The sequence below is a fragment of the Priestia sp. GS2 genome, assembly GCF_036409025.1.
GTDB classification, from domain to species: Bacteria; Bacillota; Bacilli; order Bacillales; family Bacillaceae_H; genus Priestia; species Priestia aryabhattai_A.
This window is the reverse complement of sequence record NZ_JAZGJX010000001.1, coordinates 473,267-588,609: the sequence shown is the minus strand read 5'-3', so window position 1 is coordinate 588,609 and position 115,343 is coordinate 473,267. Positions and strand designations below refer to the sequence as shown.

At 38.1% G+C, this 115,343-nt stretch carries 120 protein-coding genes and 1 riboswitch (2 of these 121 running past the window's edge); of the genes, 19 read left to right on the top strand and 101 right to left on the bottom strand.

Translation table 11 applies throughout. The features are described from left to right. On the bottom strand, positions 1 to 97 hold the 5' portion of the coding sequence (gene der / locus V2145_RS03075; RefSeq protein WP_131888239.1) for a ribosome biogenesis GTPase Der. It extends 1,214 nt beyond the left edge of the window; only the first 97 of its 1,311 coding nucleotides appear in the window; it begins with the start codon at positions 95 to 97; its stop codon lies off the left edge, out of view. A 250-nt stretch (positions 98 to 347) separates the two neighbouring features. Then, positions 348 to 965, bottom strand: a complete 618-nt coding sequence (locus V2145_RS03070) for a YphA family membrane protein (RefSeq protein WP_131888240.1) — start codon at positions 963 to 965, stop codon at positions 348 to 350. A 120-nt stretch (positions 966 to 1,085) separates the two neighbouring features. Here V2145_RS03070 and V2145_RS03065 point away from each other — a divergent pair, with 120 nt between their 5' ends. Then, a complete protein-coding gene (locus V2145_RS03065) occupies positions 1,086 to 1,223 on the top strand; it encodes a YpzI family protein (protein WP_094910662.1) in 138 nt (45 codons plus the stop codon). 320 nt (positions 1,224 to 1,543) lie between these two features. Here the strand turns inward: V2145_RS03065 and V2145_RS03060 are convergent, their stop codons facing one another. The 10 genes from V2145_RS03060 to prsW all read right to left on the bottom strand — a co-directional run bounded on the left by V2145_RS03060 (position 1,544) and on the right by prsW (position 10,968). Beyond that, a complete protein-coding gene (locus tag V2145_RS03060; protein WP_311856795.1) occupies positions 1,544 to 2,752 on the bottom strand; it encodes an MFS transporter in 1,209 nt (402 codons plus the stop codon). Positions 2,753 to 2,918: 166 nt separating this feature from the next. Continuing rightward, a complete protein-coding gene (fni, locus tag V2145_RS03055) occupies positions 2,919 to 3,968 on the bottom strand; it encodes a type 2 isopentenyl-diphosphate Delta-isomerase (protein WP_330987306.1) in 1,050 nt (349 codons plus the stop codon). A gap of 12 nt (positions 3,969 to 3,980) precedes the next feature. After that, on the bottom strand, positions 3,981 to 5,117 hold the full coding sequence (rpsA, locus tag V2145_RS03050; protein ID WP_094910665.1) for a 30S ribosomal protein S1: 1,137 nt from the start codon (positions 5,115 to 5,117) through the stop codon (positions 3,981 to 3,983). A 162-nt stretch (positions 5,118 to 5,279) separates the two neighbouring features. Further along, positions 5,280 to 5,861, bottom strand: coding sequence for a lysophospholipid acyltransferase family protein (locus V2145_RS03045; protein ID WP_094910666.1), 582 nt, complete (start codon positions 5,859 to 5,861; stop codon positions 5,280 to 5,282). Then, on the bottom strand, positions 5,858 to 6,538 hold the full coding sequence (gene cmk / locus V2145_RS03040; RefSeq protein WP_094910667.1) for a (d)CMP kinase: 681 nt from the start codon (positions 6,536 to 6,538) through the stop codon (positions 5,858 to 5,860). The genes V2145_RS03045 and cmk overlap by 4 nt, the downstream gene beginning before the upstream one ends. 120 nt (positions 6,539 to 6,658) lie before the next feature. Beyond that, complete coding sequence (locus tag V2145_RS03035) at positions 6,659 to 6,835, bottom strand: YpfB family protein (RefSeq protein WP_165932590.1); 177 nt, start codon at positions 6,833 to 6,835, stop codon at positions 6,659 to 6,661. Positions 6,836 to 6,904: 69 nt separating this feature from the next. After that, complete coding sequence (locus V2145_RS03030; RefSeq protein WP_094910668.1) at positions 6,905 to 7,555, bottom strand: flagellar brake protein; 651 nt, start codon at positions 7,553 to 7,555, stop codon at positions 6,905 to 6,907. A 169-nt stretch (positions 7,556 to 7,724) separates the two neighbouring features. Then, entirely contained in the window at positions 7,725 to 9,074 is a 1,350-nt protein-coding gene (gene ypeB, locus V2145_RS03025) for a germination protein YpeB (protein WP_094910669.1), read from the bottom strand. 14 nt (positions 9,075 to 9,088) lie between these two features. After that, positions 9,089 to 10,174, bottom strand: a complete 1,086-nt coding sequence (sleB, locus tag V2145_RS03020) for a spore cortex-lytic enzyme (RefSeq protein ID WP_434223148.1) — start codon at positions 10,172 to 10,174, stop codon at positions 9,089 to 9,091. A gap of 143 nt (positions 10,175 to 10,317) precedes the next feature. Beyond that, positions 10,318 to 10,968, bottom strand: a complete 651-nt coding sequence (prsW, locus tag V2145_RS03015; protein WP_094910671.1) for a glutamic-type intramembrane protease PrsW — start codon at positions 10,966 to 10,968, stop codon at positions 10,318 to 10,320. Between the two features lie 129 nt (positions 10,969 to 11,097). On the opposite strand from prsW, the gene V2145_RS03010 reads away from it, so the two are divergent. After that, complete coding sequence (locus V2145_RS03010) at positions 11,098 to 12,069, top strand: asparaginase (RefSeq protein WP_094910672.1); 972 nt, start codon at positions 11,098 to 11,100, stop codon at positions 12,067 to 12,069. A gap of 32 nt (positions 12,070 to 12,101) precedes the next feature. On the opposite strand, the gene V2145_RS03005 is transcribed toward V2145_RS03010, so the two are convergent. The 9 genes from V2145_RS03005 to V2145_RS02965 all read right to left on the bottom strand — a co-directional run bounded on the left by V2145_RS03005 (position 12,102) and on the right by V2145_RS02965 (position 20,900). Then, positions 12,102 to 13,070 (bottom strand): YpdA family putative bacillithiol disulfide reductase, encoded by a 969-nt coding sequence (locus V2145_RS03005; RefSeq protein ID WP_094910907.1) that lies wholly within the window; start codon positions 13,068 to 13,070, stop codon positions 12,102 to 12,104. A 154-nt stretch (positions 13,071 to 13,224) separates the two neighbouring features. Beyond that, on the bottom strand, positions 13,225 to 14,493 hold the full coding sequence (locus V2145_RS03000) for a Glu/Leu/Phe/Val family dehydrogenase (protein WP_179289222.1): 1,269 nt from the start codon (positions 14,491 to 14,493) through the stop codon (positions 13,225 to 13,227). A 313-nt stretch (positions 14,494 to 14,806) separates the two neighbouring features. Continuing rightward, positions 14,807 to 15,412: a genetic competence negative regulator gene (locus V2145_RS02995; protein ID WP_094910674.1), complete on the bottom strand. Its 606-nt coding sequence runs from the start codon at positions 15,410 to 15,412 to the stop codon at positions 14,807 to 14,809. A gap of 122 nt (positions 15,413 to 15,534) precedes the next feature. Further along, on the bottom strand, positions 15,535 to 16,455 hold the full coding sequence (locus V2145_RS02990; RefSeq protein WP_131888244.1) for a MerR family transcriptional regulator: 921 nt from the start codon (positions 16,453 to 16,455) through the stop codon (positions 15,535 to 15,537). Between the two features lie 108 nt (positions 16,456 to 16,563). Beyond that, positions 16,564 to 17,331, bottom strand: coding sequence for a metallophosphoesterase (locus V2145_RS02985; protein WP_247600460.1), 768 nt, complete (start codon positions 17,329 to 17,331; stop codon positions 16,564 to 16,566). 18 nt (positions 17,332 to 17,349) lie between these two features. Further along, positions 17,350 to 17,718, bottom strand: coding sequence for a hypothetical protein (locus tag V2145_RS02980; protein ID WP_131888245.1), 369 nt, complete (start codon positions 17,716 to 17,718; stop codon positions 17,350 to 17,352). Between the two features lie 62 nt (positions 17,719 to 17,780). Beyond that, positions 17,781 to 18,230, bottom strand: a complete 450-nt coding sequence (locus tag V2145_RS02975) for a DUF2663 family protein (RefSeq protein WP_165932591.1) — start codon at positions 18,228 to 18,230, stop codon at positions 17,781 to 17,783. A gap of 84 nt (positions 18,231 to 18,314) precedes the next feature. Then, positions 18,315 to 19,832: a RecQ family ATP-dependent DNA helicase gene (locus V2145_RS02970; RefSeq protein ID WP_131888246.1), complete on the bottom strand. Its 1,518-nt coding sequence runs from the start codon at positions 19,830 to 19,832 to the stop codon at positions 18,315 to 18,317. Positions 19,833 to 19,847: 15 nt separating this feature from the next. Further along, a complete protein-coding gene (locus tag V2145_RS02965; RefSeq protein WP_330987305.1) occupies positions 19,848 to 20,900 on the bottom strand; it encodes a helix-turn-helix domain-containing protein in 1,053 nt (350 codons plus the stop codon). Between the two features lie 258 nt (positions 20,901 to 21,158). Between V2145_RS02965 and V2145_RS02960 the strand changes: the two genes are divergently transcribed. Further along, on the top strand, positions 21,159 to 21,407 hold the full coding sequence (locus V2145_RS02960; protein ID WP_061784720.1) for a ferredoxin: 249 nt from the start codon (positions 21,159 to 21,161) through the stop codon (positions 21,405 to 21,407). Between the two features lie 49 nt (positions 21,408 to 21,456). On the opposite strand, the gene V2145_RS02955 is transcribed toward V2145_RS02960, so the two are convergent. Further along, positions 21,457 to 22,032, bottom strand: a complete 576-nt coding sequence (locus V2145_RS02955; RefSeq protein ID WP_094910909.1) for an ECF transporter S component — start codon at positions 22,030 to 22,032, stop codon at positions 21,457 to 21,459. 147 nt (positions 22,033 to 22,179) lie between these two features. Then, a riboswitch (FMN riboswitch) is annotated at positions 22,180 to 22,318 on the bottom strand. A 375-nt stretch (positions 22,319 to 22,693) separates the two neighbouring features. On the opposite strand from V2145_RS02955, the gene serA reads away from it, so the two are divergent. Next, entirely contained in the window at positions 22,694 to 24,268 is a 1,575-nt protein-coding gene (gene serA / locus V2145_RS02950; protein WP_094910679.1) for a phosphoglycerate dehydrogenase, read from the top strand. A gap of 34 nt (positions 24,269 to 24,302) precedes the next feature. Here the strand turns inward: serA and V2145_RS02945 are convergent, their stop codons facing one another. From V2145_RS02945 to V2145_RS02890, 12 genes are all read right to left on the bottom strand, one after another. Continuing rightward, positions 24,303 to 24,986 (bottom strand): peptidoglycan DD-metalloendopeptidase family protein, encoded by a 684-nt coding sequence (locus tag V2145_RS02945; protein WP_311856788.1) that lies wholly within the window; start codon positions 24,984 to 24,986, stop codon positions 24,303 to 24,305. Positions 24,987 to 25,143: 157 nt separating this feature from the next. Further along, complete coding sequence (locus V2145_RS02940) at positions 25,144 to 26,925, bottom strand: ATP-binding protein (RefSeq protein ID WP_094910681.1); 1,782 nt, start codon at positions 26,923 to 26,925, stop codon at positions 25,144 to 25,146. Beyond that, a complete protein-coding gene (locus V2145_RS02935; protein WP_094910682.1) occupies positions 26,925 to 27,641 on the bottom strand; it encodes a response regulator transcription factor in 717 nt (238 codons plus the stop codon). Before V2145_RS02935 ends, V2145_RS02940 begins: the two co-directional genes overlap by 1 nt. Before the next feature lie 221 nt (positions 27,642 to 27,862). Then, positions 27,863 to 29,041, bottom strand: coding sequence for a c-type cytochrome biogenesis protein CcsB (gene ccsB, locus V2145_RS02930; protein ID WP_330987304.1), 1,179 nt, complete (start codon positions 29,039 to 29,041; stop codon positions 27,863 to 27,865). An 11-nt stretch (positions 29,042 to 29,052) separates the two neighbouring features. Continuing rightward, positions 29,053 to 30,675: a cytochrome c biogenesis protein ResB gene (gene resB, locus V2145_RS02925; protein WP_311856784.1), complete on the bottom strand. Its 1,623-nt coding sequence runs from the start codon at positions 30,673 to 30,675 to the stop codon at positions 29,053 to 29,055. A gap of 12 nt (positions 30,676 to 30,687) precedes the next feature. After that, positions 30,688 to 31,209 carry a thiol-disulfide oxidoreductase ResA gene (resA, locus tag V2145_RS02920; protein WP_094910684.1) on the bottom strand — a complete coding sequence of 174 codons (522 nt, stop codon included), beginning with the start codon at positions 31,207 to 31,209 and terminating at the stop codon, positions 30,688 to 30,690. Positions 31,210 to 31,434: 225 nt separating this feature from the next. Beyond that, positions 31,435 to 32,160, bottom strand: coding sequence for a pseudouridine synthase (locus V2145_RS02915; protein WP_094910685.1), 726 nt, complete (start codon positions 32,158 to 32,160; stop codon positions 31,435 to 31,437). Between the two features lie 126 nt (positions 32,161 to 32,286). Further along, complete coding sequence (locus tag V2145_RS02910) at positions 32,287 to 32,820, bottom strand: spore maturation protein (protein ID WP_094910686.1); 534 nt, start codon at positions 32,818 to 32,820, stop codon at positions 32,287 to 32,289. After that, positions 32,817 to 33,416, bottom strand: a complete 600-nt coding sequence (locus V2145_RS02905; RefSeq protein ID WP_094910687.1) for a nucleoside recognition domain-containing protein — start codon at positions 33,414 to 33,416, stop codon at positions 32,817 to 32,819. The genes V2145_RS02910 and V2145_RS02905 overlap by 4 nt, the downstream gene beginning before the upstream one ends. 1 nt (position 33,417) lies before the next feature. Beyond that, entirely contained in the window at positions 33,418 to 34,554 is a 1,137-nt protein-coding gene (locus V2145_RS02900) for a D-alanyl-D-alanine carboxypeptidase family protein (RefSeq protein ID WP_094910688.1), read from the bottom strand. A 166-nt stretch (positions 34,555 to 34,720) separates the two neighbouring features. Next, positions 34,721 to 35,293: an SMC-Scp complex subunit ScpB gene (gene scpB, locus V2145_RS02895; RefSeq protein ID WP_131888252.1), complete on the bottom strand. Its 573-nt coding sequence runs from the start codon at positions 35,291 to 35,293 to the stop codon at positions 34,721 to 34,723. Continuing rightward, entirely contained in the window at positions 35,290 to 36,051 is a 762-nt protein-coding gene (locus tag V2145_RS02890; protein ID WP_131888253.1) for a segregation/condensation protein A, read from the bottom strand. Before V2145_RS02890 ends, scpB begins: the two co-directional genes overlap by 4 nt. A 178-nt stretch (positions 36,052 to 36,229) precedes the next feature. Here V2145_RS02890 and V2145_RS02885 point away from each other — a divergent pair, with 178 nt between their 5' ends. Beyond that, entirely contained in the window at positions 36,230 to 36,325 is a 96-nt protein-coding gene (locus V2145_RS02885) for a YjcZ family sporulation protein (RefSeq protein WP_076512182.1), read from the top strand. Positions 36,326 to 36,399: 74 nt separating this feature from the next. After that, positions 36,400 to 36,924: a DUF309 domain-containing protein gene (locus V2145_RS02880; protein WP_131888254.1), complete on the top strand. Its 525-nt coding sequence runs from the start codon at positions 36,400 to 36,402 to the stop codon at positions 36,922 to 36,924. A gap of 20 nt (positions 36,925 to 36,944) precedes the next feature. Here V2145_RS02880 and V2145_RS02875 read toward each other — a convergent pair whose 3' ends face one another. After that, complete coding sequence (locus tag V2145_RS02875) at positions 36,945 to 37,298, bottom strand: GNAT family N-acetyltransferase (RefSeq protein ID WP_025908338.1); 354 nt, start codon at positions 37,296 to 37,298, stop codon at positions 36,945 to 36,947. 201 nt (positions 37,299 to 37,499) lie between these two features. Beyond that, a complete protein-coding gene (locus tag V2145_RS02870) occupies positions 37,500 to 37,934 on the bottom strand; it encodes a peptidylprolyl isomerase (RefSeq protein WP_131888255.1) in 435 nt (144 codons plus the stop codon). A 258-nt stretch (positions 37,935 to 38,192) separates the two neighbouring features. On the opposite strand from V2145_RS02870, the gene V2145_RS02865 reads away from it, so the two are divergent. Continuing rightward, entirely contained in the window at positions 38,193 to 39,068 is an 876-nt protein-coding gene (locus V2145_RS02865; protein WP_094910693.1) for a DUF1002 domain-containing protein, read from the top strand. 30 nt (positions 39,069 to 39,098) lie between these two features. On the opposite strand, the gene lysA is transcribed toward V2145_RS02865, so the two are convergent. From lysA to V2145_RS02765, 20 genes are all read right to left on the bottom strand, one after another. Then, positions 39,099 to 40,418 carry a diaminopimelate decarboxylase gene (gene lysA / locus V2145_RS02860; RefSeq protein ID WP_131888256.1) on the bottom strand — a complete coding sequence of 440 codons (1,320 nt, stop codon included), beginning with the start codon at positions 40,416 to 40,418 and terminating at the stop codon, positions 39,099 to 39,101. Positions 40,419 to 40,583: 165 nt separating this feature from the next. Continuing rightward, on the bottom strand, positions 40,584 to 42,035 hold the full coding sequence (locus tag V2145_RS02855; RefSeq protein WP_434223168.1) for a spore germination protein: 1,452 nt from the start codon (positions 42,033 to 42,035) through the stop codon (positions 40,584 to 40,586). 7 nt (positions 42,036 to 42,042) lie between these two features. Then, positions 42,043 to 42,624, bottom strand: coding sequence for a stage V sporulation protein AE (locus tag V2145_RS02850; protein WP_094910695.1), 582 nt, complete (start codon positions 42,622 to 42,624; stop codon positions 42,043 to 42,045). Between the two features lie 10 nt (positions 42,625 to 42,634). Further along, on the bottom strand, positions 42,635 to 42,985 hold the full coding sequence (gene spoVAE / locus V2145_RS02845; RefSeq protein ID WP_025909085.1) for a stage V sporulation protein AE: 351 nt from the start codon (positions 42,983 to 42,985) through the stop codon (positions 42,635 to 42,637). 2 nt (positions 42,986 to 42,987) lie between these two features. Then, positions 42,988 to 44,001, bottom strand: coding sequence for a stage V sporulation protein AD (spoVAD, locus tag V2145_RS02840; protein ID WP_330987303.1), 1,014 nt, complete (start codon positions 43,999 to 44,001; stop codon positions 42,988 to 42,990). A gap of 18 nt (positions 44,002 to 44,019) precedes the next feature. Beyond that, positions 44,020 to 44,478 (bottom strand): stage V sporulation protein AC, encoded by a 459-nt coding sequence (spoVAC, locus tag V2145_RS02835; protein WP_094910697.1) that lies wholly within the window; start codon positions 44,476 to 44,478, stop codon positions 44,020 to 44,022. Between the two features lie 17 nt (positions 44,479 to 44,495). Beyond that, positions 44,496 to 44,918, bottom strand: a complete 423-nt coding sequence (locus tag V2145_RS02830; RefSeq protein WP_094910698.1) for a stage V sporulation protein AB — start codon at positions 44,916 to 44,918, stop codon at positions 44,496 to 44,498. After that, entirely contained in the window at positions 44,908 to 45,528 is a 621-nt protein-coding gene (locus tag V2145_RS02825; RefSeq protein WP_131888258.1) for a stage V sporulation protein AA, read from the bottom strand. The genes V2145_RS02830 and V2145_RS02825 overlap by 11 nt, the downstream gene beginning before the upstream one ends. Before the next feature lie 135 nt (positions 45,529 to 45,663). Next, entirely contained in the window at positions 45,664 to 46,422 is a 759-nt protein-coding gene (gene sigF / locus V2145_RS02820; protein ID WP_094910699.1) for an RNA polymerase sporulation sigma factor SigF, read from the bottom strand. 12 nt (positions 46,423 to 46,434) lie between these two features. Continuing rightward, on the bottom strand, positions 46,435 to 46,878 hold the full coding sequence (gene spoIIAB / locus V2145_RS02815; RefSeq protein WP_094910700.1) for an anti-sigma F factor: 444 nt from the start codon (positions 46,876 to 46,878) through the stop codon (positions 46,435 to 46,437). Then, positions 46,878 to 47,228 (bottom strand): anti-sigma F factor antagonist, encoded by a 351-nt coding sequence (gene spoIIAA / locus V2145_RS02810; protein WP_094910701.1) that lies wholly within the window; start codon positions 47,226 to 47,228, stop codon positions 46,878 to 46,880. The genes spoIIAB and spoIIAA overlap by 1 nt, the downstream gene beginning before the upstream one ends. Positions 47,229 to 47,334: 106 nt before the next feature. Then, positions 47,335 to 48,501, bottom strand: a complete 1,167-nt coding sequence (locus V2145_RS02805) for a D-alanyl-D-alanine carboxypeptidase family protein (protein ID WP_131888259.1) — start codon at positions 48,499 to 48,501, stop codon at positions 47,335 to 47,337. 113 nt (positions 48,502 to 48,614) lie between these two features. Next, on the bottom strand, positions 48,615 to 49,919 hold the full coding sequence (locus V2145_RS02800) for a pyrimidine-nucleoside phosphorylase (RefSeq protein ID WP_094910703.1): 1,305 nt from the start codon (positions 49,917 to 49,919) through the stop codon (positions 48,615 to 48,617). Positions 49,920 to 50,011: 92 nt separating this feature from the next. Beyond that, positions 50,012 to 50,839: a purine-nucleoside phosphorylase gene (locus V2145_RS02795; protein WP_094910704.1), complete on the bottom strand. Its 828-nt coding sequence runs from the start codon at positions 50,837 to 50,839 to the stop codon at positions 50,012 to 50,014. Between the two features lie 17 nt (positions 50,840 to 50,856). After that, complete coding sequence (gene deoB, locus V2145_RS02790; RefSeq protein ID WP_131888261.1) at positions 50,857 to 52,041, bottom strand: phosphopentomutase; 1,185 nt, start codon at positions 52,039 to 52,041, stop codon at positions 50,857 to 50,859. A 246-nt stretch (positions 52,042 to 52,287) separates the two neighbouring features. After that, positions 52,288 to 53,181: a site-specific tyrosine recombinase XerD gene (gene xerD, locus V2145_RS02785; protein WP_131888262.1), complete on the bottom strand. Its 894-nt coding sequence runs from the start codon at positions 53,179 to 53,181 to the stop codon at positions 52,288 to 52,290. Positions 53,182 to 53,187: 6 nt separating this feature from the next. Further along, positions 53,188 to 53,415: a YqzK family protein gene (locus V2145_RS02780; RefSeq protein ID WP_025909098.1), complete on the bottom strand. Its 228-nt coding sequence runs from the start codon at positions 53,413 to 53,415 to the stop codon at positions 53,188 to 53,190. A 423-nt stretch (positions 53,416 to 53,838) separates the two neighbouring features. After that, positions 53,839 to 54,297: a ferric iron uptake transcriptional regulator gene (gene fur, locus V2145_RS02775; protein WP_094910708.1), complete on the bottom strand. Its 459-nt coding sequence runs from the start codon at positions 54,295 to 54,297 to the stop codon at positions 53,839 to 53,841. Positions 54,298 to 54,408: 111 nt separating this feature from the next. After that, positions 54,409 to 55,053 (bottom strand): stage II sporulation protein M, encoded by a 645-nt coding sequence (gene spoIIM / locus V2145_RS02770; protein ID WP_094910709.1) that lies wholly within the window; start codon positions 55,051 to 55,053, stop codon positions 54,409 to 54,411. A 97-nt stretch (positions 55,054 to 55,150) separates the two neighbouring features. Further along, the gene (locus V2145_RS02765; RefSeq protein ID WP_094910710.1) at positions 55,151 to 55,702 is read right to left on the bottom strand and encodes an NUDIX domain-containing protein; all 552 of its coding nucleotides are present in this window, start codon (positions 55,700 to 55,702) and stop codon (positions 55,151 to 55,153) included. A 71-nt stretch (positions 55,703 to 55,773) separates the two neighbouring features. Between V2145_RS02765 and mciZ the strand changes: the two genes are divergently transcribed. Then, positions 55,774 to 55,926, top strand: coding sequence for a Z-ring formation inhibitor MciZ (mciZ, locus tag V2145_RS02760; protein WP_094910711.1), 153 nt, complete (start codon positions 55,774 to 55,776; stop codon positions 55,924 to 55,926). 115 nt (positions 55,927 to 56,041) lie between these two features. Further along, on the top strand, positions 56,042 to 56,950 hold the full coding sequence (locus V2145_RS02755) for an aldo/keto reductase (RefSeq protein ID WP_094910712.1): 909 nt from the start codon (positions 56,042 to 56,044) through the stop codon (positions 56,948 to 56,950). Between the two features lie 31 nt (positions 56,951 to 56,981). Here the strand turns inward: V2145_RS02755 and V2145_RS02750 are convergent, their stop codons facing one another. The 4 genes from V2145_RS02750 to V2145_RS02735 all read right to left on the bottom strand — a co-directional run bounded on the left by V2145_RS02750 (position 56,982) and on the right by V2145_RS02735 (position 60,093). After that, the gene (locus tag V2145_RS02750; protein ID WP_094910713.1) at positions 56,982 to 57,227 is read right to left on the bottom strand and encodes a YqkE family protein; all 246 of its coding nucleotides are present in this window, start codon (positions 57,225 to 57,227) and stop codon (positions 56,982 to 56,984) included. A gap of 68 nt (positions 57,228 to 57,295) precedes the next feature. Further along, the gene (locus V2145_RS02745; protein WP_094910714.1) at positions 57,296 to 57,964 is read right to left on the bottom strand and encodes a CoA transferase subunit B; all 669 of its coding nucleotides are present in this window, start codon (positions 57,962 to 57,964) and stop codon (positions 57,296 to 57,298) included. A 17-nt stretch (positions 57,965 to 57,981) separates the two neighbouring features. Continuing rightward, on the bottom strand, positions 57,982 to 58,671 hold the full coding sequence (locus tag V2145_RS02740; protein ID WP_094910715.1) for a CoA transferase subunit A: 690 nt from the start codon (positions 58,669 to 58,671) through the stop codon (positions 57,982 to 57,984). Positions 58,672 to 58,905: 234 nt separating this feature from the next. Further along, entirely contained in the window at positions 58,906 to 60,093 is a 1,188-nt protein-coding gene (locus tag V2145_RS02735) for an acetyl-CoA C-acetyltransferase (RefSeq protein ID WP_094910716.1), read from the bottom strand. Between the two features lie 177 nt (positions 60,094 to 60,270). Here V2145_RS02735 and V2145_RS02730 point away from each other — a divergent pair, with 177 nt between their 5' ends. Further along, on the top strand, positions 60,271 to 61,182 hold the full coding sequence (locus tag V2145_RS02730) for a hydroxymethylglutaryl-CoA lyase (RefSeq protein ID WP_094910717.1): 912 nt from the start codon (positions 60,271 to 60,273) through the stop codon (positions 61,180 to 61,182). Positions 61,183 to 61,206: 24 nt separating this feature from the next. Here the strand turns inward: V2145_RS02730 and V2145_RS02725 are convergent, their stop codons facing one another. Continuing rightward, entirely contained in the window at positions 61,207 to 61,545 is a 339-nt protein-coding gene (locus tag V2145_RS02725; RefSeq protein ID WP_094910718.1) for an iron-sulfur cluster biosynthesis family protein, read from the bottom strand. Positions 61,546 to 61,714: 169 nt separating this feature from the next. Here V2145_RS02725 and V2145_RS02720 point away from each other — a divergent pair, with 169 nt between their 5' ends. Next, positions 61,715 to 61,903, top strand: a complete 189-nt coding sequence (locus V2145_RS02720; protein WP_330988118.1) for a CDGSH iron-sulfur domain-containing protein — start codon at positions 61,715 to 61,717, stop codon at positions 61,901 to 61,903. Between the two features lie 241 nt (positions 61,904 to 62,144). Here the strand turns inward: V2145_RS02720 and V2145_RS02715 are convergent, their stop codons facing one another. Together V2145_RS02715 and V2145_RS02710 are read right to left on the bottom strand one after the other, a co-directional pair. Next, positions 62,145 to 62,936: an SDR family NAD(P)-dependent oxidoreductase gene (locus tag V2145_RS02715; protein WP_094910720.1), complete on the bottom strand. Its 792-nt coding sequence runs from the start codon at positions 62,934 to 62,936 to the stop codon at positions 62,145 to 62,147. Positions 62,937 to 63,002: 66 nt separating this feature from the next. Further along, the gene (locus V2145_RS02710) at positions 63,003 to 63,956 is read right to left on the bottom strand and encodes an MBL fold metallo-hydrolase (protein WP_330987302.1); all 954 of its coding nucleotides are present in this window, start codon (positions 63,954 to 63,956) and stop codon (positions 63,003 to 63,005) included. Between the two features lie 250 nt (positions 63,957 to 64,206). Between V2145_RS02710 and proI the strand changes: the two genes are divergently transcribed. Together proI and namA are read left to right on the top strand one after the other, a co-directional pair. Continuing rightward, positions 64,207 to 65,061, top strand: coding sequence for a pyrroline-5-carboxylate reductase ProI (proI, locus tag V2145_RS02705; RefSeq protein WP_094910722.1), 855 nt, complete (start codon positions 64,207 to 64,209; stop codon positions 65,059 to 65,061). Positions 65,062 to 65,191: 130 nt separating this feature from the next. Continuing rightward, entirely contained in the window at positions 65,192 to 66,208 is a 1,017-nt protein-coding gene (gene namA / locus V2145_RS02700; protein WP_094910911.1) for an NADPH dehydrogenase NamA, read from the top strand. Between the two features lie 34 nt (positions 66,209 to 66,242). Here namA and rnz read toward each other — a convergent pair whose 3' ends face one another. From rnz to mce, 13 genes are all read right to left on the bottom strand, one after another. Then, on the bottom strand, positions 66,243 to 67,160 hold the full coding sequence (gene rnz / locus V2145_RS02695; protein WP_094910723.1) for a ribonuclease Z: 918 nt from the start codon (positions 67,158 to 67,160) through the stop codon (positions 66,243 to 66,245). A gap of 85 nt (positions 67,161 to 67,245) precedes the next feature. After that, positions 67,246 to 68,610 (bottom strand): aspartate aminotransferase family protein, encoded by a 1,365-nt coding sequence (locus tag V2145_RS02690; protein ID WP_311856756.1) that lies wholly within the window; start codon positions 68,608 to 68,610, stop codon positions 67,246 to 67,248. A gap of 87 nt (positions 68,611 to 68,697) precedes the next feature. Then, a complete protein-coding gene (locus tag V2145_RS02685) occupies positions 68,698 to 70,167 on the bottom strand; it encodes a CoA-acylating methylmalonate-semialdehyde dehydrogenase (protein WP_094910725.1) in 1,470 nt (489 codons plus the stop codon). A gap of 150 nt (positions 70,168 to 70,317) precedes the next feature. Continuing rightward, complete coding sequence (locus V2145_RS02680; RefSeq protein ID WP_094910726.1) at positions 70,318 to 71,949, bottom strand: PucR family transcriptional regulator; 1,632 nt, start codon at positions 71,947 to 71,949, stop codon at positions 70,318 to 70,320. Positions 71,950 to 72,105: 156 nt separating this feature from the next. Continuing rightward, a complete protein-coding gene (locus tag V2145_RS02675; RefSeq protein WP_025909785.1) occupies positions 72,106 to 72,303 on the bottom strand; it encodes a hypothetical protein in 198 nt (65 codons plus the stop codon). Between the two features lie 267 nt (positions 72,304 to 72,570). Beyond that, positions 72,571 to 72,783, bottom strand: a complete 213-nt coding sequence (locus V2145_RS02670) for a hypothetical protein (protein WP_025909784.1) — start codon at positions 72,781 to 72,783, stop codon at positions 72,571 to 72,573. A gap of 9 nt (positions 72,784 to 72,792) precedes the next feature. Further along, positions 72,793 to 74,271: an NCS1 family transporter gene (locus V2145_RS02665; RefSeq protein ID WP_311856752.1), complete on the bottom strand. Its 1,479-nt coding sequence runs from the start codon at positions 74,269 to 74,271 to the stop codon at positions 72,793 to 72,795. A 111-nt stretch (positions 74,272 to 74,382) separates the two neighbouring features. After that, complete coding sequence (gene hydA / locus V2145_RS02660) at positions 74,383 to 75,798, bottom strand: dihydropyrimidinase (RefSeq protein WP_330987301.1); 1,416 nt, start codon at positions 75,796 to 75,798, stop codon at positions 74,383 to 74,385. 22 nt (positions 75,799 to 75,820) lie between these two features. After that, positions 75,821 to 77,101 (bottom strand): NAD-dependent dihydropyrimidine dehydrogenase subunit PreA, encoded by a 1,281-nt coding sequence (gene preA, locus V2145_RS02655; protein WP_330987300.1) that lies wholly within the window; start codon positions 77,099 to 77,101, stop codon positions 75,821 to 75,823. 23 nt (positions 77,102 to 77,124) lie between these two features. Continuing rightward, positions 77,125 to 78,492 carry an NAD(P)-dependent oxidoreductase gene (locus V2145_RS02650; RefSeq protein ID WP_311856747.1) on the bottom strand — a complete coding sequence of 456 codons (1,368 nt, stop codon included), beginning with the start codon at positions 78,490 to 78,492 and terminating at the stop codon, positions 77,125 to 77,127. A 241-nt stretch (positions 78,493 to 78,733) separates the two neighbouring features. After that, positions 78,734 to 79,855, bottom strand: a complete 1,122-nt coding sequence (locus tag V2145_RS02645) for a tripeptidase T (RefSeq protein WP_311856745.1) — start codon at positions 79,853 to 79,855, stop codon at positions 78,734 to 78,736. 25 nt (positions 79,856 to 79,880) lie between these two features. Further along, on the bottom strand, positions 79,881 to 81,431 hold the full coding sequence (locus V2145_RS02640) for an acyl-CoA carboxylase subunit beta (RefSeq protein WP_094910732.1): 1,551 nt from the start codon (positions 81,429 to 81,431) through the stop codon (positions 79,881 to 79,883). Between the two features lie 3 nt (positions 81,432 to 81,434). Next, positions 81,435 to 81,848 carry a methylmalonyl-CoA epimerase gene (mce, locus tag V2145_RS02635; protein WP_094910733.1) on the bottom strand — a complete coding sequence of 138 codons (414 nt, stop codon included), beginning with the start codon at positions 81,846 to 81,848 and terminating at the stop codon, positions 81,435 to 81,437. A gap of 157 nt (positions 81,849 to 82,005) precedes the next feature. On the opposite strand from mce, the gene prli42 reads away from it, so the two are divergent. Further along, entirely contained in the window at positions 82,006 to 82,101 is a 96-nt protein-coding gene (gene prli42 / locus V2145_RS02630) for a stressosome-associated protein Prli42 (protein ID WP_165932592.1), read from the top strand. 28 nt (positions 82,102 to 82,129) lie between these two features. Here the strand turns inward: prli42 and V2145_RS02625 are convergent, their stop codons facing one another. The 17 genes from V2145_RS02625 to V2145_RS02545 all read right to left on the bottom strand — a co-directional run bounded on the left by V2145_RS02625 (position 82,130) and on the right by V2145_RS02545 (position 102,516). Continuing rightward, positions 82,130 to 82,636 carry a L,D-transpeptidase gene (locus V2145_RS02625; RefSeq protein WP_094910734.1) on the bottom strand — a complete coding sequence of 169 codons (507 nt, stop codon included), beginning with the start codon at positions 82,634 to 82,636 and terminating at the stop codon, positions 82,130 to 82,132. Positions 82,637 to 82,699: 63 nt separating this feature from the next. Further along, positions 82,700 to 83,650 carry an aromatic acid exporter family protein gene (locus V2145_RS02620; protein WP_094910735.1) on the bottom strand — a complete coding sequence of 317 codons (951 nt, stop codon included), beginning with the start codon at positions 83,648 to 83,650 and terminating at the stop codon, positions 82,700 to 82,702. A gap of 148 nt (positions 83,651 to 83,798) precedes the next feature. Further along, positions 83,799 to 84,521 carry an amino acid ABC transporter ATP-binding protein gene (locus tag V2145_RS02615; protein WP_094910736.1) on the bottom strand — a complete coding sequence of 241 codons (723 nt, stop codon included), beginning with the start codon at positions 84,519 to 84,521 and terminating at the stop codon, positions 83,799 to 83,801. Further along, entirely contained in the window at positions 84,514 to 85,173 is a 660-nt protein-coding gene (locus V2145_RS02610; protein ID WP_025909773.1) for an amino acid ABC transporter permease, read from the bottom strand. Before V2145_RS02610 ends, V2145_RS02615 begins: the two co-directional genes overlap by 8 nt. Positions 85,174 to 85,205: 32 nt before the next feature. Further along, positions 85,206 to 86,000 carry a transporter substrate-binding domain-containing protein gene (locus V2145_RS02605; protein ID WP_165932601.1) on the bottom strand — a complete coding sequence of 265 codons (795 nt, stop codon included), beginning with the start codon at positions 85,998 to 86,000 and terminating at the stop codon, positions 85,206 to 85,208. A gap of 279 nt (positions 86,001 to 86,279) precedes the next feature. Continuing rightward, on the bottom strand, positions 86,280 to 86,717 hold the full coding sequence (locus tag V2145_RS02600; RefSeq protein ID WP_094910738.1) for a BrxA/BrxB family bacilliredoxin: 438 nt from the start codon (positions 86,715 to 86,717) through the stop codon (positions 86,280 to 86,282). A gap of 91 nt (positions 86,718 to 86,808) precedes the next feature. After that, positions 86,809 to 87,810 (bottom strand): methylmalonyl Co-A mutase-associated GTPase MeaB, encoded by a 1,002-nt coding sequence (gene meaB, locus V2145_RS02595; RefSeq protein WP_094910739.1) that lies wholly within the window; start codon positions 87,808 to 87,810, stop codon positions 86,809 to 86,811. A 4-nt stretch (positions 87,811 to 87,814) separates the two neighbouring features. After that, positions 87,815 to 89,971: a methylmalonyl-CoA mutase gene (scpA, locus tag V2145_RS02590; protein WP_094910740.1), complete on the bottom strand. Its 2,157-nt coding sequence runs from the start codon at positions 89,969 to 89,971 to the stop codon at positions 87,815 to 87,817. Next, the gene (locus V2145_RS02585; protein ID WP_330987299.1) at positions 89,964 to 91,916 is read right to left on the bottom strand and encodes a methylmalonyl-CoA mutase family protein; all 1,953 of its coding nucleotides are present in this window, start codon (positions 91,914 to 91,916) and stop codon (positions 89,964 to 89,966) included. Before V2145_RS02585 ends, scpA begins: the two co-directional genes overlap by 8 nt. Before the next feature lie 197 nt (positions 91,917 to 92,113). After that, positions 92,114 to 93,382 carry a dihydrolipoamide acetyltransferase family protein gene (locus V2145_RS02580; RefSeq protein ID WP_094910742.1) on the bottom strand — a complete coding sequence of 423 codons (1,269 nt, stop codon included), beginning with the start codon at positions 93,380 to 93,382 and terminating at the stop codon, positions 92,114 to 92,116. Between the two features lie 14 nt (positions 93,383 to 93,396). After that, entirely contained in the window at positions 93,397 to 94,380 is a 984-nt protein-coding gene (locus V2145_RS02575; protein ID WP_094910743.1) for an alpha-ketoacid dehydrogenase subunit beta, read from the bottom strand. Positions 94,381 to 94,393: 13 nt separating this feature from the next. Further along, the gene (locus V2145_RS02570; RefSeq protein WP_330987298.1) at positions 94,394 to 95,386 is read right to left on the bottom strand and encodes a thiamine pyrophosphate-dependent dehydrogenase E1 component subunit alpha; all 993 of its coding nucleotides are present in this window, start codon (positions 95,384 to 95,386) and stop codon (positions 94,394 to 94,396) included. A 21-nt stretch (positions 95,387 to 95,407) separates the two neighbouring features. Then, entirely contained in the window at positions 95,408 to 96,829 is a 1,422-nt protein-coding gene (lpdA, locus tag V2145_RS02565; RefSeq protein WP_330987297.1) for a dihydrolipoyl dehydrogenase, read from the bottom strand. 20 nt (positions 96,830 to 96,849) lie between these two features. Further along, complete coding sequence (gene buk, locus V2145_RS02560; protein WP_094910912.1) at positions 96,850 to 97,950, bottom strand: butyrate kinase; 1,101 nt, start codon at positions 97,948 to 97,950, stop codon at positions 96,850 to 96,852. A gap of 241 nt (positions 97,951 to 98,191) precedes the next feature. Continuing rightward, positions 98,192 to 99,292, bottom strand: a complete 1,101-nt coding sequence (bcd, locus tag V2145_RS02555; protein ID WP_094910746.1) for a branched-chain amino acid dehydrogenase — start codon at positions 99,290 to 99,292, stop codon at positions 98,192 to 98,194. A 15-nt stretch (positions 99,293 to 99,307) separates the two neighbouring features. Beyond that, complete coding sequence (yqiS, locus tag V2145_RS02550; protein ID WP_330987296.1) at positions 99,308 to 100,216, bottom strand: phosphate butyryltransferase; 909 nt, start codon at positions 100,214 to 100,216, stop codon at positions 99,308 to 99,310. A gap of 230 nt (positions 100,217 to 100,446) precedes the next feature. After that, the gene (locus V2145_RS02545) at positions 100,447 to 102,516 is read right to left on the bottom strand and encodes a sigma 54-interacting transcriptional regulator (protein ID WP_131888277.1); all 2,070 of its coding nucleotides are present in this window, start codon (positions 102,514 to 102,516) and stop codon (positions 100,447 to 100,449) included. Between the two features lie 145 nt (positions 102,517 to 102,661). On the opposite strand from V2145_RS02545, the gene V2145_RS02540 reads away from it, so the two are divergent. Further along, positions 102,662 to 102,922, top strand: coding sequence for a DUF2627 domain-containing protein (locus V2145_RS02540; protein ID WP_131888278.1), 261 nt, complete (start codon positions 102,662 to 102,664; stop codon positions 102,920 to 102,922). 13 nt (positions 102,923 to 102,935) lie between these two features. On the opposite strand, the gene V2145_RS02535 is transcribed toward V2145_RS02540, so the two are convergent. Next, positions 102,936 to 103,664 carry a glycerophosphodiester phosphodiesterase gene (locus V2145_RS02535; protein WP_094910750.1) on the bottom strand — a complete coding sequence of 243 codons (729 nt, stop codon included), beginning with the start codon at positions 103,662 to 103,664 and terminating at the stop codon, positions 102,936 to 102,938. Between the two features lie 101 nt (positions 103,665 to 103,765). Here V2145_RS02535 and V2145_RS02530 point away from each other — a divergent pair, with 101 nt between their 5' ends. The 4 genes from V2145_RS02530 (at position 103,766) to V2145_RS02515 (ending at position 107,992) form a co-directional block, all read left to right on the top strand. Beyond that, positions 103,766 to 103,909 carry a YycC family protein gene (locus tag V2145_RS02530; protein ID WP_330987295.1) on the top strand — a complete coding sequence of 48 codons (144 nt, stop codon included), beginning with the start codon at positions 103,766 to 103,768 and terminating at the stop codon, positions 103,907 to 103,909. 260 nt (positions 103,910 to 104,169) lie between these two features. After that, positions 104,170 to 105,111, top strand: a complete 942-nt coding sequence (locus V2145_RS02525; RefSeq protein WP_094910752.1) for an L-lactate dehydrogenase — start codon at positions 104,170 to 104,172, stop codon at positions 105,109 to 105,111. 49 nt (positions 105,112 to 105,160) lie between these two features. After that, on the top strand, positions 105,161 to 106,732 hold the full coding sequence (locus V2145_RS02520) for an L-lactate permease (protein WP_094910753.1): 1,572 nt from the start codon (positions 105,161 to 105,163) through the stop codon (positions 106,730 to 106,732). Positions 106,733 to 106,841: 109 nt separating this feature from the next. Beyond that, positions 106,842 to 107,992 (top strand): IS3 family transposase gene (locus V2145_RS02515; RefSeq protein ID WP_330987294.1). Its coding sequence is split into 2 segments (ribosomal slippage): positions 106,842 to 107,115 and positions 107,115 to 107,992, totalling 1,152 coding nucleotides; the frame shifts between segments, so codons are not numbered across the junction. Between the two features lie 58 nt (positions 107,993 to 108,050). Here the strand turns inward: V2145_RS02515 and V2145_RS02510 are convergent. The 7 genes from V2145_RS02510 to dxs all read right to left on the bottom strand — a co-directional run. Then, entirely contained in the window at positions 108,051 to 108,311 is a 261-nt protein-coding gene (locus V2145_RS02510) for a DUF2798 domain-containing protein (protein ID WP_094910754.1), read from the bottom strand. Between the two features lie 378 nt (positions 108,312 to 108,689). Then, entirely contained in the window at positions 108,690 to 109,481 is a 792-nt protein-coding gene (gene spo0A / locus V2145_RS02505) for a sporulation transcription factor Spo0A (protein ID WP_094910755.1), read from the bottom strand. 225 nt (positions 109,482 to 109,706) lie between these two features. Continuing rightward, positions 109,707 to 110,984, bottom strand: a complete 1,278-nt coding sequence (spoIVB, locus tag V2145_RS02500) for a SpoIVB peptidase (RefSeq protein ID WP_094910756.1) — start codon at positions 110,982 to 110,984, stop codon at positions 109,707 to 109,709. A gap of 186 nt (positions 110,985 to 111,170) precedes the next feature. Then, on the bottom strand, positions 111,171 to 112,889 hold the full coding sequence (recN, locus tag V2145_RS02495; RefSeq protein WP_131888282.1) for a DNA repair protein RecN: 1,719 nt from the start codon (positions 112,887 to 112,889) through the stop codon (positions 111,171 to 111,173). A gap of 16 nt (positions 112,890 to 112,905) precedes the next feature. Beyond that, a complete protein-coding gene (ahrC, locus tag V2145_RS02490; RefSeq protein WP_025911491.1) occupies positions 112,906 to 113,355 on the bottom strand; it encodes a transcriptional regulator AhrC/ArgR in 450 nt (149 codons plus the stop codon). Positions 113,356 to 113,541: 186 nt separating this feature from the next. Continuing rightward, the gene (locus tag V2145_RS02485) at positions 113,542 to 114,372 is read right to left on the bottom strand and encodes a TlyA family RNA methyltransferase (RefSeq protein WP_094910758.1); all 831 of its coding nucleotides are present in this window, start codon (positions 114,370 to 114,372) and stop codon (positions 113,542 to 113,544) included. Then, positions 114,369 to 115,343: the 3' portion of a 1-deoxy-D-xylulose-5-phosphate synthase gene (dxs, locus tag V2145_RS02480; RefSeq protein WP_094910759.1), read on the bottom strand. It continues 924 nt past the right edge of the window; only the last 975 of its 1,899 coding nucleotides appear in the window; the start codon falls outside the window, past its right edge; it ends in the stop codon at positions 114,369 to 114,371. Before dxs ends, V2145_RS02485 begins: the two co-directional genes overlap by 4 nt.

Sequence of the window (115,343 nt, the reverse complement as noted above, 5' to 3'; positions counted from 1 at the left end):
CTTCGACAATTGATACGCGCTCTCCTACAATTCGGTTAAAAATCGTTGACTTTCCAACATTTGGTCGGCCTACAATTGCAATAATTGGTTTTGGCATGCGAATCTTTCCTTTCTTTGATCTGTTCTATGTATAAATAGCAACCTTTTGCTCATTCGTTTCACAATTGAATATTTTTAATAGATAAGATCATTCTTTTTCAAAAATGGAGGTCATGCAAACATGCATGACCTCAAATTATTGCCTACTAGTCAATATCTTATTCACCTGTATGCAACAATTAAGAGTACTCTCTCAATCAAACAATTTTATCAAAAAAGCTGCTTCACAACAACAAATTTTTCAGAAATCAATTATTAGGTTTTACCGGGTTGTGCTTTTGACGCTGAAATTTCCCTAACAGCCAATCAAACTGTGATGCGAATGTCCGCACAATTTTCCAAATAAAAAGAAGCATTAGTACAGCGGCTACAAGGTCAAGGAACGTTGGGTGTCCTACAGGATAAGGCATTGAGAGACTGGTGACTATTAAGCTATACAGAAAATCTCCGCCCAACAATCCTAGCAAAATAACTATGCACCGCATATAGTCATCTTTTACTAGAAGAAAAACAATATATAAAATAATAGCTGTTAAAAGCCATTGGCGATTCACAAAGATCCATACTGGATCGTACAGCTCTAACAAGCAAAATCCTACATAGGCAAACATAACAATGAGTGAAATAAATAATACGTATAATTGCTTTGAAGCCTTAAACCTTGAAGCATCTATACACACCATGACTAGTAAAAAAAGGTAAGTATAGCTAATGAAAAATGGTCCTACCCAGACAGACGTTGTTGATAGCATAATGCTTATCAGCAACAGCATCGACACCTTCCACCTTAAAGGCGTTTTACCCAAAAAAAATGTTGAAATAATCCACCCAATCCAAGCAAACCAATAGAATAGAAAACCGTCCATCTTCTCAACTCCCTATTCTCTCATTATGTATCAGTTTTATAAAAATTAACCGTGTGTGTAAGCATAGAAACACAAACTTCGGTAAACCTATAATAAATAAAAAATGAGGAGGTAGAGATTATGGGAAAAGATCGCCAAGAGAAAAAGTTAAAACAATCAAAGCGTGTTGAGTCAGACCGTGACCAAGGTTTGCATTACCCTGGTGCAACTAATTTACAGAGCCCTGAAGAAGCACGAGATATAAACGGACAAAAGTAAGGTGCTGATGACCTTTTCTCAGAAACGAATCATGACGTTTCTCAAGAATTGAGGTTGTAACAGCTAGTCTGTTTCATTACGCTGCAGACACTCGCTTTCCACCAGAAGGAATCTGAGCCTCCTCGTGGAAAGCGAGGTCTCAGCCTTTCCTTTAGTACTTGCAGGAGTTACGTGCCCTACGCTCTATTTTACTAGTTTTTCAAACAGATTACTCACTTAACAAAAAAACCAAACTATAAAAAGGATTACTCCTCCATAGTTTGGATATATTACTGCCTTAAATATTTATGTCCCAGCCTTGTACCTTCATATTATATTCGTCATTTTAAAACAGGATTTGAAACAGTGTAAACAGACTTCTGTCTCCCTGTAAACAAAAAGAGCAGCGCTCCAATTAAAAGAAGTCCACCTGACAAATAAAACCCCAATTCCATGCTTCCTGAGCGATCAGCAAAATAACCAGTAATATACGGTGCAAAAATAGATGAAAGCATTCCGCTAAAGTTAAAAAATCCATACACTTTAGAATACATTGTAGAAGGCGTAATAGATGCAATGTAGGAAATTAAAATTGGGTCTAACGCTAATTTTCCAATCAGCCCATACACTACAAGTCCAACTAAAAGCCAAGCATAGCTGTTTGTGTAAGGTATAAAAAATTGACATAGTGCCCCAGCAACTGACAAACTAACAATCAACACTTTTTTATTCTGAATTCGATCAGACATATAGCCAAAGAAAATAGCCCCAGGAATAGATGCCCATGGTACCAAAGAAGCAATAATACCTGTTTCTGAAGCTTCAAGCCCTCTAGAACTTTGTAGGTAGTACGGCAACCATGTTAGCATTCCAAAAAATCCGTAAAGTGAACAAAAGATTAATATATACACTAGAATATGGTTTTTTGTAAATAGTTTTCGCAGCGGTTCTTTTTCCTTTACTTGTGCCTTACTCTCCTTAACTTTCCCATCTTCCACAAATAGTGCAATTAAAATAGCTACAATTATAGTTGGTACAGCAAAAAGATAAAAAGTGAACTGCCACCCTTTATCAAGCGTATATGTAATATAAGATGAGCCGATAAAGCCTAGTGAAATACCAAACGCCATACCGCTGTTAATCAATGCCGACACGAGCCCTCGGTACCTTTCTGAAGCGATGCTGGAAGAGATACCATACTGTGAACCATAATAAGTACCTTCTCCAAGACCAGTTAGTGCACGCATTAGCAAAAACATGCCAAACGTCGTAGCCAGGCCAGTTAAAAACGTTGCTACTCCAAATAAAATATATCCAATAACAAGCACTTTCACTCGCCCAAAACGATCTGCTAAAAAGCCAGTCGGTATCTGCATAGCCGCATAGGAAGCAAAAAATACCGTAGACATTAATCCCAATTCTGTTTTTGTCAGTCCCCACTGTTCTCCAATATCACCCATCACCGGAGATAAAATATTACGGTCTGCATACATGAAAACCCAGCCTAAAAAGAATAGAAAAATGGTTAGTACAGGATGCCCTTTTTTCATAACTACACCTCTTTTTTCTGTATTTTCAGACCATTATACCTAGTAAACGTTTTGTATTTCATTCAAGTTGTCAGGTTTCTTACCCACCTTTTTACTATGAAGATGAAAACTCAATTAAAAAAAGAAAACAAGCACACGCTAACGTGTGCTTGTTTTCTTTTTTTAGCTATCTATTATTAAATTTTTCAATAAACACTGGTCGCTGGCATAGCCAATCATAAGTTTCTCCCGTAATGACAAGCGGAACTTGCTGAAGCTCAGAAATAGAGGCAACACCTAACGCAACCATAATAAACGTTAACTGTTCGTGAAGCTCTAAAACCTCTTCAATAACAGCTTCTATACCCGAATTTATTAAAATAGATAGTAGATGCCCAGCAAGTCCAGCTGCTGAAGCACCTAAAGCGAGCGATTTAGCTATGTCCATTGATGTTTGAATACCCCCAGAGCCAATAATTGAAATACCATCTACACTCTGTGATACCTCTGCTAAAGATGCTGCGGTTGAAATCCCCCAATCGTTAAAAAAATGAAAATGCTTCTCACGTCTCTCATTTTCGATTTTCGAAAAATTGGTACCACCGTAGCCACCAACATCAATAATACTTACGCCAGCTTCTTTTAGTTTAGCTGCCACTGCGCCGCTCATACCGAAACCGACTTCTTTTGCTATGACAGGTACATCTAAAGCAGACACAATTTGTTCAATGCGCTTTAAAGCTCCAGTAAAGTCACGATCTCCTTCCGGCATGACTAGCTCTTGGATTACGTTTAAGTGAATTTGCATTCCATTTGCTTCAAGCATATCAACAGCTCGCTTTGCTTGATCCACTGTCGCTTCGCTTCCAAGATTAGCAAGAATAACCCCATTTGGATTTTCTTGTCTTACTACTCGATATGTTTTTTCTTCTTCTTCATTTTTAATTGCAGCCATCTGCGAACCTACAGCCATCGCTAAACCACAAGCGTTAGAAACCCTTGCTAGAGAGCGGTTAATGTCTTCCGTCTCTAATCCACCGCCGCCAGTCATTGCATTGATAAAAATTGGCGAACTCAGTGAAAGTTCGCCAATTTTTGTATTTAACTGGACATCTTTTACGCTTTTATCTGGCAAAGTGTTATGCACAAACTGAATGTCGTCGAGTCCGTGTAAGCGATGTTGTCCGGTGTGGATCGCATGATGAATGTGATCGATTTTTCGTTTCGCTCTACTCACCAAACATCACCATTATTTTAATTTTTTTAATTGATCTCCAATCATGTCGCCTAATTGAAAACCTTTTGATTCTTCTTGAAGATTGTAGTCACCGTAATCCAGTGGTTCTTCTTCCTCAAGATCACGAATGCTTAATGAAATTCGACGTTCGCCTTCGCTCACATCTAATACCTTTACTTTAACCTTTTCTCCTTCAGTTAATACTTCATGAGGAGTACCAATATGTTTGTGGGAAATGTGAGAAATGTGTACAAGCCCTTCTACACCAGGTAATATCTCTACAAAAGCTCCGAACGATACTAAGCGACGAACAGTTCCGTCGACTACATCACCTTGTTTGAGCTTTGAAGAAATATTGTCCCATGGTCCCTCAAGCGTATCTTTAATTGATAAAGAAATACGTCCGTTTCCTTTATCAACTGATAGTACTTTTACCTTCACACTATCCCCTTCTTTTACTACATCAGAGGGCTTTTCTACTCGTTCGTGTGAAAGTTGAGAGATGTGAACAAGGCCATCAACGCCTCCAACATCAACAAAAGCTCCAAAATCTGTTAAGCGCTGCACGGTTCCTTCAAGTACCTGACCTTCTGCTAAAGAACTAAGAGCTGTTTGTTTCTTTTGTGCGTTTTCTTCTTCAACAACAGCACGGTGTGATAGGATAATACGATTTTTTTCACGATCGAGTTCTACTACTTTAACTGTTAACCTTTGGTCTTGGTAACCAGCAAAATCATCAACAAAATGCGCTTCAACTAAAGATGCAGGAATAAATCCTCGCACACCAATGTCTGCTACTAACCCACCTTTAACAACTTCCTTTACAACAGCTTCAAATACTTCGCCTGTGCTTAGTTTTTTTTCTAAATCATCCCAAGCTTTCTCGGCATCGACTGCCTTCTTAGACAAAACTAACAGCTCTTCTTCAACTTTAATTACTTTTGCTTGAATCTCTGTACCTTCTTTAATTACATCACTTGCTTTTTCAATATGTAAACTTGATAATTCACTAATTGGAATAACACCATCTAACTTACTATTGGAAACTTCAACCAGAACTTGCTTATCTTCAACTTTCGTTACAGTTCCAGTTACAATTTCGCCAACTTCTAATGCTTTTACTTCTACTTGATTCATATCTTCTACCATCGTCTTTTCCTCCTTCAATATCTAGCAGCAATATATTTTCAGATAAAAAGCAGCGAAGCTCTTATCACTATATATCCTTGTATCTATTTTTGTATAGAAAAAACTCTCTTTGTTACTAACTTCTAATAAATAGAATCTTTTGTCAAGCGAAAAGCTTATGAACTATTGGTATTTTTCAATCAATTTAGCAATTTCACTCATAATTGCTTCCGTCACTTCATCAGCAGATGCACGACGTTCTCTAAATTCTGACATATCCAATGGTTTTCCATATACTACTTTCACTTTGGAAAATGCTTTATATGGACCAATAATTGCACAAGGTACAACATCAGCTGTAGAACGCAATGCAAAAAAACCTACCCCTGCTAATCCTTTTTTTAGCTTACCGTCTTTGCTTCTTGTTCCTTCAGGAAAAAGTCCAAGCACTTTCCCTTCTTTTAGAATCCCCAACCCTTTTCTCAGAGCTTCACGATCTCCCATGCCACGCTTTACTGGAAATGTTTCTAATTTAGGTAAAATGGTTTTTAAGATGGGTGCGTCAAATAATTCTGCTTTGGCCATGAATGAAATTGGGCGAGGACACGTAATTCCTACGGTAGGCGGATCTAGGTTATCAATATGATTTGAGCACAGTAATACCCCACCTTCTGATGGGATATTCTCTGTGCCAATTACTTCATAACGATAGACAGGCTTTAATATACCGCGTACTACTGAACGTGCAAATGTATAAAAGCTCACAGCATTCCAACCCTTTCATGCGTAATAGAAAGTATTTTTTCAACGACACCTTCAATTGACAATGCTGTTGTATCGATTTCAATTGCATCATCCGCTTTTTTCAAAGGTGCGACTTCACGCTCTGAATCAATTTTGTCTCGTCGGGCAATGTCAATCTTATGCTGTTCTAGATTAGATGGAAAGCCTTTTCTCACATTCTCTTCATGACGACGCTGAGCTCGCTCTTCCACTGATGCAAGTAAAAAGATTTTCACTTCTGCATGAGGAAGCACATGCGTGCCAATATCACGTCCATCCATTACGACGCCTCCGTTTTGAGCTAACTTCTGCTGGCGAACGACCATTTCTTCACGTACCAATCGGTGTTTAGCAACGATTGATACTGAATTTGTTACCTCTGCTGAACGGATGTCGTTTGTAACTTCTTTACCATTTACACTAACAACTTGTCCATTTTCCGAAGGCTTCAGTTCAATTTCTGTTTTATTTAATAAACGAAGTAACGCTTCTTCGCTTTCTAATTCAATCCCTTGCTGCTGAGCTTGATACGTAAGTGCACGATACATCGCACCTGTGTCTACATAAATATATGATAAATTTTCTGCTATAATCTTTGCTACTGTACTTTTACCAGCCGCAGCAGGTCCATCAATAGCAATTGAAATTTGCTTTTCCATAAATCCTCCTTGACGTGCTAACAAGAACATATTTTTCATTCATTTCTTTTTACACGAAAAAAAAGAGCAGGTTGTCCCCTGCTTTTTTAATCATTATTTTTATTTTATCATATCGCCGCTTTACTGGTCGAACGTTTCAATAATTTTGTTGAAATTATTTTTTGCTACTCCTTCATACTGTATAACTTTAGAAAAATAAGTTGTGTGTTCGCTGTAAAATAAAAGAGCTTGAGCAGTAAACAAAAAAAAGAACTGTACAATAACAAATTTTATCAGTAAATTTTCAATACGCTTCATGTTAATCTCTCATTCCACTATTGTATTTACATACTAGTTTGGAACGAACAGACTTAATTTATACTTATTTTATAACAATCCCTTTCTTCTTAATTCAAGCTGCCGTTTTAACGTATAGCGCATTAGTAGTTGTTTTGCTTTTATACTTGCGCTCAAAAACTCTACGGATAACTGTCCATGCTGTTCGTTAATTGGCTGTTCAATGCGTACAAGCTTACCTTGCAACTCAAGAGTTACCTCTTTTTCTTCATACTTCAATAGTAAACCTATCTTAACTTCTTCATTCACTTTAAAATCACTTCTTTCAAACAAATGAATACAAACTCCCCCGGCACTTAAATCTTTGGTAAAGCTTTGCAATGAACCCTCCTTTTCACCATCTTTCTTCATAACTACTGTTAGCGTTACAGGAACACGAAAGAAATTTCTTCTCTGTACAGCTTCTAAATACTTGTCCCCTGGATAATCTAATTCGATAATAGGTATATCTTTAATCGCTCGATTTTTCACTTCTGTTGAGAATCCATAAACACTTTTATCTTCCCCTATAAACATTGCATTTAATTTTGTCCCTTTCATTAAAAAAGCGGTTTTTTTGGTCTTTTCATTAAGTGGATAATCGATTATTAACTTATGCTCTGTGCAATCAACCACTTTACATCGATAGGTGATTTCACCTTCTTCATTTTCCAGTTTAAGCGGCATTCCAACTTTAATCATATAAAAGCCCCCCATATCATTAGTAGACCTACTATTAAAAATAGTAAAATGTACTTACTTTGTAAATACATTTAGTTTCATATACTTATTTAACATCCAATAAATTACACATCATTTATACAAAATTAGAAAAGCCTTCAAGTATTTTTCATACTTGAAGGCTTTTTGATTAAACCTCATCATAGATTGGTTCAGCGTTTTGTAATTTGTCTACCTTCTCTTCATAACCTGTTTTTGCATTTACAAAGATTCGATACGTATCGTCATTAATTGTGCCAAGAAACTCATAACACAATACCTCTTCCTGTAAATCATTTTCAATAATGGCTAGGCGATCTTCCATAACTTTAAGATTTGGATTTAACTTTGACCTTGCTTCTTCTTTTGTAATCGTTGGTTCAGGAATATCTCGTGTGCGGTGTCTCAATAAAAACTCTTTTGCTGAGAACCCCGCTACTGTTCCATCATCTAGCGCCATTTTCATTTTTACAGCATCCGGATAGATACGCACTCCACTTTCAGTTTCTTCAACGAATGTAAAGACACCAAGGTTATCGTACTGAGCGCTCTCCGACATTACAAGGCTCTCAAAACGATGATCTTTTAAAAATTTATTAGCTTTTTCCATTGCCTCGTTTAAGCTAATATTTTGCTTTTTAACATCTCTGTTTTCTAGCACCCAAATCGGATATCCACCTTTTTTCGTAATATCCATATAAATCTCTTGCTTTGTTGAAGGGTCTTTAATTGTTAAGCTGTAAAAAGGATAATTAGCTCCTTTACCACTTTCAACAATGCGCATTTCTTCTTTTCCTTTTAAGTCTAAAAATGATCGTGCTACTTCTTTTGCAACTCTTTCATCCACTTCACGACCTTTAAGCTGGTTAAAAGCTTTCTTCTCTTCTTCATTTGATGTATTGGTAATACCCAAGTCTGACTCCGCATAGGAATCCATGCTCTTTTCAACCGTTTTCAATCCATCAATAATGGTATTGTCACCCTGCTTTTCCTTTGTTGCTAAAGCTAGTTCCACATCCATCCACCTTAAATTATTATCAATAACCAAATGCTGAACTGTACGCATTTCGTTCTGAATTTCAGATGACTTTTCATAAAGAGAGTTTAATGTTTTATACTCTTTATCTGTGAGTGGAGATTTACTGAGATCTCGAACCGCTACCTCGTACGCAAAATCGCCAATATCGGATAAAAACTCTTCCGTTTTATTAAAAGGTAATAGCGCAAGTGGCAGTTGCCCTACATTGCTATGTGCTTCTGAAGTTAAACGCCATACTTCTGCAAGCGCCGGCGATAACTGATCTCGCGAACTCATCGCTAACGTCCCACCAATTTTATCATTTAATAAATCAAGCTCGTACGATAAATCATGAAACGCTCGCTGATACGTATTTTCGGCTTGTAATAAAACTGCATCTTTTTCTTGATGCTCTGTATACCCCCAGTATCCGACTCCTACCACACCAACTGCTAAAATTGTAATTAAAATTGTTCGAATCATTATTATCACCTCTCTTAATTACAGAAAATGTGTTTACCGATTTGTTTAATTTGCGGTCTTGACCAAATCCATGCACTCGTTGCTGTATCCGGATTAAAATAGTACATTGCGTTACCTGTTGGATCCCAGCCATTAATGGCGTCCAATACAGCTCTTTTTGCTGTTTCATTTGGTTCAAGCCAAATTTGGCCATCTGCTACGGCTGTAAAAGCTCTTGGTTCAAAAATAACTCCTGCCACCGTATTTGGAAATGTAGGGCTGTTAACTCGATTTAAAATAACCGCTGCTACAGCCACCTGCCCATTATACGGCTCACCCCTTGACTCTCCATATACAGCATTGGCCATTAGCTGTATATCATTTTGTGAGAATCCATTTGGAACATTTAAAGCCGTAGGTTTTTGTGCTGTTTCTTGCTGTTGTTCACTGCCTCCATTGGTAGCAGCGTTATTATTTTGACTTTGTTGAGGAGTAGCTTGATTGTTATTTCTGCCTGCTGATTGCTGCTGTCCTCGTGACTGTTGTTGCTGATTTCCTGATTGTTGGCCTGCTGACTGCTGACGCTGATTTCCTGATTGTTGGCCTGCCGACTGCTGACGTTGACTTTCTGATTGTTGGCCTGCCGACTGCTGACGTTGACTTTCTGATTGTGATTTTGCGTTTCTTTGTACATTGTTCTGATTCGACTTTGATGAAGAACCCTTTTGTTTATCAATTGGAACTCCACCGTAATGCGTAAACTTGTTTCCTTTTTTCAACTCAGTCTTTACATGATACTCATAATATTTTGTTACGTCTGCTAACTTTTGTTTGGTTTGCGCTCCGGCTAATCCATCAATCTTTTTTATACCAAACTCATACTGAAAATTTCGAAGTGCCCAGTACGTACTCCATCCAAAAACACCGTCGATTTTCCCATTATAAAAGCCGATGTACTGTAAACGAGACTGTAATTCAATAACGTCTTCCCCTACTGCACCCTGTTGAATGACTTGATTGGTAAAAGCTGATGAAGACTGCGGATTAATCATTGTTATTGCTAATAAAGAACATACGCAAGCTGAACAAATATACTTTGTAATTCGTCCCATTAAAAACATTCCATAACCTCCTACATCGTATGTAAGTGATAAGATGATAGGAGTATTTTTTGTAAAGGATGTTTTTTTATACAGGCTAGGAGAAATTTACCCAAATAAAACAAAAAACGTAGCTTTCTTAATCAGAAAGCTACGTCCTTTTATTAAGCAATAAATACCTTTTTTGCTTGCTTTACTTTACGTAATCCCAACCACCATAAATAAATCATGAATGGAATAATAATAAAAATCCAATTATCCATTGTGATGATAATATAATCATAAACGCCATGTAATAAAAATGGTGTAACGATTGAATATAAGGTCCATTTTATTTTTTCATTTCCTTTTGAAAATTTTGCTTTTCCTAAGTAATAACCCATAATAACTCCAAATAAGGCATGACTAGAAACCGGTAGAATCGCTCGACCAATCGCTGATTCTAAACCGTTAGCAAACAAGTAAAAGATATTTTCAACAGTAGCAAATCCCAATGAAACAGAAACACCATATACAATGCCATCATAATGCTCATCAAACTCAACGTGTTGATATACCGTAAAAAACAAAATAAACCATTTGAAAAATTCCTCTAAGAAACTGGTGGAAACGAATGCTTCTAAAAAAGGAGAATGAAACAAGTTTTCTTCTTGAAGCACATATTGGATAAACATAATCGGCAACACAAGCATCGCGCCAAAAATGAAAGTTTTGAAGACCATTGAAATTGGTTCGGTTTCGTACTCATCTTTTAAATAAAAAAAGCTGAGTAATGCTAATCCAGGCGCAATACCTGCAGATAAAATCGCTAACATAAAGCAGCGCCTCTTTTCATCTGTTTTTTTCCATCGTATCATGTTATTGTTAGAAAGAAAATCATTTATCTACTACCTAATTGAAAGTAGCAAAGACTTTTAACAATTCAATAACGAAAGGATGTCATTATGAAAACTCTTTATATTATTCACACCGGTGGAACTATTTCAATGAAAGAGGATGCTCAAACTGGCGCAGTAAAACCTGATGATCATAATCCTTTACAACACTCCACACCGTCAATAGCTAGCTTAGCAAACATAATTGTCGAGGAAGTGTTTCATTTACCTTCACCTCACGTTACACCAAAAGAAATGCTTACGTTAGCGAAAAAAATTGAGCAAAAAATTGAGACTGACCAAATTGATGGCGTCGTAATTACACATGGTACTGATACGCTTGAAGAAACCGCTTACTTCTTAGACTTAACAACTAAAACGGATATTCCAATTGTATTAACGGGTGCAATGCGCTCCAGCAATGAAATTGGATCTGATGGCCCTTATAACTTTATTTCTGCAGTGCGCGTAGCTTCAAGTGATGCTGCTAAAGGAAAAGGCGTTCTCGTGGTCATGAACGATGAAATCCATACGGCTAAAAACGTGACTAAAACACATACAAGCAATGTAGCTACATTCCAAAGCCCTCAATATGGACCAATTGGAATTGTAACAAAGCAAGGCATCTCATTTCATCATATGCCTACAGAGCATGAATTTTATCCTGTAGATAATATTGACAAGCAGGTCGTTTTACTGAAAGCTTATGCAGGTATGGATGAACAGATTTTTCAATCATTAGCATCCTTACATATTGATGGCTTAATCATTGAAGCACTTGGGCAAGGAAATTTACCTCCCCGCACCTTACAAGGTTTACAACAACTATTGGATAAAAACATTCCAATTGTACTGGTATCTCGTTGCTTTAATGGTATTGCACAGGATGTATATGGATATGAAGGTGGAGGAAAGCATTTAAAGGAACTAGGTATGATTTTCTCAAATGGGCTCAACGGTCAAAAAGCAAGAATTAAATTGTTAGTTGCTCTTCAAAGCTCTTCAAATCAAGAAGAAATTCAAGAAATCTTTCATCATTAATAGAAAAAGACAACCATAATGGTGTTACACCATTATGGTTGTCTGCTTGCTAGATATTCAGCAATTTGCCTTCCATGAAAACGCCCATTTTCGATGAAGATTTCATTTGCATTATTTCCTGCTGCAATTACCCCTGCAATAAAAATACCCTGCACATTTGTTTCCATTGTATCAGGATCAAACAGCGGACGACCTGATTCAAAATCAATCTCAATACCCATTTTCTCTAAGAATGAATGATCTGGATGATAACCGGTCATCGCAAAGACAAAATCATTTGGAATTGTAATTTCATCTTTTCCATTCGAATACGTTACCGTGTGTTCATCGATACGAGTGACAACTGCATCAAAAATCATTTCGATGATGCCGTTTCGTACCAAGGCTTCAAATTCTGGTAATATCCAAGGTTTCACACTTTTTGAATATTCTGTCCCTCGATAAATAACTGTCACACGAGCGTCTGCTTTTACTAGTTCCAATGCTGCATCCACACTGGAATTTTTACCACCAATTACAACTACATCTTGATTAAAGTATGGGTGCCCTTCTTTAAAATAGTGATGGACTTTCGATAAATTTTCACCAGGCACGCTCATATAGTTAGGTGAATCATAATAGCCAGTTGCAACAATAACATACTCTGCTTCGTACTCACCTTTTGAAGTGGTAACAACAAATTGTCCTCCATTGTTCTTTTGTACATGTTTTACAAGTTCAAACGAGTGAATTCGTAATTTTTTGCGTTTAACTACTTCACGATAGTAAGCAAGAGCTTGGTTTCGAACTGGTTTTCTGTTTTCTGTAATAAATGGAACATTTCCAATCTCTAACTTCTCACTTGAACTAAAAAAAGTCTGATGGGTAGGGTAATTGTAGATGGCATTTACAATGTTCCCTTTCTCAATGACAAGGGCATTGATGCCGATAGCCTGCAGTTCCAGTGCTGCAGAAAGTCCACAAGGTCCCCCTCCGATAATGATTGCTGTTTCTTTTTCCAAACTACTCACTCCTTTACTTCCAACGAACTTTAGCGTTGCACCAAGCTCTCTTTCAACTCCATTGGTTCCTACTAAGTAAATTATCTTTACGCACAAAAAAATCTCCTATCTTATGATAGGAGATTTTTTATAAATACGCAAATCTTTCTACTTATTAAATCCAGCCTCTAAAACGCGATGCTTCAGCCATTTTACGTACGCCTACCATGTAAGCAGCCAAGCGCATATCAACCTTACGTGTTGTCGACGTTTCGTAAATAGTATTAAAGGATTTAACCATTACTTTTTCTAGTTTTTCTTCTACTTCTTCTTCTGTCCAATAATAACCCTGATTATTTTGAACCCATTCAAAGTAAGAAACCGTAACGCCTCCAGCGCTAGCTAATACATCAGGCACAAGCAAGATGCCACGCTCAGACAGAATACGAGTTGCTTCTAATGTAGTTGGTCCATTTGCTGCTTCTACAACAATACTTGCTCGGATTTTATCAGCATTTTCTTCTGTAATTTGGTTTTCAATTGCTGCCGGAACAAGAATATCACAATCCAGTTCTAATAATTCTTTGTTACTAATTGTTGTATTAAATAACTTTGTTACCGTACCAAAACTATCTCGGCGATCTAATAGATAGTCAATGTCTAAACCGTTCTCGTCATGCAAAGCACCATATGCATCCGAAATACCGATAATTTTAGCTCCTGCATCATGCATAAATTTCGCTAAAAAGCTTCCGGCATTTCCAAAACCTTGCACCACGACTCTTGCACCTTTTAAATCAATTCCACGTTTTTTAGCCGCTTCTCTTATACAGATTGTAACCCCTTTAGCTGTTGCTGTTTCACGTCCGTGAGAACCTCCTAAGACAAGCGGTTTACCTGTGATAAAACCTGGTGAATTAAATTCATCAATTCGACTGTATTCATCCATCATCCAGGCCATAATTTGCGAATTCGTAAACACGTCTGGTGCTGGAATATCTTTTGTTGGACCTACAATCTGACTAATTGCTCTTACATATCCACGACTTAACTTTTCTAATTCTCCAAACGACATGTTACGAGGGTCACATACAATTCCACCTTTTCCCCCGCCATAAGGTAAATCTACAATCCCACATTTTAAACTCATCCAAATAGAAAGAGCTTTCACTTCTTTTTCTGTTACATTTGGGTGAAAGCGAATTCCACCTTTTGTGGGACCAACAGCATCGTTATGCTGAGCGCGGTAACCTGTAAAGATTTTAACCGAACCATCATCCATTTTGACAGGAATTTTCACCGTCATCATGCGAAGTGGTTCCCTTAACAATTCATATACTTCCTCAGGATAGCCCAATTTCTCCAACGCCTTATGTATGACCGTTTGAGTAGATTTTAACACATCATTTTTCTCTTCTTGTCGATTGCTCTTGCTTTCTTGCATTTTGTCGGCTACCATCTGTAAACCTCCTAAAGTGGATCAAAAAATTAGTAATTCATTAATTTGGTGCATCTTTCATGACATAGTATACACCCTTACTTTTACAATGCAAAGGGAAATATGAAAGTTTTATGATATTTTGTAGGACAAAACGAAAACGCTTCCAATTAATTGTGTAATCATCATAATTTTTACTATTTTTCGCAAGACCATGTGAGGTAAATCCCTAAAAAAACTCCTTTTATTGCCGCAGGTTTACGTAACACCTATAGCAATAAAAGGAGCTGTTACATTTGAATGTACCTTTGCTCTAAGTTTATGAAAAAGTATCTGCAATATACGAAAGAGCTTGATTATGAATTAGCTGCTTTCCATACTCCTGTACACGATGTTTCGTAATCGTAGAAGGGTTTCCGTACTCTGCTAATAACGCTATAATATTTCCAATCTCTTTCATCGTCAGTTTTTCTTCTCCTACTAACACATAAAACCGATTTTCAAACGAATAGAGAATGGTTTCAATATCGTAATGCTCATTAATCCGTTTTGCTAGTTGAATAACGTCTTCAAACGTTTGAAACTCAAAGAATAAATCGTGACTCTCATCCAACATCACTTGCATCTCGATAAATTCTTCATACATATCTTCATGGTCATCCATAATTTCCATTTCATCTTGACTATCTTGTTTCGTCACAAACACGACCATCCCCTGAGCTTGAAGGGAAAAAATCTCTACTGAAAGCGAGCTTGTCGGTTCAAAATTCAATTCTTTGGACGCCTGCTCAATCATCTCACGAAACAGCTGTTTAACCTTAAATGTATCAGTCCACAAATCTTCTTTTGTGAGTCCTCGCTCTTTTAAATCATCGTACGTGACAAAGACTTTTAACTTATTATAATTTAAACGCTCAAGTCTCATTTGCGTCCCTCCCCGCTTGCACTCATAACCACATGGTTTGATAATGCAGTATATGTACCTTCTAGAAAACGGTTCGTGATGTTTACTTACGAGTTTACAGGTTTACACGGTTAAAAACAAGCCTATTGATTATGATGCTCAGCTAATTTTTCAGTTAGCCATTCATTCCATTCGTTTTTAGAATTCCCTAATAAAAATGAAGAAGCTCGCTCTTTATCTTTTCCTTCTAACATTTCAAAAACAAAACCACCAAGGCCAATTTTCAAATGAGGAAACTCTCCCTGTACATCACACGCTAAATCAACGGTTTTCTTAGCATTTTCCATCATTGTACAGGACATAAAGAAGAAGGTTGGATCCACTTCTTTTAAAATGAGATAAATATCCCTTTCTTCAATGCTGCTCCCTAAGTAAATAACTTCGAACCCTTTTCTTCTTAAGAATAATGTAAAAACAAGCAACCCCACTTCATGTGTTTCATTCGGACCGCATACCGCAATGGCTTTTGGCAATAAGCCACTTGAAGGAAGAGAATAAAATAACATACTAATTCTTGTTTTTAAAAGCTGTGTAGCATAGTGTTCATGGGCACTTGTAATCTTTCCTTTCTCCCACATGTCTCCTACTGTAACTAATAAAGAACCCAGTATATCAATGACTACTTGCTCCACCGAATATAAGCTAAAAGCATGATTAATTAGCTCTTGTGCTTTACTTTCTTCAAAAGATAATAAATGATGTAAAATTTGATCCTTTAAACGTTGAGGTGTTTCCACTTCACTTTGGTCATCAGTTTGGTGAACATTTGCGCTCTCTGTTTCTAACAACGAGACGGCTTGACTAATCGTAAAGCCATTGCTTACTTTATCTGTTAACCACTTTAATTTTTTAAAATCTGCCTCTGTATACAAACGATGACCCGACTCGTTTCGCACAGGGTTAAATATTTTATAGCGACGCTCCCATGCACGCAACGTTCCGGGTTGGATTCCGACCATGTTTGAGATGGCTTTAATATTATACTTTCCTTCTTGTGAAGCCATATGTAACCTCCAACGACTCTTCATGAACTATAACGTATTACTTGCATTATAGGATAAGTTACACGTTGTGTAAAATTTATATATGCTGGGTTTCAGAGACTCTTGTAGTTAGTTTGCTCTAGTGATTGTGAGAACATGCGCCTTAGCTTTTGCTTCCAAACGAAGGGGCACAGAAGTAGTTCCATAACCATTGCTTACAAAATAAACTGTATCTTTATGTGCTTTTAGTCCACCTAATTCATAAGGACCGAATCCAAGCAAACGAATCTGTCCACCATGGGTGTGACCACTAAGCATTAAGTCAACACGATGATTTTCTACTTCAAAGACTGCATCCGGATTATGGCTAAACAACAATGTAAAATACCGTTGATCTATGCCTTTAAAGGCTTGGTTCATGTTTAATTGTCCTTCTGACAAGTCATCAACTCCTACAATATTGTAGGAAACCCCTTCTTTCTCTATGCAAATTGCTTCGTTTTTTAAAGCTATTACCTCATGCTTTTTAAAGATATTCATTAAACTTTCTTGATCAATTTCATAATCGTTATTTCCCCATACAAAGTAAATAGAACCTAACTGGCTTAATTGCTTAATATTTGTTTCAATCTGTTGGATCGGGACACCTTTTTCAGCTAGGTCTCCTCCAATAACAACAAAGTCAATCTTTCCATTTACTTGTTCAATTAAGGATTGTGTAACCGTACGTTTATGTATATCTGAAATAAAGAAAATGCGTAATGACTGCCACTCCTTTGGAACACCCTTCACTTCAATATTTTCTTGTTCGACGACTGTACGCTGTGCTTCTTTTGCCATGTAAGTAAGTAAAACAATAGCAATTACTATTAATACACCGATAATTCCTATAATCATAATTATGCTCACTCCTTTTTATTTGCTTTGTGAAGCAGCACCTATACCGTAAATAAATGAAGCCACTATAACTGGTAATAGTAAGTAACACTCATATGAAATAAACGCTACGCATCCTACTAAAGAAATCCATGCTACGAAAAAGTCCATCTTCTGCACCCTTGTCCCTTGTATCCAACGGTACATATTTTCAAATAGCATTTTTACCCAAATAGCCTGACACGTACAGCTAATCAAAAAGAGCAAAATCGTTGCAAAGAGATTCTCTGGATTTTTCAGAAAGTACACAATGGTATCTAGTGAAACTCCTTTTTGTTCAAATACAGAGGTTGTAATGAAATAATAACTACATACCCAACCTATTACAAATAATAACCACTTTCTCATAATACAAGCCTCCCCTCACTACAACTTGTATGTGAGAAGAGGCTATTGCATGTATTTAATCCTTATTTATTTTCATGATACAAATTAATATCGTAGGTTTGTTTCATTGCCGCATACAAATCTTTTCGGTTTTCCCACTGTGCTGGCGTTGACCAAATATCCTTGCTTTTTTGAATGATTTCACACCGCAAATCATTAAATTCTTTTTCCAACTTATCGCACTGCTTTTGCATCTGTATCATTTTGAAATAGGTAGAAACAATAATAATAAGCAAAAAAAGATGCTTACTATCATCTAGAAAGAATTGAATAAAATCACTAAAAGCTCGTAAATTCAGCTGCGAAGTAAATACAAATAAATAACTCATCCCAAGAAGCAAACACCCAAAGAATGCCCACTTCCATTTATTCATCGATTTTTGAGTAGCTGATAGCTTTTCTTTTTTAGTTATAACACTTTCTAATATATATTGAGTTGGTTCATCAACATGATAATGAGATAGCTCTTTCACTTTCTTCAACTCCCCTTTATAAGGCTAGTACCACAGTATGAAGAAAGATGACTGTTTATGTTTAAAATTTCAGCAATGAATCTTTTAATGGACAGCTTGTTTGAGCAACCTTGCTAGTTCGCCTTGCCATCCTAAAAATGTAGACTCCGTACACTCATGTTCAGGTTGACTATATTCATCCAAATCAATATTGCAAAGGTCACAGCAATTGTGCTTCTCTGAAATACCCTCTTCTTCGAAATAGCTCATTAAAGCTTTTCTTCTACAACCCTTTGTATGGATAAACTCTTTCATTGCGTGGTATTTTTTCTGTTTAGCATTTAAGCGTTTATTTACAATTTCCATCAGCTCTTCATATAGAGATTCCGTGACCTTCTCTGGATAAATTAATCCATCATGAACAGCACCGATATTTTCTAAGTAGTGACGGATAAAACGCCAATGGGTTTCGTAAATACCAATTGTAAATAAGAAGTGCGCTTCTACTTCTCGAACTCCAACCGGGCTGGAACTTGAACGAATTTGTGACAAACAATATAAAAGCGTATCCGAAGAAGGAAGCTCTAAGTCTAACAAAGCCTGCGCAGAACCATCATCTTCTTCACTATATAATAAAATCGCCAAACTCGGTAACCCATCACGACCTCCCCTGCCAATTTCTTGAACGTAGGATTCAAGCTGGGTAGGCGTTTGAAAATGCAGTACAAACCGAACGTTTGATTTGTTAACTCCCATTCCAAAAGCACTTGTACAACAAATAAAGTCGAGCTGATTTTCAAGAAATTGTCGCTGGATAAGCGTACGATCGTTAGCTTCCATTCCTCCGTGGTAATATTGAACTTTCTCAACACCGTTTTCTTTTAAGTAGTGCGTTAGCGACTCTGTTAAAGCCCGGCTAGAACAATAAATAATACCTGGTTTTTGAATTTTCGTTACGTATTCCAATAGCTTTTTCTTTTTTTCTTCAAGACCATGCACATGCTCTACGCTGATAGCAATATTTGAACGATTCATTGAATATAAGTGCTCATTAACTTGATCAAGGTGTAAATACTTTTTAATATCACTGAGTACTTCACTCGTTGCTGTACCGGTTAGCGCTAAGCAAGTTGGCTTCCCTAGCTTTTCCCATACAATACCTAAGTTTAAGTAGTCTAATCGAAAGTCATGTCCCCATTGTGAAATACAGTGTGCTTCATCTACAACGAACATACCGATATTCGTTTGTTTTAAAGCATGAACTACATGGGGATTCTGTAAGATTTCGGGGGAAGCATAAATGAAACGATAGCTATTTAAAGAGCGTAGTGCCTGCTGCTTTTCATCTTCACGTAAAAAGCTGTTAAGAGCAATAACCCTCTTCTCTCCTTTGGCTTTAAGCTGCTGAACCTGATCTTCCATCAGGGAAAGTAATGGGGACACAATAAGGATTGGCCGCTTTAAAAAATAGCCAGGGAGCTGATAGCAAAGTGACTTTCCTGTTCCAGTAGGCAAAACGGCCAGAACATGATTGTGATTTAATAAGTCCGTTATAATTTCTTTTTGACCGTTTCGAAAAGTTGAAAAGCCAAATTCTCTTTGAAGTACCTGTTCTAACTGCATCGTCTTACTCCTTTCTTAATCCGTTACGCACTTAGCTAATACAAGACGAATTTGAAAATAAGTAAGGTGATCACTAACCTCTTTTTTTATTTCTTTGAGCTGATTGGTATTTAACGCTTTGAAAGCGTTGATAATTTCCTCTTGATCCTCTACTTTCACATAAGCATCAATCGTAAAGTTAGGAAGAAACAATGCCAGTTCAGCAATATGATCTTCAATTGTGCTCTCTTTTAACCGCCTAATTCTCGCTACTTCTTTTAATGATTTTCCTTTTTGTAACCACTCATACGTTTTAACTGTTGAAGCTGTTAATGGTACAGTCATATGTACATCTTGTACAAATTTCTGGAGAACAGGAAATTCACTTGGACATTCGCTAATTTGCTCAATAATTTGATGAACAACGCTGATTATCAATAAGTGAACGTAGTTTTCGTCCATATTGTAATACTCAGCAAGCTGGTTTTTCGTTAAGCCAATTCGTTTATATCCACTCAAGTGTTGGACAAACATATCAGCATCTCGGGAAGAACCCCTCTTTAATATGCATTGTAACTCATCAAATAAATGCTTTGCCAACTCTTCTCGTGAATACGACTGAGAAAATAGATAAGCTTTCACCCATTGAATGGGCTCAGCATCTTGCGTTATTGGTAAAAATCCCTTTTGAAAATACTGTAGGTTAGAGATTGTTTGAATGAACAAGGTCAGTCTCGATAAAAATAATTGTGTGCTACTTGCAAATTGCCAACCGCTAAGCTTAGCTGGCAGAGGCCATTCACGTAACTGTGTGCGAAGTACTTGTTCGCCCTTGGCTGTTAGCACATATTTTTGATGATCTACTTCTTTAATAAATTGTTGAGAATTAAGCTCTTTTACGTATCGAGAAAATGTTTCTTTTTTCAAGTAACTAAATGATTGAAATAAAAAAGACAAGCCAAAGATTTTACCGTCTTGAATTGTTTGCGCTGATTTTTTACCAGCTACTATATGATAAATTCCGTAAACTGTTCGTTCACCTTTTAGTTGTTGCATACTATATAGCATAACGGTTTGAATATAGTTCACAATCGTCAACTTCCTTTCTCTTTTCATTTTACCAAAACTTTAACAGAACGCATCCTTTTGTCATTGAGCGAATCGAGATGAATCAAAAAAGCAGTGCTATAAGTCATGACAAACCCTTGTCTGATAAGCATTATCAATGACTTTTCTATTGAAAAGTTTTAAAAATCGTCTTACAATGGGTAAAGAGAAATTTCACGCTTATGTTGAAAAGAGATTATATAACACGAAATTTTCGAACACTTTACAGGAGGTCTTGTTATGCCAAAATATACAATTGTTGACAAAGATACATGTATTGCATGTGGAGCATGTGGAGCAGCAGCACCAGACATTTATGATTACGATGATGAAGGAATTGCATTCGTAACATTAGATGATAACCAAGGGATTGTGGAAGTTCCTGATGAATTAGAAGATGATATGATGGATGCATTTGAAGGCTGTCCAACAGATTCAATCCGCGTAGCAGATGAGAAGTTTGACGGTGACTCTAACAAATTTGAATAAGAAGTAAAAAAAGACCTGTACATAGAGATGTACAGGTCTTTTTTTCTATTTAAACTGCGACTCGCTTTGTAATCCAATACTTCATTTTATTAAATAAAACAACGAAAATTAAGCCTGTAATAATCCCTTTAATCATATTAAATGGCAGAATCCCCGTTACGACTAACTGACGTGTTTCCTCACTTGACAGTGCCGGTGACTGCAAGAAAAGCGTATATGCCGGTAAGAACACATAGTAATTTAAAAACGCCATGCCAACGGACATTACTACTGTTCCAACTACTAAACCTGTTGTAATACCTTTTGTAGTTTTAAATTTATGAAACATAAGAGAAACCGGTAAAATAAATAATAGCCCTGCTACAAAATTTGCGAATTGGCCTACAGGGACGCCTGTTGCGCTTCCTTGAATGAGGTAGTGGAGAAGATTTTTAATTCCTTCGACAATAATACCTGCTACAGGACCAAAGATTAATGCAGCAAGCAGTGCCGGCACCTCACTAAAATCAATTTTTAAAAATGGTGGTATACCTGGTATTGGGAAGTTAAGCATCATTAATACGTAAGACAAACCGCTTAGCATCCCTAAAATAACAAGCTTTTGTGTTTTCTTGCTTTGTTCCATTTCCCTCTCTCCTTCTTGCGATCCACTCTTCCAAGAAGAAAGGTTCATTGCATATGCGCTCCATAAAAAAACCTCAACAAATTTGTTGAGGGAAAATGCAGGCACATTCAATAAACGTTCAGCACATTTGCTTTTGAACGTTTGAACCTCCACCTTCTCCCATCCAGACTTTACTGTCGGCTTTGGAATCACACCAAATCCTGCTCCAAACTTAAAGAGCTCGCGGGCTTAAAACAACTTGTTTATCACCGCCGGTCGGGAATTACACCCTGCCCCGAAGATAGATCAATATTTAATGATGTTCACATTATATGATACCTTGAATTAAAAGTAAATCATTTAATATAAAAAATCCTACAATTCTCATTCTTTTAGTCATTATTTTTGCACGGCGGTAAAAGCAGCGGAATATTGAAAGATTGTCAGGCATCCTTTCAACGTACTTTCATATATAAAAACCTCAAAAAAGTACGTTTTAAAAATATTTAACTAGAAATAAATCTTCTAAATCCTCCTTTTTTTATAAAAAATCCGAATATTAATCAAAAAAATAAAAATGAAAACGTTACCAATTGTGAACTTTTTTACAATCTAATTGACAGAATTTTTTTAACGTGATAAATTATCAGATATTTGAGTTGTGAAAGGGAGATGTTAATACATGTATGAAGTGTTAGTAGCCGATTCAATTAGTAATGAAGGTCTTGCTCCATTATTAGAAGCATCAAATGTTAATTTAACAAGAAAAAAAGTAACGGAAGTTGAAGATTTATTGCATACATACGATGCACTGCTTGTTCGAAGCGCAACGACTGTGACGGAAGACTTGTTAGACAAGATGAAGAATTTAAAGATTGTTGCTCGTGCAGGTGTAGGTGTCGATAATATTGACATTGAAGCATCAACTAAGCGAGGCGTTGTTGTTATCAATGCTCCAAATGGAAACACTATTTCTACGGCTGAGCATACTTTTGCCATGATGGCTAGTTTAGTTCGCCATATCCCTCAAGGAAATATTTCTGTCAAATCTCGCGAATGGAACCGATCAGCATTTGTTGGTACAGAACTCAACCGCAAGCACTTAGGAATTGTTGGTTTTGGGCGTATCGGCTCTGAACTTGCCAAACGTGCGAAAGCCTTTAACATGACGGTACATGTATATGATCCATTTTTAACAACATCTCGCGCAGAAAAACTAGGAGTTGACCTCTTATCGTTAGATGATTTACTAGCAGTAGCTGATATTATTACTGTTCATACGCCATTAACGAAAGATACAAAAGGTTTATTAAATCGCGATACGTTAGCCAAAACAAAAAAAGGCGTTTATTTACTAAACTGTGCACGAGGCGGCATTATTGATGAAGAAGCACTTGCACACTATTTAGAAATTGGTCACGTTCAAGGTGCTGCAATTGACGTGTTTGAAGTAGAGCCACCTACTGATAATCCACTTTTAAACTTTGATCAGGTTATTACAACGCCACATTTAGGTGCTTCAACAAAAGAAGCGCAGTTAAATGTAGCTGAAGATGTTGCTTATGATGTGCTACGCTTCTTAGAAGGTAACCCAGTAAGTTCTTCAATTAACTTACCGACACTTTCAAAAGACGTATTCGAAAAAATCCAGCCGTTTACTAGCTTAACAAAACAGCTTGGTGCCGTTTTATCACAATGCATGAAAGAACCTGTTCAAGACATTTCTGTTACGTACGCAGGAACAGTAGCGGATTTAGAAACAACGTATATTACCCGAAGCTTGTTGTCTGGATTTTTAACTCATCGTATCGACCGCTCAGTTAACGAAGTAAACGCGTCAATGATTGCCAAAGAGAGAGGCATTACGTTTGGTGAGAAAATTTCTGATAACACTCAAGGCTATGCTAATATTATTGAAGTTGTTGTAAAAGGAGAATCTCGTACATTCTCTATTACCGGTACGTATATCAAAGATTACGGTCCTCGCGTTATTAATATTGATTCCTTTGACATTGATTTTTATCCAGAAGGACATTTATTATATATCCGACACACAGACCAACCTGGCGTTATTGGAAATGTTGGTAAAGCGCTTGGTGATTTAAATATCAACATTGCAACAATGCAGGTAGGACGTAAACAAAAAGGCGGAGAAGCGATTATGATGCTTACGTTCGACCGTCTTATTGAAGATGCAACAATTGAGTCTCTAAAGCAAGCAAGTGAAATTGTTACAATTCAACGTATTGAACTATAAAACAAAACAAGGAAGGCAAATGCCTTTCTTGTTTTTATTTTGTTATCTTTAGGTGTTGACCAGGATAAATATCACTGGTTGTCATATGATTTCTTCCTTTTAAATCGTCTACATCTATTTTGTATTTTTTTGCGATTTCAGATAACGTGTCCCCTCTTTCAACAACGTATCCTTCATTTAACTGTCTAAATACAGTAGCTTCTAACTGTTCCGTTACGTAGGCTGATAATTTTTCTTGATCAAGCTTTGCGATTGGGTTAATAGCATTCGTTTTATCAATATTCCACGTTCCTTTATGAACTTCAAAATGCAAATGGGCACCAGACGATCGACCTGTATTACCTATTTGTCCAATTGTCTGACGAGCAGAAATTCTTTCTCCCTCCGCAACACCTCGATTATTCAAATGTGCATACACCGTTTCGTATCCATTATCCTGCTTGATAAATACAACTTGTCCATATGTATCAGAGTAATAAGATTTGGTGACTCTCCCACTATATACTGCATACACCTGTGTTCCCACAGGCGCTGCAATATCAATACCAAAATGTTTTGCGTTACGAGAACCAAACACATCTGTAAGCGTTCCTTCTTCAGTAGGCCAGTTCCACTGTGTTGAAGCTTGTGCTTTAGCCATTGTTCCGCCAACAAACAATAGACCTATACACATTCCCATAATAACTACTACTAATATTCGCCTTACAATATCAAGCATACATATCCTCCTATGTACTAAGCGTTTCTTGACACATAAATATACTATATGCATTTTCAAAAATTCTAGACATTTCCAATAAAAAAAGGTTAGAAAATAGTGAAATATTTTCTAACCTTTTACTATTCAACCTGTGACCACAAAGTAACATTTATCACTATGAGTAGTGTTTAGGAAGCTTAATAAAGAATGTTGTGCCCTGATTTAAAATACTATTTACCACAATGACTCCATGATGTGCTTCTACAATATTTTTTGCAATTGCGAGCCCGAGTCCCGTACCCGACTTTCCTCTTGTTCTTGCCTTATCTGCTTTATAAAATCTTTCAAAAACAAACGGTAAATCTTCTTCTGGTATTCCTACACCTGTATCCTCAACTGAAAGATGAACTTCCGTTTGGTTACTGTTAATACCAAGCGTCACTTTGCCTCCTTTAGGAGTATGACGAATTGCATTATCAATCAAATTGGTTAATACTTGTTCTATCCGATCTGCATCAATGGTTGCCGGGAGTTTTATTTGTGCATTGGTTTGAAGTTCCAACCTAATGTCTTGCTCTTTAGCAATGCCCTGGAATTTACGAACTACTCGCTCAGCAAGTTCAACCATCTCAATTTCAGCTACGTGGAGTTGAACATGCCCCGCTTCCATTCGAGCTAAATCTAATAGTTCGTTAACAAGCCTCCCCATCCTTAAGGATTCATCATAAATAACTTGGGTAATTTCTTTTTTCTCTTCTTCCGTACTCGCAATGTCATCAATAATCGCTTCACTATAACCTTGTAGCATTGAAATCGGTGTTCGTAATTCATGTGAAACATTGGCGATAAAATCTTTTCGAAGTTTATCTAATTTACGCTCTTCTGACATATCGCGTAAAACCGCAACGGCTCCTCGAATCTTTGTTTGGTTATAAAGTGGTGACATGAGAATAACCCATGTCTTCCCTTGTATTGTTAGTTCTGCGCTCTGCTCTTTTTCACTTTTAACAACGCTCTCGAACAAACGAACAACTTTTAAAGGAAGTTCTGGAATGGACTGATTGTTCATATTTTGCTCATAGTACCATGCTTGTAAAAACTGATCTGCAGGTGGATTCGTAATTAAAATTGAACCATTTTGGCTAAATGTAATAACACCATCCGCCATACTACTTAAAATACTTGATAGTTGCTCTTTTTCTTGATTTAAAGCGTTAAGATTGAACTTTAACTGTCTTCCCATCTGATTGAAAGCAATGGCTAGCTCACCAATTTCATCATGTGTCAAAATCGGTACTTTCGTCTCGAAATTTCCTTTCGTAACCTCAAAAGCTGCCTGCTTCATTTTTCGAAGCGGAGCGGTAATTCGCGTTGATAAGAAAAAGGCAAAGATTGTAGTCAACACGATGGCAATACCCGCAGCTAAGATAATAAACTTTGTTGTATAGCGCGCAGGCTCTTCAATCTCAGCTAATGATTGGTACAAGTAAACTCCTCCATTACCTTGACCATCCACAGATAACGGAACGCCTACAATAAACATCAGTGGACTTTCTGAAGTACCTCTATCTTCGTTCATGTACATCTCTTCGTGTACAACTTCACCATGTGTAGTTACTCTCTGAAGATTTTTGTCTTCAGAAATAAGCGAGATGACAGTGTCGCGGCTCTCTTCTTCTGGATGTGTAGAATTCCAATACTTTTTATCTCCTTGCACAATTAAGATACTGGCTTGATCAGCTAATTCTCGTGCAATTGAAAGTCCAAGCTCCTGATCTTTGGTTTCTTGTACGATGGTGGAGATTTTAGCTGCTGTTTTCGTTAATCGCTTTTCTGCGTCATCTACATGATAATTTTCAAAGAACTGCAGCAATAAAACCGTTAAAATAAATAAAACAAACGTAACGAGTAATAAAATAGTAAACCAAAGTTTACCAACAACACTGCGCCAAAACATCAGCTGTTCCCAACCTCAAATTTATATCCTACACCCCAAACGGTTACAATCATTTTAGCAGCGTCTGGAGATACGCGGTTTAATTTTTCTCGCAAACGTTTGACATGGGTATCTACCGTCCTTAAATCTCCAAAGAAGTCGTAGTGCCAAACTTCTCTCAGCAACTGCTCTCGGTCGTACACTTTATCTGGCGTTTTTGCTAAAAAACACAGCAGTTCGTACTCTTTTGGTGTTAAGTTTACTTCTTTATCATCAGCAGTCACACGATGTGCATCATTGTCAATTGTTAAATGATCAAATACAATCATGTTTTTAACTGAAGGTGTTGGTTCCATAACAGGTATAGACGATGAGCGTCGTAATAAGGCCTTCACGCGCAGTACAACTTCTCTAGGGCTGAAGGGTTTAACAATATAGTCATCGGTTCCAACTTCAAAGCCTTGAACACGGTTTACTTCTTCCCCTTTTGCCGTTAGCATAATAATTGGTGTTGTTTTTTTCTCCCTGATTTGTTTACACACTTCAATTCCATCAATTCCAGGCATCATTAAATCTAAAATAATAAGATCATAATTTATATGTAACGCTTTCTCTATAGCCTCATGGCCATCAGCAGCTTCCTCAATCGTATATCCTTCTTTTTCTAAATACATCTTTAATAAACGACGAATACGATCTTCATCGTCCACAAGTAATAACCTTTGTTCAGTTTGCATGTTCTCAACCTCCTACGTTTAGTTTACAAAAAAAACAGATGAACTGCTACCAATGTCTAACCAACATTGTGACAATCTATGTAACAAATGAATGAGGCTTAATAGATTTCTCTTTTATTTGTACTCTTTTGAAATCATTTTTCATTCATATCTAATTCCCAGACCTGGTTGGATTCATTATGACAAAAAAAACTCGCTGTCGCAATGACAGCGAGTTTTGGTTATGCATATGAATGTAGACCTGCAATGACTAAGTTAACTGCAACGAGATTAAACATAATAATAGCAAAGCCACCAACTGCTAACCACGCTGAACGTTCACCTTGCCACCCTTTTGCTAGACGCAGATGTAAAAAGGCTGCATAGAAAAGCCACGTAATTAAAGCCCATACTTCTTTCGGATCCCATCCCCAGAAGCGCGTCCAGGCAATTTGCGCCCATATCATTGCAAAAATTAAAGCACCTAAAGTAAAAACAGGAAACCCAATAGCAACAGAGCGATAGCCTACTTCATCTAGTAATTCACTATTGACTTGCTTGACTAACGGTTTTAAAGCAGCACCAATTCGCTTGCGAAGAACAAGGCGAAGTAACCAATATAGGACTAAACCACTCATCAGTGACCATAAAACTGTATTTAATTTTTGTGCATTTATAATTGCAGGTACCGAAACCGTTGGCTCTAATCGATTATCCGTGATTAGCTCACCTTCATGCGGACCAACTAGGGCTGGCAGATGATATACCATTTCAGCCTGTTTTTCATTTTTATCAACCCATGTAAAGGTAGCGTCATAGTTTAATAAGCTAAAAGCTGTTGTCATAATAATAAATCCAACCGTACTAAGTAAAGAATACAGGATAAACTCTAGCCAAAATGTTTTTTTTGTTGCTTTTGTTTGATCAATACATTTAATAAGGTAAATCAGTCCCGCTACAAAGCTAATGGCTAAAATTGCTTCCCCTGCAGCAGCTGTTGTAACGTGAATATGTAACCAATTTGTTTGAAGAGCCGGTATTAAAGGCGAAATTTCTGTTGGGAACATACTTGCATACGCAATAATTAACAGCGCCACAGGAAGAGCAAATAAGCCTAGAATACTCAACTTATAAATAAAGTAAATAATAATAAATGCTCCGACAACCATCATGCCAAAGAAGGTTGTAAACTCAAATAGATTACTAACTGGTGCATGACCTGAAGCAATCCACCTCGTAATAAAATAACCAACTTGCGCAATGAATCCAACAATCGTTACGCTAATTCCAAATACCGGCCACTTGTTTGTCTTATGCTTTGAATTCTTTTCTCTAATGGCTCCACCAAAGAAAAACGTAGCGACTAAATAAGCAATAAAAGCTACATAAAGCAAGTTACTACTAACGCTTGCAAAATCCATTTTGTCTCCTCCTACCCCTTGTCTTTATCCATTTGATCATGCAACGGCATAACCTTGGTCTGTTGAATTGCTTGATTTAGCTCGTTTTTTAAACCGTACCAGTTTTTATTTGTATGAGCAGCTAACCAGAGCTCATTGTCAACTCTTTGAATCCATAGTCGACGATGATTCCAATACATTCCTTGAATGACACCAATCATAAAGATGGCACCTCCAAGACCTAAAACCCAAAGTGTATAATCCTTCCTCACTGTTAAACCTGTTACATTTTTTGTATCCACACCTGCAAAGGACATTTTATAGTCATTTTCACCAAGTGGCTCTAGGTTTTGTTGAATAGCGACAAGTGCTACCTCACCTTTGGGATGCTCAGGTGAAAACATTTTAAACACAAAGGCTGGATTATTCGGCACGCGCGTTTTGGTATCAGGATTTCCGTCATCATTTAAGTAAAAGTCTGGGAAATAGCTAATTAAATCTACTTTATAACCATCCTTAAGCTCATATGTTTCCTGCGGATTATATAAATCAACTGTTAATTGGCCAATATTTTCTTCCGTTTCTTTATTTGTTAAATGAAATGACATGGCATTAAACTCATTAAGCTTATAATCCACCTGGTAAATGGCATAACCCTCGTGCTTTAAAGGTTCATTTACACGAATGCTTTTATCCTTTAATTCTTTTAATTCTGGCGTTTGTCCAGGAATACTGTCCCCTTCACGCTCGTATAGTGTCACATCAGCTTGATAATTCTTTACAATCGTTTGATTACCGACTCGGTCAATCGCTTGTTGAAAAACTTCTTTTTCCGTGTCTTTATCGTACATTTCAACTTTAAACGCATTGTTTTTTAAATAGTATTCCCCATCAGTACCGGGCACTACCTTTGTTTCACCTTCTCGTACCCACAGCACTTCATCAACGTACATGCCAGGTACAAACCGAAGCATGGCGCCGATTAAGAAAATAATAAGCCCAACATGATTGACATAAGGTCCCCATCTTGAAAATCTTCCTTTTTCAGCCAATATGTTTCCGCTTTCTTCTCGAACCGTATATCGACGCTTTTTCAGCTGTTCTTTCAAAGTTTCATAGTCTTCATCTGTCCATGACTTCGTAACGCTAAATAAACGCTGCTTTTTCAAGAAATTTGCGTGTTTTTTTACCCTTTGATATTTTAGTGATTTATAAAGTGGAACAACTCGATCTAAGCTGGCAATGACTAATGATATACCAAGTGATGCGATTAAAAGCATGTACCACCATGAACCGTATAAATTGTGAAATCCTAGTTCATAGTAGAGTTTTCCCGTCCATCCGTACTCTTGTTCATAATATTGAACTGCTGTTGTTCCTGGTGGTATGTACATTTCTTGTGGATAAATCGTTCCTAGAGCTGATGCTGTAAGTGTAAGGATAATAATCCAAACACCTACCTTTACTGAGGAGAAAAAGTTCCATATCTTATCAATGATTGTTTTATTATATGTTTGTGACCGCCTTGCACTTCCCTCGTATCGCATATCAACCAGTTGCTTTGAGGCCTCTTCATTTAATGGCTTCCCACACGCTTCACATAACACGGTTCCTTCTTTATTTTGATGACCGCATTCACATCGTATTTGTTTCATAGCAAAAACTCCCTACGGCTTAATTAATTCCATGTACTCTTGAATTCGTTTTTCATCCAACCCTCCAATAAACACATCGACAATCTTTCCATCTTTATCAATTAAAAACGTAGTTGGTAACGGGTCTACACCGTATGCATGGAGAACCTGTGAATCCTTGTCCATTAGGATCGGAAAGGATAATCCATAGCGGTTTGCAAACTGCTTAACAGCAACATCTGTTTCACCAACATTTGCAGCTAAAATTTCAACACCCTGATCTTTATACTTGGCGTATTGCGCTTCCATTACAGGCATTTCCTTTTCACAAGGTTTACACCACGTGCCCCAAAAATTTAAAAAGACGCCTTTACCTTTGTAATCAGAAAGCTTATGCTCATTGCCTTCTAAATCTTGGAGCGCAAAGTTAGGAGCCTGATCACCTACTGAAAAGGCTTGCTTGTCAGCTATAAATTGCGTATATAGAGTGTAGCCGACGGCAACTAATAAAATAGTTAGAATCGTAGTACGAATAAATAAGCGACGTTTTTTCATCCCAATCGAACTCCTCTAAATCGTTTTCATTATGCGTTTTCTTACAATTATAGCATTTTTTCGCATTCGTAAAGGGAAAAATATTATGAAGGTTATGTGACACACTTATCTGTTTAATCGGCCATCGACAGAAAGCTCACTTGCCATCTCTAGGTATACGTCTTCATAAAAAAAGACACGTTTAGCTGACGGATTATACCATTAGCTAAACGTGCCTCTTTATACTTATTTACCTGTTTGTGCTTTCGTATACAGTTGCTTTACCTCATGAGCCGTTAATTCTCTTGCTTCTCCTGCATTTAAACCTCTTAAATCTAAATTCGCATAGCGCTCACGCTTTAGCTTTAAAACAGGGTGACCAATCGCTTCAAACATGCGACGAACTTGGCGGTTTTTACCTTCATGAATCGATAGCTCTACGATAGCTGTTTGTTTTCCTTTATCAATCGACAGAACTTTTGCACGCGCAGGCGATGTTTTTCCATCTTCAAGCATAATACCTCTTTGTAGCTGTCTAATTTTTTCACGTGGTGGAATACCTTTAACTTTTGCTACGTACACCTTATCAATTTCGTACTTTGGATGCGTTAGCAGGTTGGCGAATTCACCATCGTTTGTTAAAAGAATTAGACCTGACGTATCATAATCTAAGCGCCCAATTGGATAAATACGTTCTTCAACGTGGGGGAAAAAGTCTACAACTGTTTTTCGATCTTTGTCGTCCTTCGCTGCTGAAATAACGCCTCTTGGCTTATATAACATAAAATAGACCGGTTCCTCACGCTCTAATGGTACACCGTCCACTTCAATTTTATCGTTAGGTCCTACCTTTGTTCCTAGCTCTTTTACTGCTTTTCCGTTCACCGTTACTCGTCCTTGCGTAATAAGCTCTTCAGCTTTACGCCTTGAAGCAACACCCGCATGAGCAATTACTTTTTGTAATCGTTCCATTTATATCTCACCTCTTGTAACATCTTACTTGTTTACTCTCTAATATACAAGCCTGTACAACAAATACCTATTAATTTTCTCATACAAAAAAAGAAAGCATGCCAAGCTTGCTTTCTTTTACCTTTATTATGACCCAAAAACAAGAATAACAATTACAACTGATGCGATAATACCTACTAAATCCGCTAACAAACCAACCTTTAGAGCATCGCCCATTTTCTTTATCCCTACGGCTCCAAAATAAACGGTTAAAATATAAAAAGTGGTATCAGTACTTCCTTGCATAGTAGAAGCTAATCTCCCAATAAAAGAATCCGGTCCATACGTTGAAATTAAATCGGTGGTAATACCCAAAGCAGCAGTTCCTGAAATAGGTTTGATTAAAGCAAGTGGGACTATATCAGCAGGCACGCCAACCGCATTCAAAAATGGCTTCATAAAGTTTAAAAAGAAATCTAATGCTCCAGACGCTCGAAAGATTGAAATACTGACGAGCATCCCGACAAGATAAGGAATAATAGAAAACGCAATTTGTAAACCATCCTTCCCGCCTTCTACAAACCGTTCATAAGTTGGAATTTTTTTATATGTTCCATATAAAAGGATACACCCTACAATAAGAGGGATAAACATAATGGAAATCTGATTTAATAAGGTCATCTACGTCCGCCTCCTTTTTTCATGCGGCGATGGTAGAAATAACGATCAATGACAATGGCTCCCATTGTAGCGACAACCGTTGCAAGAAGTGTCGTTCCTACAATTTCTGTTGGATTGGCGGAATTATACGTAATTCGAATAGCAATAACAGTTGTTGGAATTAGTGTTAGACTGGTTGTGTTGAGCGCTAGTAACGTAATCATTGACCTGCTCGCTTCATCCTTATTACCATTTAGCTGTTTTAACTGCTCCATTGCTTTAATCCCAAGCGGGGTAGCGGCATTACCCAGACCAAACATATTAGCCATCATATTAGACAGTATATACCCTAAAGCAGGATGGTCTTTTGGAATATCAGGAAACAGCCTTCCAATAATGGGGCGAAACAACTTTGCTAATTTTTCTAATAATCCAGCGTGCTGTGCAATGTTCATAATACCTAGCCAAAACACTAATACGCTTATTAAACCAATACTGATGGTAACGGCTTCTCCTGCCCCTTGAAAAATTGCTTTGTTAACTGCCTCCATCTTTCCATTAATGATTGCAAATACAATTCCAATAATCGTCAGCAACATCCAAATGATATTGACCATCTTATCGTGCTCCTGGATAAACTAAAAATAAATTCTTTACCTTATTGAAGAACCCCTCTTCTTTCTTTGGCTCACTGTGAAAATAAATTGGGATATTGCCTATCGAATCACCATCTCGCGTCACCTGTAATTCTCCTACAACGCTTGGAACAGGCTTTCCTTCTTTCCATTCTTTTTGAGGTTTAATTAGAATTGTTTTCAACTTAACGGTTTCTTGCTCATCTTTTGTTAGTGGATATACAACATCTCTTTTTATTTCAAGCTTCTTTTTGTAAAATGAATCTTCAATACCTTTTAATTCTCCTTTTGGAGCTAAGCTTGTCATTTTATAAGTGTCAAAAGCCCCTTCGTACATCGAGATATGGTCATTCCAATCGCTAGGTGCATTAATCGTAACAGCTATTAAATCCATTCCATTTTTTGTGGCCGTTGTTACCAGCGTTCGCTTTGCTAGCTTGGTATATCCAGTTTTACCACCTGTGCAGTATGCATATAAGCTCGTCAATAATTTATTTTTATTTTTCCACACTCGATCCCATTTTTCTTCGGGATGAGGTGTTCTGTAAACTTTCGTTCCTGAAATTTCTCTAAACGTCTTATTATTCATCGCGTAGCGCATTAAGATTGCCATGTCGTAAGCCGTTGAACGATGATTTTCATGATCATCTAAGCCATGAGGATTTTGAAATGTTGTATTAGTCATTCCAATTTCTTTTGCTTTTTGATTCATTAAATACACAAATCCCTCTTCGCTTCCACCCACTGTTTCAGCAATCGCTACAGCCGCATCGTTGCCGGACCTCATCATGAGCCCGTATACCAAGTCTTTGAGCTTAATTTTTTCACCCTCAACCAAATAAATGGATGACCCTTCTACTCCTACTGCTCGAGGGCTAACGGTTGTTGTTTGATCAATTTTGCCAGATTCGATTGCTAATATAGCCGTCATAATTTTCGTAATACTTGCTATACGACTAATGGCATCAGCATTTTTCTCGTATAAAACTCTTCCAGACTTTTGCTCAATTAAAACTGCACTATGGGCGCTTACACCTGCTGCATATGTAGTAGGAGGCAAACTGCTTAGACCTAAAAATAAAATCATGAAACAAATAATGCTTTGCTTTATTTTTCGCATGTCATCCCCGTCCCTTTATCTGTTTGTACAAGTTTATGCATTTGTTTTCATGTTATGATTTATTTACGCGAAGGTATTTTTCAAGTTTTATCTTATTTGTAATATTCTTCTTATTTATTCATAAAAAGAACACGATGTTTGCTCATCGTGTTCTTCATCAAGTAAGTTATTCAGCTTCTTGAAACGTTCTAAAAAACAAGTCTGCTTCCTGTTCAGCACCTGATTCTTCTTCTGGAAGCGGTGGCAATTCACTCAAATCTTTTAAGCCGAAATAAGCTAAAAATTCTTTTGTTGTTCCATATAAAATCGCTCGACCTGCTCCTTCTGCGCGTCCCGTTTCCTTTAAAAGTGCTTTTCCTATTAGCGTTTGAAGCGGCCTTTCAGTTTTCACACCTCGAATTTCTTCAATTTCAGCTCGCGTAATGGGTTGGCGATATGCCACAATTGCAAGCGTTTCGAGTGCAGCTTGAGATAGGGATTGAGCAGGTGGCGTTTCAATTAATTTCTCCACATAAGAAGCATATTCCTGCTTCGTTGCAAATTGAAATTGTCCAGCAATCTCTACTAGTTGAAGACCTCGCTTATCATTCTCGTACTCTTTCATTAATTTATCTAGTTCTATACTCACTTCGTCTTTCGACACATCAAGAAGTTCTTGCAGTTGCTTAATAGATAGCCCTTCATCTCCTACAACGAATAGTAAACTTTCGATAGCTGCAGAGATATGCTGTTTACTCATCTTTCATCATTCCTTTCTTGATATGCAACGTATAGTTCATCTAAGTTATTTGACTGTTCTACGATGACTTCATTCTTTTTCATTAGTTCTAAGATGGCTAAGAACGTTACCACAATATGATTGCGTTCAGGATAAGGAAACAGCGTATAAAAACTTTGTTTTCCTTTTGTTTTCCGAAGTACGGATACAATTTCCGTCATTCTTTTTTCAATTGGGACGTCTTGTCGAGCTACCCTTGCTTGAACTGGCTTTTGTAGCTGCTTTCGCTTCATCAGTTTCTGCAAAGCACTGAGCATATCATAAAGCGACACATCTAAATCTCCACTACCTTGCTGCGCCGGTTTTTCATCACTTATCTGCTGTAAGTTACTAGGTGCCTTCGCGTAAATATGCGTTTGTGTCTCTTCAAGCTTTTGAAGTTCAACAGCAGCTTCTTTAAATTTTCGATATTCGATTAATTGTTGCATTAACTGCTCGCGAGGATCTTCTTCTACATCATCCATACTATCATCTATGTCGTCTTCGTCGTATGTTGGCAATAACATTTTGCTTTTAATTTGAATAAGCGTCGCAGCCATTACTAAATATTCGCTTGCCACGTCTAGCTGAAGCTCGTTCATCGTATGTATATACATCATGTATTGTTCGGTAATCGTTGCTACTGGTATATCATAAATATCAATTTCAAATCGGTTAATAAGATGCAATAAGAGATCTAGCGGTCCTTCAAAAGCATCTACCTTCACACTATATTCCAATTCTATCCCACCAAAATTATCATTTAGTCATAAGTCGCACTATCATTAGTATAGAGGATTCTAGACACATGTCCAATATAATTTCTAGGAAAGATAGGTCATTCGCCCATACCAAACGTAAAAATGAACATATGATGTCAGGGTAATAGCATTTTGATAACTCGAAGGAGGAATTCTCATGACTCACAAGCATGATTATAACGGAGGATTTTCTTTAATTATTGTATTGTTTATTTTATTAGTGATCATCGGATGCGCTTGCTTACACTTTTAATAAAATGACCCAAATGTGTTCAGTTTAGCTGGACACTTTTTTTGTGTTACACTGGCATTAGGAGGTTATCAGCTATGTATCCAAAACCATATATAGATTATCTTGTTTATTTTCATACAAACAGAGATTATTTCGAATGCCATGAAGTACTAGAAGAACATTGGAAAGCTGCTGATTCTGGACATCGCAATATTTTATGGGTTGGGCTCATTCAAGTTGCTGTTTCGTTGTATCATCATCGAAGAAGTAACTACGCAGGTGCTGAACGTACGATAAAAAAAGCAATCTCAATTCTTGATGCGCACCATGAAGAACTACTTCAGATTGGTCTACAACCAATCGATTTAATTAGCATGCTCACTAAACATTTGCGTTTGATACAGGCTTCAAAGCCTTACCAAAGTTTAAATATGCCAATTATCGATGAGCATCTTGTTCAGCAATGCAAAGCACACCCTTTAGCTCAAACATTCGGATGGCTTACACCATCTAATTTGCAGGATGAACACCTTATTCACCGTCATAAGCTGCGTGATCGAACAGCTATTATCGCAGAGCGCGCAAAGAAATTACGAAAAAGCAGAGCTTCTCGTAGTTAAAACTACTACAGCTCTGCTTTTTATTGTTCACTTTGACATTTTTCATAAAACGGTGCAATTAACTCACTAGGCTTAATTTGAGCATTAGAATACATCTGCTGAAGTGCTTTAATCATTTCTTTTCCAATCCCCTGCTGGCGATGAGATGGATTGACACTCACATGTTGAACCTCAACTAGATCTTGATCAATAATTGAGACTCCAACAATACCGATAAAGTCTTCTCCCTGTTTCCATAAATATAGCTGGCGATTTTCGTTTTGCTCATAATCTTTCATCGTTTGCTGAAGTTTTTTTAAATCCTTTTCAGTTGGCACAAACGACAGAAGACCCATAGCAATTTTTTCATGACTTCTTTTATAGCGAATAAGCATAAAATTCTCCCTCGTTCTCAAACTTTCCTACGATGTGTTCGTTAATTCTAATGCTTTTATCATACAAAATTTATGAAATAATAGCAACATCACCGTAAATTCACATAAAAAGAGCGACATGTAAAGTCGATTTCACAACTTACAAGGCGCTCTATTATCGCTCTTTTCAAGCTAATCTTGAGTTACTACAGAATCAGAATATTACTCTTCCCACACCTTAACTTCTTTCATTACATCACCGTTACGCATCTTCAATACTGTGTCTAAACCTTCTGTTACTTTACCAAATACAGTATGCACGCCATTTAAGTGTGGTTGTGGCTCATGTACGATAAAGAATTGGCTTCCTCCTGTATCTTTTCCTGCATGAGCCATTGATAATGAACCCGCTTCATGCTTGTGAGGATTTCCTTCTGTTTCACACTTAATTGTATAACCAGGGCCACCAGCACCTGTTCCTGTTGGATCTCCACCTTGTGATACAAATCCAGGAATTACACGGTGAAACGTTACGCCATCGTAAAAACCTTCAGCTGCTAATTTTTCAAAGTTTGCAACTGTTCCAGGCGCTTCGTTTTCAAATAAATCGATTAGGATTTTTTCTCCATTTTCCATTAAAATACTTGCTTTTTTCATGTGTAAAACCTCCAAATTATGTATTTCAACACTTATGGTTGTACATAAGTAACTATGCACGCTCTTACAATGTTTCATCTTATTGTACTATAAGTGAATATCTAAATTCAACGAATCACTTTTCTTCAACCCATCAGCGAATTTTTCTTTTTTTGAAACTTTCTTGTTTTCTCTTCGTTTAATAAATAGCGTGGGATGAAACTATCGCATTATCTAAAATCGTATTATAATAGGATATGGTTAAAGGAGGAAAAAATTATGAAGCCTTATATAAAAGTAATTTTGCTTACTATGAGCTTGGTTTTATTTTTAACTGCACCAATAAAAAGCTTGGCAGACGCAGCCGTAGGTGACGTTATTGTTACGTTAGGAGAAGACTTAACAATTGCGCAAAAAGAAAAAGTATTAAAAGATCTTGAAGCGCCTGAAAATGCGCAAACCATTACTGTATCAAATGCCGAAGAGCATGAGTACTTAGGTGACTTTATTCCAAAAGCAACCATTGGCTCTAGAGCGATTTCATCTTCAAGCATTACGCTTACTGCAAAAGATTCAGGCTTAAGTGTAGCAACTCAAAACATTACATCCATTACCGATGATATGTATCTAAATGCTTTAATGACTGCAGGTGTAAAAGATGCTGACATTAAAATCACGGCACCTTTTGAAGTGTCAGGTACTGCTGCATTAACAGGCATTATGAAAGCCTATGAAGTACAAACAAATAAAAAAATACCTGAAGAGGTTAAAAAAGCTGCTAACGAAGAGATGGTCCAAACAGCTGAACTTGGTGAAAAAGTAGGAAAAGAAAAAGCAGCTGAATTTATGGCCACAATAAAAGAAGAAATTGCCAAGGAAAACCCACAAACAAAAGATGATTTGCGTGCTTTAATCGAGCGTGTAGCCAATGATTTAGGCATTAGCTTAACAGACTCTGAGCTCAACGCACTCGTTGATTTTTTCAATCGTTTAAAAGACTTAGATATTGATTGGAATCAAGTTAAAGATCAATTGTCAGCTACTAAAGAGAAAGTAACAACATTTTTACAGTCTGAAGAAGGACAATCGTTTCTTGATAAACTAAAGAACTTCTTTGTTAGTATCATTGATGCTATTAAAGCCTTATTCTCATAAAAAACGGCTGCCTCTACGGCAACCGTTTTTTTATTTTTTTAACGCAACGTTATATTTTAGATCATTTTTAATAATATCTTCATACGTTTCACGCTGCACAACTAACTGAGCATCTCCATCTTCAACAAATACAACTGCTGGTTTAGGTAAACGATTATACTGACTCGCCATTGAATAACCATATGCACCGGTACAGAACATGGCTAAAACATCACCTGGACGCGCTGTTGGCAACGACAAGTCCCACATTAACATGTCTCCAGATTCACAGCATTTCCCAGCGATTGATACAAGTTCATCTTTCACATCATTCATTCGATTCGCAAGAGCAGCTTCGTACTTTGCTTGATACAATGCTGGTCGAATATTATCGTTCATCCCTCCATCAATCGCTACATATTCACGAATATTTGGGACATGTTTGCGTGAACCAACAGAATAAAGTGTTGTCCCTGCATCTCCTACGAGTGAACGTCCAGGTTCAATCCAAATTTCTGGAATTGGAACATCTAGCTGTGCTGATTGCTTTTTAACTTCTTCGATAATTACTTCTACATACTCGGAAACAGGAATTGGCTGATCTTCCTCTGTATAACGAATGCCGAACCCTCCGCCAAGATTAAGTACCTCCGGCACATAGCCAATTGTTTCTTTCCACTCTTTCATTTTTGAAAAGAGTTTCTGAGTCGCCATAACAAATCCTGTTGTTTCAAAGATTTGTGAACCAATATGGCAGTGAATTCCTAAAAGATTAAGTCCACTGCTTTCCATCACGGCTTTAATTGCCTCATCAGCCTGACCATTTTGAAGATCAAAACCAAATTTAGAGTCTTCTTGCCCAGTTAAGATATAATCATGCGTATGAGCTTCGATACCAGGTGTTAAGCGCAATAGTACGGGCATTTTTTTATCATGCTGCTCTGTAAGCTCTTGTAAAAGAGCAATTTCATAGAAATTATCTACAACAATACACCCAATATCTTCTTTAATAGCCATTTCTAACTCAGCTCTGCTTTTATTGTTGCCATGAAAGTGAATGCGTTCTTTAGGAAAATTAGCTGCCAGCGCCGTATATAGCTCTCCTCCAGATACAACATCTAAGGACAGGCCTTCTTGGTCTACTACTTGTACCATTGCAACGGTTGAGAAGGCTTTACTTGCATATGCTACCTGCGCTTTGATATTGTGTTTTTCAAAAGTTTCTTTAAACCCTCTAGCGCGTTGACGAATTAAAGCGACATCATATACGTAAAGAGGCGTTCCAAACTCTTTTCCTAGCTTAATCGCGTCTACACCACCGATTTCTAGATGACCTTGTTCATTAATGCGACTTGTACCATGTAAAAACATCCTTCTACCCCGTTCCTTTATATATTGTAAAAAAGACAGCTGACAGCATAAAGAGCTGCTAACTGTCTAAAGATTTATTATTTTACATAATTAAAACAAACTTATCACATTTTTTTACAGGTTTCAACTACATATTGCTAAATAAACAAGAGACAGATACTAGATTTACGACTCTGCTGGCTGACGATCTTTATCTTGTGGATGCACAATACTCGGTCTTGATTTAGCAGATGGTACTGATGGTCGAATAATAACCTGAAGCAATGCTTTAGGGTTAAACGGCATAAATGGCCATAGATAAGGTGTATTAAGCGACTTTAAGCTCACAAGGTGAATTAAATACAGCGTGGATACAATGACAAATCCAGGCGTGTGAAAAGCTGCTACACCTATCAAGAGCATTAAACGAATCATTTTATTTGCAATGGCCAATTCATAACTTGGAGTAGCAAATGTACCGATTGCTGCTACGGCTACATATAAGATTACCTCAGGTACAAAAAGCCCTACATCGATGGCAATCTGTCCAATGAGAGCAGCTGCAATCAAGCCCATGGCGGTGGCTAGAGCAGTTGGTGTATGAATGGCGGCCATCCTTAAGAATTCGACCCCTAAGTCAGCTAAGAAAATCTGAACAACAGTTGGAATATTTGTTTCCTCATTTGGCCCTATAAACTGAAGGTCCGGTGGTAAAAGCTGTGGTTCTAAAACAAACAATAACCATAATGGTAATAAAAATAAAGATGCTAAAATCCCCAACAACCTTACCCATCTAATAAATGTGCCAACGGCAGGAGCTTGTCTATATTCTTCTGCATGTTGTATATGATGAAAAAACGTCGTTGGCGTAATAATGACACTCGGCGATGTATCTGTAATTAAGATAACATGTCCTTCTAATAAATGCGTAGCAGCCGTGTCTGGCCTTTCCGTGTAACGTACCATAGGAAATGGATTAAAACCTTGTTTGACCAAATACTCTTCTAGCGATTTATCTGCCATAGGTAGACCATCTACTTTAATAGAAGTAAGCTCTTTTTTTATAGTTTCCACAAGTCCAGGATCTGCAATTTCATCTATGTAACCAATTGCTACGTCCAGTTTGGAACGTTCACCTACTTTAAAGATTTCAAAGCGTAGTCTTCCATCTCGGATTCGACGGCGAGTTAATGCTGTATTGACGATAATATTCTCTGTATATCCATCGCGTGCACCGCGAATAACCTTTTCCGTATCTGGTTCTTCTGGCGAACGCCCTGGATACATCCTTACATCAACTTCAAAACCTACTTCTTCTCCATCAATAAGAACAAAGATGAGGCCTGATAAAATTGTATCCATTCCTTCGTCTAGTGTTCTTAAAGGCTTAACCTGTTGATGAATTAAACGATTTTCAATAATATCTTTTAACTTTGCCTGCTCAACTTCATTATCATTAATTTGAACAAGCACTTTGGTAATCTCAATAATAAATGCACTATCACAAAGGCCTGTTACGTAGTATACATGCACTTCTCGACCTAGTATAAGCAGTTTACGAACACCTACGTCGAAGCTTGTAATCATACTAGCGTTCTTTTTATACCATTCATCGTTTTGTTGAATCTTTGGAAAAATTTTTGTTTTATTTTCCACTTTTTCGCTCACTGAACCCACTCCTTTCTAAAATCAGCTGTACAGCTTGTTCTGTAATTGGGCACCCGGCTTTTACATCATCCATACGTGCCATTTTGCCAATGTCTCCGATTCCGACAATAAGCGGAACATCAAGCTCATCTAAACAGTAAACCGTGTCACCATTTATTCGCCCAACTTCCAACTCTTGAATACCACTTTTATCTACACCATAATGCGTTAGTTCACCAAAACGGTCGATGGTAACATCTACTTTGGACCATTCACTTTGATGGGTTCTAGAAGCTACCGCAATAACCCCTAATACATCAATTTGCTTATTCGTCGCTACATACCTGAGCGCTTGTTCTCCAGCACCTTCACCAACAAAGCCACTGTCATCGAACATTACAAATACAGGATCATACGGTGCTTCTAAAATCATGCCAACAATTTCTTTACCGGTTAGAGTGGTTGGATTCCCATAGGACTTTGAGATACATCTCCCGCCCACCTTTTTCGCAATGTACTCAATATTTTTCCGTGCGTATTCATCTCCATCGGTAACTAAAATAACTTGCCTTTTTTTCATGTCACACCTCTTATCCTTTTGGTTTAAAGATTAGCGCGATGATAAAAGCAAATAAAATAGCTGCTGAAATACCTGCGGATGTTAGCTCAAACATACCAATTCCAATTCCAATAAAGCCGTGTTCATCTGCTTGGTGCATAGCTCCGTGTAATAGCGAGTGGCCAAAGCTTGTAATTGGAACCGTGGCGCCTGCTCCAGCAAATTCAATAAATTTATCATAAATCCCAAATCCATCTAAAATAGCCCCAATTACTACAAAGGAACTCATAACGTGAGCAGGGGTAAGCTTGGCAAAATCCAGCAACAGCTGACCGATTACACAGATTGCTCCTCCTACCACAAAAGCAATAACATAATCCACAATTATCCCTCCTCAACATGTTCCATTACGACACCGTGTGCAATGGTTGGTATTGATTCTTTTTGCTGCGTCATCGTTGGGCTAAGTAATGCTCCCGTTGCAACAACAAAGATTCGTTTTAAGTTTCCGGACTTTAATTCATTAAGCAGATGTCCATATGTGACAACAGCCGAACAACCACATCCACTTCCTCCAGCAAACACGTTTTGATTTGGACGATAAACCATTAACCCACAATCATTATGGTTCTCTGAAACATCATATCCTTCATCTTTTAATAACTGTTTTAAAATTGGACTACCAACGCCTGATAAATCTCCCGTAACGATTAAATCGTAGTGATCGGGAGACACCTGTAAATCTTCAAAATGTTTTTGAATCGTATCTGCAGCTGCTGGAGCCATAGCTGAACCCATATCAAAAGGATTTTTAATTCCATAATCCATTACTCGCCCTATAGTAGCGGATGTTAAGCGAACAGAACTCTTTTGTTTAGAAACGAGCGCGCTTCCTGCTCCTGTAATCGTTGCGGTCGCAGTATCAGGCTTTTGTCCTCCATATTCAGTCGGATATCGAAACTGTCTTTCTGCCGTGGCGTTATGACTACTAGCAGAGGCTATAATACGGTTAGCGAACCCTGCATCAACAAGTGCTGCTCCGGTTGCTAACGTTTCCATCGAAGTAGAACAGGCTCCGAACATACAAAGAAATGGAATTTGATGATCTCTTGCTACAAAATTAGCCGTTACGTTCTGATTTAAAAGATCCCCAGCTAAAAACAAATCTACGTCCTCATACGATAAATTCACCTTTCCCAAACATGAGTCAATGGATTCACGCATAAGCTTACGCTCAGCTAACTCCCAATTCGATTCTTCACAATGTAAATTTTTATGCGTAATATCAAAGGTACTCCCTAATGGACCATCCGCTTCTTTAGGCCCAACAGCTGTACCAGCTGCATTAATATAAACAGGATTTTCATATACCCATGTTTGTTTTCCAGCCTTTCTCATGTGCTTTCCCCTCTCCTTTTATAGAAATGTTTTAAACGCATATCGAATCATTCCGACGATATAAGCACCTACAACTCCAAAAACGATAACGTTCCCAGCTAACTTAAACATATTGGTGGCAACTCCCAAAACAATTCCTTCACTTCTATGTTCTAAGGCTGCACTCGTCATTGAATTTGCAAACCCAGTAATTGGTACAGCAGATCCAGCACCCGCAAACTGACCAATTCGATCGTAAACACCAATACCTGTTAAGATGGCTGAAATTAACACGAGCGTTGCTGCTGTTGGATTCCCTGCTGTTTTTGTCGTAAAATCAAAAAACGTGATATAAAAGTTTTGGACAGCTTGCCCAAACCCACATATCAACCCTCCAACGATAAAAGCTTTTAGACAATTCAACGCATAAGGAGGCTTTGGTTGAAACGATTTTATATTCTCTTGATAGTTATCTTTTAGCTTTTGATTATCTGCCACTTAGTATCCACTCCTTTTTATTGATTAACAAAATAAACCCAGTGAAAAAGCGATCCAAAAACTTTCCCCATTACAATGGCCATTAATAATAGAATAAGCTTTCCATCCATTCCTATTCTCTTTGTTAAGATGGGTAATACATTTAGCATTTCCGTTAGGGCAGCTGCGAGCATGCCAAAGAAAATACCACTCGCTAACCCAATAACGCCAATAAATAGTGAAGGAATGCTCCATGTATATTGATGTAAACTACACCAACCCCCAGCTACTGCTCCTCCAACAACAGCCCACTCATAAAACTGAATATATTTCATTGTTTTTGTAAGCTGCATCAACCTTGGAATGATACCTAGTACTGTTAAAAAAGCAACGAATCCTCCACCTACAGCTAGCCCACTAGCAAATCCTACAATTATGGTAAATACAATGTTAGCGATCATCTAAATTCTTCATACTTTCTTTATTCTCATGCATAATGACATACTGATCTAAATCCTGCTGATAATTGAACATTTCAACTTCTAGAGGACTAGGCTCTTCATTAATTCGCTTACGAAACACATGGTTAAAAAAGAGAATCATGCCTAAACCAAGGCCAAATGAATAGGGGATCTGAATGACTAAAGGCTGCTTATCCTTTATTCCAGTCAGCATATAAAACAATTTTTGATGCACTTGCTGCATGCTAACATCTTCATGAAAGTTCATGACGGCCATGGCCGCACCGATAAACAATAGAAACCAAACAGCTATAAACGCGATAAAAGACGATTGCTTTTTTTTATAAACTACTTCAACAATCGTTTGAGCAGGACCAATTGTCTGAACATCAAGGTGAGGATAAGTCTTCTTCAATAATGCAATTACTTTCATTAAATCAATGATGATAATGTTACGATCACTCTTTTTCACCTTATACACGCTGAGCTGAGCAAATTCTTTCTCGATTGATTCTTCACCTATCAAGAGAGCTAGCTGTCCAAGTTTAACCATTGCATTTGGTTCGACCTGCACGCGATGCCTCATTTTGATATATAAAGTATTATCCATTTACATCACACCTACAATTCGTTATCCTCCTTGTACGTGTAGTATGTATTTACTTAAATTTTCTAATTCAGAGTTTCACAACAGACCATTAATTACCAAAAAAAGAGCGGCAGGTTATAGATAACCTACCACTCTTTATTCGTTCATTTGACTTTTCATTTGTTTTAAAATTTTCTTTTCGAGCCTTGATACCTGCACCTGCGAAATTCCCAGACGAGACGCAACTTCTGATTGCGTTTGATCTTTATAATAACGCAAGTATACAATGAGCTTTTCACGTTCTTCTAGCTCTTCAATAGCTTCTTTTAACGCAATTTTATCAAACCATTTTGCTTCACTATGGTCAGCAATTTGATCAAGAAGCGTAATTGGATCACCATCGTTTTCATAAACAGTTTCGTGTATAGAAGAAGGTGCTCGATTTGCTTCTTGTGCCATAACAACTTCTTCAGGTGTAAAATCCAAATGTTCAGCAACTTCTGCCACAGTGGGAACGCGCCCAAGCATTTTGGATAATTCATCTTTTGCTTTTCGAATTTTATTACTCATTTCTTTTAATGAACGGCTTACTTTCACTGTTCCATCGTCTCGAATAAAACGTTGTATTTCACCAATAATCATTGGAACTGCATAGGTTGAAAATTTTACATCATAGGATAAATCGAACTTATCGACTGATTTAAGTAAGCCAATACAGCCAATTTGAAATAAATCATCAGGTTCATACCCTCGATTAATAAATCGCTGTACCACTGACCAAACCAACCTCATATTTTTCTGAACAATTGTATCCCTAGCATTCTGATCACCTTTTTGACTGCGCTTGATGAGGTCTTTCACTTCATGATCTTTTAAATACGGCTCATTTTTTTCCTTTTTGACCTCCACATCCATCGGCAAGTCTCCTTAATTACATAGCGCTTTACTATTTGTTAATTGTTTTTTTAAGTAGACAGTTGTTCCCGCTAAAGGCGCAGATACGACGTTAATTTCATCCATGAAATTCTCCATGATTGTAAAACCCATTCCAGAACGCTCAAGTTCAGGTTTTGTTGTGTAAAGAGGCTGCGTAGCTTCATCAACATCATCAATTCCCACACCGTCATCCTTAATAGTAAGTTCAACCATCCCATTATCATGAAGCGTAACGTCAATGTGTACGATACCTTCTGCGTTATTGTTATAACCATGAATAATGGCATTCGTTACGGCTTCTGAAACAACCGTTTTAATTTCCGTTAATTCATCCATTGTAGGATCAAGCTGCGTAATAAAAGCTGCCACCGTCACCCGTGCAAATGATTCATTTTGACTAAGAGCTGAGAATTGAAGGTGCATTTCATTTTTCATCATGCCACCCCCAGCTTCTGTAGCGCATTTTGTTCACTTGGCTCAAAGCGAATAATCTTAAATAAACCAGACATATTGAAGAGGCGTTCGACCGGCGGAGAGATTGCACATACAACCATTTCTCCTCCATTGTTTCGAACCTGCTTGTACCTTCCTAAGATAACCCCAAGACCTGAGCTATCCATAAACGTTAAGTTCTCAAGGTTTAAAATTAAGTGCTGAATCGCATTTTGTTCTAACTCTTCTGTAATGCGTGCTCTTAAATGCTCTGCAGCATGATGATCTAATTCTCCACCCAATCGAACTAACAGCACATCCTGTTTTAATTCAAGTTCTATAGAAAGACTCACTATACAAACCTCCTATCAGTCGTATAGTCAATCTTTCGCTATAGCAAAGACGGATTCCTTCTAAGTGACAAAACTAGTAGCATTTCGTCAATGTTAGTCGTTTTTCTCAAGATGTTTGTGAAAATAGTGAAAACGTACGCTTAAACAGCTGCCAATATGAAGCAATTTCAACGTCGTCTTCCGCAACAAGTGGAGATGTACTCATAACTTTGCCATCTTTCTTGATAGTAATGGTACCAATCTCATCACCCTTTTTTACAGGAGCATTCAAATTTTTATCAAGCTTCACTTCTGTCTTCATGTCCTTAGCTGTTGTTCCTTTTTTCGTAAGAGCAGATAATGGCTCTGACGTTACAGCATTTACATATTTTTGCTCTCCTTTATTAACTTCTACCTTCTTAATTGGTGCGTCTTTTTTATATAAAGGAGTGGTTGTATACTGACTAAATGCATAATCTAGCATTTTTGTTACTTCATTATTTCGCTCTTTAGGCGTATTTGCTCCAAATACAACTGCAATGACGCGCATATTTCCCTTTTTAGCAGTAGCTGTTAAGCAGTATTTGGCTTGTCCTGTGAACCCTGTTTTTAAACCGTCCACACCCGGATAGAATTTCACCAGACGATTTGTGTTTACGAGCCAAAATTTCTTATCTGTGTCTTCTCTTAAATAGTCTTCATATTTACTTGTATAATTAATAATGTCTTCATATTTCAGCAGCTCTTTTCCCATCATAGCCATATCATGGGCAGTACTATAATGGTCATCCACAGGCAGTCCCGTTGGATTTTGAAACTTTGTATGTTTTAAGCCAATTTCTTTGGCTTTTTTGTTCATCATTTCAACGAACTTATCCTCTGAACCGGCTAAATGCTCAGCCATTGCCATTGAAGCATCATTTCCAGATCCAATTGCAATCCCTTTTAATAACTCATTGACCGTCATCTCTTCACCAGGCTCTAAGAAGATTTGTGAACCTCCCATAGAAGCTGCATATTCACTTGCTCTAACTTTGTCTTTGAACGTAATTTTACCTTCATCAAGCGCTTCCATAATTAAAATCATTGTCATAATTTTAGTCATACTTGCAGGTGGGAGTGGTTGATTACTATTTTTTTCGTATAAAATTTTTCCCGTATCTCGTTCAATTAAAATTGCCGATTTAGCTTGTGCCGCTAGCTCTGTAGATTTTTTTTCACTAGCTAAAACAGGCTGTGTCATAAGTGAGAATAAAAAGATGACAACGAGTAGTTTCATAATATTACGCTTCATCTACACAAACCTCCATTCTTTATACAAACCTATTTTTTCCACCGTTGTAAGACTTTATACTACGCTGCCAAATAAAAAAGCATTGAGGTTAACCTCAATGCTTTTTTAATGATTTATTTAGGAATTGTATCGTATACAAGTGGTGGTGCTTCCACCGCTTCTTCACTTAGCTTGATGCTTTCATAAATTCTTTCTTTTACTTTGACAACATCTTCTGTATTACTATGAATGGTTACAAGTGATTCTCCAGCCTTCACGTAGTCTCCGATTTTCTTTTGAAGAACCAACCCTACCGCAAGGTCAATTTCCGATTCTTTTGTTGCTCGACCAGCACCTAACCACATCGCCGCTGTCCCAATAGAATCAGCAATAATTTCAGATACATAACCATCTGTTTTTGCTTCAACTTCCACGATATGCTTCGCTTGTGGTAATTTTGTCGGGTCATCTACAAGAGAGCCATCTCCACCTTGTGATTCTAAAAAGACTTTGAATGCTTCAAGTGCTTTGCCATTATTGATTACCTCTTCTAGCTTTTGACGTGCTTCTGTTAATGATTCTGCTTTTTCAGCTAATAGTACCATGTAACTTCCTAGCGTTAAGCATAGCTCTTCTAAATCCTTTGGCCCTTTTCCCTGTAGAGTATCGATTGCTTCTTTTACTTCAAGCGCATTTCCAATTGCATAGCCAAGTGGTTGGCTCATATCTGAAATCACAGCCATTGTATTACGCCCCACGTTATTACCAATGTTCACCATCGCTTGAGCCAATTCTTTTGCTTCATCCAAGCTCTTCATAAAAGCACCGGCACCTGTTTTGACATCCAATACGATTGCATCTGCCCCCGCAGCAATTTTCTTACTCATAATTGAACTTGCAATAAGAGGAATGCTGTTAACGGTCGCCGTTACATCGCGAAGCGCGTATAGCTTCTTGTCAGCAGGCGTTAAGTTTCCAGTTTGTCCTACAACAGCAACCTTATTTTTATTAACTAAATCAATAAATTCTTGCTTACTAATTTCTACGTCAAAGCCTGAAATAGCTTCTAGTTTATCAATTGTCCCACCTGTATGTCCTAAACCACGTCCTGACATTTTCGCTACCGGTACACCTACAGCTGCCACTAAAGGCGCAAGCACTAGAGTTGTTGTATCTCCCACTCCTCCTGTGCTATGTTTATCAACTTTAATACCTTCAATTGCTGATAAATCAATGACATCACCTGAGTTCACCATTGACATTGTTAAATCTGCACGCTCTTGCTCTGTCATACCATTGAAGAAAATAGCCATAGAAAGAGCGCTCATTTGGTAGTCTGGAATATCTCCATCTGTAAAACCTTTTACAATGAATTGAATCTCTTCTGTTGTAAGTTCTTTGCAATCACGCTTTTTTTCAATTAAATCTACCATCCTCATATTCGTAACTCCCCTTTAAAATAGTATTTGAAAACGGATTCATTATTAGGTGAAAAGCAGCTGTTACACGGTGTGTAACAGCTCCTCTCTTCTTATGAGTGTTGTGGAATTTGTTTTACAATTTCCTTTACTAGTGCTAGAAATTGTTTTTTTACTTTTTCTGTTGTTTCAATTACTTCATCATGATGAAGAGGCTGATCTAAAATTCCTGCAGCCATATTTGAAATACATGAAATTCCTAGGACGCGTAAACTCGCATGACGAGCAACAATTACTTCAGGCACAGTTGACATTCCTACTGCGTCTCCTCCTACAACGCGTAGCATACGAACTTCAGCTGGCGTTTCGTAAGTAGGACCAGTATTTCCTACATATACACCCTCTTGAACAGTAATATTTAACTCACTAGCTACGTCTTTTGCTAATGCACGTAGCTTTGGACAATAAGCAGTTGACATATCCGGAAAACGAACGCCTAGTTCACTATCATTTGGGCCAATTAAAGGGTTCGTTCCAAAATTGTTAATATGATCTGAGATAAGCATTAAATCTCCAGGATTGTAAGATTCGTTAATGCCTCCCGCTGCGTTCGTAACAATAATTGTTTCAATTCCAAGCTCTTTCATAACACGGACCGGAAATGTTACTTTTTCTAAAGAGTACCCTTCATAAAAGTGAAAGCGTCCTTGCATTGCAATAACCGGTACATCATGAATAGTACCAATTACAAGTTGACCTGCATGTCCTTCAACTGTAGATACCGGAAACTCTGGAATATCATTGTACGGAATCTTTACAGCGTCCTGAATTTCATCCGCTAATACGCCTAAACCTGATCCTAAAATTAATCCAATTGTTGGTTGAATTGTCGTTTTACCTTGAATGTATGTTGCTGCTGTATGAATTACGTCTCGCTTCATCTTTTTTCCCCGCTCTCTTAATTTAATTCACGTAAAAAACTTTTTCCAAACTGTGGCATCTTCACACCGAAGTTCTCAGCTACAGTCGCGCCAATATCAGCAAACGTTGAGCGCACGTCAATCTCTTTACCAGTTTTCATACTCGGGCTATAAGCTAGCATTGGAACATATTCACGTGTATGATCTGTACCATGATGAACCGGGTCATTTCCATGATCAGCTGTAATAATTAATAAATCATCATCGTTTAATAATGGAAATACCTCTGCTAAACGATCATCGAATTCTTCAAGAGCTTTTCCATATCCTTCTGGGTCACGACGATGACCAAACAACGCATCAAAATCAACTAAGTTTAAGAAACTTAATCCGTTAAAGTCCATTTTTAATGTGTCAATTAGCTTATCCATTCCATCCATGTTGGACTTTGTACGAAGTGACTTTGTCACGCCTTCCCCATCATAGATATCAGAAATTTTCCCAATGGCAATGACATCAAGATTGCTATCTTTTAATTCATTCATGACTGTGCGACCAAACGGCTTTAGTGCGTAGTCATGTCGATTTGCTGTACGTGTAAAATTGCCTGCCTCTCCAAGGAATGGACGAGCGATAATACGCCCAATCATATATGGATCGTCTAGTGTAATCTTGCGAGCATACTCACAAATCTCATATAGTTCTTCAAGCGGCACTACTTCTTCATGAGCTGCAATCTGTAGCACAGAATCTGCTGAAGTATATACAATTAACGCACCTGTTTTAACATGTTCTTCGCCAAGCTCATCTAAAATTTCTGTTCCTGACGCAGGCTTGTTACCAATAATTTTACGTCCTGTTTTCTCCTCTAGCTTTTTAATAAGCTCATCTGGGAATCCATCAGGAAATACGTTAAATGGTGTATCAATATTAAGTCCCATGATCTCCCAATGCCCCGTCATCGTATCTTTCCCTGCTGAAGCTTCTTGCATCTTTGTGTAAACCGCTAACGGCTGTTCTGCTGGTTCAATTCCTTTAATTGGACGGATGTTACTTAAACCGAGCTTGCTCATGTTCGGCATCTTTAAGCCGTTGCGATGCTCTGCAATATGCCCAAGTGTATCTGCTCCCAAGTCATTGTATTTTTCTGCGTCTGGTGATTCGCCAATTCCTACAGAGTCCATAACAACTAGGAATACGCGCTTGTATGTAGATGATGACATCTTCATTCCTCCATATTTGTTGTAAATTTCACTTCACTCATGAAGCTATAATAAACCATACTGTAATCGTATAGTTTCCAATATATTATAAAATTCCCTTTAAAGAAAAGTTTAACCATAATCTTTATTGGTCAGAAGTCTGACCTCTATAGTATAAAAGGTTTTTTCTAATTTGTACACAGAAAATGAAAGTGTTTTCAATTAAAGAACGACATTGCTAGAAACAATGCCGTTAACCCTCTACCTTTAAGCACGCGGATGAAACTGATTATAGACATCTTTCAACCTTGTTTTTGTTACGTGCGTATAAATTTGAGTCGTCGAAATATCTGCATGCCCCAACATTTCTTGAACTGCTCGAAGATCCGCTCCATTTTCAAGCAAATGTGTAGCAAAAGAATGTCGCAAGGTATGAGGCGTTAATTCTTTTTCAATACGCGCATCTTTCGCTAATCCTTTTAAAATCTTCCAGAACCCTTGCCTTGTTAGTCGTTTGCCGTGATGATTCACAAACAAAGCATGTTCTCCCTGCTGCTTTTTCGTTAAAACAGGACGAGCCTGTGCTAGGTACGCTTCAATTGCTTCCGTTGCCATTCGTCCAAGTGGCACAATTCGCTCTTTGCTACCTTTTCCAAAACAACGAACAAAGCCCATTGTTAAATGTGCATCTTCTATGTTTAAGTTCACAAGCTCTGACACACGCATGCCCGTTGCGTAGAGAAGCTCCAGCATCGCTTTATCTCGCAATCCAAACGGCGTAGACGTATCAAAGACTGACAGAAGTGCTTCTACTTCCTCTGCATTTAATACTTTCGGTAGTTTTCGTTCAAGCTGCGGCGTTTCAATATGAACGGATGGATCTTGTTCAGTCACTTTCTCTCGAAGTAAAAATTGGTGAAACGAACGAATCGATGCGATATGCCTGGCAATTGTTTTTGATGATTTTTGCTGATCTGTTAAATGCTTAAGAAAACTCACAATATGTGCTCTCGTTACAGCATTCAGGTGATTCAACTGCTCGACATGTTCTAAATACTGACTATATTTCTTTAAATCCCGCTCATACGAATCGATTGTATTTTTAGCTAAACCTCTTTCTACTATTAAATAGTGAATAAAATCTTGAACTTGATCCTTCAATTGCCTCTACTCCCCGTTTTGATAAAACATAAATAATCTTTCAATCCACGTTTGATCTTCATATACATTCATTTGCATTACTTTCACTGCTGATCCGCTCGGCTCATCATAGCGCTTATAGTCTTGGTATTCTCCTGACACCCATACCATGCCGAAATAGAATAGTAGCGTGCAGCCTGTAAATAAAATAAATACTTTACAACTATTATATACTAGCTCAACCCATGATTTCATTAGACATATCCTCCAATTTTCAACACTATTAAAAGATATGCCAATCTGGACATGTTTTATACCTACTTTACCCTACCTAATTCAGGATTAATTAATGTAAATAAATTACAAATATGTTAAAATACATTTAAAGGAGGTAAAACAATGACCACTACTTATTTTTAATTGCTTTAGTATCAACCGCAATATGGTATGAAGTCTCTCGAGAAACAATGAAACCATCTAAAGAAATAAATAACTACAAGCTTATTACGCTACTATCTGCGGGTACTCTACTAGCCGTACCATTAACGGTTTCACTTTTTCAAAACCTTCCATTCTATTAACTTTCTACGACTAAGCTAAGCGCTTATAAATACAGCACTGAGCTTAGTTGTTTTCAAAAAAAAACAAAAACCTTCTCCCAAAAGGAAAAGGCTTATTTCACTCGTCTTTGTTTTCATCTTCGTCTTGACAACGATGACAAATGCCATGAAACGTCAAGCGGTGATCTTTAATTTTAAAACGCCACTGCTTTTCAACAATCTCTTCTACATCTTCAAGCAAGTCCTCTTGAATTTCGTCCACTGATCCACATTCGATACAAACTAAGTGATGATGAAAGTGTGCAGCCCCTTCTTGACGAAGGTCGTAGCGAGACACGCCATCACCAAAGTTTATCTTATCAACAATTTTTAATTCTGTTAGTAATTCTAAAGTTCGATAAACAGTTGCTAAACCAATTTCCGGAGACTTTTCCTTGACGAGGAGATACACATCTTCGGCACTCAAATGATCCTCTTCGTGTTCAAGGAGTACTCTTACAGTCGCCTCACGTTGAGGTGTCAATTTGTAGCTTGCTGAGTGCAACTGTTGCTTTATTCGCTCAACTCGATTTTCCATAACATTCCCTCCCTCGCCATTCACTCATTTATTATATCAAATGTGGAAGGGGTGTCAAAATAAAATTATTATAACGTAAATAAAAGAATGTTTTTAAAATAAGAATAACTATTATTTATTTACTAAGCTCATCATCGTTTTCATTAATGTAGGAGAAACATAACCTTCAATTAAGGATGCACACGCAATTAGAACAAATACTCCTACTAGGATACCACTGTAACGAAAGAAAGAAGCAGCCACCTGTTCCTTTGCTCCCTTAAAGAACTGCTGACGAATAAGCTTTAGAGAAAATGCTACGGAAGCTGTTGTTAAGATTAAAAATGCAGGTATTAAGAAAATGTTTTGTGGCATTACCGAAACAAAAGATAGCGCAAAGCCGGAAAGCCCCATACGATTCACTAAAAATCCAACCGTAAACCCAATAACCATTCCTTTAATAAAAAGTAAGATTAACACGACTGGTAGGCCGATGATGGCTATACCCAAAATCCAAATAAGTCCTAGATATTTTACGTTATGAAAAAAGCTTTGTTGAAACATTTCAGTACTTGTGGCGACTTCTCCAGTTTTCACTAGGCCAAAGAAACGGTTTAGATAAAAATAAAGATCTTCTTTTTGATCGACAGTTAAGCTATTGACTACGATAGCTCCAAAGATAATCCCCATTAAAAACAACACTGTTACAAATAAATAAATTGAACTATTATCACGTAAGTGCTGTGTATAAGCACGCTTCACCCACATTTTTCTCATCGTCTTCCCCCTATCAATCACTTGATAGAGTATATGATAGATTCAGCGCAACTATGACAGAGATTACTCTGCTTTTTATAGTAGAATTGAATGTTAGTTACTCTCCTAGGGCACTTCGAAGCTGTAAATATTGAACGGCATACGCTGTTTTGGCATCGTAAATTTCATTTACTTGAATCATGTGAAGCGCTTCTTCGATGCTTACTTCCACCACTTCAACAAATTCATCCTCATCTAGGCTTGCTTTTGTTTCCATAACTTCTAACTTCTCAGCTGTATAGAGATGTACAAGTTCATCGGCAAAGCCAGGGGACGTATAGAAAGAAATAATATGTTTCAGTTCTTTACATGTATAACCCGTTTCCTCTTCTAGCTCACGTTTTGCTGTGGCGATAGGTTCTTCTCCTTTTTCAAGTTTACCTGCTGGAATCTCCACTAAAACTCGATCCATCGCTTTACGATATTGCTTGACCATTACTAGCTTATGGTCAGCCGTTAATGCAATAACAGCAACTGCTCCAGGATGCTTAACAACTTCTCTTGTGCTCGTTTTCCCGTTCGGGAGCTCTACCTCTTCTACCTGTAAATCAATCACTCTTCCTTTAAAAATCTCTTTTTTCGCAAGCGTTTTTTCAATTAAATGATCCATTTTATCCACCTCGTTCTAAATTTAAATCCTTTACATATATTCTATCATATGACTTTTAGGAGGTAGAAGAAATGAAAGTTTATGTAGAAGGTAAGCAAGTAATTCTAGTAGGCAAAGCATGGGAAATCCGTCAAAAGCTAAAAGAATATGGTGCACATTTTCAATACGTTCACGAATGGGTCTCTTCTATTTCAAATGAATCAAAAAAGGTAATAAACAGTTAAGCAGTGCTAGCTAAGCGCTGCTTTTTTTTATGCATCGTTGAGTGAATTAGTTGAGTTTATAAAAATATCCAGGCTACAATATAATAGATAAAACGGATTTAAAGGAGTGGATAGGATGAAAAAAAGGCAGCTAGGTTCTTCCAATCTATTGGTTAGTGAAGTTAGCTTGGGATGTATGTCTCTAGGAACAGATATGAAAAATGCTGAGCGCATTATAGATGAAGCCGTTGATCTTGGTATCAATTATTTTGACACGGCTGATTTATATGATTTTGGTATTAATGAAGAGATTGTTGGTCAAGCGTTACAACATAAACGACAAGATATTATTTTGGCTACAAAAGTAGGAAACCGCTGGAATGATGTTGAGGATGGTTGGCGCTGGGATCCATCAAAAGCATACATAAAAGATGCTGTAAAAGAGAGTTTACACCGACTAAAAACTGATTATATTGATTTATATCAGCTGCATGGAGGCACAATTGAAGACAACATTGACGAAACAATTGAAACGTTCGAAGAGCTAAAAAAAGAAGGACTCATTCGTGAATACGGAATTTCGTCTATACGCCCAAACGTTATTCGCGAATTCGTAAAAAAATCTTCAATTGTGAGCGTAATGATGCAGTATAGCCTATTAGACCGTCGACCTGAAGAAAGCGTGCTTCCCCTTTTAAACGAACATACTATCAGCGTGGTAGCAAGAGGTCCCGTTGCAAAAGGATTGCTAACCAATCAAGCTTACCAAAAGCTTTCTTTAAATAACTCAGGTTATTTAACTTATACGAAAAAAGATTTAGAACAGCTTATACCTGCTCTACAGACAGTGGAACCAGACTTAAATCACGCAGCGTTAAGTTACTGCCTTTATCATCCTGCTGTTGCGTCAGTAGTAGCTGGAGCAAGTAGTCCAGCTCAGCTTCGTGAAAATGTACAAGCTGTTGAAAAGCTTCCATTAAGTGAACTGCACTATGAAAAGCTTCAATCATTAACTCAAGCAAATAAGTACGAAGCGCACCGCTAAATAAAAGCTCTTGCCAATAAGGCAAGAGCTTTTATTTAAATTCATTCCATTTCAAATTACTTTCATTAAATAATTCTTCAAATGATTTATTTTTTTCTCTTTCTTTTCGAGCGCGCTCTTTCTCTTTTTGCTCTTCCTCAATTCTCTGCTCTTCACGCTTCGCAAGCGCATGTTTTTTTGCCTGAAGCTGCTTTACTAAATCGCTATTCAGTTGATCTTTTAAGCTAATTTGATCATCTTTCTTCTTTTGGCTGTTCTTTTGCTTTTGTTTTGCCATCATTATTCACCCACTGCAATTAAATTATGATAGACATTTTACCATAAGCAAATACCTACAACAATTAATTAAAATGCATCTAGCTTTACATTTTCGTCTACTGCTAAATCTGGAGCGGTTGATTGAATAATATCATCGACCGTATAGCCTGATGCTACTTCTATAAGCTTTAGTCCGCTATCGGTTACATCAATCACAGCACGATCCGTAATAATGCGGTTCACAACGCCTTGACCTGTTAAAGGAAGCGTGCATTCTTTTAAAATCTTAGGCTCGCCTTTTCTAGTCACATGTTCCATAATAACAATAATGCGCTGAGCTCCGTGGACAAGATCCATGGCCCCACCCATGCCTTTAATCATCTTTCCTGGAATCATCCAGTTTGCTAAATCACCAGTTTCAGAAACTTCCATACCGCCTAAAATCGCAATGTTAATATGACCACCACGAATCATTCCAAACGACTCAGCGCTATCGAAATATGCTGCTCCATCAATGGCTGTTACGGTTTCTTTACCGGCATTAATTAAATCTGGGTCTACGTCTTCTTCTTTTGGATACGGTCCAATACCTAATAATCCATTTTCTGACTGCAGTACCACCGTTTTATTGTCTGAAATATAATTGGCAACAAGTGTTGGAATACCAATACCTAAGTTTACATAAAATCCATCCTGAATTTCTTTTTCTGCTCGCTTTGCAATTCGCTCTCTTACATTTACACCATTTTCAATCATCATAACCGCTCCTCTCGTTATTTTTGAACCGTTAAGCGTTCAATACGTTTTTGCTGTTCACCAACAATTAAAGACTGAACATAAACACTCGGTGTATGAATCATATTTGGATTTAATGTACCGGTTTCGTGAAGTTCTTCTACTTCAGCGATTGTCACTTTACCTGCAGCTGCAATCATTGGACTAAAGTTGCGAGCTGTTTTATTGTATATAAGATTTCCCATGTAATCAGCTTTCCAAGCTCTTACCAAGCTGACATCTGCCACTAATGCTTCTTCTAATAAATATTCTTTGCCATCAAATATTCTCGTTTCTTTTCCCATCGCAATTGGCGTGCCAACTCCTGCTGGTGTATAAAAAGCTGGAATCCCTGCTCCTCCAGCACGAATCTTTTCTGCAAGCGTCCCTTGTGGTAAGAGCTCTACTTCAATCTCTCCTGATAGAACTTGACGCTCAAATTCTTTATTTTCACCAACATAGGAACCTATCATCTTTTTAATTTGCTTGTTTTTTAATAATAACCCTAGTCCCCACTCATCAACTCCACAGTTATTGGAGATAACCGTTAAGTCTTTCACCCCTTTTTCGACTAACGCTAAAATGAGATTTTCCGGAATGCCACAAAGACCAAATCCTCCAACCATAATTGTCGAACCATCTTTTACTGGCTTAACTGCTTCAATAAATGATGTATGTACCGGTTTCATACATAACCCACCCCTTTGATTTTTTGAAAACGCTTACTTTTTTATTATAGAATATTTAGAACTTTTTTTAAATATATAACTAGCAATTATAAGTAATTATTTTTTCGTTCGAAAAAGTTATAGGTATTTTCTATACTATATGCCCACTATTTAAGAACGTTCACTTCGTTTAAGAATATATATCATAAAAAAAAGCCATGAATGGCTAAAATAGCTTCATGGCTTTTTGTTTTATTATGGACGTTCTACTAATGTAGCCACACCTTGTCCGCCACCAATACATAGCGTTGCAAGGCCTAGCTTCGCTTCACGTTTTTGCATTTCATGAATAAGAGAAACCAACACGCGAGTTCCACTAGCTCCTATTGGATGTCCTAGTGCAATTGCTCCACCGTTAACGTTTAATGTTTCTTGGTTAAATTTAAGCTCACGATCAACAGCAATTGACTGTGCTGCAAACGCTTCGTTTGCTTCTACTAGCTCAACATCCTCTAAAGATACTGCTGCTTTTTCCAATGCTTTTTTTACAGCGCTTACTGGGCCGATTCCCATAATACTTGGGTCAACACCAGCACTTGCATTAGATTTAATTGTTACTAAAGGTGTTAAACCTAGCTCATCTGCTTTTTGACGGCTCATTACAACAACAGCTGCAGCACCATCATTAATACCAGAAGCATTTCCAGCAGTTACAGAACCATCCTTTTTAAATGCAGGACGTAACTTGCCTAAGCTTTCTGCTGTTGTACCAGCACGTGGAAACTCATCACGATCAAAAATGGTTACTTGACCTTTGCGTCCTGGTACTTCTACAGGCACAATCTCATCTTGGAATCGTCCTGATTCAATAGCAGCCTCTGCTTTTTGCTGGCTAGCAGCTGCAAAAGAGTCCTGTTCTTCACGCGTAATGCTATATTTATCACATAAATTTTCAGCTGTAATTCCCATATGATAATCATTAAAAGCACACCATAATCCATCTTGAATCATGCTATCAACGACTTTTTGATCTCCCATTTTAAATCCATTGCGAGCATTCTTTAACAAATATGGCGCTTGGCTCATATTTTCCATTCCACCCGCTACGATAACTTCAGCATCACCAGCAAGGATCGCTTGAGTTGCAAGATGAACTGCTTTTAGTCCTGATCCACACACTTTGTTGATTGTTAATGAAGAAACTGTTTCTGGTAATCCAGCTGCAAGAGCTGCTTGTCTAGCCGGGTTTTGACCTAATCCAGCTTGCAAGACGTTCCCCATAATTACTTCATCTACATCATTTGCTGCGATTCCTGCTTTATTTAGTGCTTCTTTAATGACTACTCCACCTAAAGTTGGCGCAGAAACATTTTGTAAGCTTCCCCCAAAGCTGCCGATTGCCGTTCTAACAGCGCTTACAATGACCACTTCTGTTTGACTCATGTCGTTAACCTCTCCTTACTGTTTGATTACTGTCACATATATGCTTATTCGACAACCAACTTAATTTTCCTGTTGTAATTTCGATTATTTTGTAAAGATTTATAATTTTTATTGAATTTAAACTTCCATCCTTTAAAATAAGTAATTGAAAGCGTTATCAAAAAAAGGAGGAGAATTATGTCATTACCTTCTAAAGCAACCATCATTGAAGTGGGGCCGCGAGATGGGCTCCAAAATGAAAAAGCGTTTGTACCAACTCCTGTAAAAATTCAGTTTATTTCTTTACTAAAAGAAGCTGGCCTATCGGAGATTGAATTAACTTCTTTTGTGTCGCCAAAATGGGTACCTCAAATGAAAGATGCAAATCGAATTATGCAAGCATTTCCATTGCAGCATTCTACTAATGACCGTCATATTGTTCTCGTTCCAAATGAGCAAGGCCTAACTAAAGCTCTTGAAGAAAATTGTCAATCTGTTGCTTTATTTATCGGCGTCAGCAACTCGTTTAACCAGCATAATATTAATAAAACTACCACTGAAGCTCTTCACCAGCAGCTACCTCTTATTGAGAAGCTTAAAGAACGTAACGCCTACATTCGCACATGCATATCAACTTCCTTTTATTGTCCGTATGAAGGGAAAATTAATCCAGACAAAACCATTGAACTGTGCGCACGCTTTGTAGAAGCTGGCGTAAACGAGCTAAGCATCGCAGATACAATTGGAATGGCTAACCCCAAAGATGTTTTTACTCTCTTTTCATCATTGAAACGCGCATTTCCTACGGTTTTGCTAAATGCACACTTTCACGATACAAGAGGAATAGCCATGGCTAATATTTATGCTTGCCTTCAAGCTGGCGTCATGCGCTTTGACTCTTCAGCTGGCGGAATTGGCGGATGCCCATTTGCTAAAGGTGCAACAGGAAACATTGCAACAGAAGACTTAGTTTTTATGTTAGATGAGATGGGTGTTCAAACAAACGTTAACAGTGAAAAGCTTCTGGCTGCTGTTTCGTATATTGAACCTTACCTTTCACATCCAATTTCAAGCAAACAATATCGCCTCTATCAATTAGCTAAGCAATAAGAAAGTAAAAAAGCACGGTAGAATCTACCGCGCTTTTGCTGACTGGTCAATAATTGACATTCTTGGATTTAAAATTTGGGATGGACTTTTTAGCATGAATGTTCCAGCAGCATCACTGTAATCAATCGTCATATTATCATCCATAAACACTTGCTTTGTTTTCTCAACAAGAATGTCACCACCATTTGTTGAAACAACAACATCATCAAATTCTTTATCAGCAACAATCCAAAGTGATGTAACGCCGCTTACAACACAGCCACAGCCGTCCGTATCATATTTCAATTTTAAAAACAGAGATGAGTTTTGGTCATATTTTTCAGCCACTTTTTCAAGAGCACGATTAGTAAATGTAATATTCATTCTATCGCTCCTTTTAAATAAATGTATAAACGATGCGAACATGTTTATATAATGAAGTATAATATACAATGCTCACTCCATAAACTATTACGCTCATTAATATAGACTATGGAAGAGCGCTTATCATACATAAGGAGGAATTAACTTGTCAAAAGTTCAAATCAAGGTAATGGATAACGGATCATTTCGAGTGACTGGTGATGTTGAATTGATCGATGCTGAGGGTAATAAGTATGAAACGAAACCCTCGTTTTCACTATGTCGATGTGGCATGTCACAAAAGATGCCCTTTTGTGACGGAAATCATAAAGGTAAATTTGAGTCTTGTGTACGTGCTAAAGCCGTATTAGACGAGTAATCTGTAACTGCTTCAATGAGTAATAACTCCTCTGTATCTGGGCTAGCTACAGATTTAGATTGATTCGGATGTAATGCTGAACAAGAGGCTGTTACACCTCTCACTCGAACAATGGCTATTGATGATGAACGGGAGACTGCATTACGGTTGATGGAGGTCACACGGCATACACACGTCCTGGTAAAATGCTTTATGACCCAGCCTACAAAAAATAAGCTCATGCCCATTGAGGGCATTGAGCTTATTTTTTATAAAACGCATTTCCTGCTAGTGTTTCAACCAACCGAGGCGCAACCTGATAAATTGTAGAGCCAATGCCCATCCATCTTGGCAAGTTAATCTCTCGCTTATTGGTGCCAATAGATTCAACGACTTTTTTTGCAACATCCACTGGGTCAAGCATCATATTTTTCATGCTCTTTTCATAGGAACCTGTTTGATCGGCAATTGTAAAAAAGTTGGTTTGAATTGGACCTGGATTAACTGCAGTGACGCGCACATTAGTTTTAGCAATTTCGAGACGTAGTCCATTTGTAAATCCTAATACAGCATGCTTTGAAGCAGCGTATCCGCTAGATTTAGGCGTAGCAAGCTTACCTGCTTGAGACGCGATATTAATAATGTGACCTTCATTTCTTTCTAACATAGCTGGTAAAACAGCTTTCGTACACGCGATTAGCCCTAGTACATTTACTTGAAACATGGACGAAATTGTATCCATCGAAGCTTCCGTCACTTCCTCAAACACACCAAAGCCAGCGTTGTTAATCAGCACATCAATTTTAGGAACATCTTCCATAATTTTACCTATGACAACTTCAACATCACTTAGATTGGCAACATCTAATCGATATGTACGGCAAGTAACTCCATGCTTCTCACTAATCTGTTCTGATACTTCTTGAAGGCGGGCTTCATTTCTAGCAACAAGGATTGGGTTAGCTCCTTTTTTAGCTACTTCATAGCTAATCATTTCTCCTAATCCGCCAGATGCACCCGTAATTAAAATATACTTTCCTTTAAGATTATTCATTTTTACACCTCAATTGTACAAACTCAGTGTTTTTAATCTTATCTTTCTATACTTAAAAAAACAAGCTCAATGAGTATGATAAACAAAATGATTCCCTTCATATTGACAACTAATTTGGCGGAGGCTTTCAAGATAGTCTAGTTGCCCTACCGTTTCAGACATCGTCAACCCTAATTCTTTTTCATACACGGATGGAAACAAGAATTTACAAACATCGAATGCAGACATCGGCTTGTTCTTTAAAAGCTGATATACTTTTTCAGCTCGTTCTCTTTGCTTAGCTAGTCGTTCTGACACAAGCTTACTTACTTCATTCACTTCATCTCCATGGCCTGTGTAGATACATGAAATAGGCAATTCAGAAAGACGACGAAGAGATGCATTATATTGAAGCATTGATTTCTTTCGTTCCTCACCTTCATGATACGGAGGCTCGATAAGTGGATTAGATGAAATATGCTTAAGCAACACATCTCCCCCAATTAAAGTTTCGCTTTGCTCGTGATATACAGCAATATGACTTTGAGCATGCCCTGGCACTTCAATAATACTCCAATCTTCCAAACCTTTTATTAGACTACCTTCTTGAATTTGAGTTGTTAGTGACCTGTCACAAGAATACTTCATTGAATGACGTAAGCCTTTTAGATATTTTCGAAACCGTTCATCTACGCCAAGCTGTGTGAAGAACCCGGTGAAAAATTCGTCATACCGATCAAAAAAAGCGGAATCTTTTGAAATCCACGGCTCGTTTCTCCAATGTCCAATTACAGGTGTATCTGGTGAAAAATAATCAAGCATACCTACATGATCCGGATGATGGTGTGTCAGTAATACTTGATCGATATCTTCTACATGTAAGCCAATTTCATTTAGCTGTTTCGTAAAAGAATTCCAAGCTTCTTCGGTCTTCACCCCTGCATCAATTAAAGTAATGGATTCCCCTTTTAGTACATATACATTTACATCTCCAACTGCAAAAGGTGTTGGCAATATGAACTTGTGAATTTGTTCCTTCATAACGTTGTCCCCTTCTAAGCAATGACGTTTTCTTTAAGTGTACACGATTCCAATATACATTCATACAATATGCTTTCTTTTCTGAAAATTAGATTGACATCCATCATTTTCTCAGTGCATAATTACAACAATATGCTTATAAAATCAACTAATAGAAGAAAGCTTATATGTATTAAATCCAACGACTTCATACAGAACAAAAAGTATTTTTATTCATTAATAAGTATATAAAAAGGAGGTTCATCCCTTGATGAAACAACCATTAAATATTGCTTTTATCGGTGCTGGATCAATGGCTGAAGCCATGATTTCAGGGCTAATTAGCACAAATAAATTTAAACCTGGACAAATTCACGTTACAAATTACAGCAACGACGCACGACTTCATGAATTACGTAATCAATATAAGATTAATATTACCCGAAATATTCCTTTAATCGTTCAAAAAAGCGATGTAATTATATTGGCAGTCAAACCAAAAGACGTTGTAGAAAGCATTGAAAGTATTAAACCTTATATCCATAGAAGCCACCTTATTATTTCTGTCCTTGCAGGAGTGTCAACAACGAGCATCCTATCGTTATTTCAACACGATGTGCCTGTTGTTCGAGCTATGCCAAATACTTCTGCTTCAATTGGTTTGTCTGCAACAGCTATTTCCAAAGGAGAGCACGCTAACGACGAGCATATAAAACTAGCAGAAACTCTCTTCCATACAGTTGGAACGGTTACAGTTGTTCCTGAAGAACAGCTGCATGCCGTTACAGGCTTATCAGGCAGCGGACCCGCATACGTTTATTATTTGGTAGAAGCGATGCAAAAAGCTGCGCTACATCAAGGGCTTGAATCAGACGTAGCGAAAGACTTAATTACACAAACATTAATTGGTGCAGCTCAAATGCTTCGAACGTCTCCAAAGAGTCCTACGACGCTACGAAAAGAAGTTACAAGTCCAGGGGGAACGACAGAAGCAGGACTAGAACAGCTGACTGATTACGAATTTCAAGAAGCCCTTATCCAATGTATTGACAAAGCTACACTTCGCTCAAAAGAATTAGGCGAAGCCATTGATGAAAAAATGATGAGCAGTCGTACGTCACGTTAAAACCTCAGCATAGCGCTGAGGTTTTTTTACTAAATGACCATGAAACAGCAAAGCATATAAAGTGAAATCTACTAAAGCTCAGTGCTATAATGCATTTTGTTAGGAACTCGAAATAATGGAGGGATATGAAGTGACTGCTAAATTATTTACACCCTATGAAGTAAAAAATGTAAAGCTAAAAAACCGTATTGTTATGTCACCGATGTGCATGTATTCATGCGAAAAAGAAGACGGCATCGTAACAGATTGGCACCTAGCTCACTATACCTCACGAGCAGTTGGACAAGTTGGATTAATTATGATTGAAGCGACTGCTGTAACACCTGAGGGTCGTATTTCTTCACGTGATTTAGGAATTTGGAATGACGAGCATGTTGAGGGATTACAAAGACTTGTTAACCAAGTAAAAGCGAACGGTAGTAAAACGGCAATCCAGCTTGCACACGCAGGCCGTAAAGCAACGGTAGATGGAACAATCTACGCTCCTTCTGCTATTGCATTTGATGATGAAAGTAAAACACCTGCTGAAATGACAAAAGAAGATATTGAGCGTACAATTGCAGCTTTTAAAGAAGGTGCACAGCGCTCGAAGCAAGCAGGTTTTGATATTATTGAAATTCATGGAGCGCATGGATATTTAGTTCACCAATTCCTGTCTCCATTAAGCAATAAGCGTACGGATGAGTACGGTGGCTCTGCTGAAAACCGCTATCGTTTCTTAAAAGAAATCATTGATAGTGTACAAGAAGTATGGGATGGACCTCTATTTGTTCGCGTCTCTGCAACTGACTATACTGAAGGTGGATTAACTGTCAATGACCATGTAACATTCGCTACATGGATGAAAGAACAAGGTGTTGATCTAATTGATGTAAGTTCAGGAGCACTTGTACATGCCAAAATTAACGTATACCCTGGCTACCAAGTGCCATTTGCAGAACAAATTAAGCAAGAAGCAGCTATTCATACTGGTGCTGTGGGCTTAATTACAAGCGGTCTACAAGCAGAAGAAATTCTCCAAAGCAAACGTGCTGACCTTATCTTCGTCGCAAGAGAACTACTGCGCGACCCTTATTGGCCACGTACTGCTGCCACAGAATTAAATACAAATATTGAAGCACCTGTTCAATATGAACGAGGATGGTAAAAAAGTGAGGGTCCTTATGGCCCTCACTTTACTTTTATTCAACAGGAAAACTTGCTAAGTCTGAAGCAACCACAGTGTACTTAAATTCCTTCAGCGCGCCTTCTACTAAGCGTTCAACAGCTTGACCTTGATATCTCGCACTTATGTGAGTAAGGATTAGCTTCTGCACGTTCGCTTGCCGAGCTACTTGTGCCGCTTGCTTGGCTGTGGAGTGATAATAATCATAAGCTAGTTTTTCATCTCCCTCAGCAAATGTTGCTTCATGAACTAAAACGTTCGCATTCTCTGCAAGCTTGGTGCTATTTTTACACATTCGCGTATCGCCCAAAATGGTTACGATTTTTCCCGGTCTGGATTCTCCAATGAATTCCGCTCCGTTAATTTCTCGTCCATCTTCTAGACAAATCCTTTTGCCTTCTTTTAACTGCTTATAATGAGGTCCTGGTTGTACTCCAGCTTCCTTCAAACGCTCTACCTGTAGTGCACCCGGTAAGTCTTTTTCAACGATTCGATATCCATATGACGTCACGCCATGCTCAAGCTTTGCACATTCTACTTTAAACGTACTGTCTTCAAAAATGACCCCTTCATTCACTTCAATAACTTTAAGACCATACTTCAAGTGGGTTTGGCTAACTTCTAACGTAACTTTAATAAATTGCTCAATACCAGGGGGACCGTATACGGTAAGAGGTTCTTCTCCTCCTTGAAACGATCTGCTACCTAATAAACCTGGAAGGCCATAAATGTGGTCACCATGCAAGTGCGTAATAAAAATTTTCTCGATGCGACGAGGGCGAATGGAGGTATGTAAAATTTGATGCTGCGTTGCTTCTCCGCAATCAAAAAGCCATACGGCACTTCGCTCTTGCAGAAGCTGCAAAGCAATCGACGAAACATTTCGTTGTTTAGCTGGTACTCCGGCACCCGTTCCTAAAAATAATAGTTCCATGTGCTTCTTCCTTTCTACTTAACCCAAACGTGAATCCGAACAAAAAGCCTGTATGCACATTATACAGGCTTTTTCCTTACCTATGCTACTTAATTGTTTGAAGTGCCTCTGTTAATACAGAAATAAGAAGGTTTAAATCATCCTTTGGAATCATGAGAGGCGGTGAAAGAGTGAGCACATTATTATAGCCAGCTACTGTTGCACCGTTTTTCCCAATAATAACTCCTTTTTCTTTACACTTTGCAATTACTTGATTCACCAACTGTATATCCAGGGGCACTTTGGATGTTTTATCAGACACAAGCTCAATCCCTACCAGCAGTCCTTTTCCACGAATGTCTCCTACATAAGGGTGTTCTTTCAATTCTTCTTTTAACTCATTCAATAAATAGGTTCCCATCGTTTTGGAACGATTATATAAACCTTCACTTTCCATAATCTCTAGGTTTTTGAGTGCAAGTGCACAGGCAGCTGGACTTCCTCCAAATGTGTTTACATGTCGAAAATATTCATACTGATCGCTACCTTTAAATGCTTCATAAATTTCTCTCTTGACCGCTGTTGCCGACAAAGGTAAATAAGCACTTGTAATACCTTTTGCCATCGTAATAATATCAGGCTTCACGCCATAGTTCATAAATCCAAACGCTTCGCCTGTGCGTCCAAACCCACATATAACTTCATCTACAATCAATAACGCTCCGTGCTTTTCACAAACATCTTTTACCCCTTGCATATAGTTATCTGGTGGAATTAAAATGCCTCCGCCTGTAATAATTGGCTCCATTATAACTGCAGCGATTGTTTCACTAAGCTCCCACGTCATTGTTTCATCAATCACCTTCACCGACTGAAGCTGCTCTTTTGGTGCATCTATTTCATCGACACCTCGGTAGCTATCCGGAGGTGGGACATGAAGAAAACCAGTTGCTAAAGGTTCGTACTTGTATTTACGCTGAGCTTGACCCGTAGCTGATAATGCCCCCATTGAGTTTCCATGATATCCACGGTACCGTGAAATAATTTTATACCGCCCCTGTTCCCCTTGTTGCTGATGATATTGCCTCGCAATTTTAAATGCGGTCTCATTCGCTTCTGATCCGCTATTAGAGAAAAAGATCACATATTCTTCTCCTAGCAATTCATTGAGCTTTTCAGCTAATTGAATTGCAGGAGGGTGACTTTGCGTTAAAGGAAAATAGGCTAGTTCTTTGAGCTGTTCATATGCTGCCTGTGCTAGCTCTTCTCTTCCATACCCAATATTTACGCACCAAAGCCCTGCCATAGCGTCTAAAAAGCGATTTCCATCCTCATCTGTTACCCAAGCGCCCTTTGCTTTTTCTACTACCATAGTAGCTTCAGGAGAATAAGGTTTCATGCCGTGCCATAAATATTGCTCATCCTTATTTTTTAAGCTTTTATTCTTTTCCCCACTGCTAGCTTGAACCATTGCGTTCACTCCTTCTGATTCCAATAATTATATGGATGAAGAGACCCCGACCAAAGCCGAAGTCTCTGTTTTCACCTAATAAATATGTTAAAAATCAAAGCGTGATGTTATCATCTTTTTACGCGTATAAAAGTTTAATCCGTCTTTTCCATTTACATGTAGATCTCCATAAAAAGAGTCTTTCCAACCTGAGAATGGGAAGAAAGCCATAGTAGCAGGCACTCCTACGTTGACACCTAGCATACCAGCATCTGCTTCTTCTCTAAATTGGCGGATTGCTTTTGCATCCTTTGTATAAATTGTTGCACCATTTCCAAATCGAGATTTTTCAATATATTCTAACGCTTCATCTAAACTTTCCGCTCGAAGCAGACTTAATACTGGTGCAAATAGCTCTTCTTTTGCAATGGTCATAGCAGGTGTTACGTGATCAAAAATCGTTGCGCCAAGAAAATTACCTTCCGAATGATCTTCCATTTCTTTACGACCATCTCTAACTAAATGAGCACCTTCTTCCACTCCAGCTTCGATATAGCCAAGTACTTTATCTCGATGTTCTTTACGAATAACAGGCGTTAAAAGCACTTCATCCTGTAACCCACTGCCCATAACTAATTCATCTGCTTTTTGCTTTAACTTCGCAACGAACTGTTCTTTAACACCGTCTACCACCACAACAGCACTGCATGCCATACAACGCTGCCCAGCGCTACCAAAAGCAGAACTTATAATATGGTTTACAGCTTTATCTATATCACAATCTGGCATAACGATATGATGGTTTTTGGCACCTGATAAAGCCTGAACTCGCTTGCCTTGAGCCGCAGCTTGTTCATACACATATTTAGCAACTGGCTGGGAGCCAACAAAAGAAACTGCTTTAATATCCTCATGTTCAATGAGACCATTTACCACATCATGTGCACCATGCACAAGATTTAGTATGCCGGATGGAGCTCCGGCTTCTGTAAACAACTCAGCTATTCGCGTAGCTAATAAAGGAGTACGTTCTGATGGTTTTAATACAAACGTGTTTCCACAGACGATAGCTAACGGGAACATCCAAAGCGGAACCATCATTGGAAAGTTAAATGGCGTAATTCCTCCCACAACTCCAACTGGATAACGGTACATTTCTGAATCAATTTCTTCTGCAATATTGTTAAGTGATTCACCCATAAGTAGCGTTGGTGCTCCGGCAGCAAATTCTACACATTCGATACCACGTTGGACCTCTCCATAAGCTTCTTTATAAGCCTTTCCATTCTCTTTTACTACGAGTCTTGCAAGCTCTTCATGATGCTCGATAAGCAAGTGTTGAAAGGCAAACATCAGCCTTGCTCGTTTCGGAGCTGGTACATGCCTCCATGTTTTAAACGCTTCTTTCGCATTTTTAACAGCGTGGTCAACATCTTGCTTCGTTGAGAGAGGTACTTTTGCAAGCGTCTTTCCTGTTGAAGGATCAATTACATCTTGAAACTGATTGCTTGCTGAAGCAACCCACTTTCCACCCACATAGTTTCTTAACTGCTTTGTATCTTCATTCACGACTGACATCCCATTAGCCCCCTTTTAACATACAATCTTACTTTTATTATCATTAATTCTTGCTTCGGATTCATTAGACAGAATGTGAAATAGAAGTTCTGTATGGTTTCACACATTGGGTAATGAAATACAAAACAAACCTAGTAAAATGAAAGAGAATCATGTAAAAGATGCTTTTCCTAATTTATTAATAGCAGTAGTAGATGCGTTTAGTGCAAACAAATAGTCATAGGTCATAATCATAAATTCAATGGCCATTCGTTTTTCATGAACCATAAAATCAGAACCTAATAGCTTTTCCAATTTTTCAATACGATGATACAGAGTCTGACGCACAATATATAAGCGCTTTGCTGTTTCTTGCTTTGATCCGTTACATGCTAAATATACTTTCAAAGTTTCAAATAACTTAGCATTAAATTTACGGTCGTATTCGAGAACTGGCTGTAAATACTCCATCACCACTTCTTGTAATTCCTGCTGTTCATTGACTAACGAAATAATGCGATACATGTGAAGGTCTTCATAAAAACAAATATGATTTTTCATTTCGTTGTGCAAAGTCATTTGAATCGAAACCGTTTTTTTAGCAGTTTCATAACCTTTATGAATGTAGTCTAATCGTCGATTAAACTGCCCTACCCCGATCAGCTGCACTCCTAGTGATTTGTTGACTTCTTGTAAATCACCGTGGTTTATCCAACGGTTCAAGCTTTTTTCTAACCTTTCTCTCCACGTCGTCACCTGACGTTTATTTAAAACCACCAACACTAACTCTCTCTTCTTTTCTAAAATGAGAAGATGAAAGCCTTCTTGTTCAAAAATTGCTCGAATCGTTAGCTTTAAATACGTATGATCTACCTTGACGTCTTGTACACATTGACAGCATACGATTGTTCCGCCTTGGATTGGAAAATCATTTAATACTTCTTGTAAATAATGTGTAATTTGCGAGGAAGAAATTTCACCGTTAACCCATTGAACCATCCACTCTGTTTCTTGAACTCGCTTTTTTTCTTCAACATATAAGTCTCGTAAAAAGTGCTGTGCTAGAGCTGTAGCTGTGCGATCAACCGTTAACATTTCAAGCTCTGTAAAAAAATCATTAGTTGAAAGAATATGGAGCTCTGCATAGCTTTCACCTAACAATTGAATGGAATGAGTAAAAAAGCTGCTTTGATTCTGATTTTGTTCAGTAATATGATGTTGTAATAATTGTTGTTGGGGTAAGTCTAGACAGGCTGGAAAAAGTATTACTTCATTATGTATACGAAGCCCGGCTAAAAGTCCGGTTGATTCGCAAAGATGCTGTAATATATCTTTTGGATCGTTGACAGAAAGCAGCATTTGATTCAGCTGCTGAGAGTAATTTTCTAAATCTGAAATCATTAAATAATGCTGGTTTACTAGTAACGCATGCAAATCTTGGGTTATTTCAACAAACGGCACTTCTTCATGAAATAAAATAATAGGAAATTCATGTTGATTTGCAAATTCAATGACGTTTTGAGGAATCTGAGAGGTGTACGTACCCAGTTCAATACATAATCCTGAAGCCTGACATTCGATTAACTGCTTTAAAAACGACAGGCACAATTCATTATCTTCCTTCCATCCTACACCGGTTGAAAGAATTAATTCATTCCCTTTTAGAAGCTCATTCACCCGAGTCACTTCCATCACGTGAACCCATTTCACTCGATTTGTGAGACCGACTTTACCTGCAATTACTTCACAGCTGTTAAAATGTTTTCTTTTTAAAACCTCATTAATGGTCAAATAAGATTTCAAACCCACACCACCCTTAATCAGTCTATCTCTTTATATTAGCTTAAGTTTTCTGAAAAATAAATCATTTTATCTCTTTATATTTTTTTAGAATATAATCATACACGCCTTTGCTTACATAGAATTTTGCAAAAAAAAAGCTATAAATCATTCAGCGATTTACAGCTTTTCAGCAGCTACTTGCAGCGTTTTAAAGAAACCATGTCTTTTTTTAGCTTGCTCTTTTATTCTTTGAATCTCTTGTTTATAAAAACGTAGGTCATGAAGTGACACTGCATTAAGCATTTCCATCTTAAGCTTATCTATTACTTTTCTTTCCTCAACTGTCATCACGTCTAAATCTTTCTCATTCATCATCTCTGTGTCACACCCTTATCATTTATTAAATTATTTAACGTTTACATTTTCATTTTCAAAAAACTTTCATACTATACTATTTACTACAAATCACACCCTAACTAAACCCATTTTCCATTGTTGTAAATGAAATGTAATAACTGTTTGTAATACGTAATACTTGACATGAATAGTAACGAAAGATTTTATGATTTAGTTTCACTTTTCACCCTAATTTTTTTAAAAAAATAAGCCTACCTCATATTTGAAATATGAAGTAGGCTTATTTTATAGTTGCTGAATTAATATTCCTGAAAAATACTTTCTAGCATCTGCCGTTAGGATATGGAGCTTTTCTTTTTCAACCTTTCCTTGCTTTATGCGTTCAAATTCTAGAAACGCACCGCTTAGATTTTCCGTCACGCTTTTAATAATAAAACCTTTTTCAATAAGAAAATCAATCTTTTCACGTTCTGCAACAAAATGCTGGTAGTCTGACATAACTTCACCTCAATCTGTTGAAATAGTTTGGTTGGATGCGACAGGTTGAATTACTTCTTCATCAATTGAGATAACCCAATCTCGACCAACTGTAATACCTAGATACTTTTCATCACTTGGTGTCTCAATCTCATCTTGTTTATAATGCTTAAACCACCAATATTTAGCTAAAACATAATAACAGACAGCGCCTACTATAAATCCAACGACAAACGAATAAGTTGATAAAAAGTAAGCACTTGTTCCACCTATAGTCCATGCTAGTAACCCAGCTATATTAAAGCCGTAAAAGTAGCGGTACTGTCCATTTTCTTCATACAGCTCTGTTACATTTACTCTACGCTTTCGCAATAAGTAGTAATCTGCAAACAAAATGCCAACAATCGCTGACAAAATCCCACCTACAATTAACAATGCTGGAACAATGATGCTGAACAAGCTCCAAGGTTGTACAATTGTGCCTACAATTCCAGCGATAACTACCCCAACCCAAAAGGGTACTTTCGGTCCACCAACATTTGAAAAAATCGTGGCAGCTGGAATCAGATTTGCTGAGATATTTGTTGACCACTGGGCAAACACAACCATCAAAAGTAATACGCCAAGCGCAAGTCCAGATGCAGCTTCTTGAAGTGCCACTACTGGATCGTAGTTCTTCACAGCAATATATGACACACCGCCAATGATAACCATAAACGTTTGAGTTAGCGGCAACGCTACTACGCTTCCTACAAGAGCCCCTTTATTACGCTTTATCCAACTCCGCTCATGTGTCGGTGCTTTAATAAACCTTGAAATAGATGGAATATCTGCCGCAAGCGTTGCCCAAAACCCCATGTTGCTCATAATGACTACGATAAATGCTGTAACAGCTGCCCCTCCTGTAACCGGACTTTCAATCCAAGCCCAAACCTCTCTACCTTGAGAAAGGGCTTGGTCTGACAGAGTTGTATACATCCAGGCTGAAATGATGATAATAACTGGCGCTGCTAGGTCTGTAAACCGTTCTACTGCTTTAATTCCAAGTGCTGTATTGATAAGCTGTAATAACGCAAAGAGAAAAAAACAAACGAGCCAGTTATTAAACCCTGCTAGAGCATTTAAAATTCCATTCATTGCCGTAGCACCAAAATACGTATTAATCCCAAACCAACAAGAAGCTGCAAGCCCACGCATAACAGAGGGAATATGAGTACCAATTGTTCCAAACGGAGCTCTCATATAAACTGGAAATGATAAACCATGTTCGATTCCAATATCAGCAATAATTGTTACAAACAAACCAATTGCAATAGATCCAATTACAGTTGCTACGACAACCCAACCGAGAGATAAGCTTTGCACACCAGATCCTCCGATTGCAAATGCAGCTAATACAACTGCCATACTAACCCACATTAACGAAAAGCCAAGCGTTCCAATCTTACGATTTTGATGCGCAATAGGTAATAAATCCGGTGATTTTAAATAGCTTTTTGATTTTTTCATTTCTTGCACCCCTCATACTATTTAGTAAACGCGTTACATTCATCATGAAGGCTGTTTTCTCTCTCTTTCTCTAGGGGTTGCGCTATGCCATAGCACAGCACAGTAGTATAGTTACAATTTCACCGGAGCTTGCTGAGCTTCATTACGCTCATTAAATTTTGACCGCTTAATGTACTCACCATAACCACTTTTACCAACAAATTGCTTTTCTTTAATCACAAACTCTCCTCTACACAATACTGAAACCGGCTCACCCGTAACTTCCATTCCTTCAAATGCGCTATAGTCAACAGCCATATGATGGGTTTCAGCCGAGATTTTGCGTTTAACTGTTGGATCAAAAATTAACAAATCAGCGTCACTTCCTACAGCAATTGTTCCTTTTTTCGGATATAGGCCAAATAACTTCGCCGTACGAGTAGAGGTGACATCCACAAACTGATTGAGCGTTATTCTCCCTTTCTGCACGCCTTCTGAGAATAAGATGCTCATACGATCTTCAATAATAGGACCGCCATTTGGAATTTTTGTGAAATCGTTCTTACCTAAATCTTTTTGTCCATTAAAATCAAATGAACATTGATCAGATCCAATCGTTTGTAGATCTCCATTTTTTAATGCATTCCACAACACTTCTTGATTCCACTTTTCGCGAAGAGGTGGTGACCAAACGTATTTGGCTCCTTCAAAATTTGGCTTCTCTAAGGCCGATTCATCTAAAACTAAATATTGTGGGCATGTTTCACCCCAAATATTTACACCTCGGTTCCGAGCCTGAGCAATTTGATTCACCGCTTCAGCACAAGATACATGCACTACATATAGTTGCGAATCTGCAAGACCTGTAAAACATGCTGCTCTACCTGTTGCTTCACCTTCAATCTCTGGGGGCCTAGTGCGCGCATGGTAAATTGGATCTGTATTTCCTGCTTCTAATGCTTTCTTTGTCAAATAGTCAATTACGTCTCCGTTTTCAGCATGTACCATAACTAACGCACCAAGCTCTTTTGCCTGAATGAGCGTTTGGTAAAGGGTCGCATCGTCCGCTTGAAAGACGTCTTTATATGCCATAAATACTTTGAACGACGTAATTCCTTCATCTTCAATAATAGTAGGAAGCTGTTCTAATACGGCATCATTCATCTCTCCAATCATTAGATGAAAGCTATAGTCAATAGCTGCTTTTCCTTCTGATTTTGCATGCCAAGTATTAATGGCATTTTGCAATGGTTTCCCTTTATCTGTTAAGCAAAAATCAATGATTGTTGTAGTCCCTCCGAACGCTGCTGCGATGGTCCCTGTTTCAAAATCATCTTTGGTGACAGTCCCTCCAAACGGCATGTCTAAATGAGTATGTGGATCAATCCCTCCAGGAAAAATGTAGGCTCCGTTGGCATCAACAACCTCACAGTTAGATTCATCTAACCCTGTTCCAATTGCTGTGATTTTCCCATCCTCAATTAAAATATCTCCCCTGTACATATCTGCTGCTGTAACAATCACTCCATCTTTCACTAATTTTCTCATGGCTTAATCCCCCTATTGTTTGTTATACGTCTAATTTTTGTGCAGATGTCATCGCAAGTGCCGCTTGTCTTTCATTCCATGTCATAGGTGGCTGCTCACTTGCTACCTCCACCATGGAAATTGCGCCATCAACAGGACAGACAATCGAGCAGAGATTACAGCCCACACAATCTTCTTCTCTTACTTGCAAATATGGTTTTCCTGAAGGGTCTTTTAACATATCAATACATTGATGAGACGTGTCTTCACATGAAATATGGCACTTGTTACAGTTAATACATGTATTGGGATCTATTCGAGCCACAACTTTATAGTTTAAATCAAGATTTCCCCAATCAGAGTATTTCGGAACAGCTTTCCCAACAAGATCGCTCACTTTTGCAATTCCTCGCTCATCAAGGTAGTTATTTAGCCCATCAAGCATGTCCTCTACAATTCTAAAGCCATGATGCATAGCGGCTGTGCACACTTGAACCCCAGTCGCCCCCATAAGCATAAACTCCACTGCTTCCTGCCAATTCGATACGCCTCCCATACCTGAAATCGGTACGTTAATATGAGGACTTCTTGCACATTCAGCCACCATATTTAATGCGATAGGCTTCACAGCTGGACCACAGTAGCCTCCATGTGCACCTTTACCAGCCACGTGAGGAATTGTGTTCCATGAATTAATATCCACTCCGGCTAAGCTATTAATAGTGTTGATCATGCTCACTGCGTCCGCTCCACCTCTTACAGCTGCTTCTGCTGTAACCGTGATATCCGTAATATTTGGAGTCAACTTAACAATAACAGGCGTTTTCGCTACTTCTTTAGCCCAGTACGTTTGCTTTTCAACAAGTTCTGGCACCTGCCCTGAAGCTGCTCCCATTCCTCGCTCGGCCATACCGTGAGGACAGCCAAAATTTAGCTCTAAGCCGTCAACACCCACATCTTCTACACGCTTTACAATTTCATGCCATTTCTCCTGTTTCGGTTCAACCATTAAAGAAGCGATGATAGCATGGTCAGGAAATTTCTTTTTAGTCTCATAAATCTCTTTTAAATTGACCTCAAGCGGACGGTCTGTAATAAGCTCAATATTATTAAAACCCGCTACGCGCTGGCCATTGAAACTCACTGCTGCAAACCGTGATGATACATTTAAAATTGGATCTCCAAGCGTTTTCCAAACTGCTCCACCCCACCCTGCTTCAAAGGCACGCTGTACTTGATACCCTGAGTTTGTAGGCGGCGCTGATGCTAGCCAAAATGGATTTGGTGATTTAATACCTGCTAAATTTATCCGTAGATCTGCCATACTTGTTTCCCCCTCTCGTTTGTTTAAGCTGTTTCAATTGCTTCTTTCTTTAACTGAGCATGAATGCCATATGCCGTTTTCTTCCCTTGCTGTGCAGCAGTTACAACCATGGCTTCACCTTGTCCTTTTCCAAATACAACGTCACCACAGGCAAAAACTTTAGGATTGGAGGTTTGAAACGTATCTTGATTAATAATTACCACGCCACCATCTTGCTTTAATTCAAATTGATTAATTAAAGATAAGTAACGTTCTTGTCCAATGGCTTTAATAACAGCATCGACTTCAATTAAGAACTCCGACCCTTCTATTGGTACAGGCTTTTTTCGTCCATGGCCTTCCGATTCTTTTAGTTCCATTTTAATACATTCAATACCTGTCACTTCGTTTTTGTCATTTCCAACAATTCTCACAGGTGCTGTTAACCAGCGAAACTCTACACCGTCTTGCTTGGCAAATTCATATTCAAAATCATAAGCTGTCATTTCAGCACTTGTTCTACGGTATAGAATCTGCACGTTTTCTGCCCCTAATCGTACGGAACATGTTGCTCCATCAATCGCTGTATTTCCTGCACCAACAACCGCTACTTTTTTTCCTACAAACTCTGTAGTCAAAGCTTCCGATTTGGTTTTCTTCACAAATTCAATTGCATCATAAACCCCGTTTAGCTGTTCTCCCTCAATACCTAAATTTGGAACCTTACTCATTCCAATAGCAAGAACGACTGCATCATAGTTCTTTAAAAGTTCACTCGGCATCACGTCTTCACCAACGCGCACGTTTGTCTTAACTTCAACGTCTAGAGCTTTTACTTGTTGTACCTCCCAAAAGGAAATAGCTTGAGGAAGTCGAAATGATACAATTCCATAAGTATTTAACCCACCTGCTTCTTTTTCTGCTTCAAAAATTGTTACGGCATATCCAAAGCGAGCTAGCTCCCTGGCAGCTGAAAGCCCAGCTGGTCCTCCACCTACAATGGCAACTCGCTTTCCATTTGGCTTTCCTTTTGTAAATAACACCTGTTCATTTTGAATAGCCCAATCAGTAGCATACCGCTGAAGATCGCCAATCATAATAGACTTAGTCGAATGATTTAATACACATGCTCCTTCACAAAGCTCTTCTGTTGGACAAACCCTCGCACAGCTCGCTCCAACAGGATTGGATGTCATAATCGTTTGAGCAGACCCCTTTAAGTTTCCAGACGCAATTTTTTTAATAAACGTTGGTATATCAATGCCCGTTGGACAAGCTTGAATGCAAAGAGCATCGTAACAGTATAAACATCGATTAGCTTCTTCAATAGCTTCTTGATTTGACAAGCCTTTTTCAACTTCACTAAAGTTCTGTACAATTGTTTGAAGCATCGGCTGAACTGAAGACTTCATAAATCCATCCCCCTTCTAAATTGCTTTATATAAAACATTTTTGAAAGCGCTTACATATTTTTTTATTGACTTTCCCCTCGACTGATTTCACTCCTTTTCGTTAAGGTTTTAAGCTTATAATCCATTTTACTGAAGAAACCTGCTGTTTACATTATACAAAGTGTCAAAAAATTCAAACTTTAAATTAGCCGATATGTAAAAAGCTTGAGCTGCAAGGCTCAAGCTTTTTACAATAAGATTATTATCCATTTGCTACTTCTTTGATAATCGATACAACCAGCTCTGATGTTTTTACAAGTTCTTCAACTGGAATCTTTTCGCTCGTTGTATGAATGTCTTCATAACCCACCGCTAAGTTTACAGTCGGCACATCAAAACCTGCAATGACGTTTGCATCGCTGCCACCGCCGCTTTGTAACAGACGTGAAGAGCGATCGATATTGGCAACGGCTTTTTTAGCTACTTCAACAACATGGTCTCCATCGCTGAATTTAAATCCAGGATACATTACTTTAATATCTACTTCAGCTCTTCCTCCCATGTCACTTGCTGCAGATTCAAAAGCTTCCTTCATTTTGGCAACTTGCGCTTCCATTTTTTCAGGAACCAGTGAACGAGCTTCTGCTAAAATCGATACGTAGTCGCACACAATATTCGTTTGTGTTCCACCTTCAAAACGACCAATGTTTGCCGTTGTTTCTTCATCGATGCGCCCTAACGGCATACGTGAAATCGCTTTTGAAGCAATGGTGATCGCTGAAACCCCGCGCTCAGGCGCTACACCAGCGTGAGCTGTTTTTCCGTAAATATCTGCTTTAACTTTTGCTTGAGTTGGAGCAGCAACAATAATATCGCCCACTTTTCCATCGCTATCAAGCGCATAGCCAAATTTAGCCGTTACAAGTTTTGGATCTAATGCTTTTGCACCCACTAATCCGGATTCTTCTCCAACCGTAATGATAAACTCAATGGTACCGTGCTCAACATTTTGCTCTTTTAACACTTGAATAGCTTCTAACATTGCTGCCAACCCAGCTTTATCATCAGCTCCTAGAATCGTTGTTCCATCGCTTTTAATATAACCGTCTTCAATGGATGGCTTAATGCCTTTTCCAGGAACAACTGTATCCATATGAGAAGTAAAATAGATGGTATCTACTCCTTCTTTTGTTCCAGGAAGGGTACAAATTAAATTACCTGCACCATGTCCAGTTTCAGCTGTTGTATCATCTTCAACAACTCTTACTCCTAACGCCGTGAATTTTTTCGTTAATACTTTTGCAATCTCGGCTTCATACTTTGTTTCTGAATCAACTTGTATAAGTTCTAAAAATAGATCAACTAAACGTTGCTCATTAACCATAATATGTAATCCCTCCAAAATTAACCTACAATGGTATGTTACCATGTTTTCGCTGTGGACGCTCTTCCTTTTTATTGTGCAACATTTCAAGTGCTTGTATTAGTTTTATTCTCGTATCTCTTGGATCAATTACATCATCTACCATACCCGCTCTTGCTGCAACGTACGGATTAGCAAATTTATCGCGATACTGCTCAATTTTTTCAGCTCGAACCTCTTCAGGAGCATCACTATTATGAATTTCATGCGCAAAGATAATATTGGCAGCTCCTTGAGGACCCATAACGGCAATTTCAGCATTTGGCCAAGCATATACCATATCTGCACCAATCGATTTACTATTTAGCGCAACATAAGCTCCACCGTAAGCTTTTCGCAAAATCACCGTAATTTTCGGAACAGTTGCCTCAGAATAGGCATATAAAATTTTAGCACCGTGACGAATGATACCGCCATGTTCTTGCTTAATACCTGGAAAGAATCCTGTTACATCTTCAAACGTAATAAGTGGAATATGAAAAGAGTCACAAAACCTTATAAAACGTGCGGCTTTATCTGAGGAGTTAATATCTAAGCTGCCGGCCATAAATTTTGGTTGATTACAAACAAGCCCCACCACGCTTCCATTCAAGCGAGCTAAGCCAACCACAATATTTTTAGCAAAATCTTTTTGCACTTCTAGGAATGTGCCTTCGTCTACGACATGTTGAATAACATGGCGAACATCATATGGTCTAACAGCATCAAAAGGAACAACATCCAGTAATTCCGGGCGGTCATTGCTTTGATCATCATAAGGGACACTCGGTGGCTTTTCAGTATTAGATAAAGGTAAATAACTTAGTAAGAGGCGAACTTGCTCAAGCACTTCTTCTTCTGAACCTGCACTAAAATGAGCATTTCCACTAATTTCATTATGAACAGCAGCTCCACCTAAGTTCTCTGCTGTGATGGTTTCACCCGTTACTGTTTCAATTACTTTCGGTCCTGTAATAAACATTTGGCTCGTCTTTTCCACCATAAATACAAAGTCAGTGATGGCTGGTGAGTATACTGCCCCACCTGCACATGGTCCCATAATCACTGAAATTTGAGGAATGACTCCAGAATAAATAGCGTTTCGATAAAAGATTTGACCGTATCCGTCTAACGACATCACGCCTTCTTGGATTCTCGCTCCACCGGAGTCATTTAATCCGATAAAAGGCACACCAGTTTTCGCTGCTAGGTCCATTACATTGGCGATTTTTTTTGCATGCATTTCTCCAAGCGCACCGCCAAATACCGTAAAATCCTGAGAAAACAAATAGATACCTCGACCATTTACTTTACCGTACCCCGTGACAACACCGTCTCCAGGACCCGTCTGTGTGTTCATATTAAAGTCCAGACAGCGGTGTTCTATAAAAGGCTGAACTTCAACAAACGTTCCGTTGTCAACCAATAAATCAATTCGCTCTCTAGCCGTTAGCTTTCCTTTAAAATGCTGTTTTTCAATTTTTTCATCTCCCCCCCCTTGTTCAATTTTGCGGCGCTTATCGTATAGCTCATTTAGCTTTTCATAAATATCAACCATCTGCTATTCCTCCTTTGTTGGTTTCTTTTCACAAAGCTCATACAAAACCCCTGCCGTGGAAGACGGATGTAAAAAAGCAATGGCCGCACCACCAGCTCCTAATCTTGGCTCATCATCAATCATTTTAATTCCACGTTCTTTCAGTTCTTGAATCCGTTCTTCAATGCTCTTAACGCCAAAAGCAATGTGATGTATACCTTCTCCACGCTTTTGAATAAATTTAGCAACTGGACTGCTATCATTTAAAGGTTCAAGAAGCTCAATTTTCGAATCACCGCATTGAAAAAAAGCTACCTTTACACCTTGATTTTCTACTTTTTCTGTCCCTAAGCATACTAAGCCAAGCTGCCTCTCATAAAATGGTTTAATTTTATCAATCGAGTGAACAGCAATGCCAATATGATCAATTTTGTTCATATTTCCCACCCCCACAAAAAAGCGTTTTCATTTAGACATATTCTTGAATGAATCGTCATTCTCCTTCTTAAAACAAAAGCGAATAAAGAAGTTGCTTGTCCCATTTCGTTGCTACATGTAAAATAGAAAAAAAGGTTGTGAGAGGAGCTACTCTTTTATGTCGAATAAAAAATGGCAAAAAATTGTGGTCTATTTAATGCTAGGAACAATGGTAATCACAACTGTTCTTGCTGGCATTACAATGTGGCTATAAAAAAGGTAGGTGATTTCTCACCTACCTTTTATTGCACCTCTATTCCTTTTTCTTTCGCTAGGTCTTCAAAGGGTTTTCCACTGGTCACAATCCATACTTTTGTTCCAAGAGGAACCTTTTCATATAACTCCACAACTCGCTCATTTCGAAGCCTAATGCACCCATTCGAAACATACTTACCGATAGAGTTTGGCTGGTTTGTACCGTGAATGCCATAAATTCGTCCATCCGTGTCTTTTGCATCAAATCCAATCCACCTCAATCCAAGTGGATTAGTAGGGTCCCCACCTTCTATCTTATCTTTGCGATAATAAGGATTTGCTGCTTTGACTGTGATTGTGAATTCCCCTTCTGGTGTTAAATCTTTTGTTCTTCCTGAACCCACTTTAATAACACTCTCTATCTTACCATGTTCAATATATGCTAATTCATTTGTCTGTTTGTTTACAATAATAAAAGGGTCAGCTGGTAAAGGATTTTCTCCCAGCGGCCAAATTGGTGATACAAGTACTAAAATAAGAAATACGACGTGCATACAATTCAACCCCTTACGCTTTTTCTTATTGTTCGTAAGGGGTTGCTACAACATGCATATTGTTTACGTAATTTTTAAGCTTTGTTTAATAATTAAATATTGCTCTATTTCCTTTACAAAATGTAACAGATCCGCTCGCGCTTCAAATTCTTCACGAGACTTAGGTAGATCCATGCTTTGAAAAGATTCTTTGAGTTGCTCTAGCTTTAATAAAAAAAGCTTGGCTGTATTACCAGGGTGAATAGAAAAACTTAATTCTTCAATAAAATCAGCAATCATATATCTTTGTTCAACCACAAGATCGATTGATGTGAGAAGAGGAAGAGTACGTTCTAGAATTTCTAATTGTTTTTCACGAATTTTAAAATATCGATAATAATAATTTTCTGAACGTACAAAATGGTTTTCAACATCTCGAAAGGCTAAGCTTTTAGCTTTTTCTAAAAGCACTGCTGTATCAGCAATTTCTTTACCGGACCAAGTACTTTCGTTTGTTCTTAAATAAATCGCCATTTCTTTAAGCATAATATGAAAATTCTCTTCAATGTCCTGCTGATACTGACGAAGCTCTTTGTCTAAACTTGGCATGTATAAGTTAACAAGAAGCGCTACGCCAATCCCAACCACAATTAGCCCCAATTCGTTTAAAACAATTTGCCACGTCATATTTTCAAGAGAATAAATGTGCAATAAGATAACCGAACTTGTTACAATTCCTCCGTTCACCTTTAAAATAACGGTTAACGGAATGAAAAATAGCAGCATTAGCCCAATAACCGCTGGGTGGTAAGCAATTCCTTCAAAGAAAATAAATGAAAATAAAATTGAAATCGAACAAGCTACAAAGCGATCAAACGCACTTTGCAACGATTTTTTCTGTGAATTTTGTATACATAAGATTGTAATAATCCCCGCTGATGGGAAAAACTCAAGGCCAATGAGCTGTGCAATGCTAATTGCTAGTGCAGTACCTACGGCTGTTTTAAAGGTTCGATAACCAATTTTATATTTCATGTCGTCAAAACTCCTAAGCAGTTCCTTTTTTATAAGTTATTCATAATACTATTATTTATTAACATGTTTCATTCAATTACGCAATGCTTGGAGCTTTTTATAAATTAAAAAAAGCGTAGAACAACTTTCGTTCTACGCTTTCTGATTATTATAAGATTTTTTCAAGAAAATCTTTCGCACGCTTACTTTTAGGTGCAGTAAAAAACTCAGTGGGAGGTGAGTCTTCCACTAGGCGACCACCATCTAAAAATAAAACACGATCTGCTACTTCGCGCGCAAATCCCATTTCGTGCGTAACAATAACCATTGTCATACCCGTTTCAGTTAATGATTTCATTACATCTAATACTTCCTTTACCATCTCTGGATCTAAAGCAGATGTTGGTTCATCAAAAAGCATTATTTCTGGCTCCATCGCAAGAGCACGAGCAATAGCAACACGCTGCTTTTGACCTCCTGAAAGTCGATTTGGATACTCGTTTGCTTTTTCAGCTAGTCCGACTTTGGTTAGCAGTTGCATTCCTTTATTTTTCGCTTCTTCTTTTGAAATGCCTTTAACTGTAATAGGCGCATACGTTAAGTTTTCAAGCACCGTCATATGAGGAAACAGATGAAAATGCTGAAACACCATTCCGACATTTTGTCGTACGTTCATAATGTTTGTTTTCGCATTGGTAATTTCTTGATCAGCTATTGTAATAGCTCCACTAGTTGGCTGCTCAAGTAAATTCATACAACGTAAAAACGTTGACTTCCCTGAACCTGATGGGCCAATGACAGCGACTACTTCTTTTTCTTTAATAATTGTAGAAATGCCTTTTAGAACTTCATTGTGGCCAAAGGACTTGTGTAAGTTTTCAATTTTAATCACCTTTTCTCATTCTCCTCTCGATCACTTTACCAAGGAGCGTTAAGCCCATTACCATGATGTAATAAATTAATCCTGCAAATAATAGAGGTTCAAAATATGCAAACTTTTCTCCTCCAACGATATATGCACGTCTCATAATATCAAGAGCACCGATAACCGTTACAAGTGCTGATTCTTTCGTGAGCGTAATAAACTCATTCATTAAAGCTGGTAAAATATTTTTTAAGGCTTGTGGCATAATAACCTGGCCCATCATTTTACGATATGGAATTCCTAGAGCAAGAGCAGCTTCACGTTGCCCTTTATCGACTGCTAAAATACCAGCACGAATAATTTCTGAAATATACGCAGCTGAGTTTAATCCAAATGCAGCAACTGCAGCAGGAAACGGCGCAATATCAAAACCTAAAATCTGTGGTAACCCAAAATAAATAAGCAATAACTGCAGTACGAGCGGCGTACCACGAAAGATTGATGTATAAAGGTCAGCTAACCAAATGAGCGGTTTTGAACGACTAATCTTAAATAGGGATAAGATTGTTCCTAGTACAAAACCCACAATGGCTGAAGCTAAAACTATTTGAATCGTCACTCCTATCCCTTTTAAAATATAAGGGATTGAAGGCACGATTTGTGAAAAGTCCAAATTCATGCCTGTTTTCCTTCCTCTCCGTTCATTGTCTCTTATTCTTTGCTATCAAACCATTTAACAATTAGCTCTTCTAGCTCTCCATTGTCTTTCATTTCTTTTAACTCTTTGTTAAATTCGTCTGTCAGTTTGCTATCTTTTGAAAACGCAATTGCAGATCCTTTATTAGAGTCTTCTCGGCCTGTTTCTACAAGTTGTAACGTATCATCTTTTGCAACATAGCCTTTTGCTACTGTATCCTCAATGATTGCTACATCAATACGATTTGACTTCATTTCTTGAATCAATTGTGGAATACGATCGCGACTTTCAATTTTAATGTCTACTTCTTCTGATAGTGTTTTTGCTTCATCTTCTTGAATAGATGCTGTTTGAACACCTACTTTTTTTCCGTTCAACTCTTCAATGCTATTAATTGGCTCGTCCTTTTTAGATACAAGTACATTTTTCGCCTCATAGTATACATCTGAAAAATCCACGTTCTTTTTACGCTCTTCCGTTGGCGTCATTCCTGCTAAAACAAAGTCCACTTTTTTAGACTGTAAAGATGGTATTAAGCTACCGAACTCCATGTCGACAACTTGCACTTCATAACCTAGTTCTTTACCAATTGCTTTTGCTAAGTCGATATCAAAACCAATCGGCTCATTGTCGCCTTTTGCTGTATCAATATACTCAAACGGTGGATAATCAGCTGAAGTTCCCATTTTTAATACTTTTGCATCATCACTGCCTCCGCTTCCATTTGAAGCACCTTCACCAGCACCACAAGCAGCTAATGCTCCGGCTGTTAACAACCCTATAACTGTTACTGATAGCCATTTCTTCATTTTCATATCACATACCCTCCAAATTCTAATATTTTTAAAATTAATAATATTATGAAATAAGTTTTTCCTTATTACAAGTCATTACAAAAAATAAATATATATTCATGTAACTGTATTTTAACACGTATTTATATTTATGCAATACTTTTTTTAAATATAGATTTAGCTATATGAAAATACTTATCCACCATTTTCCATAACTATGTGAATTATGTATAAAAAATTAATATTATAAACATTTTCACCAAACAAAAAAAGCCGCTTACGCGGCTTTTTCATTTATACTTCTTCACAATATTTTTCAAACGCTTCTTGAAGTTTTGTTACAACAGACATTGGCTCATGTCCTTCAATTTCATGACGCTCTACCATTGTCATAATTTTACCATCTTTTAATAACGCAAAAGATGGGGAAGATGGTGGATAACCTTCAAAATATTCTCTAGCGCGAGCCGTTGCTTCTTTATCTTGACCAGCGAATACAGTAACGAGATTCGTTGGGCGCTTATCGTAATGAACGGAATGAGCAGCTGCTGGTCTAGCAATTCCACCTGCACATCCACAAACTGAGTTCACCATTACTAATGTTGTACCTGACTTTTGAAGCGCATCCTCTACGTCTTCAGCTGTCGTTAATTGTGTATAGCCTGCAGCTTCAATCTCTTGACGCGCTTGGCGAACAACATCATTCATAAATAAATTAAAATCGATGTTCATCTTTTTACCTCCTTTAGTTAGCTACTTTTATCATAGCAAACCATGACTTAAAACGCGATTTCTTTCGCTTATGTTTGTAAAAAAATTATTGTTATTTTATCGGTTGATTCACTTGTTCATACTGGTGAATTATTTTCTCAAATGCTTCTTCCATCGTTAGGTGTCCTTTTTGCATATGTTGCTCAACGATTTTTAAAGCCTGTCGCAGCTCTTGCTTACCATAAAAAGATTCGTACAGATAATCAGAAATTCTTGACTGCAACCATGCAGATAGCTGTAATCCCCGCTTTTTTTCAAACTGGCCATTTTGTATCATCCAACCCTTATAATCAGCAATGTGATTCCACAAGTTTATAAAGTCACCTGCTTCATAAATAGAGGTTGTTAACACTTTTGGTTGCCAATTAGGTGAATGAGCATATAGAAATGAAATAACGGATTCATACTCTTTTTTCGTAAGTACTGCTTTTTGTCGATTATCTCCATCCGCTTTATTGACACAAATTAAGTCAGCTAATTCTAGAATTCCTTTTTTAATTCCTTGAAGTTCGTCTCCTGCCCCTGTTAACACAAGAAGAATAAAAACATCAACCATTTGCTTAACGATTCCTTCACCTTGCCCCACGCCCATTGTTTCGACAAAAATAACGTCATAACCTGCTGCTTCACATAAAAGGATAGCTTCTCTTGTCTTACGATGAACTCCTCCTAATGTTCCTTGTGAAGGAGACGGTCGAACAAAAGCTCTTGGATGCTTAGCGAGCTGTTCCATGCGCGTTTTATCACCTAAGATACTTCCACCGGACACCGTACTGCTGGGATCAATCGCCAGTACTGCTACTCGGTACCCATGATCACATAGATACGTCCCAAATGCATTAATTAACGTACTTTTTCCGGCTCCTGGTACACCTGTAAATCCAATTCGAATTGATTTTCCTGTATGCGAATAAATTTCTTTCATTAACTGTTGAGCCAAGTGTTTATGCTTAGCAGCCTGGCTTTCAATTAAGGTAATGGCTTGTGCTAAAGCAGCTCGATTTTCTTTTAAAATTCCATCTTTATACTGAGACACCGTTTTTAATTTGGCCATATAATCACTCATCTACCGCTAGCTTTTCTTTAATCTTTTCTAACACATGGATAGCTGCTTTTGGAATGATCGTACCTGGACCAAAGATAGCTGCTGCTCCGCTTGCTTCTAAGAATGGATAATCTTGTTTAGGGATAACGCCTCCTACAATGACTAAAATATCTTCTCTACCATGTAAGTGCAGCTGTTCAACAAGCTGTGGAAGTAGCGTTTTATGTCCTGCAGCAAGCGAGCTAAACCCTACTACATGAACATCATTTTCAATTGCCTGCACTGCAGTTTCTTCAGGCGTTTGAAAAAGCGGACCAATATCAACATCAAAACCTAGATCGGCAAATGCTGTAGAAATGACTTTTGCTCCACGATCGTGACCGTCTTGACCCATTTTAGCAACTAGAATCCTTGGCCTTCTTCCTTCTTCTTCTAAGAAATCATCCGTTAACCGGCGAACTTTATCAATAAGCTCTGCTCCTTCAAATTCTGCTTGATAAACACCTTTTATTGAGCGTGTAACTGCTTGATGCCTACCAGATATTTTTTCAAGAGCAAATGATATTTCTCCTAGCGTTGCTCTTGTTCTCGCAGCTTCAACCGCTAGCTCTAGTAAATTTCCTTGGCCTGTTTCAGCAGCATGTGTTAAATCACGTAAGGTTTTTTCCACCTGCTTGTCATCGCGCTGATTCTTCAGCTCTTTTAACCTTTCTACCTGCGCTGTTAGCACCGCTTGATTATCAATATCTAAAATCTCTAGTTCCTCGTCTTCGTTCGCTTTGAATGCATTCACTCCAACAATAATTTCAGCTTTGGAATCGATTCTGGCTTGCCTTCTCGCAGCAGCTTCTTCAATTTTCATTTTTGGAATTCCAGTTTCAATTGCCTTAGCCATGCCACCAAGTGCTTCAATTTCTTCTAAATGAGCCCATGCTTTATGAACAAGCTCATTTGTTAGCGATTCAATATAATAAGCTCCTCCCAGTGGGTCGATAACAGAACAAATAGACGTTTCATCTTGCAAATATAGCTGTGTATTACGTGCTATTCTTGCAGAAAAATCTGTTGGTAACGCAATTGCCTCATCTAATGCATTCGTATGCAATGATTGTGTGTGTCCTGAAATAGCTGCAAGTGCTTCTACGCATGTACGTACTACGTTATTGAATGGGTCTTGCTCCGTTAAACTCCAACCAGACGTTTGTGAGTGGGTGCGCAAAGCTAGTGATTTGGGATTTTTGGGGTTAAACTGCTTCATTAACTTAGCCCATAGCAATCGACCAGCTCTCATTTTTGCTACTTCCATAAAGTAATTCATTCCAATCGCCCAAAAGAATGATAGCCGCGGGGCAAAAGCGTCTACTGAAATACCAGATTTTATCCCCGTTCGGACATATTCTAATCCATCTGCTAGCGTGTAGGCTAGCTCCAGGTCAGCTGGTGCTCCTGCTTCTTGCATGTGATAACCCGAAATACTGATGCTATTAAATTTAGGCATATGTTCAGACGTATACTTGAAAATATCTGCAATAATTCTCATCGACATATCTGGAGGATAAATATACGTATTCCGCACCATGTATTCTTTTAAAATATCATTTTGAATGGTACCGGCTAGTTGTTCCCTTTGCACACCTTGTTCTTCAGCAGTTACGATATAAAAAGCCATGATTGGTAGTACAGCACCATTCATAGTCATTGAAACTGACATTTTATCCAGCGGAATACCGTCAAAAAGCTTTTTCATGTCTAAGATAGAATCGATTGCCACCCCTGCTTTGCCTACGTCGCCCACAACACGAGGATGATCAGAGTCGTACCCTCGGTGTGTTGCTAAATCAAAAGCAACAGACAGCCCTTTTTGTCCTGCAGCTAAATTCCTACGATAAAAAGCATTGCTTTCTTCTGCTGTTGAAAACCCTGCGTACTGACGAATCGTCCATGGTTTTTTCACATACATCGTCGCGTAAGGTCCTCTTAGGTAAGGCGGCTTTCCTGGTGTAAAGTCCAGAAATTCAATGCCTGTATAATCTTTTTCTGTATATAAAGATTTCACAGGAATTTGTTCATTTGTTTGAAAAGATGTTACAGTATGCTGCTTACTCTTTACTCCCTTTGTTTGTGTATCAGAGCCAAAATCAATGTTTTCAAATTGTGGTTTTTTATACATGTTGATTCACCTCAATCCAGCGTACTAATTGGGTAAAGCAGTTAATTGCACTTACATTTTCATTAATAACCTTTGTCGCTCCGGCTACCTCTGATTTCGCTACAACATATACATAAAGTTTTTCTTGCTTATACTTGTTAAGGAAAGCAAGCATATCTTTTACTTGTTCAGGTTCACCACATACTACGTATGCATGACAAGGATGTTTTTTCAACCATTCAATGGTATCCAAGTCATGATATAAAGGCGAAAAAATTTCACATTGAAATCCACCAGACTGGAAGAAACCATAAGCAAACTCTTTTTGTTGCTTGACCAATTTACTTTGTGATAGTTCAATGCAACCAATAGTCATTCCTTTGTTTTTTTTACGCACCTGCTCAAACGCTTCGCTTTTTCTCCACTGGTTTAAAGGAAGAATTGATTCAGGACAGGATTGTTGCTCATATGCATCCACTAACAGGAAGGGCTCTGCTAATTCGTTTCTTAACTGCAATTGATATTCATGGTAGTCTTTTTTTGCAGCGTTGTCTTCTTCATAAATACTTTCACTTGAAGATACATAATGCGTCACTCCTACCATTCTTTCATTTCTACTATGTAGCTGTTCTCTTTTCTTTTCACTTATATGTTGGAGCTCACATTGAATCCACCCTGACTTTAGACATGCTTCCATACCGCCTTTGGACTCAATTTTTTGAAATAGCTTCCAAGCTTTTTCTGCAAGTTCATGCGTGTAGGATTCAATGTACCATGAACCTCCTGCTGGATCTATGACTCTTCCTAATTGTGATTCTTCTTGAAGCATTAGCTGAGTATTTCGTGCGAGTCGATTGGATAACTCTGTTGATTGCTTTGTTATAGCATCATATGGATAAACATGTAGGCTATTTGCTCCTCCAATAATTCCAGCAAATGCTTGCAGGGTTCCTCGTAAAATATTCGTATGTAAATCTTGTGCTGAAAGCGTATGGATGGATGTGTTGACATGGATGAAAGGAAGCGGTACGTCTATAGTCTTGGAAAACGCTCGAACGGCCTGAAGCCATAGAAAGCGAAATGCACGCAGTTTTGAAACTTCCATAAAAAGCTGTGAGCTTGTTGAGAATGAAAATGCCAGATGAGGTAATACATGATGTAAGGGAATATTGCGCTTTAAACATTCATCCGTGTATTGTACGGCTGTTGAAAGTGCATATGCTAACTCTTGAACGGCTGTTGCTCCGCTCATATGATAAGGTTTTGTATCAATAAGTACTGTCTTTAGCAAGCTTTTCTTTTCTTGTACAAACGAAATCGCTTTTGCCATGTCATGATACAAATCAGTAATCGGAATTGGTGACTGAGCGTGTTCAGCTAACGAACCGAGCGGATCCATTCCAATCACTCCAACCATTTGAGATAACGTGATTCCTTCCTGTTGACAGTACGTATTGATAGATTCAATCAACGGTATTACTGTATATCCAGAAGGAATAAAAAGAGGTACTTCAGGCAACTGAATATCTTTAAAAAGCGCACATAGATCTGTATAGTTAGAGAGCAAAACGCCATCTTTCAATTCAGTAAAAGGAACTGTTAAAGGATTCTGTCCGTTAGTTGAGATAGGGTTTAACTCAATAGCCAATGACGTTTGTCCGTTATCTAACGCTTCCTTTATCATTTGATTTGCTTTCTTTGGAACGGCTACATTTATTCGCTGTGCAATATTCCATTTATTTGATGCGGAATGTGAGTCTATACCTCTTACAAATAAGTAAAGGTCTTCATCTTTTAAATGCAATAAATTCTGCACATCCTTTTTCCGATAAAGCGTTTTCAAAGATATGTTCTCAAATGTTCCTTTTTCATATAAATGAGGATCATCTTTTAGCGCTTTTTTTACTTCTTCTATCCATTCTTGTTGAGGAGTATAGGTAAATTCATGAAAAGATGGTTTATTCATCGTCATTTCCCCTTTGCACTTTGATACCAAAGCCTTTTGCTACTAACATACTTTCTTTTATTTTATTACATTCTATAAGCGAAATATATATACCTTCTCAAAATCCACTATGTCAAATCGTCATAACGAGCAGAACTTTTTCGAATTAAATATTAAACAAATAAAAGCACAATGAGCGAATCATTGTGCTTTTATTTTTAGTAAATCGATGTATGTTCCTTAGACATCGATTCTAAAATTTCCTTAATGCGTTTTAGGAATTGACCACAGACAAGTCCATCAAGTACACGATGGTCAAGAGATAAACATAGATTAACCATGTCTCGAATGGCAATCATATTATCGATAACAACTGGACGTTTCACAATGGATTCTACCTGTAGAATCGCTGCTTGTGGATAGTTAATGATTCCCATAGATTGAACGGAACCAAATGATCCTGTGTTATTTACGGTAAACGTTCCACCCTGCATGTCTGCTGCTTGTAATGAACCTGCTCGTACTTTTTGTGCCAATTCATTAATTTCACGTGCAATTCCTTTAATTGTTTTTTCATCCGCATTTTTTATGACAGGTACGAATAGCGCATCGTCTGTTGCAACAGCAATTGAAATATTAATATCTTTCTTTTGAATAATTTCATCCCCTGCCCACATCGAATTGATTTCTGGGAATTCCGTTAAAGCCTGTGCAATCGCTTTGACGAAGAAAGCAAAGTACGTTAAGTTAAATCCTTCTTTTTGTTTAAATTCTGTTTTGATAGAATCACGATATGATACGAGGCTTGTTACGTCCACCTCAACCATTGTCCAGGCATGAGGAATTTCGTGCTTGCTTCGTAACATGTTGCTAGCAATTGCTTTACGCACACCAGATACAGGAATTGCTTTATCCCCAGAAGCCGTTGGAACAGGCTCTGGCTTTTTGACCTCTGCTTTTGGTGAAGGCGTTGCTGATGGAACCGATACTGTTTTTGGCGTCTCTTGATGACCAGCTGAATCCATCTGTGGACCTTTTTCAATTGCAGCCAGTACGTCTTTCCTTGTAATTCGACCACCTGCACCTGACCCTATAAGTGTTTCAAGATTAATTCCATGTTCTTGAGATAAACGAAGAACGGCTGGTGAGTAGCGCTTTTTATTGGAATGGTCAGCTGTATTTAATTGTGAAACTTGTTCGCTCGTTTCTTTTGAAGGGTTTTGAGCTGCCTCTGCTGAAGGTGCTCCTTCTACTTCAATCAAACACAGCGTTTCTCCAACTGGTAGCGTCTCATCTTCAGCTGCAATAATTTCTTTAATTACACCCGTAAATGAAGATGGAACTTCTGCATTCACTTTATCCGTCATCACTTCTGCTAATGGATCATATTTATTAACTTGATCTCCCACAGCTACTAGCCATTTGCTAATCGTGCCTTCGGTTACGCTTTCTCCAAGCTGAGGCATCTTGATTTTTTCAATTGCCATTGGAAACAACTCCTTTAAAATTCAGCTAATTCTCTCATTGCTTTTTCTACTTTATCTGGATTTACCATAAAATACTTCTCCATCGTTGGAGCATATGGCATAGCTGGAATATCTGGACCGGCCAAACGTTGAACGGGTGCATCCAAATCAAATAAACAATGTTCTGCAATAATAGCCGCTACTTCACTCATGATGCTTCCTTCTTTGTTATCTTCTGTTACAAGAAGCACCTTACCTGTTTTAGATGCAGCTTCAATAATTGCTTCTTTATCTAATGGATACACTGTACGTAAATCTAATACATGAGCTGAAATTCCATCAGCGGCAAGTTTTTCAGCTGCTTGAAGTGCAAAGTGGACACAAAGACCATATGTAATAACAGTAATATCATCGCCTTCGCGTTTCACATCTGCTTTTCCGATTGGGAGTACATAATCGTCTTCTGGCACTTCACCTTTAATTAAGCGATATGCACGCTTATGTTCAAAGAATAACACCGGATCATCATCACGGATTGCTGCTTTTAATAATCCCTTTACATCATAAGGCGTAGATGGCATCACAATTTTTAACCCTGGCTGATTGGCAAACAACGCTTCAACTGATTGTGAATGATAAAGAGCACCGTGCACGCCTCCACCATAAGGTGCACGAATTGTAATTGGACAGTTCCAATCATTGTTCGAGCGATAGCGAATTTTTGCAGCCTCTGAAACGATTTGGTTCACAGCAGGCATGATAAAATCAGCAAACTGCATTTCAGCAATTGGACGCATTCCGTACATTGCTGCTCCAATTCCAACTCCAGCAATCGCTGATTCTGCCAGCGGCGTATCAATTACTCGTTCTTCTCCAAACTGCTCATATAAGCCGTTAGTTGCCTTGAATACGCCGCCTTTTCTTCCCACATCTTCTCCTAATACAAATACACGTGAATCTCTTTCCATCTCTTCACGCATAGCCATTGTTACGGCATCGATATATGACATTACTGGCATTTTTGTTTCCTCCTCACTCACCGTATACGTATTTTAAAGCTGATTCTGGATCTGCATATGCAGCATGTTCTGCGTAGTCTGTTGCTTCATTCACAATTTTCATGATTTCTTCAAGCATTTCAGTTTCTTTCGCATCTGTTAGAGTCCCAGTTTCTTTTAAATACGCACCAAAGCGAATAATTGGATCATTTTTCTTCGCTTCTGAAATTTCGTCTGCTTCACGATACGCACGATCATCATCATCACTTGAGTGAGCAGTTAAACGGCTAGAAACCGTTTCAATAAGTGTTGGTCCTTCACCTTTTACTGCTCTTTCTCTTGCTTCTTTTACAACTTTATATACTTCTAAAGGATCGTTTCCATCCACTGTGTATCCAGGCATTCCATAGCCTATTGCACGGTCTGATACCTTTTCACACCCAAGCTGCTTTTCTACTGGCACTGAAATGGCATATTTGTTATTTTCACACATGAAAATAACAGGTAATTTATGAACCCCTGCAAAATTAGCACCTTCGTGAAAATCACCTTGGTTTGATGAGCCTTCACCGAATGTTACAAATGTCACCAACTCTTTTTTCTCCATTTTACCTGCCAAAGCAATGCCAACAGCATGAGGAACCTGCGTTGTCACCGGAGAAGACCCCGTTACAATGCGCTTCTTTTTATACCCGAAGTGACCTGGCATTTGACGACCGCCTGAGTTTGGATCTTCTGCTTTTGCAAATCCTGATAGCATTAAATCACGTGCTGTCATTCCGAACGCAAGAACTACTCCCATATCTCGGTAATAAGGTAATGCGTAGTCTTTCTCACGATCTAACGCAAACGCTGCACCGACCTGCGCTGCCTCTTGTCCTTGACACGAAATAACAAAGGGTACCTTCCCAGCACGATTTAGTAACCACATACGCTCATCAATTTTACGAGCAAGAAGCATTGTACGATACATTTCAACTACTTGTTCATTTGTTAAACCTAGCGCTTCATGACGATTTTCAGTCATCAGTTAAAACCTCCTTAATAATTAAAAATGAATGGCCTTTCCATCAACAGCTAGTGCTGCTTCACCGATTGCTTCAGATAAGCTTGGGTGTGGATGAATAGTATGAGCAACTTCCCATGGCGTTGCATCTAACACTTTTGCAAGACCCGCTTCTGAAATCATGTCTGTTACGTGTGGACCAATCATGTGCACTCCAAGCAAGTCATTTGTTTCTTCGTCTTTAATGATTTTTACAAATCCTTCTGCTTCACCATATACAAGTGCTTTACCAATTGCTTTAAACGGCATTTTACCAACTTTCACGGCATGACCTTTTTCTTTTGCTTCTTGCTCTGTTAAACCCACGCTTGCCACTTCTGGGCTACTATATACGCACTTTGAAATAGTTTCATATTGAATTGGCAGCGGCTTTTTGTCTCCTATATGTTCGATGGCTACAATTCCCTCATGAGAAGCAACGTGTGCAAGTTGAAGACCACCAATGACATCACCAATTGCATAGATATGTGACTCTTTTGTTTGATAAAATTCATTTGTCTTAATAAAACCATTTTCAACAACAATATCTGTGTTTTCTAATCCAATACCTTCAACGTTGGCTTGTCGCCCAACAGATACAAGCATCTTTTCAGCTTCGTATGTACTTGTTTCACCATTCACTTCAGCTTTCACTTTTACACTGCTAGCTACTTCAACAGTATCCGCTAATACTTTAGCAGAAGTAACTACCTCAATTCCTTTTCGCTGTAGCTGCTTTTTCATTTCAGTTGATACATCGTAATCTTCGGTCGGCAGAATCCGATCACTGTATTCAATAATTGTTACCTTAACTCCAAAGTCAGCAAGCATTGAAGCCCATTCAACACCAATCACACCGCCACCAACAATCATAATAGATTGAGGAAGATTTTTCATTTGTAAAGCTTCATCCGATGTAATGATAAACTCTCCATCAATCGTTAGTCCTGGTAACGTTCTTGGGCGCGAGCCCGTTGAAATGATTACGTTATTTGGTATAAGCATTTCATTTTCTTCACCGCTCTTTAGTTCAACTGAAATGGTTCCTGGCATCGGTGAAAAGATGGATGGTCCTAATATGCGACCAAAGCCTTCATACACATCGATTTTGCCTTTTTTCATCAATCCTTTGACACCATTATACAGCTGTGTGACAATCGAATCTTTTCGCTCTTGTACACGCTCATAATCAAGTTTTACATCAGATGCTAAAACGCCAAAAGAGGCTGCTTTTTTTGTTGTTTGAAATACTTCTGCACTTCGTAACAAAGCTTTGCTTGGAATACACCCTGCATGAAGGCATGTACCACCCAGCTTTTCTTTTTCTACAATTGCAACGCTTAAGCCGAGCTGAGAAGCACGAATTGCCGCTACGTATCCGCCCGTGCCTCCTCCTAGAACTACTACATCATATTCTCTTGCCATATATTGTCACGCCTTTCCTTTTAAAGTGTAGAAGAGTGAATGTGCTCACCAGGATATTGCTTTGCTTTTTCTTCCTGTTTTAAGACGCGCAGTGCACCCTCAGCCAGTGCTTGAAGCTCATTTTCCCCAGGAAACACCGTAACATCTGCAATCCACTTTACGCGTTCAATAATTAAACTCACGAACATTTTTGAATAAGCAATTCCACCTGTTAAAATAATCGCATCGACCTTACCTGCTAACACAGCACTTGCTGCACCAATTTCTTTTGCAATTTGGTAAGCCATTGCTTCATACACCAATTTTGCTTTTTCATTTCCATGTTCAATAAGTTTTTCAACTTTTTGAACATCAGACGTCCCTAAATATCCAACTAATCCACCTTTACCAACAAGCATCTTCATAATATCTTCGCGATAATACTCACCGGAAAAACATAAGCGGACAAGTTCTCCCACTGGAACACTTCCCGCTCTCTCTGGACTAAAAGGACCGTCACCATGTAAACCGTTATTCACATCAACGACTCTTCCATAATTATGAACACCTACAGTGATACCTCCACCCATATGTGTCACAATTAAATTTAATTCTTCGTATTTTTTATCAAGTTTGGCAGCAACTTTACGGGCTACTGCTTTTTGATTTAATGCATGAAAAATGCTTTTACGCGCCATATATGGGCTACCTGATATCCTAGCCACGTCCAATAATTCATCAACAACCACAGGGTCTACAATGAATGCTGGAATATTCAAACCAGAACCGATTTCATATGCCAAGATTCCACCAAGGTTTGATGCATGGTGACCTGCATATCCTTCTTTTAAGTCTGTAAGCATTAGCTTATTTACTTCATACGTACCGCCTTCAATTGGACGTAACAACCCACCACGTCCGCAGACTGCATTAAGTTTTGATAAATTAATTCCCTCTTCATCAAGCGCTTCTAGAATAGATTTTTTCCGAAACTCATATTGATCATAAATGGTTTCAAATACACTCAGTTCTTTTGCTTCATAGCGAATCGTGCGATCAAAAATCATTTGATCATTGTGGAATACACCGATTTTCGTTGATGTCGATCCTGGATTAATGGTGAGTATTCGATAATCTTGCATAATTAACATAGAGCCTCCTAGCTGTATCAAGTTTAACTTCCATCAGCGGAAACGTTCTTTATCTCCATTGACGTTTAGTTCAACTTACCGAACCTTTACAGACAGCTGATTTCCCACTTCTTTTCTTTGTAACCTCATCATCTTAAAAGAAGGATTTACTATCCGTTAAGAGTGGGGTAAAATGCTGTTTGCCTAAATGAAGCTAGGGAACGTATCTCTACAGGTCCCTAGCTGTTAATTATTAGCGAGAACGTCTACTTAAAAGGTGATGTTCATTTTGCAAAAACTGACTGCGAGAGCGTCTTAGTTTCTCAATTCGCTCTTCTGCTAGGCGATCTGCCGCTACATATGTCGGAATTCCATCTCGCTTTGAAATTTCAATTACTTTTTCAATATTATCATAAATCGTTTCAACCTTTTTCAATGCGCGTTCACGATTATAACCAATCAATTCGTCCGCTACGTTAATTACTCCTCCAGCGTTGATTACATAGTCCGGTGCATAAATGATTCCCATTTCATGAATCATATCACCATGACGGGCTTCTTTTAACTGATTGTTTGCTGCTCCTGCAATTACCTTTGCCTTTAATTGTGGAATTGTTTCATCATTGATTGTTGCACCTAGTGCACAAGGTGCATAGATATCACATTCTACTCCATAAATATCCTGCGGGTCTACTGCTTTTGCACCGAATTCTTCAACTGCACGCTGCACAGACTCCTTGTTGATGTCTGTCACAATGAGCTTTGCTCCTTCTTCATGAAGATGACGACACAGGTTATATGCAACGTTTCCGATTCCTTGAACTGCTATTACTTTTCCTTCTAAAATATCCGTACCGAATGCTTCTTTTGCAGCTGCTTTAATCCCGCGATAAACTCCATAAGCCGTAACTGGCGAAGGATTTCCTGATGAACCAAACGCAGGTGAAACTCCTGTCACGTAGTCTGTTTCTTGATATACAAGGTCCATATCTTCAACAGTTGTTCCCACATCTTCAGCTGTAATATAGCGTCCGTTTAGCCCTTGAATATAACGTCCAAACGCGCGGAACATTTCTTCGTTTTTATCTCTTTTAGGATCACCGATAATAACTGTTTTACCGCCTCCCAGGTTAAGCCCTGCTGCTGCGTTTTTATATGTCATCCCTTTTGCAAGGCGCAGCGCGTCTTCAATTGCCGCTTCCTCAGACTCATACGTCCACATTCTCGTTCCACCTAAAGCAGGCCCAATTGTTGTATCATGAATGGCAATAATTGCTTTTAACCCCGATTGCTCATCTTGGCAAAAAACTAATTGTTCATAATCGTATTGTTCCATATAGCTAAAAATTTTCATTGTTGTTTCCTCCTATTAATTATGTGTCGCTACGTTGATTGCTAACGCTAACGAGTAAAGTTTACTTTCAGCAGAGTCTGCTCGTGACGTAAGTACGATTGGCGCTTTTGCTCCAGCAATAACAGCTCCAACCTTTGCTCTCGCAAAATAAATAAGTGATTTATATAAAATGTTTCCCGATTCAATTGTAGGTACCATTAAAATATCAGCTGCTCCAGCAACTTCGCTTTGAATTCCTTTTTGCTCAGCAGCTACGTGACTGATGGCATTATCCAAAGCAAGAGGTCCATCGACAACACAACCTTTTATTTGACCACGCTTGTTCATCTGTGTTAGTAATGCAGCATCAGTAGTCGCTTCCATTGCTGGATTGACTACTTCAACAGCCGCAATTGGCGCTACTTTCGGTTTGGTTATCCCCATTGCTTGTGCAACACCCACGGCATTTTCAATAATTTGTACTTTCTCTTGAATATTTGGTGCAATATTCATTGCTGCATCTGTGACAATAATAGGTCTGTCATACCCTGGAATTTCAAAGGCAGCTACGTGTGACAAGACGTTTCCAGTTCGCAAACCGTTCTCTTTATGTAAAACAGCTTTAAGAATGGTTGAAGTTGAGAGGTGACCTTTCATAACGATATGCGCTTCATTCATTGCTACAGCACGCACTGCTTCTTGGGCAGATTGTTGAGGTGAATTTGTATGCACAATCGTAACTTCGCCTGCTTCCAAGCGTCTTTTGATTTTTTGCTCTAAATTTGATTTAATTTTAGCTTCGTTTCCATATAAAATAAAACGAGCTAATTGGTACTCACAGGCCTGATTAACCGCTTCAAGGGTTTCTGCGTCCTCAGCAGCAGCAACGGCGATTGTAACCTGTTTATTCGTTATACTTTTACGCATTAACTGTTTAAGTATCATGAAGTGCTCGACCTTTCATGTTAGAGTTTGGTAAAAACGAAGCGAATAGCTTCACCACTTTTTATATTTGCAAGAACCATGCCAAATACTGATAACATCGAAAAATCCCTCGTTTTCTAACGAATTGCCTTGATTAATGCTAAAAACAGTAGACTTTATTATTTTTTAGGGATACAAAATCAGTTAATAAGTTTATAAGTCCATGCGCAACAATTTGCACACTATGCATATTATTGCATGCCTATATTTGCAATTCCATACTTTTCAAGTTTGTAGTAAAGAGCACGGATGGATATATTTAGACGTTTTGCAGTTTTTGTTTTATTATAATCATGTTCTTTTAAAACGTGCAGTATAACATCTCTTTCATATTGTTCCACTAACGTTGAAAGAGTTTCACCATTTTGTATAGTAAAATCAACAGGTATTGATTCAGACTGCTCACTTACATTATTTAAGGTTGGAAGATGCTTTGCAGTAATGAGCACTTCACTATACTGCATATAAATAACAGCTCTTCCCAAAATATTCTCAAGCTCTCTGACGTTCCCAGGCCAATCATAGTGTAGAAGTAGTTTCAACGCATCTTCTGATAGACCTTCTACGCTTCTACCATAGTCTTGATTAATTTTTGTAATCAAGTGTAGCGCCAAGGCCTCGATATCTTCTTTTCGCAGACGAAGAGGCGGAATTTGGATTGGAATTTTATTTAATCGATAGTAAAGATCTTGTCTAATTGTTCCTTCTGCAATCCCTTGTTCCAAATTCACATTCGTTGCTGCAATTACTCGTACGTTTACAGGAATTGAGCTAGTTCCTCCTACTCGTACTAATTCCTTTTCTTGCAGTACTCGTAATAGTTTTGCTTGCATATGTGCTGATAATTCACCGATTTCATCTAAGAAAATACTTCCGTTATTTGCTTCTTCAAACAACCCGCGCTTGCCTCCACGCTTAGCACCTGAAAATGCTCCTTCTTCATATCCAAAGAGTTCGCTTTCTAAAAGAGATTCTGATAGCGCAGCGCAGTTTACGCGCACAAATTTGTTATACTTTCGTTCACTTGCATTATGAATAGCGTGGGCAAACAGCTCTTTTCCAGTTCCGGACTCTCCGCGTAATAATACTGTTGCAGGAGTTTTAGCTGCTAGTTTTGCTTGTTCGATAGCTAACAAAAACTCTTCAGATTCACCAATAATGTCTGCAAACGAATACTTCGCTTCTAGCGTACGAATAATTTGGCGCGCTCTGTTTAATTCCGTAGTAAGCTGCTGTATCTCTGAGATATCGTGGATAACACCTACGCTCCCTTTTAACTTACCATCAACAATAACTGGAGCAACGTTTACAACAACATCTTTTTTGTTCGGCCCTACCTTCATGCTAACACCACGCACAGCTCTTCTTGTTTTTAACACTTGCATGTGCATGCTTTCTCCTTCAGAGATATCTGTGGTCGCCGGCTTTCCAATAATATCTGAGCGTTGAAGCCCCGTAATCTTTGTATAAGCAGGGTTTATTAATAACCCAACACCTTCTTCATCCACAACTGAAATGGCTTCTTCTGATGACTGAATAATTGCTTCAAGCATAGTTTGAATATCCTTTAAATTCGTCACTTCTTCAGCTAAATTTACCACTTCTGTAATATCTTTAAAAACAGAAAAGGCTCCAAATAATTCTCCTTTTTCATTAACCATAGGAATACGTGACGTAATTACTTTATGACTATTGGTAATAGTAAACTCTCGATTATAATCCGTTCGTTTTGTCAGTAAAGTTGTTGGTAACTCGCTTGCTGGAATGGATTCATGGATATGCTTTCCAATGACATTTTCACTTTTTAAGCCCGTGATTCTTTCAGCACTTTTATTAAAGAGGGTTACTTTCGCCTCTTTATCTACAACAATCATTGCATCATGTGTAGAGTTAAAGATTAGATTATACTTATCTGATTCATGCGTTAAGCGTTCAATTAACTCTTCTTTTTGGTCCATTAAGCTAGCCATCATTTTAGCAACTGAACCTGGTATCAGTAACGTATTACTTTGTTTTTGCTTATGTAGTTCCTGAAACACATATTCATTCCCAGTCGCATCTACAATGACGTCTACACCTTTATGGAGAAAAGACCTCCAGGTTGTGGAAACTTTTATTCCTAATTGCTCTGCATACTTCATCGCTGGGGCTTTAGAATTAACGTCTACTACTCCAACTACCTTTATTCCCTCGGCTTCTTCAATCATTTTTAGTACGGCTAATCCACCCGTGTTAGCACCAATAATCAACACAGTTTGCATATTTTTTCACCTTTTTCATTTAAAATGGAAAAATACTCTGCAACTTCTTGCACTACTTTATCATATAAAACTTTAAACAGTATTGACAATTTTTTTTGCTGTTTTATCATTTAAGTAAGACAGATCAGGAAAGGATTTCCTAACTATGATGAGGATTATTGCGTTGCTCATTTTATTAATTCCCGGAGTTTTAGCAGGGTATGGCATTAAATTAATGAGAGATATGGTGTTTGGAATTTTACAGCCTCCTTTTTCATCCTTAATGCTTCAATTTACCATAGGGTTACTATTGTTTGTAATTGGTTTAGGATTTGTAGCAGGTTTTATTCTTCATCGAGATCGAAAGCGTCAAAAGGTTCAACCTCGCTTTCAGCAAAAAGAGAAAGCATCTCTATCAAAAAAATAGAGATGCTTTTTTATTACATACGATTAGCAGCAAATTCTTTAATCATTTTCTCAGGATAATCAGTGATGATGGATTCACAACCATATCCGTATAGCTGTTTCGCTAGCTTTACATCATTCACTGTATATGGCCGCACAGGGATACGATAGTCTTTGGAAGCGGCTACGTTTACTTGATTAACTGTGCGATAATTTGGATGAAGTGCTCTAGCACCAAGGTGTTGAGCATAAATCCAGGGTTCAAACATTGGATATGAATATAAAATAGCTGTTTCAATTGTTGAATCAAAAGATGTGACTCTTGCTAAGCTATTATGATTAAATGAAGATATAATGATACGCTCTTTCATTTTATAATAGTAGATGAGATCAAGTACCTTCATTTCTAAATAAGCATACTCAAACAGGTTATTTTTCAATTCAATATTAACAGAAAACTGCTGGTTAGAAGCCCAAGCTAGTACTTCATTTAACGTAGGTATTTGACAAGCTCCGTATTTCTTTTTAAATTTATAGCTCGCATCAAGACTTCTTAATTCTTTATAGTTAAAGTCTCTTATATATCCTTTACCATTTGTTGTTCGATCAACTTTTTCATCATGAATAACCATGAGCTCACCGTCTTTGGACATATGAACATCAAGTTCAATTCCATCTGCTCCTACTCTGATTGCTTCTTCAAACGAAATCATTGTATTTTCAGGAAACGTCCCTGCTGCTCCTCTGTGACCCATAATACGCATACTTGCTCAATCCCTTCATTATGACTTATGATTAACAAGGTAGTTGCAATTTATCATAATGCTTACACATATATTTTACAAGAGAATAGGAGTTGATATGTATGAGACCACTACAAATCTCACCTGATACGGCTGTCAAACTGGCTGTCAAACTGAACGTCCCTTTAGAACAACTGATGCACATGCCACAGCATATCCTATTGCAAAAGCTTGCTCAGCTGGATAAAGAAGACGAAAATAACTAATATCAAAAATAGCACTAGCTATTATGAAACTACAGAAGATAAAAAAGGCCTTTTTTAAGGCCTTTTTTATTTAATTAACTTTTAATAAAAAATGATATTTTGTTGTTGCCAAATGAAAAATCAAGTGTTATTATCTACTTGTGAAACATTTCACAATATCTTTTTTGTTGAAATGAGCCTAAAAAATAAAGTTGATTTGTTTTTTATTTATCCGAATATGTGAAATATTTCACATACTATTCTCTTGAGGAGGCACTCTTATGGAAATGACGTTAGGAAATAAAGTTGTGTTAGTAGGTACAGGTGCAGTTGGAGCAAGCTATGCGTATTCATTAATGAATCAAGGTATTTGCGATGAGTTAGTATTAGTTGATTTAAACGCAGAAAAAGCACGCGGTGATGTAATGGATTTAGCTCACGGTATCGTATATGCTCCAAGCTCTATGCACATTTCTTTTGGAACGTATGATGATTGTAAAGACGCTGCTATTGTCGTAATTTGTGCAGGAGCTGCTCAAAAGCCAGGAGAAACGAGACTTGACCTTGTTCATAAAAATGTCCAAATCTTCGAACATATTGTAAATGGAGTTATGGAATCTGGATTTAATGGCATTTTTTTAGTAGCGACAAACCCAGTTGATATTCTTACCTATGCCACATGGAAATTTTCAGGTCTTCCAAAGGAACGCGTAATTGGTTCAGGCACCATCCTTGATTCAGCTCGTTTCCGCCACCTCCTCAGTGAAGAGCTTGGTGCAGCTCCAACAAGCGTTCATGGTTATATCATTGGAGAACATGGTGATTCTCAGCTTGCCGTTTGGAGCGGAGCAAATATTTGTGGAACACCAATTGCAAATCAGCTATCACCACAACGAAAAGAAGAAATTGCTGTTCAAGTACGAAATGCAGCTTATGACATTATCAAATCAAAAGGCGCTACTTATTACGGTATTGCAATGGGGCTAGCCAGGATTACGAGAGCTATCTTAAAAAATGAGCAAGTTGTTCTTCCAGTAGGAGCCTATTTAGATGGTGAATACGATCAGCACGATATTTATGTGGGTGTTCCAAGTATCATTCATCGCGGAGGTGTCAAAAAAGTCTTAGAACTTCCGTTAGATGAGATGGAACAAAAAAAGTTCTCAGAATCTATTCAAACGTTAAAAGAAATTCAGAAATCACTTTTCACTTTAACAAACTAAGCAGAAAGCGAGTAAGTTCGCTTTCTCGCTTCCTAAAGGAGCCGTTTAAATGCTTGTTGATACGTATAATCCATTTGAGAATCTTACACTTTCAGCACTTATTGCAGCTATTCCTATTATCTCATTTTTAATATGCTTAACTCTTTTTAAAATGAAAGGGATTTATGCAGCACTATTAAACCTAGCTATTACACTGTTTCTTGTTGTTTACTTTTTTGACCTTTCACCTACCAATGCAGTTGGGAGCGTAATTCAAGGTTTCATTCAAGGTATTTGGCCTATCGGCTATATTATTATTATGGCGGTTTGGCTTTACAAAATTGCCGTCGAAACCGGGAAATTTGATGTTCTAAGAGGTAGTATTATCAACATCTCCAGTGATCAGCGACTTCAACTGTTGCTCATCGGCTTTTGCTTTAATGCCTTTTTAGAAGGAGCTGCGGGCTTTGGTGTACCAATTGCAATTTGCGCCGTGCTGCTCGTTTCACTCGGCTTTAAGCCACTTCAGGCAGCTATGCTTTGCCTAATAGCAAACGGAGCATCTGGTGCGTTTGGTGCCATTGGTATTCCAATAGCAATCGTTGATACTTTTCAGTTAGAGAATGTAAGTGCTATGGATGTATCTGTTCAAACAGCTTTAACGCTCCCTTTGGTTAACTTTACGATTCCTTTCTTGCTCATCTTATTACTTGATGGATGGCGAGGAGTTAAAGAAACGCTCCCTGCTATTTTGGTCACGTCTTTTGTTTATACTAGTGCACAAGCCGCTATGACTATCTGGATTGGGCCAGAGCTTGCTGATATTATTCCTGCGCTTCTAGCAATGGGAGCCCTTGCTCTTTTCTTACGTAAATGGCAGCCAAAGCGTATTTTCTTACTAAATGGACAAGTCTCTACTGTAAACAAGTACGCATTAAAAGACATCATTCTTTCATGGTCACCTTTTTATTTGTTAACAGGATTTGTACTGCTTTGGAGTCTTCCAGTTTTCAAATCTCTTTTCCAACCAGGAAACCTGTTATCATCTTTTGTTTTCACTTTTAATGCTCCTGGAACACCAATTGCACTTTCAATTGACTTTATTGGAGCAACTGGAACGGCCATCCTTTTGGCTGCTGTAACCACTGTTTTAACAACGAAAAAAATTAGTCTATCTCGGAGCCTAGCACTTCTAGGAAAGACAATAAAAGAATTTATCATTCCCATTGGGATGATCTGTGCTGTCATTAGTATCGCCAAACTAATGACATACGGTGGATTAACGATGGCACTTGGGAATGCGGTAGCTGAAGCAGGTCAAATTTTTCCTTTCTTCTCCCCTGTTCTTGGCTGGATTGGTGTGTTTATGACAGGTTCTGTTGTGAATAACAATACGCTTTTTGCTCCAATTCAAACAACGGCCGCGTCTTTAATTGGAACAAATCCTTCTATGCTAGTTGCTAGCAACACAGCTGGAGGAGTCATGGCAAAGCTCGTATCTCCACAGTCAATTGCTATTGCAACAGCAGCAGTTGGCCAAACAGGAAAAGAAGCTGAGTTAACCAAAATGACGCTGCGCTACAGCCTCACTTTACTTTTATTTGTTTGTATTTGGACTTTTATCTTATCTCTTTTTCAATAAAAAAACTCGGCTTTTGGGACTGACCCCGTAAAGTGAGACAAATAAAAAACACCTTTAAGTTGAAAACTGGGTATGTAGTACCTAACCATCACTTGGAGGTGTTTTTTCTATGGGAACAAGAGTTAGTTATCCAGTCGAACTAAAGTTAAAGGCAATTGAAATGAGATTAGCCGGTGTACCTGTAAAAGAAGTCTTATCACAACTAAACATTCGAAATCCTACCCAATTAAAAACGTGGATGAAGTGGTATCAAACTGGGGATGTACACCGGTTGGAACAGCCAGTAGGCAAGCAATATGCCTATGGAAAAGGTCCTGATTTTGAAAGCGAGACAGCGAAGTTAGAGGCTGAGAACCGACAGTTAAAGCAACAAATCGAGATTTTAAAAAAGTACAAGGAATTGGAAAGGAAGTGGTACCAGAAATCGCAGTGAACCTAGTGGAAGAGTTAAAAGAACAAATCCCTATTTATCAAATCTGTTTCCATCTTGGTATTCCCCGATCCACTTACTACCGTTGGAAGCAGCATAGTCAACAGGATACACGAAAGAAATGGATGGAACAGCAAGTGGGTGAACAATGTCGTGCACACAAGTTTCGATATGGCTATCGAAAAATCACAGCTGTACTCAAGCGAACCATGAAGATTAACCACAAGTTTGTGCAGCGTACCATGCAGAAATACGGTTGGCAATGTCGTGTTAAACGGAAGAAACGGCAGCGAACAGGGCAACCTTATCAGGTTGCAGAGAATGTATTAAATCGTGACTTTCAAGCTGAACGCCCTCTTCAAAAGCTCGTGACCGATATTACGTACTTGCCTTTTGGGCCGAAACCATTGTATCTTTCAAGTATTCAAGATTTATTTAACGGAGAGATTATTGCGTATTCCATAGGTGATTGTCAAAATGTCGCGTTTGTTTTAGACACGCTTAACCAACTCCCTTCTCTACCGGAAGGGTGTACGTTGCATAGTGATCAAGGCTCTGTGTACACATCGTATGCTTATCAACAAACAATTAAAGAGAAAGGCATTATCATGAGTATGTCCCGAAAAGGGACGCCCGCAGATAATGCCTCAATTGAATCGTTTCATTCCTCACTAAAGTCTGAAACGTTCTACCTTGACGAGTTGACATACACTACGACTACCATCGTAGAGCAAACCGTCAAAAGCTATATTACGTATTATAACCATGCCCGTATTCAAACAAAATTAAACAACCAGTCTCCTGTACAATACAGAAAACTGGTTGTTTAAAAGGTGTTTTGATTCCTGTCTCAAAAACAGGGGTCAGTCCCTTTTAAGCCGAGTTTTTTTATATTTCTTTACCACTACCATTTAGAGATTTTTCTACAAACTGAATTTTACTCATTAGTTTATTAATCCCGATTGGAAAGAAATAAGAGCCAAAAAAAGCACATACAAAAGCTTCAGACCAGATTTTTAACCACGTTTGCATAAATGTATCATTGTAACCAAAGTTAATGGATACCAACATAAATGAAACAAAACAAGAAATACTTAAAGCCATGCAGAAGGCAAAAATAATACGCTTATATCTTATATGAATCCTCAATTTTGAATGTCACCTTCTTTTTTAATAGATAAATTAAAAGTGGGAGTGAATGTTATATTACGTATTCAATATGTGAAAAAAATAACAAGTATGTGTAACAGCTCGTTCCACTTCTCTACAATTCAACACTTTTACAAGTATATATGGTATCACCTATATTTATTTTAGTAAATTAACTATTGTTAAATCTAATTATACAGACACGCATTAACGTTATTAGACTTAATGCGTAAACATCATCACTAGGTTTTGAAAAACTAGTACAATAAAAAACATCATTCTTTATCGGATTAGCGTCCTCGTAAAGAATGATGTTTTTTATTGTACTATCTCGTTCATATTTAACAGTTAGTAAGCCTTCGTTTACTTCTTACCCTCTCAAGAAGCTTTGTGTTCAAGACGTAATTTATCCGCAACCATGGCGATAAACTCTGAATTTGTAGGCTTTGCTTTTGTCATGCTAACCGTATAGCCGAATAAAGAGGAAATTGAATCGATATTACCTCTGCTCCATGCTACTTCAATTGCATGACGAATCGCACGTTCCACACGACTTGCTGTAGTATTATATTTTTTAGCAATATCCGGATAAAGGACTTTTGTAATTGAACCCAGTAATTCAATATCTTTATAAACCATGGAAATCGCTTCACGTAAATATAAATAGCCTTTAATGTGAGCAGGCACGCCAATTTCATGAATAATGCTTGTGATGCTTGCATCTAAGTTCGCAGGCTTATTATCACGCTGTAAGCGCATTGCTGATGAGGATGAACGGTTTGTGAAAGATGAAGCTTGACCGCTTACCTGGCGAATATGGTTTACTAAGTTTTCCATATCAAATGGCTTTAAAATAAAATAAGCAGCGCCTAAATCGACTGCCTTTTTCGTCACGTCTTCTTGACCAAAAGCGGTTAGCATAATTACGTTAGGATAGTTTTCTTTTTTCATTTCCTTTAATTGACTCAATACTGCAAGCCCATCTAAATGAGGCATGATGATATCTAGTACAAGCACGTCTGGATCTTTATCTTTTAAAATAGACAAACATTCCTGCCCGTTATACGCAACCCCGATTACTTCCATATCATCTTGTTCAGAAATGTAATCCTCAAGCAGTCCAATTAATTCTCTATTATCATCGACTAAACATACTTTAATTTTTTTCAAAGTATCTTCCTCCTCATTCCCTTAACTTATACGCCAGTCCCGCATGTCTCTACTCTTTATTCTAAAGGACAAATTCGACAATGCAACATTATTTCCTTTATTTTTTTATAAAAAAGTCTTTTTTATCATTATTCCATAAATTCCTTGTGTTTTCTGGTTTTTTCGACGTTTTTCTAACGGTATTACGACAGTCTTTTCATCACAAAAAGAGCGAACTATTTATCGTTAGCTCGCTCTTTTTGATTCTTTTTTATAAATATTAATACCAGCTTCATTTAACATCCACTCAATATGCACACCATATCCTGAAGTTGGATCATTAACAAATACATGCGTAACAGCTCCGATTACTTTACCATCTTGAATAATTGGGCTGCCGCTCATTCCTTGCACAATACCACCTGTTTTGTCTAATAACTCTTTGTCTGTAATTTTAATGACCATCCCTTTAGTAGCAGGGAATTTTTGCGGAATGCTACTAACAACTTCCACATCGAACTCTTCCACCTTATCATTTTCAACTACCGTTAGAATCTTAGCGGGTCCTTCTTTTACTTGATGAGATAGTGAAATCGGCATTGGCTTATCTAAAATACCGTTTTCCATCGTTTCAGATAGCTTTCCAAAGATACCAAATGGGCTATTTGTTTTGATGTTGCCGATAATTTCTTTATCTTCTGAGAAGCGTGCTAGCTTCTCGCCTGGAACGCCATTTTCACCTTTTTCAATTGATGTGACGGTAGAGCGTACAATTTGCCCATCTTCTACAACAATTGGTTTTTTGGTATCCATATCGGAAATGACATGACCTAACGCTCCATATTTCTTTGATTTTGGATCATAGAAAGTCATCGTACCAATACCCGCTGCCGAATCTCTAATATATAGACCAATTCGATACGCGTAATCTTCTTTGTCTTTTAAAGGATATAACTTTGTTTGAAATTGTTCTTTTTCTCTCATTACTTGCAATTTTAAAGGCTCTCCAGTTTTTCCTGCTTGCTGAATAAATGGGGTAATATCACTCATCTTTTCAATCGTTTTGCCATTGATCTTTGTAATCATGTCGCCTACTTGGATGCCTGCAATTTCACCAGGAGATTTCTTTCCATCTTTCGTATCAACTTGATGATAACCAACAACTAAAACACCTTTAGAGTTCAGCTTGACACCAATTGATTGTCCTCCAGGAATGACTTTAAAGTCAGATAATACTTGAACATCTACTCTTTTGACCGGTACTCCTGCAAGGTGAAGCATCATTTCTTCTTTTCCTACTTCTTTGCCAGCGATACTAAGCTTAGCGTCTTGTTTCATCGTTTCAATAACATCATTACTATGAGTGCTAACTGCTAACGATGTAGGAAAATTCACTTCATCACTTTTAAACAATGTCATTTGTTTTGGGATAGTAAGGTATTGCTGCACAACAGGGATAAAGCCTACAAAAATAAACGAAACAAGGAGAATTGCACCAATTATATATCTAATTCGATTGTTCATCTTTTCACTCTCCTCGCTTCCTCGCCTAAATGGCTACACTTTTACTTTTGCCTTCTTATAGCCCATTTATAACCGAAGTTCAAAGAAAAATAAAAAGAACGGCAGGAAAGATTTTTAACCAAAGTTTACTACATAAAAAAAGCGCTTTTGGCACATAACAATCCACCAGAAGCGCTTTTTAAATGCTTATTGTTTAATTTTCGCTGCTAAACCCAACAGTTCTTGGGCGTGCTGCTGAGTTAAATCAGTTATTTCGGCTCCTGCAATCATGCGAGCAATTTCTTTTGTTTTCTCTTCTTCACTTAAAGGTAGAACAGATGTTGTAGTACGATCATCTTTAATTTGCTTTGAAATAAACAAATGTGTATCTGCCATAGCAGCCACCTGTGGAAGATGAGAAATACATAGTACTTGAGAATCTACAGAAATGGCATGAATTTTCTCACCAATGGACTGTGCGACACGGCCGCTCACCCCTGTATCTACTTCATCAAAAATAATGGACGTAACGCCTTGATGCTTAGAGAAAATACTCTTTAGTGCAAGCATAATACGAGATAGTTCTCCACCAGACGCTACTTTAGCAAGAGGCTTTAACGGCTCACCTGGGTTTGTAGAAATGTAAAACTCCACTGAATCGATACCATCCTTAGTAAACTTAACAGAATCACCGCTAAGTTCGCTATCAGCTTGATTTGATGGTAGCTTTTCAAATACGATATTAAAAATAGTTTTAGCCATATAAAGCTCCTGTAGCTCTTGATGAATACTATCCGTTAATTCTGCTGCTAGCTGCTTTCTAACCTCAGAAACATTTTTCGCTTCAACAAGCAAATCTTCCGCTATGCTCGACAGCTTTTGTTTAATTTTCTCAACGTGAGTATCTCGATTTTCAATTCGATCAATTTCATCTTCAATTTGAGCTGCATACTCCAGAATTTCATCAACGCTTTGACCATACTTACGCTTTAAATGACTAATTTCATTTAGCCGTGATTCAATAAAATTAAGGCGCTTTGGGTCATACTCTAATAAATCAAGCTGCTGACGAATACGATAAGAAGCATCTTCAATTTGATAAAAACTTGATGATATAACTTCTGAAATTTCACCATAGGTATCTTCTAAGTTTGAAATTTCTTCGGCATGATTCATAGCTACACCCAGCCAATCTAACCCTCTTTGCTCACCATGAAGCGCATTATACGCATCTGTTAAGGACGTATAAATCTTCTCAAAGTTAGAAATCTTAAGGCGCTCATCCATCAGCAACTCATCTTCATTTGGTTGAAGATCAGCTGCTTTGATTTCATCAAGCTGAAATTGAATTAAGTCTAAGCGATGAGCCATTTGCTGTTCATTTTCTGTCAATTGTTCTAACTGTTTCTTTAGCGTCGTATATGTAGTAAACACTTCTCGATATTCTGATAGTGCTTCTTCAACCTTTTGCCCCCCATACTGATCAAGAAGAATTAGGTGTCGATCTTGGTTCATCAAGTCCTGATGTTCATGCTGTCCATGGATATCCATCAGTGTTTGACCCACTTCACGTAAAATGCCAAGCGTGACTAGCTTTCCATTGATACGGCAAATACTCTTACCGTTCATAGTGATGTCTCGTCTTAGCACCACCATTCCATCTTCAACTTCAACTCCCACCTGCTTGGCTTTTTCATAGCAAGGGTGCTCGTCTTCAATTAAAAATAACCCTTCAATTTCCGCTCGATTTGTTCCATGCCTTACAAACTCAGATGAACCACGCCCTCCAACAAGCAAATGAATAGCATCAATAATAATTGACTTACCAGCTCCTGTTTCACCTGTTAAAACTGTTAAGCCTTTTTCAAACGATACTGAAAGCTCATCAATGATGGCAAAGTTTTTGATTGATAGTTCTGCTAACAATCTGTTTCACACACCTTTACAACATTTCTAAGAATCGATCCGAAATCTTTTGAGTATCTTCAGGCGTTCGACAAATAATCAAACACGTATCATCACCACAAATTGTACCTAGAATTTCTTCCCAATCTAAATGATCAATCAATGCTCCAATAGCGTTGGCATTACCTGGCAAAGTTTTCATTACCAGCATATGCCCTGCTGAATCGATTTTTACAAAAGCATCCATCAATGACCGCTTTAGCTTTTGTAAAGGGTTAAAGCGCTGATCGGCAGGAAGGCTGTATTTATAGCGACCATCCATTAACGGAACTTTTACTAAGTGAAGCTCTTTAATGTCGCGAGAGATGGTTGCTTGCGTTACGTTAAATCCTTGATTTTTCAAAATATCTACTAACTCGTCTTGCGTTTCAATATCATTGTTTGTAATAATGTCACGAATTTTAATATGTCTTTGCCCTTTGTTCATACTGGCACCTCACACTAATATGTATTATCTTATTTCTTATAGTATAGACGGAATGTTATGATTCTCTTCCACATCATGCTGACATTCAATTTGATTATACACCTTTGCGTATAAAGGTGTATAATCAAATTGCCAATGCTAGAGTTACTAGCATTGGCTTTTCATGCTTGAACAGAGACAAGAGCGTTAAGACTTCTTCTCTTTAAGTACTGAATGCGCTTGTTCAACAACTTCCTGAGCTGTTAGAGTAGCAAGATTCTCTCCTTGCTGTCTTTGTCCTTTCCAATGTAGGTGAAGTAGAAACTCAATGTTTCCGTCTCCACCCGTTATTGGTGAGTACGATACGTTGCGCACATCATACCCTTCCTTCAAAGCAAAATTCACCATATTCTCAACAACTTCTTGATGAACCTTTGCATCTCGTACAATTCCTTTTTTTCCAACTTGCTCGCGACCTGCTTCAAACTGCGGCTTCACAAGGGCTACCACGTCACTTCCTGATACAAGAAGTTGTTTTAGCACGGGCAGAATTAACTTTAAGGAAATAAATGAAACATCGATTGATGCGAATTCAGGTAACCCGGCCGTAAGGTCAGCTGGCGTAACATAGCGAAAGTTCGTACGTTCCATCACAACCACTCGCTCATCTTGTCGCAGCTTCCAAGCAAGTTGATTATAGCCGACATCCAGTGCATATGACATTTTTGCTCCGTTTTGCAAAGCACAGTCAGTAAATCCACCTGTTGATGAGCCAATATCAATCATAATACGATCTTTCACTTGTACATCAAACTCTTTCAGTGCTTTTTCAAGCTTAAAGCCACCTCTACTTACATACGGCATTACTGCTCCCTTTACAGTCAAAGGTGTTTCTCGATCAATCTTTTCCCCAGGCTTGTCTAAACGCTGTTCATTCGCGTATACAAGGCCAGCCATAACTGTTCGCTTCGCTTTTTCTCTCGTTTCTACCAAGCCTCTTTCGACTAGTAGAACGTCTACTCGTTCTTTTTTCGTCACTTCACTTCAAGCCTCTTTTGTATTGGTCTTACGAGTTTATTTACTCGATTAATTACTTCATCAGTTGTTAGGTTAATTTCTTCTAATAACTTTGTTACGCTTCCATGCTCAATAAACTTATCTGGAATTCCCATACGATCGATAGGGGAATAATATCCATGCTCTGAAGCAAACTCTAATACTGCACTTCCAAATCCACCTTGTAATACAGCTTCTTCAATTGTTAAAACAGGGCGATTTGATTTTAAAACTTGGTGCAGCATTGCTTCATCCATTGGCTTGATGAAACGTGCATTGATAACCTCAACTTGAATACCTTTTTCACTTAACGCTTCCGCCGCTTCCATAGCCATTGGAATCGTTGTACCAAACGTTAGGATAGTTGCATCTGTACCTTCTTTTAGTACTTCCCATGTCCCAATATCAATTGACTTTAGCTCTTCATCTAATGGTACCCCTAGACCATTCCCTCTAGGATAACGCATAGCAATTGGTCCTGCTTCATATGTTAATGCTGTATGAACCATATGCTGACCTTCATTTTCATCTTTCGGCATCATTAACACTAAGTTTGGTAAATGGCGTAAAAATGCAATATCGAATACACCTTGATGTGTTTCTCCGTCTGCTCCAACTAAGCCTGCTCGGTCAATTCCGATAAATACATTTAGCTTTTGACGACAAATGTCATGTACAACTTGGTCATAAGCACGCTGCAAGAACGTTGAATAAATAGCTAAGAACGGCTTCATATTTTGAGTAGCTAAGCCAGCTGCCATCGTTGTTGCATGTTGCTCTGCAATTCCAACATCAAACATACGATGCGGAAACTCTTGTTGAAATGCTTCTAACTTAGAGCCAACTGGCATAGCAGGCGTGACCGCTACAATACGGTCGTCTTTACGAGCCATTTTTAAAACAGTATTACTCACTAGTGCGCTCCATCCTACCGGTACATTTTTATCTTTAAT

Excerpts from the sequence above, each read along its gene's own strand:
- V2145_RS03070 (WP_131888240.1), bottom strand. The coding sequence starts at position 965 with ATGGACGGTTTTCTATTCTATTGGTTTGCTTGGATTGGGTGGATTATT.
- V2145_RS03065 (WP_094910662.1), top strand. The coding sequence starts at position 1,086 with ATGGGAAAAGATCGCCAAGAGAAAAAGTTAAAACAATCAAAGCGTGTT.
- V2145_RS03060 (WP_311856795.1), bottom strand. The coding sequence starts at position 2,752 with ATGAAAAAAGGGCATCCTGTACTAACCATTTTTCTATTCTTTTTAGGC.
- rpsA (WP_094910665.1), bottom strand. The coding sequence starts at position 5,117 with ATGGTAGAAGATATGAATCAAGTAGAAGTAAAAGCATTAGAAGTTGGC.
- cmk (WP_094910667.1), bottom strand. The coding sequence starts at position 6,538 with ATGGAAAAGCAAATTTCAATTGCTATTGATGGACCTGCTGCGGCTGGT.
- V2145_RS03035 (WP_165932590.1), bottom strand. The coding sequence starts at position 6,835 with ATGAAGCGTATTGAAAATTTACTGATAAAATTTGTTATTGTACAGTTC.
- V2145_RS03030 (WP_094910668.1), bottom strand. The coding sequence starts at position 7,555 with ATGATTAAAGTTGGAATGCCGCTTAAACTGGAAAATGAAGAAGGTGAA.
- ypeB (WP_094910669.1), bottom strand. The coding sequence starts at position 9,074 with ATGATTCGAACAATTTTAATTACAATTTTAGCAGTTGGTGTGGTAGGA.
- sleB (WP_434223148.1), bottom strand. The coding sequence starts at position 10,174 with ATGTTTTTAATGGGACGAATTACAAAGTATATTTGTTCAGCTTGCGTA.
- prsW (WP_094910671.1), bottom strand. The coding sequence starts at position 10,968 with ATGTTAGCGATTTTATCTGCAGGTATTGCGCCTGGATTAGCATTACTC.
- V2145_RS03010 (WP_094910672.1), top strand. The coding sequence starts at position 11,098 with ATGAAAACTCTTTATATTATTCACACCGGTGGAACTATTTCAATGAAA.
- V2145_RS03000 (WP_179289222.1), bottom strand. The coding sequence starts at position 14,493 with ATGCAAGAAAGCAAGAGCAATCGACAAGAAGAGAAAAATGATGTGTTA.
- V2145_RS02995 (WP_094910674.1), bottom strand. The coding sequence starts at position 15,412 with ATGAGACTTGAGCGTTTAAATTATAATAAGTTAAAAGTCTTTGTCACG.
- V2145_RS02990 (WP_131888244.1), bottom strand. The coding sequence starts at position 16,455 with ATGGCTTCACAAGAAGGAAAGTATAATATTAAAGCCATCTCAAACATG.
- V2145_RS02985 (WP_247600460.1), bottom strand. The coding sequence starts at position 17,331 with ATGATTATAGGAATTATCGGTGTATTAATAGTAATTGCTATTGTTTTA.
- V2145_RS02980 (WP_131888245.1), bottom strand. The coding sequence starts at position 17,718 with ATGAGAAAGTGGTTATTATTTGTAATAGGTTGGGTATGTAGTTATTAT.
- V2145_RS02970 (WP_131888246.1), bottom strand. The coding sequence starts at position 19,832 with ATGCAGTTAGAACAGGTACTTCAAAGAGAATTTGGCTTTTCAACTTTT.
- V2145_RS02960 (WP_061784720.1), top strand. The coding sequence starts at position 21,159 with ATGCCAAAATATACAATTGTTGACAAAGATACATGTATTGCATGTGGA.
- V2145_RS02955 (WP_094910909.1), bottom strand. The coding sequence starts at position 22,032 with ATGGAACAAAGCAAGAAAACACAAAAGCTTGTTATTTTAGGGATGCTA.
- serA (WP_094910679.1), top strand. The coding sequence starts at position 22,694 with ATGTATGAAGTGTTAGTAGCCGATTCAATTAGTAATGAAGGTCTTGCT.
- V2145_RS02945 (WP_311856788.1), bottom strand. The coding sequence starts at position 24,986 with ATGCTTGATATTGTAAGGCGAATATTAGTAGTAGTTATTATGGGAATG.
- V2145_RS02940 (WP_094910681.1), bottom strand. The coding sequence starts at position 26,925 with ATGTTTTGGCGCAGTGTTGTTGGTAAACTTTGGTTTACTATTTTATTA.
- V2145_RS02935 (WP_094910682.1), bottom strand. The coding sequence starts at position 27,641 with ATGCAAACTGAACAAAGGTTATTACTTGTGGACGATGAAGATCGTATT.
- ccsB (WP_330987304.1), bottom strand. The coding sequence starts at position 29,041 with ATGGATTTTGCAAGCGTTAGTAGTAACTTGCTTTATGTAGCTTTTATT.
- resB (WP_311856784.1), bottom strand. The coding sequence starts at position 30,675 with ATGAAACAAATACGATGTGAATGCGGTCATCAAAATAAAGAAGGAACC.
- resA (WP_094910684.1), bottom strand. The coding sequence starts at position 31,209 with ATGAAAAAACGTCGCTTATTTATTCGTACTACGATTCTAACTATTTTA.
- V2145_RS02915 (WP_094910685.1), bottom strand. The coding sequence starts at position 32,160 with ATGGAACGATTACAAAAAGTAATTGCTCATGCGGGTGTTGCTTCAAGG.
- V2145_RS02910 (WP_094910686.1), bottom strand. The coding sequence starts at position 32,820 with ATGACCTTATTAAATCAGATTTCCATTATGTTTATCCCTCTTATTGTA.
- V2145_RS02905 (WP_094910687.1), bottom strand. The coding sequence starts at position 33,416 with ATGGTCAATATCATTTGGATGTTGCTGACGATTATTGGAATTGTATTT.
- V2145_RS02900 (WP_094910688.1), bottom strand. The coding sequence starts at position 34,554 with ATGCGAAAAATAAAGCAAAGCATTATTTGTTTCATGATTTTATTTTTA.
- scpB (WP_131888252.1), bottom strand. The coding sequence starts at position 35,293 with ATGAGTAAACAGCATATCTCTGCAGCTATCGAAAGTTTACTATTCGTT.
- V2145_RS02885 (WP_076512182.1), top strand. The coding sequence starts at position 36,230 with ATGACTCACAAGCATGATTATAACGGAGGATTTTCTTTAATTATTGTA.
- V2145_RS02880 (WP_131888254.1), top strand. The coding sequence starts at position 36,400 with ATGTATCCAAAACCATATATAGATTATCTTGTTTATTTTCATACAAAC.
- V2145_RS02875 (WP_025908338.1), bottom strand. The coding sequence starts at position 37,298 with ATGCTTATTCGCTATAAAAGAAGTCATGAAAAAATTGCTATGGGTCTT.
- V2145_RS02870 (WP_131888255.1), bottom strand. The coding sequence starts at position 37,934 with ATGAAAAAAGCAAGTATTTTAATGGAAAATGGAGAAAAAATCCTAATC.
- V2145_RS02865 (WP_094910693.1), top strand. The coding sequence starts at position 38,193 with ATGAAGCCTTATATAAAAGTAATTTTGCTTACTATGAGCTTGGTTTTA.
- lysA (WP_131888256.1), bottom strand. The coding sequence starts at position 40,418 with ATGTTTTTACATGGTACAAGTCGCATTAATGAACAAGGTCATCTAGAA.
- V2145_RS02850 (WP_094910695.1), bottom strand. The coding sequence starts at position 42,624 with ATGAAAAAAAGGCAAGTTATTTTAGTTACCGATGGAGATGAATACGCA.
- spoVAD (WP_330987303.1), bottom strand. The coding sequence starts at position 44,001 with ATGAGAAAGGCTGGAAAACAAACATGGGTATATGAAAATCCTGTTTAT.
- V2145_RS02830 (WP_094910698.1), bottom strand. The coding sequence starts at position 44,918 with ATGATCGCTAACATTGTATTTACCATAATTGTAGGATTTGCTAGTGGG.
- V2145_RS02825 (WP_131888258.1), bottom strand. The coding sequence starts at position 45,528 with ATGGATAATACTTTATATATCAAAATGAGGCATCGCGTGCAGGTCGAA.
- sigF (WP_094910699.1), bottom strand. The coding sequence starts at position 46,422 with ATGGATGTGGAGGTCAAAAAGGAAAAAAATGAGCCGTATTTAAAAGAT.
- spoIIAB (WP_094910700.1), bottom strand. The coding sequence starts at position 46,878 with ATGAAAAATGAAATGCACCTTCAATTCTCAGCTCTTAGTCAAAATGAA.
- V2145_RS02805 (WP_131888259.1), bottom strand. The coding sequence starts at position 48,501 with ATGAAGCGTAATATTATGAAACTACTCGTTGTCATCTTTTTATTCTCA.
- V2145_RS02800 (WP_094910703.1), bottom strand. The coding sequence starts at position 49,919 with ATGAGGATGGTAGATTTAATTGAAAAAAAGCGTGATTGCAAAGAACTT.
- V2145_RS02795 (WP_094910704.1), bottom strand. The coding sequence starts at position 50,839 with ATGAAGCGAGACGTAATTCATACAGCAGCAACATACATTCAAGGTAAA.
- deoB (WP_131888261.1), bottom strand. The coding sequence starts at position 52,041 with ATGTCATCATCTACATACAAGCGCGTATTCCTAGTTGTTATGGACTCT.
- V2145_RS02780 (WP_025909098.1), bottom strand. The coding sequence starts at position 53,415 with ATGAAATCATGGGTTGAGCTAGTATATAATAGTTGTAAAGTATTTATT.
- fur (WP_094910708.1), bottom strand. The coding sequence starts at position 54,297 with ATGGAAAATCGAGTTGAGCGAATAAAGCAACAGTTGCACTCAGCAAGC.
- spoIIM (WP_094910709.1), bottom strand. The coding sequence starts at position 55,053 with ATGAGAAAAATGTGGGTGAAGCGTGCTTATACACAGCACTTACGTGAT.
- V2145_RS02765 (WP_094910710.1), bottom strand. The coding sequence starts at position 55,702 with ATGGATCATTTAATTGAAAAAACGCTTGCGAAAAAAGAGATTTTTAAA.
- mciZ (WP_094910711.1), top strand. The coding sequence starts at position 55,774 with ATGAAAGTTTATGTAGAAGGTAAGCAAGTAATTCTAGTAGGCAAAGCA.
- V2145_RS02755 (WP_094910712.1), top strand. The coding sequence starts at position 56,042 with ATGAAAAAAAGGCAGCTAGGTTCTTCCAATCTATTGGTTAGTGAAGTT.
- V2145_RS02750 (WP_094910713.1), bottom strand. The coding sequence starts at position 57,227 with ATGGCAAAACAAAAGCAAAAGAACAGCCAAAAGAAGAAAGATGATCAA.
- V2145_RS02745 (WP_094910714.1), bottom strand. The coding sequence starts at position 57,964 with ATGATTGAAAATGGTGTAAATGTAAGAGAGCGAATTGCAAAGCGAGCA.
- V2145_RS02740 (WP_094910715.1), bottom strand. The coding sequence starts at position 58,671 with ATGAAACCGGTACATACATCATTTATTGAAGCAGTTAAGCCAGTAAAA.
- V2145_RS02735 (WP_094910716.1), bottom strand. The coding sequence starts at position 60,093 with ATGAGTCAAACAGAAGTGGTCATTGTAAGCGCTGTTAGAACGGCAATC.
- V2145_RS02730 (WP_094910717.1), top strand. The coding sequence starts at position 60,271 with ATGTCATTACCTTCTAAAGCAACCATCATTGAAGTGGGGCCGCGAGAT.
- V2145_RS02725 (WP_094910718.1), bottom strand. The coding sequence starts at position 61,545 with ATGAATATTACATTTACTAATCGTGCTCTTGAAAAAGTGGCTGAAAAA.
- V2145_RS02720 (WP_330988118.1), top strand. The coding sequence starts at position 61,715 with ATGGATAACGGATCATTTCGAGTGACTGGTGATGTTGAATTGATCGAT.
- V2145_RS02715 (WP_094910720.1), bottom strand. The coding sequence starts at position 62,936 with ATGAATAATCTTAAAGGAAAGTATATTTTAATTACGGGTGCATCTGGC.
- V2145_RS02710 (WP_330987302.1), bottom strand. The coding sequence starts at position 63,956 with ATGAAGGAACAAATTCACAAGTTCATATTGCCAACACCTTTTGCAGTT.
- proI (WP_094910722.1), top strand. The coding sequence starts at position 64,207 with ATGAAACAACCATTAAATATTGCTTTTATCGGTGCTGGATCAATGGCT.
- rnz (WP_094910723.1), bottom strand. The coding sequence starts at position 67,160 with ATGGAACTATTATTTTTAGGAACGGGTGCCGGAGTACCAGCTAAACAA.
- V2145_RS02690 (WP_311856756.1), bottom strand. The coding sequence starts at position 68,610 with ATGGTTCAAGCTAGCAGTGGGGAAAAGAATAAAAGCTTAAAAAATAAG.
- V2145_RS02685 (WP_094910725.1), bottom strand. The coding sequence starts at position 70,167 with ATGTCAGTCGTGAATGAAGATACAAAGCAGTTAAGAAACTATGTGGGT.
- V2145_RS02675 (WP_025909785.1), bottom strand. The coding sequence starts at position 72,303 with ATGATGAATGAGAAAGATTTAGACGTGATGACAGTTGAGGAAAGAAAA.
- V2145_RS02670 (WP_025909784.1), bottom strand. The coding sequence starts at position 72,783 with ATGTCAGACTACCAGCATTTTGTTGCAGAACGTGAAAAGATTGATTTT.
- V2145_RS02665 (WP_311856752.1), bottom strand. The coding sequence starts at position 74,271 with ATGAAAAAATCAAAAAGCTATTTAAAATCACCGGATTTATTACCTATT.
- hydA (WP_330987301.1), bottom strand. The coding sequence starts at position 75,798 with ATGAGAAAATTAGTGAAAGATGGAGTGATTGTTACAGCAGCAGATATG.
- preA (WP_330987300.1), bottom strand. The coding sequence starts at position 77,101 with ATGGCAGATCTACGGATAAATTTAGCAGGTATTAAATCACCAAATCCA.
- V2145_RS02650 (WP_311856747.1), bottom strand. The coding sequence starts at position 78,492 with ATGAAGTCTTCAGTTCAGCCGATGCTTCAAACAATTGTACAGAACTTT.
- V2145_RS02645 (WP_311856745.1), bottom strand. The coding sequence starts at position 79,855 with ATGGTTAATGAGCAACGTTTAGTTGATCTATTTTTAGAACTTATACAA.
- V2145_RS02640 (WP_094910732.1), bottom strand. The coding sequence starts at position 81,431 with ATGGTTGATATTTATGAAAAGCTAAATGAGCTATACGATAAGCGCCGC.
- mce (WP_094910733.1), bottom strand. The coding sequence starts at position 81,848 with ATGAACAAAATTGATCATATTGGCATTGCTGTTCACTCGATTGATAAA.
- prli42 (WP_165932592.1), top strand. The coding sequence starts at position 82,006 with ATGTCGAATAAAAAATGGCAAAAAATTGTGGTCTATTTAATGCTAGGA.
- V2145_RS02625 (WP_094910734.1), bottom strand. The coding sequence starts at position 82,636 with ATGCACGTCGTATTTCTTATTTTAGTACTTGTATCACCAATTTGGCCG.
- V2145_RS02620 (WP_094910735.1), bottom strand. The coding sequence starts at position 83,650 with ATGAAATATAAAATTGGTTATCGAACCTTTAAAACAGCCGTAGGTACT.
- V2145_RS02610 (WP_025909773.1), bottom strand. The coding sequence starts at position 85,173 with ATGAATTTGGACTTTTCACAAATCGTGCCTTCAATCCCTTATATTTTA.
- V2145_RS02605 (WP_165932601.1), bottom strand. The coding sequence starts at position 86,000 with ATGAAGAAATGGCTATCAGTAACAGTTATAGGGTTGTTAACAGCCGGA.
- V2145_RS02600 (WP_094910738.1), bottom strand. The coding sequence starts at position 86,717 with ATGAACATCGATTTTAATTTATTTATGAATGATGTTGTTCGCCAAGCG.
- meaB (WP_094910739.1), bottom strand. The coding sequence starts at position 87,810 with ATGGCCAAATTAAAAACGGTGTCTCAGTATAAAGATGGAATTTTAAAA.
- scpA (WP_094910740.1), bottom strand. The coding sequence starts at position 89,971 with ATGTATAAAAAACCACAATTTGAAAACATTGATTTTGGCTCTGATACA.
- V2145_RS02585 (WP_330987299.1), bottom strand. The coding sequence starts at position 91,916 with ATGAATAAACCATCTTTTCATGAATTTACCTATACTCCTCAACAAGAA.
- V2145_RS02580 (WP_094910742.1), bottom strand. The coding sequence starts at position 93,382 with ATGGCAATTGAAAAAATCAAGATGCCTCAGCTTGGAGAAAGCGTAACC.
- V2145_RS02575 (WP_094910743.1), bottom strand. The coding sequence starts at position 94,380 with ATGCCAGTAATGTCATATATCGATGCCGTAACAATGGCTATGCGTGAA.
- V2145_RS02570 (WP_330987298.1), bottom strand. The coding sequence starts at position 95,386 with ATGACTGAAAATCGTCATGAAGCGCTAGGTTTAACAAATGAACAAGTA.
- lpdA (WP_330987297.1), bottom strand. The coding sequence starts at position 96,829 with ATGGCAAGAGAATATGATGTAGTAGTTCTAGGAGGAGGCACGGGCGGA.
- buk (WP_094910912.1), bottom strand. The coding sequence starts at position 97,950 with ATGCAAGATTATCGAATACTCACCATTAATCCAGGATCGACATCAACG.
- bcd (WP_094910746.1), bottom strand. The coding sequence starts at position 99,292 with ATGAAAATTTTTAGCTATATGGAACAATACGATTATGAACAATTAGTT.
- yqiS (WP_330987296.1), bottom strand. The coding sequence starts at position 100,216 with ATGATACTTAAACAGTTAATGCGTAAAAGTATAACGAATAAACAGGTT.
- V2145_RS02545 (WP_131888277.1), bottom strand. The coding sequence starts at position 102,516 with ATGCAAACTGTGTTGATTATTGGTGCTAACACGGGTGGATTAGCCGTA.
- V2145_RS02540 (WP_131888278.1), top strand. The coding sequence starts at position 102,662 with ATGATGAGGATTATTGCGTTGCTCATTTTATTAATTCCCGGAGTTTTA.
- V2145_RS02535 (WP_094910750.1), bottom strand. The coding sequence starts at position 103,664 with ATGCGTATTATGGGTCACAGAGGAGCAGCAGGGACGTTTCCTGAAAAT.
- V2145_RS02530 (WP_330987295.1), top strand. The coding sequence starts at position 103,766 with ATGAGACCACTACAAATCTCACCTGATACGGCTGTCAAACTGGCTGTC.
- V2145_RS02525 (WP_094910752.1), top strand. The coding sequence starts at position 104,170 with ATGGAAATGACGTTAGGAAATAAAGTTGTGTTAGTAGGTACAGGTGCA.
- V2145_RS02520 (WP_094910753.1), top strand. The coding sequence starts at position 105,161 with ATGCTTGTTGATACGTATAATCCATTTGAGAATCTTACACTTTCAGCA.
- spoIVB (WP_094910756.1), bottom strand. The coding sequence starts at position 110,984 with ATGAACAATCGAATTAGATATATAATTGGTGCAATTCTCCTTGTTTCG.
- ahrC (WP_025911491.1), bottom strand. The coding sequence starts at position 113,355 with ATGAACAAAGGGCAAAGACATATTAAAATTCGTGACATTATTACAAAC.